The sequence below is a fragment of the Streptomyces sp. NPDC004838 genome (assembly GCF_053600955.1).
Map to the genome: position 1 here is coordinate 1 of NZ_JBSGAW010000016.1, position 115,343 is coordinate 115,343.

Below are 115,343 nucleotides of genomic sequence, written 5' to 3' on the forward strand. Positions count from 1 at the left end.
GGGCGCTCTCCTCCACCGCGGCGAGCACCCGCTGCACCTGGAGTCCGTCCGCGAACGACGGGGCCGGATCGGCTCCCGTCGCAATCGCCTTGCCCCGCCCCGCCTCGTCCCGCGCTCCCGCGCACCGCCGTGAAGGTCCGGCGGATCGCCGGCCCCGCGCTCCCGGCGCGGACCGTAGGGCTATCGCCCCTTCGCCAGCTCCTTGAGCGCGATGTTCAGTTCGAGAACGTTGACCCTCGGCTCTCCGATGAAGCCCAGGATCCGGTCGCTCTTGTGCCGCTCGACCAGCTTCCGGACCTGCTCGACGTCGAGGCCGTTCTTCTCGGCGACCCGGCGTACCTGAAGATCCGCGTACTCGGGTGAGATGTGCGGGTCGAGGCCGGAGCCGGAGGAGGTGACCGCGTCGGCCGGCACCTCGGAGGGCTTGGGCTGGTAGCCGGCCGCTTTGTTGTCCTCGATGACGGCCTGCTTCGCGGCCTTGACCCACTCGATGAGTTCCTTGTTGTTGCCGGCGCGGTTGGTCGCTCCGGAGAGGATCAGCGAGTACTGGGTGTTGACGCTGTTGGTGCCGAGGCCGTTGGACGGGCGGGGCTGGAACCACTTGAGGTCGGGCTTCGGGGTCTCCTCCGGGTCGTCCGGGTCCGCCTTCGGCAGATAGTAGGTCTGGCCGATGAGGGAGGAGCCGACGACCTTGCCCTCGGAGGTGATCTCCGAGCCGTTGGCCTTGTCGTTGAAGAGCGCCTGGGCGACGCCCGTCACGGCGAGGGGGTAGATGACCCCGCAGACGAGGGTCAGGACCAGCAGGGCCCGCGCCCCCGCGGAGATGAGCCGTCCCGTATTGCGTACAGAGGTGTTCATGGTCGTCACCCGATGCCAGGGATGGAGGAGATGATCAGGTCGAGGATCTTGATGCCGACGAAGGGGGCGATCAGCCCGCCGAGGCCGTAGATTCCGAGGTTGCGGCGGAGCATCTTGTCCGCGCTGGTCGGGCGGTAGCGCACACCCCGCAGGGCGAGGGGCACCAGGGCCACGATGATCAGCGCGTTGAAGACGACGGCCGAGAGGATCGCGGACTCCGGCGACGACAGCCGCATGATGTTCAGGGTGTCGAGCCCCGGATAGGCGACCGTGAACATCGCCGGGATGATCGCGAAGTACTTCGCGACGTCATTGGCGATGGAGAACGTCGTGAGCGCGCCCCGTGTGATGAGGAGCTGCTTGCCGATCTCGACGATCTCGATCAGCTTGGTGGGGTTGGAGTCCAGGTCCACCATGTTCCCGGCCTCCTTGGCGGCCGAGGTGCCGGTGTTCATCGCCACGCCCACGTCCGCCTGGGCGAGCGCGGGAGCGTCGTTCGTGCCGTCGCCGGTCATCGCGACCAGCTTGCCGCCCGCCTGCTCCCTCTTGATGAGGGCCATCTTGTCCTCGGGGGTGGCCTCGGCGAGGAAGTCGTCGACACCGGCCTCCTGGGCGATGGCCCGTGCGGTCAGGGGGTTGTCGCCTGTGATCATGACGGTCTTGATGCCCATGCGGCGCAGTTCCTCGAACCGGTCCCGCATGCCGTCCTTGACGACGTCCTTGAGGTGGATGACGCCCAGGATCCGGGCGCCGTCGCCGTCCGCGACGGCGACGAGCAGCGGTGTGCCGCCCGCCTCCGCGATCCGGTCGGTGACCCGGTCGGCGTCCTCGGCGACGGTTCCGCCCTGTTCCCTGACCCAGGCGATGACCGCTCCGGTCGCGCCCTTGCGGATCCTGCGGCCGTCGACGTCGACGCCGGACATCCGGGTCTGCGCGGTGAAGGCGATCCACTCGGCGTGCCTCAGCTCGCCCTGGTGGCGTTCGCGCAGCCCGTACTTCTCCTTGGCGAGGACCACGATCGAGCGGCCTTCGGGGGTCTCGTCGGCGAGCGAGGAGAGCTGGGCCGCGTCCGCGAGTTCGGCCGCGGTGCAGCCGCCGACGGGAACGAACTCGGACGCCTGGCGGTTGCCGAGCGTGATCGTGCCCGTCTTGTCCAGCAGCAGGGTCGACACATCGCCCGCCGCCTCGACAGCGCGCCCGGACATGGCGAGCACATTGCGCTGGACGAGCCGGTCCATGCCGGCGATGCCGATCGCCGAGAGCAGGGCGCCGATCGTCGTCGGGATCAGACAGACCAGCAGTGCGGTCAGCACGATCAGCGAGGTCTCGGAGTCGGCTCCCGCGTGGATGGCGAAGGGCTTCAGGGTGACCACGGCCAGCAGGAAGACGATCGTCAGCGAGGCGAGCAGGATGTTGAGCGCGATCTCGTTGGGCGTCTTCTGCCGGGACGCGCCCTCGACCAGCGCGATCATCCGGTCGATGAACGTTTCGCCCGGCTTGGTGGTGATCTTGACGACGATCCGGTCGGACAGGACCTTCGTACCGCCGGTGACCGCGCTGCGGTCGCCGCCCGACTCACGGATGACGGGGGCGGACTCTCCGGTGATGGCCGACTCGTCGACGGACGCGACGCCCTCGACGACATCGCCGTCGCCGGGGATGACGTCTCCGGCCTCACAGACCACCAGATCGCCGATACGGAGTTCGGTGCCGGCGACCCGCTCCTCGCGTGGGCCGTCCAGCCGGCGCGCGACCGTGTCGGTCTTGGCCTTGCGCAGGGTGTCCGCCTGCGCCTTGCCGCGGCCCTCGGCCACCGCCTCCGCCAGATTGGCGAAGATCGTGGTGAGCCAGAGCCAGACGGCGATCGCCCAGCCGAACCAGTCCCCCGGGTCCGTGACGGCCAGCGCGGTCGTGAGGACCGAGCCGATCAGTACGACGAACATGACGGGCGATTTGACCATCACCCGCGGATCGAGCTTTCTCAGCGCGTCGGGGAACGACTTGACCAGCTGTTTGGGGTCGAAGAGACCCCCGCCGACCCGCCCGCCCTGGGGCTTGTGCCCCGTGGGCACGTCCGAGTGCGGCGCTCGGGTGGGAGTTACGGTGCTCATGACGCGAGCCCTTCGGCGAGCGGACCCAGCGCCAGCGCCGGGAAGTAGGTCAGTCCGGTGATGATGAGGATCGTGCCGACGAGCAGGCCCGTGAACAGTGGCTTCTCGGTCCGCAGCGTTCCGGTGGTCGCCGGGATCGGCTTCTGCTCGGCCAGTGAACCGGCGAGCGCGAGGACGAACACCATGGGCAGGAAGCGGCCCAGCAGCATCGCGAGCCCGATCGTGGTGTTGTACCACTGGGTGTCGGCGTTGAGGCCGGCGAAGGCCGATCCGTTGTTGTTGGCGCCCGAGGTGTAGGCGTACAGGATCTCGGAGAAGCCGTGGGCTCCCGAGCCCCCGACCGCGGTCTCGGCCGTGTTGGTGATGGAGTCGGGCGGGGTCGGCAGGGCGATCGCGAGGGCGGTGAAGCAGAGCACCAGTGCCGGGGTGATCAGGATGTAGCAGGCCGCGAGCTTGATCTCGCGGGTGCCGATCTTCTTGCCGAGATATTCGGGTGTACGGCCGACCATCAGTCCGGCCAGGAACACCGCGATGATCGCCATGATCAGCATGCCGTACAGTCCGGAGCCGACGCCACCGGGCGCGATCTCACCGAGCTGCATCCCGAGCATGGCGATGCCGCCGCCGTAGCCGGTGAAGGAGGAGAGGAAGCTGTTGACCGCTCCAGTGGAGGTGAGGGTGGTGGCCACGGCGAAGATCGACGAGCCGCCGATGCCGAACCGGGTCTCCTTGCCCTCCATCGCACCGCCCGCGATGTCGAACGCGGGGCCGGGGTGGGCGAACTCGGTCCACATCATCAGCGCGGTGAAGCCGACCCAGATCAGGACCATCGTGCCGAGGATCGCGTAGCCCTGCCGCACATTGCCGACCATCCGGCCGAAGGTGCGGGTGATCGACAGGGGGATGACCAGGATCAGGAAGATCTCCAGCAGGTTCGATAGACCGTTCGGGTTCTCGAAGGGGTGGGCCGAGTTGGCGTTGAAGTAGCCGCCGCCGTTGGTGCCCAGCTCCTTGATCACCTCCTGGGAGGCGACCGCACCGCCGTTCCACTCCTGGCTGCCGCCCATGAACTGGCCGACGCCGTGAATGCCGGCGAAGTTCTGGATCGCGCCCATGGAGACCAGCAGGATCGCGCTGATCACGGCGATCGGGATCAGGATGCGTACGGTGCCCCGGACCAGGTCGGCCCAGAAGTTGCCCAGCTCACCGGTGCGGGAGCGGGCGAAGCCCCGTACCAGGGCCACCGCCACCGCTATCCCCACGGCGGCCGAGACGAAGTTCTGCACCGCCAGGCCGCCGGTCTGCACGACATGGCCCATGGCCTGCTCGCCGTAGTACGACTGCCAGTTGGTGTTGGCGACGAAGGACGCCGCCGTGTTGAACGCCTGGTCGGGGTCGATCGACTGGAACCCGAGCGATCCGGGCAGCGACCCCTGAAGCCGCTGGAGGAGATAGAGGAACAGAACGCCGGCCGCCGAGAACGCGAGCACACCGCGCAGATAGGCGGTCCAGCGCATCTCCGTGTTCGGGTTGGCGCCGATGGCCTTGTAGATCCACTTCTCCACCCGCAGATGCTTGTCGGAGGAGTAGACGCGGGCCATGTAGTCGCCCAGCGGACGGTAGACCAGGGCGAGCGCGACCATGAGCGCCAGCAGCTGGAGCACACCGGCAAGTACGGGACTCATATCCGGTCTAGAACCTCTCCGGGTACAGAAGGGCGAGGACGAGATAGCCCAGCAGGGCGACGGCCACGACGAGGCCGACGATGTTCTCGGCGGTCACAGCTTCGCCACCCCCTTGGCGATGAGGGCCACCAGCGCGAACACCGCGATCGTGGTGACGACGAAGGCCACATCGGCCATCGTGAGCTCCTGTATGGATCGGAACTGCTCGGATTCGGACTGTTCGAGGAAACCCCGCTTTGGCCGGTTCGCCGCTTTCGTTGACACGACCCATACGGCCCGGTCGGCGCTCTTGACGCAACCTGTACGGGCTGCCTGGACGCGGTGGCCGAGTCGGGATGGGTGATAGGGCAGCCGTGGCCGGATTCCCCTGAGCGCTCGGGTCGGGGCCGGGTCCCCGCGGTGTCGGGCGCGGGTGTCCGGCGCGGATGGCGTGGCCGGGTCTCCGGAGCGCCGGGAGCCGGGTGGGCCGCTCCGGACGGCCGTGTGCCCGCGGCCTCTCACCTGCGGGAACCGGATCACCGAGTCCCCGCGTCGTCGGTTGGGGGAACGAAAACGCCGGTGTACGGGGACGGGGAACAGGGACAGGAGCGTGGCGGGCGATGGAGCGGGCCGATGGCGATCGGGAACCGGCGGCGAGGGCTCGCTCCCGGCGATCGGTACTCAACCGCGGAAGGGCCCTCGGGAGGCGGCCGGTGAGCTCGCTCCGGGTCCGGGACTCCCTTGTGGTGACGTCCGCCCTGCTGGTCGCCGCTCTGCTGGTCTTCCACGACGCCGTCCCCAACGCGGTCGGCCGGGCGGGCAGTCTGCTGGAGACGTTCCTGCCGTGGCTCGGTCTGGCCGTCCCGGTGCTGCTGGGTCTGGCGCTGTGGCGCCGGTCGTGGGTGGCGGTGGGTGCGGCGCTGGTGCCGGCGGTGGTCTGGCTCGCGCTCTTCGGCGGGACGGTGTTCTCCCGGTCCGACGGCAGCGCCTACGATCTGACGGTGCTTCAGCACAATGTGAGCGATGTGAATCCGGATCCGTCGGGGACGGCGAAGACCCTCCTCACGGCGGATGCCGATCTGGTGGCCGTGGAGGAACTGACGCCCGCCGCCGCGCCCGCCTACGCTTCGGCCCTGGCGGCGGAGTACCCCCATCGGGCGGCCGTCGGGACGGTCGGCCTCTGGTCCCGGTACCCGCTGCGGGACGTCCGGCCGGTGGACATCAAGCCGGAGGACGTCCCCGACGGCTGGAACCGGGGTCTGCGGGCGACCGCGATCACCCCGCACGGCGAGGTCGCCGTGTACGTGGCCCATCTGCCGTCCGTACGGCTCGGGCCGAAGGGCTTCGACACGGAATGGCGGGACGAGAGCGCCGTACTCCTCGGCGCGGCGCTCGCGGCCGAACCACTGGACCGGTTGATCCTGCTCGGCGACCTCAACGCCACGACGGACGACCGGGGACTCGACCCGGTCGGCTCGCGTCTGGACTCCCCCGACGCGGACTTCGCCTTCAGCTGGCCCGCGGCTCTGCCGCTGGCCCGCATCGACCAGATCATGGCCAGGTCGGCGACCGTCACCCGAGTGTGGGCGCTGCCGGAGACGGGGAGCGACCATCTGCCGATAGCGGGCCGCGTCCGGTTCCGCAGCGCCTGAATCCGGCGCTGCGGAGCGCGGGGCGCATGTTCTTCGGGGCACCCGGGAGGCGAAGCCCGAGGTCTACCGGCGGGCTTCGCCGATCACCTCTGTCGAGCAGGTGCGGTCCCGGGTCTGGATCAGCCACGGTCCGTCAGCTCTCACGGCGGAAGTCCAGCATGCAGAAGACCTTGTCGTAGCGGCGCTCCCCCACGGCGACGAAGTCGCGGAGCCGGCCGTACTCGACGAAGCCCAGCGACCGGTAGAGCCGGAGGGCATCGGTGTTGTCACCCCTGGCGTCCAGCGTGAGCACCTCGATACCGGCCGCACGGGCGTCCGCGACCAGGGCGGCGGTCAGCGTCCGGCCGACGCCGCGCCCGTGAACGGCGGCGTCCACGGCGACCTTCTCCAGATCGGCGTGCGGCCGATGGGTGGGCCGGGCGTACCGACGCCAGTACCCGAGTCCGACGAGCCGACGGTCCACATAGGCCGCCCGAAGGGCCGCGTCCCCGGCCCGCACCGCGCCGACGACCTCGGCGAGCAGTTCCGCGACCTCGTCCGAGGACGGCGGCTCCACCCATCCGAGCGCCGCTCCCCCACCGACCAGCTCCGCCAGAATCCGGTGCGCCGCCCGCGCGAAAACGGCCTGCGACTCCGGGTCGGCCGCCACCTCCACGGCGTCGAGGACGCTGGTCCCGGCGGCTGCGCCACGGTTCGGTTCCGCACTCATGGTCCGACTGTAACCAGACCGGAGACCGCTCCCGGCTCCGGGACCGGTCCGCCGTTGGTCACGTGCCCGACCATCTTCGCTCTGCTCGCGGGGCGTTAGTCATGCCTTCCCTCTACTTCCGCCAGCTTCGGACCGCTGTTGGTCGTACATTGATCACGTGGCCGACCAAGCCGCACCGGCTTTCTTCGCTCGCCCACGCTGTGATCGTCTACCCGACAACACGAAAATCGGCCATGCAGGGCCTGACATGCGCCTCCTGGCCAGGCGAGTTACTGTCGCTACGCGGGGTCCGGCATTCGTCCTGGCAGGGACATCCGACGAAACGCATTTCCGCACCGCGCCCTCGAACGCCATGAGTGAACAACGCGACGATCACCGTCTGTCCTGGTGACGACCACACTCAGGAGTCGAGAATGAAAGCTATCCGTTTCGCTCAGCATGGGGAGCCGACCGAGGTTCTTACCGTCGAGGATCTGACCATTCCCGAGCCCGGCGAAGGACAAGTGAAGGTCCGCATCCTGCAGACGCCGGTGAATCCGTCCGATCTGCTGTATGTGCGGGGACAGTATGCGGGCGTCCAAGCACATTTCCCGGCACCTACCGGATTCGAGGGCGTCGGCATTGTCGAAGCTCTCGGGCCGGGAGTACGGGAAGTAGCCGAAGGGCAACGGGTATCGGTCGTCAACGGCCAGGGCGGCAACTGGGCCGAATACGCTGTCGTCCCCGCAGGCGACTTGTTCCTCGCACCCGACGAGTTCCCCGACGACCAAGTGGCCTCCTTCGTCATCAATCCGGCCTCGGCCATTCTCATGGTCCGCCATGTTCTGGCGGTCCCCGAGGGGGAATGGCTGCTCCAGTCCGCGGCCGGGTCCGAACTCGGACGCATGGTCATCAGACTGGCCAAGCGGGATGGCATTCGTACCGTCAACGTCGTCCGCAGACGCGAATCCGCGGAAGAGTTGGAGCGGCTCGGCGCCGATGTCGTGCTCATCACCGCGGACGGGCCGGTCGACGAACAGGTACGGAAAGTCGTCGACCCGGCGGGCGTCAAATACGCCATCGACCCTGTGGTGGGAGAAACCGGCACACAGATCTTCAAGTCACTCCACGAAGACGGACGCATGCTGGTCTACGGCTCCCTCACGGGCGAACCGATCCGCGTCGGCGACGACCCGCGTTTCATCCTGGCCGGCCGCCGAATCCTGGAGGTCTACTGGCTGGGATACTGGCTGCCAAGGCTCACGGAAGAACAGCGGAAGCAGCTGGGCCAGGACATCACCGATCTCATGCGGGAGGGAATCGTGGAAACCTCTCCCGGACGTAAATTCTCTCTCGACGAGATCGACGAGGCCGTCGTTCAGGCGGAGCAGAAGGGCAGGCAAGGAAAGGTGTTCCTTGTCCCCGGAGGCGGGTAGGGGGCGATCGCCGAACGCGGAGTCGGCATACTCGCCCGCGAGGCCGTGGGGCACTCGCCGGAGCGCCTGCCGACGCCGTTGGCCGCGCTCGGCCGCGTGGACGTGGTCTTCGTGCACAACCCGGAGCACGACGGGCACGGACCTGACCGTGCCGCCGCTCGGCAGGCAGCGGGTTCGGCCGGGCACCACTTCACCGGGTTGCGGACGCCGGTGATTCTCCAAGGAGGACTACGAGCCGAAGAGCCGGCTGCACAGCTGACCTGACCCGGGCATTCGCTCGGCTGTTGGTCACGTGGTCGGTCACACCACAGCCCGAGAAACATGAAGAACCCCAGATCGACTGGGGTTCTCTCTTGTGTCCGAGGGGGGACTTGAACCCCCACGCCCGTTAAAGGGCACTAGCACCTCAAGCTAGCGCGTCTGCCATTCCGCCACCCGGACCAGGTGATCGCCTTGGGCTTCCCCTGGCGACACCGACAACAATACCAGGGCTTCGAGGTCGTCTTCACCCGCATATCCCGTGGTCAGTGAGGTGCGGCGGCGGCGACGGGGCGCGGGGACACGCCGAAGGGGCATTCGAACAGCGGGTATTCGTAACAACACATTCGGTGACGTTAGGTTCGTATGCGTGACCGATCGCAGCTCTCCACGGCCCCGTCCGCTCTCGCCGCTGCGCGAGCATCTGCGCGACACCCTGTGGTTCGCGCCCACCGTGGGCCTGCTCTGCGCCGTCCTGCTGTGGTGGGCGGCGGCGGTGCTCGACACGGCGATCATCGAGTATCTGCGGGCCGAGGAGGCATACGAGGAGATCAGCGACCTGGTCTCGATCACCGAGGACGCCAAGACGATCGTAACGACGATCAGCTCGGCGATGATGACCTTCATCGGCGTCGTGTTCAGCATCTCGCTGGTCGCCGTGCAGATGGCGAGCGGGCAGCTCACCCCCCGCGTGGTGCGGATCTTCGTCCGGAGCAGGATCAGCAAGCTCACGCTGACGGTGTTCCTGGCGACGTTCCTGTTCTCGCTGCTGGTGCTGACCTCGTACGAGAGTGTGACCGATCCGCGGCGGGTGACCTCCGTTCCGGTGCTGCAGAGTCTGCTGACGATGGCCATGGTGGGGCTGAGTCTGCTGCTCTTCATCGCCTTTGTGTCGTCGACGCTGCGGCTGATGCAGGTGGGGCCGGTGGTGGACCGGATCGCGCGGGAGGCGGGGCGGATGCTGACGCGGCAGCCCGGAGGGGGCGCGGGGGCGGTGGAGCTGCCGGGCGAGGTCGCCCGGCTCGCGTATCAGGGGCGGGCCGGGGTGCTCAGGGATGTGCATGTCGCGCGGCTCGTACGCACCGCGCGGCGGAACGGGGTCGTACTGCGGCTCATTCCCCGCATCGGGGACTTCGTCGTGCCGGGGACTCCGATGCTGGCGGTGCACGGCGAGGGCGCGTCATTGGTGCGGGTTCCGCGCTACGCCGTGTCCGTCGGGACCGACCGGACCTTCCACCAGGATCTGGGGCTCGGGCTGCGGCAGCTCTCGGACATCGCCATGCGGGCGCTGTCGGCGGCCGTGAACGATCCGACGACCGCCGTGCAGTGCCTCGACCGGATCGTGCTGCTGCTGTCGGCCGTGGCGCGCAGGCCGCTCGGGACCGTGTATCACCGGGACCGCGACGGGACGGTACGGCTGGTGCAGCCCGTACCGATGTGGACGGATCTGGTGGATCTGGGGCTGGCCGAGATCCGCGGGGCCGCCGCCGGCGCTCCGCAGGTCACCCGGCGGCTGATGGCGGCGATCGACGATCTGCTGCTGCTCGCGCCCGAGGACCGCAGGGAGCCGTTGCTGCGGCACCGGACGCTGCTGATGCGGGAGGTGGTGCGGGCCCAGCCAGACGCGGCCGAGCGGGAGTTCGCGCTCCGGCCCGACCGCCAGGGCATCGGCTGAGCCGTGCGTTACGACAGTTGTCCACCGAACCCGGGGAAGTTCGAAGGTCCTCTCGGCGTGGCCGTCCATCAGGTCGGTCGTGTTGTCGGCGGTGATCGTGTGTCCGTCGGCCTCGGTCTCCGCGTGCGGCCATGAGCGCGGCGGGAGGCTGCCGGGGCGCGGTCGCCACTGTGCCGGTTACGGCGGTCGCGCGTCGCGGGCCGGACACGGCGGTGCGGCCCCCGGACAACTCCGGGAGGCCGCACGCGTCAGTGGATGGACGGCCCGGCGGTGTGGTGTGAGCGCCGGCCCGCCGGCGGCGCTCACACCGGAGGCCGGAGCCTCCGCCGGGGGTCTCAGCGCCTGCGCAGCGCCGAGATGTTGTTGTAGCCGATCCGCGCGTGCTCCAGCGACTGGCCGGGCACCGAGCCGCTGGGCGCGTTGTCCTGTTCGACCATCGGGTTGTGGTAGTTCTTCTCGCCCACGCGCGTGAAGAAGCGCTCGTAGTCGATGTCACCGGTGCCGAACGGCACCATGTCGTACCCGTTCCCGCTCGCGGTGTTGATCACGCCGTCCTTGGCGTGGAAGAGCGGGAAGCGCTTGTTGTGACGGTCCACGAGCCTCGCCGGGTCGAAGACGCTGGTGCGCTGCTGCCCGTTGTGGGCCGTGTAGGTGTGGAACTTGTACCGGGCCACATGCGCCCAGAAGATGTCCAGCTCCAGCCAGACGTTCTTCGGGTCGGTCCGCGTGAGGAAGTACTCCAGCTTGCGGATGCCGGAGCTGCGGGTCGGGCGGCCCTGGGCGTCCAGGGGTCCGCCGTCGAGCAGGAAGTCGTACGCGCCGTCGTGGTTGTGGGTGTAGAGCTTGATGCCGGCGCGGCGGGCGATGGCGCCCATGGCGTTCCACTTGTCCGCGGCGACGTCCCATTCGGCCTTCGTGGAGCCCCAGGTGGGGTCGCCACCGGTTCCCATGTGGTCCATGCCGAGGATGTTGGCGATCTCCAGGGCCTGCTTGAACTTGTCCAGGTCGGGTGTGCTGAGCGGCCAGGAGCCGGGGATGAAGCCGTGGTTGCCCTGAGCCTTGAGACCGTAGTCGTCGAGCCAGGAGCGCAGCAGCGTGGCGCCCTGCACGCTGTCCAGGTTGCCGCCACCGGGGGCGTTGGCGTGCTGGCCGTATCCGGCGAACTCGACCTGCTTGTAGCCGTACCGGGCCAGCTCTCTGAAGACCTCGCGGAAGCCGGAGGGCAGATCGGAGGTCTTCGGGTCGCGGCCGATCGCGTCCCGGACGGTGTAGAGGATGATGCCGCGCTTGTGCGCGGGGACGAGGGCCTTCCGGTCGTGGTTGTGTCCCTTGCCGCGGTCCTTGTCGCCGTCCTTGTCGCCGGCGAAGGCGGGCGAGGCGCCGAAGACCGGGGCGGCGACGACTGCCGCCCCGACGGCGGTGCAGGTGGTGAGGAAGCGGCGGCGGTCCACTCCGAGAGTGCGGCGCAGGGACTCGGCGGTACCGGGTTCGTCCTTGAACGGGGTCACGGTCTCTCTCTTTCGGCTGAGGGGTCGGATGGGGCGGAGCCTCGGGTGAGGCCGGCGAGTTGGAGCAGCAGGGACTTCACGTCGGTGGCCGCGACGCGGCCTTCGACTGCGCGGGGGGTGGAGCAGAGGATGAGCGGACCTTCGTCGTCGCTCGGGGGGAGGCGGCCGTGGCTGCCGCGGATCGGTGAGGGGTCGAGGGGTACGACCGCGAGGCGGTAGCGCATGCCGAGCTTCTTGCGGGCGACCGCCTTGGCCGCCTTCAGCCGTACGTAGGGGTCCTCGGGGTCCATGAACAGCTCGACCGGGTCGTAGCCGGGTTTGCGGTGGATCTCGACGAGCTGGGCGAAGTCGGGGGCGCGGGCGTCGTCGAGCCAGTAGTAGTACGTGAACCAGGCGTCGGGCTCGGCGACGGCCACGAGTTCGCCGGAGCGGGGGTGGTCGAGGCCGTTGGCCTTCTTGCCCTCGTCGTCGAGGAGCTGTTCGAGGCCGGGGAGCGAGGCGAGGGCCTCACGGGTGGCTTCGAGGTCCTCGGGCCGCTTCACATAGACATGGGCGAGCTGGTGGTCGGCGACGGCGAAGGCGCGTGAGGCCATCGGGTCGAGATACTCCATGCCGTCCTGGGTGTGGACTTCGAGGAGTCCGGCGTGCCGGAGGGCGCGGTTGATGTCGACGGGCCGGCTGACCTCGGTGATCCCGTACTCGGAGAGCGCGACGACGGTACGGCCCTCCTGGCGGGCGTCGTCGAGCAGTGGGGCGATCGCGGTGTCGAGTTCGGCGGCGGCGCGGTGGGAGCGCGGGTCGTCGGGGCCGTACCGCTGGAGGTCGTAGTCGAGATGCGGGAGGTAGCACAGGGTCAGATCGGGGTGGCGGGTGCGCATGATGTGGCGCGTGGCGTCGATGATCCACTGGCTGGAGACGATGTCCGCGCCCGGTCCCCAGAAGTGGAACAGCGGGAAGGTGCCGAGCTTCTCGGTGAGTTCGTCGTGCAGTGCGGGGGGCCGGGTGTAGCAGTCGGGCTCCTTGCGGCCGTCCGCGTAGTAGACGGGGCGCGGGGTGACGGTGAAGTCGGTGTCCGCGCCCATGGCGTACCACCAGCAGACGTTGGCCACGGTGTAGCCGGGGTGGGCGCGGCGGGCGGCGTCCCAGATCTTGTCGCCGGAGACGAGTCCGTTGTGCTGTCGCCACAGCAGTACGTCGCCGAGTTCGCGGAAGTACCAGCCGTTGGCGACGATGCCGTGCTCGGAGGGCAGGGTGCCGGTGAGGAAGGTGGACTGCGCGGCGCAGGTCACGGCGGGCAGCACGGTGGACAGCGGGGCCTGTGAACCGGACGCGCCGAGGGCCTTGAGATGGGGCATGTGGTCGAGGAGCCGGGGGGTGAGGCCGACGACGTCCACGACCAGGAGGGGGGTGGGGCTTGCGGTGTCGGTCATGGCAGCTCCTTGAGCCCGAGGTCGACCAGCAGATCGCGGGCGAGGGTGAGTTCCGCTGCGATGCCCTCGGCGAGCTGGGTGCGGTTGCGGGGGCGCACCTCGGCCGGGAGGGCCTGCCAGGTGTAGGTCTCGACCTCCAGATGGCGGGTCAGGGGCGCGGGGCCGCCGACGAGACGGGTGAGGGTGTCCTGGAGCACGGGGAGTGTGGAGGTGAGCGGTGGGGCGGGCGGGGCGTGCAGCGGGACGTGGAAGTGGGACCGCCAGGGCGCGGCGTCGGGCAGGGCCCGGCCGGACACGGCCTCTTCGAGGTCGTCGGTGCCGCGCAGTCCGGCGGCGGTGCGGGTACGGGTCTGGTGGAGGAAGCGGGGTTCGGCGAACGCCGCGAGGGCGGTGCGCACATCGGGCAGATGGGGCTCGTCGGCGTGGAGCGCGGCGGACAGCTGTGCCTTGGGGACGGTGATCCCGGCTTCGGCGAGTGCGGCCAGCGCGGTCGCGGGGTCCTCGAAGGAGGTGGCGAGGTGGCACGTGTCGATGCAGACGCCGATGCGGCCCGAGCCGATGGCGGTGAGCGGTCCGATCGCGTCCGCGGTGGTCTCCACGACACAGCCGGGCTCGGGTTCCAGCGCTATCCGGATGGATTTGCCGGTGAGGTCTTCGAGGGCGTCGAGGCGTTCGGCGAGTGCGGTGAGCGCGTCCTTCGCGGTGGCGGCCGCGGTGTCGTCGAAGTGGGTGCGCCAGGCGAGCGGAAGGGTGGAGACGGTGCCTTCGCTGACGTCGTCGGGGAGCAGTGCGGCGAGCAGCCGGGCCAGATCGGTGGTGTGGGCCAGTCGCTCGGGGTCGGTCCAGTCCGGCCGGTAGACGCGGTACTTGACCTCTTCGGCGCCGAAGCCCTCGTAGGGGAAGCCGTTGAGGGTGACGACTTCCAGACCGCGTCGGTCGAGTTCGGCCTTGAGGCCGCGCAGGGCCGACGGGTCGGTGATAAGTGCGCGGGCCGCCTCCCTGGCCAGCCAGAGGCCGATGCCGAGGCGGTCGCGGCCGAGGCGTTTGCGTACGGGTTCGCAGTGGTCGCGGAGCTGGGCGAGGACACCGTCGAGGGTCTCCGCCGGGTGGACGTTGGTGCAGTAGGCGAGATGGACGGTGGTGCCGTCGGGGTGGCGGAAGCGCATGGACTCCTCCTCTCTGTCATTCCCCGCCGCGGAGGATGGAGTTGCCCTCGTGCAGTGACCGCGGCGCGGGTACGTCGAGCTGGAGCCGGCCGCTGATGCCGTAGAAGGCGACCGGGTTCCGCCACAGGACCTGGTCCACTTCGTCGTCGGAGAAGCCTGCCGCGAGCATGGCGTCGCCGACCTTGCGGGTCTTCAGCGGGTCGCTTCTGCCCCAGTCGGCGGCGGAGTTGACGAGGACCTTCTCGGTTCCGTACGTCTTGAGGATCGAGACCATCCGGTCCACGTCCATCTTGGTGTCCGGGTAGACGGAGAAGCCGAGCCAGCAGCCGCTGTCGGCGGCGGGCTTCACGGTCGTCTCGTTGAGGTGGTCGAGCAGGACATGTTCAAGGGGGAGGGCGGATTCGCGGACGACGTCGACGGTGCGGTGGAGGCCGGCCAGCTTGTCGCGGTGCGGGGTGTGCACCAGCGCGGGGAGCCGGTGGTCGGCGGCGAGCTGGAGCTGGGCGGCGAGTGCGGTGTCCTCGGCGGGGGTCATCGAGTCGTACCCGATCTCGCCGACGGCGACGACGGAGTCCTTGACGAGATAACGGGGCAGCTCGTCGAGCACCGGGGTGCAGCGGGGGTCGTTCGCCTCCTTGGGGTTCAGGGCGATGGTGCAGTGGTGGGCGATTCCGTACTGGGCGGCGCGGAACGGCTCCCAGCCGAGGAGGGCGTCGAAGTAGTCGAAGAAGCTGACGGGCGAGGTGCGGGGCTGGCCCAGCCAGAACGACGGCTCGACCAGGGCACGGACGCCGGCCGCGTACATCGCCTCGTAGTCGTCCGTCGTGCGGGAGGTCATGTGGATGTGGGGGTCGAAGATGCGCATCAGGACTCCTCGGAGAGCTCACCGGTCAGGGTCAGCACACGGATCAGATCGGGGGGTGTCGTACGGCCCGCGGCCATGCGCTCGGCGGCGAAGTCGGCGAGCATTCTGCCGAGTTCGCCGTCTCCGGTGGCGCGGCGCTCCAGGTCGGCGGCGGCTTCGACGGGCACTCCGGTGAAGAGGCATTTGAGGATGGCGTGCCGCCAGGCGTGCGGATCGAGGTGTTCGGCGGCGTACGGGCCGACGGCCGCGGCGACCAGCCGGGTGTCGTTGGTGCGCAGCGCGTCCTCGATCAGCGGCAGTGCGGCGTCGGGCGGGGTGAGGGAGTCCAGGTACGGGAGGGCGAGCAGGAGCGCGTGGCGCTCGGCCGCGCTGCCCTGCCGGTAGAGGCGGGTGAGGGTGTCGACGCCCGCGCGGGCCTCGATCAGAAGGAGGACGCGGGCGGAGTCGGCGTGGTCCTGGCCGCAGTGGCGTCCGGCGGCGGCGAAGCGCATCTCCCAGGCGTCCGGCCCGGATGTCCTCGCGGGGCCTTCGGGGCGGGCGGGGGCTGCCGGCCGGGCGAGGGCTTCGGGGTCCGCCGCCGTGCCGGGGGGCGCGGCTGTTCCGGGGCGCGCGGCTGTGCCGGCTGTTGCCGGGCTCTCCCCCGTTCCGGGGTTCGGGGTTCTTCCGGTGTCGCCGGCCTTTCCGGCTTCGGACAGGGCCTCGTCGAGCCAGGCGCGGGCGTCGTCGGCGAGCCGGGTGTCGAGTTCCCCGCGGGACATCAGCATGCCGGTGCTCCCTTCGTACGGAGGAATTCGATCGAGGTGCGGGCGAGTTCGGGGCCCGCGTGGGAGTGGCGGGGCAGTTCCACCACGGTCAGGCCCTGGTAGCCGGTGGCGGCGAGGGCTTCGAGTACGGGCGGGAAGTCGATCTCGCCGTCGCCGAACGGAAGGTGCTCGTGCACGCCTCGGCGCATGTCCTCGATCTGGACATGGCGCAGCCAGGGCGCGGCTTCGCGTACGCAGTCGACGGGTGACCGTTCCTCCAGGCACTGGCAGTGGCCGATGTCGAGCGTGAGCCCGAGGGGTTCGGGGTCGCCGAGGAGTCCGCGGAGGTGGTGGAAGTCGTCGATGGTGGCGAGGAGATGGCCGGGCTCGGGCTCGACGGCGAGGGGGACGCCGACGGCCTGTGCCGCCTCCACCACGGGGGTCAGGGACTCCTCCAGCCGCTTCCACGCGGTGTCGGGGTCGGTGCCGTCCGGGGTGATCCCGCTGAAGCAGTGCACCGCGTGGGCCCCGAGATCGGCGGCGACCTGGACCGCGGTCTTCAGCAGTCCGGTACGGGCGGCACGCCCGCCGGGGTCCGGGTCGAGCAACGAGGGGCCGTGCTTGCGGCGAGGGTCCAGCACGTAGCGGGCGCCGGTCTCCACGGTGACGTCGAGCCCCAGTTCGGCGAGGCGGGCGGCGGTGTGGTGGGTGCGGGCGGCGAGATCGGGCGCGAGCGGATCGAGATGCATATGGTCGAGCGTCAGCCCGACGCCGTCGTATCCGAGGTCGGCGAGGAGCGCGAGGGCGTCGGCGAGCCGGAGGTCGGTGAGCCCGTTCGTTCCGTAGCCGAAGCGGAGCCCGGAGGCGGCGGTGGGGGCGGCGGTGGGGGCGGTGCTCATGTGGGGCTCACCTTCCGTGCGAGCTTGCGGGCGAGCGGAACGAGCGCCGTCAGGGCGAGTGCCGTCGCGTTCCCCGCGCCTCCTCCGGCGCGGGCGGCGATCACCGCCTGGAGCGGGATCATGGCCCGGATGCCCCCGCCGACGGCACCCTGGGTGAGCTGTGGGGAGGGGTTGAGAGCGGCGTGGAGGAAGGGGACCCCGGCGGCGCGGATGTAGGTCCCGGCCAGGGCGGTGTTCAGGGGTCTGCCCTCGCGTACGGCGTTGAGCCCGAGCCCCAGTGCCGTGGCGAGCGCCGCGAGGGGTACGAGGGTCGAGCCGCCGTGCACCTCGTGCCGGGACACGGAGGTCACGGCGTAGGTGTGCGCGCCCAGCACGAGGGCGGCTGGCAGGGCGCTGGTCAGGGTGCCGGTCGGGGCTGTGGTCGAGGCGCTGGTCGAGGCGGGCGGGCCTGTGGTCGTCGAGGCGGTCTCGGCGGGCGGCGGGCCGGTCACGGCCGCCCCTGCCTCCTGAGCGGGGCCCGTTGGGGCGGGTTCCGCTAGGGCAGCGGCCATGAGGGAGGGGCTGGCCGGGGAGCAACCGTCGAGGTGCGGCGGGTTTCGTCGGCCGGACGCCAGGGTGGTGGTTCCGCGACCGGCGGGCCCTCCACCGGAGGCCCATCCGTCGGAGGTCCATTCATCGGTGACCGCGCCGCGCGGTGCCGGGGACGGGGGGTTGGATGTCCGGTGCGCCGTTGACGCGGTCGCCGTGGCCACCGCCCCGAGCAGCAGGTCCAGCGACCTGGCGGCGGCCATGGCCGCGGGGCCCGCCTTGGTGTGCTTGAGGCGCAGGTCGTAGGCCCAGACCGTGGCGGCGAGTGCGGTGGCCGCCGTCAGGGCTGGGCGGCCCGCGCGGGAGGCGAGGGTGAGGCCCGTGGCCGTGAGGACGGCGGCGGCAGCAAGGGCGGCCGGAGGGGTGATGCGGCCGGAGGGGATCGGGCGGTGGGGGCGATCGATGGCGTCCTCGTCGCGGTCCGCCCAGTCGTTGAGCGCCATCCCGGCCTCGTAGAGGCAGAGGGAGGCCCCGAGGGCGAGCGCGGTGCCCCGGTTGGGGCGCAGACCGACGGCCGCCGCGCCCGCGAGGGCGTCGCCGGGCACGGTGAACAGGGCCGAGACGCGCAGGAGTTCGGACCAGGCCCGGAGGGTGTCCCGGCCGGACGTGCCCCGGTCGGTGTCCCGGGGGCGCGCCGACCGCACCCCCGGGACGTCTGCCCCGGCGCCCCGGCCGGGAAGCGGTCCGCCGCCTCCGTGGCCGGGGCCGCCGGAAATCGTTCGGCCGAGGTGCGTCACCACGCCGAGCCGTGTCACCAGGCCCGGCAGGCCGATCCGGCCGCGGGGGGCCGCGCGCCGCGCCCGCGCATGCGCCTGCGAGGGGCCGTCAGCACCGGTCACCCGGTCGAGGAGCCGTCCACGCGTCCCGCCGGGGTCGGCGGCCGCCGTGCCGTGAAGTCCGCCATCGCCGGGCGACCGCCCGGCGGCCGGGGTGGCGTGGCGCGAGCGGGTCAGCCCGGACACGGCTCGGGCGGCCATCCGGCCGATGAACCCGGCCGGGGCGAACCCGGTGGAGGTGAGTCCGGTGGAGGTGAGTCCGGTGCGGCAGGGCTCCGAACCGTCGCCCCCCGTGTGGTCGGCCCCGGAGTCGCCAAGCTCCGTGCCGTCGGACCCGGTGCGGTCGACCTCCGTGCCGTCGAACCCGGTGCGGCCAGGCCCGGAGCCGTCGAACCCCGTGCCGTCGAACCCTGCGCGGTCAAGCCCGGTCCGGTCGGCCCCGGAGCCGTGTCGCTCCGAGCCGTCGCGCTCCGAGGCGTCGGACCTGGCGCCGCTGACCCCCGTGAGGTCGGGCTCCGAACCGTCGAACCCCGTACCGTCGAACCCTGCGCGGTCGACCCCGGAGCCGTCCGGTTCCGAGCCGTCGGACCCGCTGCGGTCGAACCCGGAAGCGTCGCGCTCCGAGCCGTCGAACCCGGAGCCGCCGGGCTCCGTACGCGGGAATCCCTTGCGCACCGGCTCGTTCCGGTCCGCCGGTCCGCCCGTCGATATCCGCCCGAGCAGGGTCACCGGGCCTCCCGCAGTCGTTCCGCGAACGCGAGGAGCGCGCCGTACTGCTCGGACAGCTCGGCCGGACCCGCGTCCGGATCCTTGAAGTAGAAGCCCAGTTCGGGCAGGGGGCCGGCGAACCCGGCTTCATGGGCACGTGCCACCAGACGGGCCAGATCGAGGACCAGCGGCGCGGCGAGGGCCGAGTCGCAGCCCTGCCAGATCGTCTGGAGGATCATCCGCGAGCCGAGGAAGCCGTCGAAGGCGATGTGGTCCCACGCCGTCTTCCAGTCGCCGAGCGCCGGGACGTCGTCGATGTGGACCTCGCCCTGCGGGGAGTGTCCGAGGACATCGGTCAGGACGCGCTCCTTGCCGGCGTTCTTCGCCGCCGCGGCCGCCGGATCGGCCAGCGCCGCTCCGTCCCCGCCGCCCAGCAGGTTGGTGCCGGACCATGCCCGTACGGACAGGGCGCGCTGCACGAACATCGGGGCGAGCACGGAACGGAGCAGCGTCTGACCTGTTTTGCCGTCGCGGCCGGCGTGGGGAAGTCCACTGGCCGCGGCGGCGTCCATGAGGGCGGCGGTGCGCAGCCCGGTGGAGGGGGTGAAGTTCACGAAGGGGCAGCCGGCGCGGATCGCCGCCGCCGCGTAGAGGGAGCTGGGCGCGAGCCGTTCCGCGCCTTCCTCGGGGAGGGGTTCGGTGGAGGAGACGTTCACGACCACGACGCGTGCCAGGTCGTGGCGGGCGCGGAAGCCGGTGAGGTCAGCGGCGAAGGCGTCGATGAGTTCCTCGTCGGTGCGGGTGTCACCGGGCAGCGGCCCGCCGGGGCGGATCTCCTCGTCGGCCGTGGCCAGTTCGCCGCGTATCGCCGGTACGAGACCGTACGGCAGCACGCCGGCCGCGGTCAGTTCCTCGGCCCGCTTGGGCAGCGGGGAGCAGGCGGTGTCATGGCCGCCGAAGACCAGGGACGGGAGGGAGGGCAGCCGTGACTGGGCGAAGGGCGCGCTCTCGGTGACCATGCCCGTCGGCGGATGCAGGCCGGCGGTGACCGCCGCGCATCCGGCGACGGCCGTGGTGGCGACCGAACCGCGCGCGCCGACGAACCAGACTCCGGTGCGTACCCGCCCGGTGTCCGAGTCCGTAGTCTCGACGGTGCGCGCGCTGCCGACGGTGTCCGTGGTCTCGACGGTGCGCTCGGCGCGTACCTCGTCGTTCGTCACGGCTGCCTCCCTGCCGATGTCAATGAAGTGCAATGAGGTGCGTTGAGGTGCGATGGGGCGTGCTGAGAAGAGGAAGTGTGGGTGACGGCGGGCGAGGGGTACGGCGCCTCCCCGCCCGCCGTCGTACTGGGGCGCCGTCTAGGAGGACAGCTCCTTCAGGGTGATGTTCTTGAAGGACACCTGGTCGGCTGCTCCATGGTTCTGGAGGCCGATGTGACCGTCCTTCAGGCTGCGGTTCGGGTCCTTGTTGGTGAAGTCGTTGATCTTCGCGCCGTTCAGGAAGACCTGGACACGCTCACCCTGGACCTTGATCTCGTACTGGTTCCACTGCCCCGGAGGCCGCAGCACCCGGTCGCGGGCCTTGAGGTCGGCCGACTTGAAGCCGTAGACCGAGCCGGTGGTCCGCGCGGGGGCGTCCGTGGCGTCGATCTGGATCTCGTAGCCCTTGTTCACGGCCGACCAGGGGTCGTCGGAGGCGGGGAAGCCGATGAAGATCCCGGAGTTGTCGTCACCGTCGAGCTTCCAGTCCAGCTTCAGGGAGTACGACTTCAGCTCCTTGGCCTGGTACCAGAGCATTCCCATGCCGCCCTCGGAGCGGAGTTCACCGTCGACCACGTTGAACTTGCCGGGACCGGCCTGCTTCCAGCCGTTGGTGGTCTTGCCGTTGAAGATGGTCCGCTCACCCTTGTCGGGCTTGCAGTCGGCCTTGACCTGGCCGGCGGCGTAGCGCAGACCGCCCAGCAGGTGCTCGCGGAACGCGGGCTCGGCGTACGACTCCTTGGTGTGGCCGCCGCCGGTGTAGAAGGAACGGCCGCCCTCGTAGGTCTGGCACCAGGCGATCGGGTGGTCGCCCTTCATGGTGCCGCCCTGGTAGGTGGTCTCGTCGAGGGACGCCAGCACCTTGGCCTGCTCACGCGGGTTGGTGCCGTAGTTGTACCACTCGTCGGTCCGCACCCACTCCTCGCCGAGGTGCTTGGTGGCGGGGTGGTCGTGGTTCTCGACCCGCACGGTCGCGGGCTGGATCTGCGGGTGACCGGAGAAGTAGGCGCCGACGAGGCCGCCGTAGAACTTCCAGTCGTACTCGGTGTCGGCCGCCGCGTGGACGCCCATGTAGCCGCCGCCGGTGGCGACGTAGTTCTCGAACGCCTTCTGCTGCTCGGCGTTGAGGACGTCACCGGTGGTGGAGAGGAAGACGACCGCGTCGTAGCGGGCGAGGTTGCTGGTGGTGAACTGGGCGGCGGACTCGGTGGAGTCGACCGTGAGGTTGCTGGTCTTGCCCAGTTCCTTCAGGGCCGCGATACCGGTCGGGATCGCGTCGTGGCGGAAACCGGCCGTCTTGGAGAAGACGAGGACGCGCTTGGCGGTACGGTCCGGCGGGGTGTTGGAGAACTCGAAGTCGTCGAGGTCGAAGAGAGCCCCTGCGCCGCCCTTGAAGACCAGGAACAGCTCGGTGGTCTTCTTGGGCACGGCCCTCAGCGGGATGTCGATGTCCTGGAAGGTCTCCCAGCTGCCGGTCACGGGCACGGGCCCGGAACCGAGGATCTTGCCGGTCGGCGATCCGGTGCGGACTTCGAGGAAGCCGCCCGCTCCGCCGGAGGAGATCCGCGCGGTGAGCTTGGTGGAGCCGGCGAGGTTGTACGGCTTGAAGGAGATCCAGTCGTCGTTGTCGATGTCGCCGACGGTCTTGCCGCCGTTGGCGGCGGGCTTGTCGTAGGTGCGGATGCCGGACTGGGCGCTGAAGTGCTCGGCCTGGCGGTGTCGCGGCTGGAGCTGCACCTGGTCGTTGGTGGTCAGGGGAGCCTGGCCGCCGCCGCCGTTGTCCGTGTACTCCGCGACGAAGACGCCGTAGATGTTGGCGTTGGGGTCGTGACCGCCTTCGCCGGACGTCTTGATGGTGCCGGAGCAGCCCTTGGCGTCGGTGAGCTTGTGGGCGTGGCTGTCATGGCCGAGGAGGTAGCTGACCGTGACCTTGGTGCAGTCGATGGCACCGGCGTCCTGGTCCTCGGGATCGGTGACCTTGACCTTGAAGGGAACCTCGTCGCCGAAGTTGAAGAGCGCGCCGTCGGCGGGCAGTTCGAGGGTGACCTTCGGGGCGGTGTTGCCGACCACGATCCGGACGCTGGCGGCCGCGGTACGGCCCGTCGGGTCCTTGACAGTCACGGTCGCCGTGTAGGTGCCGTTCTTCTTGTAGCGGTACGAGGGGTTGGCCTCGGTGGACTTGCCGCCGTCGCCGAAGTCCCAGGCGTACGTCAGGGCGTCGCCGTCGGGGTCGGTGCTTCCCTCGGAGGAGAAGTTGACGCGCAGCGGGCCCTTGCCGGAGGTCTTGTCCGCCTTGGCCTCGGCCGAGGGCGAACGTCCGCCGGTCGAGTTCTCGATGCGGTACAGCGCCGAGTGCTCGTTGCCGCCGAACCAGGCGGTTCCGTAGTCGAGGACGTACAGCGCGCCGTCGGGACCGAACTTCATGTCCATGACCTGCGTGCCGGTCCACGGGAACGGGTTGATCTTGGCGACCGAACCGTCCGCGTTCTGCTCGATCCGCTTGATCCAGCGGCGGCCGAACTCACCGGCGAAGTAGTCGCCGTCGTACGCCTCGGGGAACTTCACCGGGGACGGGTTGTTCGCGTCGTAGCGGTAGACCGGTCCGCCCATCGGGGACTCGCCGCCGTTGCCGAACTCGGGCACGGAGCCGCCGTCGTAGGGGATCCACGCCTTCTGGGCGGGCGGCAGGTCGACGAGGCCGGTGTTGTGCGGCGACTCGTTCTTGGGCGCGTCGCAGTCGAAGGCGGCGCCGGACGTCTTGGTCGCGAAGTCGTAGTCGACGTACGGGACCTTGAAGGTGTTGCAGAGCGGCCAGCCGAAGTTGCCCGGCTTGTCGACCTTGACGAAGCCGACCGCGCCGGCGGGGCCGCGCTTGGGGTCGGCGGCGCCGGCGTCGGGGCCGTAGTCACCGACGTAGGCGGTACCGGTCTTCTGGTCGACGCTGAAGCGGAACGGGTTCCTGAAGCCCATCGCGTAGATCTCGGGCCGCGTCTTGGCGGTGCCCGGCGCGAAGAGGTTGCCCTCCGGGATGGAGTACGAGGCGTCCGGGTTGACCTTGATGCGCAGGAGCTTGCCGCGCAGGTCGTTGGTGTTGCCCGAGGTGCGGCGGGCGTCGTAGGCGGGGTTGCGGCCCGGCCGGTCGTCGATGGGGGTGTAGCCGTCGGAGGCGAAGGGGTTGGAGTCGTCGCCCGTCGACAGATAGAGGTTGCCCTGCGCGTCGAAGTCGATGTCGCCGCCGACGTGGCAGCAGATGCCGCGGGTCGCGGGGACGTCGAGGATCTTCTTCTCGCTGGCGTTGTCGAGGGTGCCGTCGGCCTTCAGGACGAAGCGCGAGAGGCGGTTGACTCCGTCGAACTTCGCGAACTGCTCCGCGGTGCCCTCATTGGGCGCGTCACCCGCCGGAGTGTCCATCGGCGGCGCATAGTAGAGATAGACGAAACGGTTCTCGCTGAACTTGGGGTCCAGGCCGATGCCCTGGAGGCCCTCCTCGTCATGCGAGTACACCGGGATCTTGCCGACGACGCGGGTGTTGCCCGCGAAGTCGGTCATCCGCAGCTCGCCGTTGCGGGAGGTGTGCAGCACGCTGCGGTCCGGGAGGATCTCCATCGACATGGGCTCGCCGGTCTCGGCGGCTCCCTTGGCGAGGGTGACCTGCTGGAACGATTCGGCATTGGGGGCCGGATCAGGGTCGGCGGCGGCGGCGATCTGCGGCGCGGTGAAGGTGAAGGAGGTGGCCGCGAGGAGACCGCCGGTCAGGAGCGCCAGACCTCTGCGCGCTCGTGGTCGTTTTCTGTTCGTGTGCACGAAATTTCCTCCGGGGATGGACCGGTAGAACGGGGCGGGATGCCGTGGAACCGGAGTGCGCCGTCACGCCGGGGACCACCTATGTCCTGTACACAACTGGGACGTTAGACGGGTTCGTCCAGAACTGAAAGCCCTTGTGCGGCAAGGAACTTAACTTTTCCCTACCGCAGGACAAAGACGGACCCGAACAGGCCGGACCGACCCGGCGGCGAATCGGTCCGCCGGGCCACGCCCACTGTCTGACCTGCTATGACGGCCTTCGAAGGCCCTAGTCGCCGCCTCCGAAGGCCGCGTCGAACGAGGCGGTGGGCGGATCGAAATCGAACCGCTTCAGATCGGCGAGCGCCTGTGGCGCACCGATCAGCCGGTCCATTCCGGCGTCCTCCCACTCCACCGAGATGGGGCCGTCGTAGCCGATCGACCGCAGCATCCGGAACACGTCCTCCCAGGGGACGTCGCCGTGTCCGGCCGAGACGAAGTCCCAGCCGCGCCGGGGGTCGCCCCACGGCAGATGCGAGCCGAGCCGGCCGTTGCGGCCGTCCAGACGCTTGCGCGCCTCCTTGCAGTCGACGTGGTAGATCCGGTCCCGGAAGTCGTACAGGAAGCCGACCGGGTCCAGGTCCTGCCAGACGAAGTGACTGGGGTCGAAGTTCAGCCCGAAGGCGGGACGGTTCCCGACCGCCTCCAGGGCCCGCTTGGTCGTCCAGTAGTCGTACGCGATCTCGCTGGGGTGCACCTCGTGGGCGAACCTCACCCCCTCCGCGTCGAAGACGTCGAGAATCGGGTTCCACCGTTCGGCGAAGTCCTCGTATCCGCGGTCGATCATCGACTCCGGCACCGGCGGGAACATCGCCACCAGATGCCAGATCGACGAGCCGGTGAAGCCGACGACGGTCTCCACCCCGAAGGCCGCCGCGGCGCGCGCGGTGTCCTTCAGTTCGGCGGCGGCCCGCTGCCGTACGCCCTCGGGCTCTCCGTCGCCCCAGATCCGCGCGGGCACGATGCCCTTGTGCCGCTCGTCGATGGGGTTGTCGCAGACGGCCTGGCCCACCAGATGGTTGGAGATCGCCCAGCACTTCAGGCCGTACTTCTCCAGCAGCGCGTGCCGCCCCGCGACGTACGACGGGTCGGCGAGCGCCTTGTCGACCTCGAAGTGGTCTCCCCAACAGGCCAGTTCCAGCCCGTCGTAGCCGAAGTCACGGGCGAGCCGGCACACCTCCTCCAGGGGCAGATCGGCCCACTGGCCGGTGAAGAGAGTGAACGGGCGTGGCATGGAGCGCCTCCTAGACCTCTGCTTGGACGGGGGTGTAGACGGCCGAGACGGGGGTGTACACGGCGTTCTTCCGGGCGCTCTCCTCCACCGCGGCGAGCACCCGCTGCACCTGGAGTCCGTCCGCGAACGACGGGGCCGGATCGGCTCCCGTCGCAATCGCCTCGATCAGATCGCGTGCCTGGTGGGTGAAGCTGTGCTCGTAGCCGAGCCCGTGGCCCGGCGGCCACCACGCCTCCAGATACGGATGGTCCGCCTCGGTGACGAGGATGCGCCGGAAGCCGGACGACGCGGCGGGCTCGGTGTGGTCGTGGAAGGACAGCTCGTTGAGCCGCTCCAGATCGAAGGCGATCGATCCCAGTTCGCCGTTGATCTCGAACCGCAGCGCGTTCTTGCGGCCCGACGCCATCCGGGTGGCCTCGAAGGAGGCGAGCGCCCCCGACGGGAGCCGGCCGTTGAACAGCGCCGCGTCGTCGACGGTGACCGCGCCCCGGTCGGCGCCCGCGGAGCCGGAGAGCCCGGCGGACGCGCCCGCGAGCAGCGGGCGCTCCCGTACGAACGTCTCCGACAGGGCGGAGACTCCGACCAGGCGCTCGCCCGCCAGGTGCTGGGCGAGGTCGACGATGTGCGCACCCAGATCCCCGAGCGCTCCCGAGCCCGCGTGCTCCCGCTGGAGCCGCCAGGTCAGGGGGAACTTCGGGTCCACCAGCCAGTCCTGGAGGTAGATGAACCGCAGATGGCGCAGGGTGCCGAGCCGCCCCTCGGCGATCAGCCTGCGGGCGTACGCGATGGCCGGAACCCGCCGGTAGTTGAAGCCGACCATCGCCAGCTGCCCGCGTTCCCGGGCGCGTTCGGCCGCCGCCGTCATCGCCTCGGCCTCGGCGACCGTATTGGCCAGCGGCTTCTCGCAGAGCACGTGCTTGCCCGCCTCCAGCGCGGCGACCGCGATCTCCGCATGGGAGTCACCCGGTGTGCAGATGTCGACCAGCTGCACGTCGTCCCGGGCTATGAGGGCGCGCCAGTCGGTCTCCGCCGCCGCCCAGCCGTGTTTGTCGGCCGCGGCGCGCACGGCTGACGAATCACGCCCGGCGATCGCGGCGAGGACCGGCTTCATCGGCAGGTCGAAGACACGGCTCACATTGCGCCACCCCTGGGAATGGGCGGCTCCCATGAACGCGTATCCGACCATGCCGACGCCGAGTGTCGGCGGAGCGGCCTCACTGTCCCTCTGTTCCATACGGATTCCTCCTCGTCGGTCTGCGCGGTGGGGGCGGGCGGCCCGGTCAGATGAACCCGGTGGGCAGGTACTGGTCGACGTTGTCCTTGGTGACGACGGCGGAGTACAGGGTGATCGAGTTCGGGATCTCCAGCTCCGCCAGGCCGCTGATGCCCTTGCCCTGGGCCACGGCGCGGGCGACGTCGATGGCGGACGCGGCCATCGTCGGCGGGTAGAGCACGGTCGCCTTGAGCACGCTGTTGTCGGCCTTGATGGCGTCCATCGCGGACTTGGCGCCGGCGCCGCCGACCATCAGGAAGTCCTTGCGGCCTGCCTGGGCGATGGCGCGGAGCGCACCCACGCCCTGGTCGTCGTCGTGGTTCCACAGCGCGTCGAACTGGCTCTGCGCCTGGAGGAGCTGGGCCATCTTCGCCTGGCCGGACTCCACGGTGAAGTCGGCGGCCTGGCGGGCGACCTTCTTGATGTTGGGGTAGTTCTTCAGGGCGTCGTCGAAGCCCTGGGTGCGCTGCTTGGTGAGTTCGAGGTTGTCGAGCCCGGCCAGCTCGATGACCTTGGCGTTCGGCTTGTCCTTGAGCTGCTGGCCGATGTAGTTGCCGGCGTTGAGACCCATGCCGTAGTTGTCGCCGCCGACGTAGCAGCGGTACGCCTGGGGGGAGGCGAAGATCCGGTCGAGGTTGATGACCGGGATGCCCGCCCTCATCGCCTGGAGGCCGACCTGGGTGAGGGCCTTGCCGTCGGCGGGGAGGATGACGAGGACGTCGACCTTCTTGTTGATCAGGGTCTGGACCTGACCGATCTGCGCGGCCGTGTCGTTGGAGCCCTCGGTGGTCTCCAGGGTGACGTCGGAGTACTTCTTCGCCCGCGACTTGGCGTTGTCGTTGATGGCGTTGAGCCAGCCGTGGTCGGCCTGCGGTCCGGCGAAGCCGATGGTGACGGCCTTGCCGGGGGCTTCGGAGGCAACCGGGGCGTTGTTGGTCGCCGACTCCTTCTTCTTCGGCTCATTGCTGGTGCAGGCGGTGAGCAGGGCGCCGGCGGAGACCGCGGCGGTGCCGAAGAGCAGTCCTCTACGGCTCGGCGATGACTTTTCTGCCATGGCGAGATGAACCCTTCAACTGGGCGGGGCGTGGGAGAGAGGGATGTCGAGGGTGGATACGGGTGTCGAGGGCGGACGAGGGTGGGTGAGGGGCTGTTGTCGGAGGTGACACCGGGGGCGGTGTCGTGTGTCGTGTGTCGGTCGCCGGGTCTGTCGGCGAGAGCCGGTGGTCCGTCGCCTGCGCGGTGTCGGGGTGTTGGCCGAACGCGGCGACAGGGTGTTCGCCGGACGGGGCGTCAGGGTGTTCGTCGGGCGCGGCGTGTGGGTGACGGAGCGGCGGGTCCCGCCGGGTCAGGCACCGCCGCTGTTCCGCAGGGTGCGGTGCTGCACCAGGACCGCGGCGACGATGATCGCGCCCTTGGCGATCTGCTGGACCGCGCTCTCCAGGTTGTTGAGGGCGAAGATGTTGGTGATCGTGGTGAAGATCAGGACACCGAGCACGGAGCCGACGATCGTGCCGCGGCCACCGCTGAGGAGGGTGCCGCCGATGATCGCCGCGGCGATGGCGTCGAGTTCGTAGAGATTGCCGTTGGTGTTCTGGCCGGAGCCGGCGAGCACGATCAGCATGAAGGCGGCGATGCCGCAGCACAGTCCGGAGAGGAGATACAGATAGAGGCGCTGCCTCTTGACGTCGATTCCGGCGAGCCTGGCCGCTTCCGCGTTGCCGCCCACGGCGAAGGTGCGCCGTCCGAAGGTCGTACGGTTCAGCACCAGCCAGCCGACGGCGACGACGGCCGCGAAGACGAGGACCAGCGGCGGAATGCCCAGGATGTAGGCGTCCTTGACACCGAGGTCGAGCACCGACTCCACGGTGACGATCTGTGTCTTGCCGTCCGTGATCTGGAGGGCGAGCCCACGGGCGGACGCGAGCATCGCGATCGTCGCGATGAACGGCACCATACCGCCGTACGCGATCAGCAGTCCGTTCACCAGTCCGCAGGCAAGGCCCACGATGATCGCGGTGAAGAGGATGCCCGCGAAACCGTACTCCTGGGTGGCGAGGGTGGTCGCCCAGACCGAGGCCAGGGCCACCATCGCGCCGACCGAGAGATCGATGCCGCCGCTGGTGATGACGAACGTCATGCCGACGGTGACGACGCCGATGATGGACGCCTGGGTGAGGACGAGCTGGAGATTGCTCGTGGCGAGGAATTCGTCGGGCTTGGTGATCCCTCCGACCACGATCAGGGCGGCGAGGACGCCGAGGAGCGACAGATTGCGGACATCGAGGCGCAGGCCGAGCGGTCGACGCGAACCCCCGTTGTCCGGCTGCGGCTTCACAAGGGGTGTCGGCGCGTCCTGCTGCGCCGGAGTGGCTGGCTGCGTCATGCCGTCGGGTTCCCTTCCATGACAAGGTCGAGTACGCGGTGCTCGTCGAGGTCGCGGGCGTCGGACGTGTGGACGACGCTGCCCTCGCGCAGTACCAGCACACGGTCGGCGAGGCCCAGGACTTCCGGCACTTCGCTGGATACGAGTAGTACGGCCAGGCCCTCGTCGGCCAGCCTGCGGATCACCGCATAGAGTTCGGCCCGCGCTCCGACGTCGACCCCTCGGGTCGGCTCGTCGAGGAGCAGCACCTTGCAGCCCCGCAGCAGCCAGCGGGCCAGTACGGCCTTCTGCTGGTTGCCGCCGGACAGGGTGCGGATGACCGCGTCGGGGTTGTCGGGCCGCAGGGACAGTTCCCTGGTCGCCTTCTGGGCGGCGGCGCGCTCGGCGCGGCGGTCGATCCAGCCGGCGCGGGAGAAGCGGGAGAGGGTGGAGATCGAGACGTTGCGGGTGACGGACTCGATCAGCAGCAGGCCCTGGGCCTTGCGCTCCTCGGGTGCGAGCCCGATCCCGGCGTTCACCGCGGAGCGGACGCTTCCGGGCCGCAGGGCCTCGCCGTCGACGAGAACGCGTCCTCGGGTGGGCTTGCGGGCTCCGTAGATCGTCTCCAGGATCTCGGACCGGCCGGAGCCGACGAGCCCGGCGAGGCCGACGATCTCCCCCGGATAGAGCTCCAGGTCCACGGGCTCGAACTCGCCTGTCCTGGTGAGCCCTTCGACCTTCAGCACCGGCTCCTTGGCCCGCGTGTTCGTGGCGACGGGGCGCTCGGGGAAGATGTACTCGACGTTCCGTCCGGTCATCAGGGAGACGACGTCTTTGGTGGGCGTGGACTCGGCGGGCAGGCCCACGGCGACGGCCCGGCCGTCCTTGAGGACGGTGACCCGGTCGCCGATCCGGCGGATCTCTTCGAGCCGGTGGGAGATGTAGACGACGGCGACCCCGTCGGAGGTGAGGTCGGCGACGATACGGAACAGATTGTCGACCTCGTCGGGGTCGAGGGCGGCGGAGGGCTCGTCCATCACGATCAGCCGCACCTCGTGGGAGAGCGCGCGGGCCATGGAGACGATCTGCTGGTGCGCGGCGGAGAGTTCGCCGACGAGCCGGGCCGGATCGATCTCGGGGTGGCCGAGTCGTTTGAGCAGCCGAGTGGTGGCCGATCGGGCCTCGGCGCCCTTGATGACGAAGCCGGCGGTGGTCGGCTCATGGCCGAGGTAGACGTTCTCGGCCACCGACAGCCCTTCCACCAGGTCGAGTTCCTGGTAGATGGTGGCGATACCGAGCCGCATCGCGGCGATGGGCGACTTGAGCGAGACCGGTTCGCCTCGCCAGGTGATGGTGCCGCCGTCGGGCTGATGGGCTCCGGCGAGCACCTTGATCAGGGTGGACTTGCCCGCGCCGTTCTGCCCGAGGAGACAGTGCACTTCACCGGCCGCCACCTCCAGGTCCACGCCGTCGAGCGCGCGGACACCGGGGAACGACTTGGTGATCCCGGACATGGTGAGCAAGGGTGGTTCTGGTGCCATGACAAATCCCCTCGGCGGGTACGGCCGTTGAGCGTGTCCCGTGGGTACGCAGTGCTGTACGGCGTCTGTTACGTGTGGGGGGGCACTCGTTGAGGCATGGGTGAGGGCGCTCGCGGTGAGTGCGGGGGCGTGCGCGTGGTGGCACGTGTTACCCACTGCACTGAGCAGCCACATGACTACTTAAAGTGACGATCGATGGGTGCGGTGATGGTCGTGCGGGTCGGGTCGGGGGTGGTGTCGAGGTGGTGCGGGGCGCTGCTCGGTGTGCGGGCGGTTCGGTGGATCCCGGTACTGCGGGTGGAGCCGGTGGTGCGGCGGTACTGGTGGTTTCGCTTCTGCTGGCGGTTCGGTACTGCCAGTGGTTCGGCTGTCCTGCGGTGTCCGTCCGTGTGGGGCGGTGGTGGGCGTGTGATGCCTTGTTGCCGTAGTGCTGCAGTGCTGTAGTGCGGTAGTGCTGTAGTGCTGTAGTGCTGTAGTGCCGTGAATCTCGTTCGGGTGAAGCGTCGTTACTGTCAAGCGGTGTTCGCGCTGTCGCGCCGACCGGGCGGGCCGGCCTTCTCAGGCCGGGGAGAACAGATGGTCGCTGATGAGCCTCGCCGCGCCGATCACTCCGGCCACCGCGCCCAACTCGCCCAGCACAATGGGCAGGTTCCCGGTGGCCAGTGGCAGTGACTGGCGGTAGACCTGGGTCCGTACGGCCGCCAGCAGGGTGTGACCGAGGCCGGTCACACCGCCGCCGATCACCACGAGACCCGGATTGAAGAAGCTGACGAGTCCCGCGATGACCTGGCCGACACGGTTGCCGCCCTCACGGATGAGTTCGAGGGAGGCGGTGTCACCCGCGGCAGCCGCGGCGGCGACATCCGCGGCCGTCAAGTTCCCGGCCGTCCGCAGCCGTTCGGCCAGTTCGGGTGAACGCCCGCTGCGGGCCGCCTCCTCGGCGTCGCGGGCGAGCGCGGCACCGCTGAAGTGGGCCTCCAGGCAGCCCTTGTTGCCGCAGGCGCAGGCGCGGCCGTACGGATCGACCTGGATATGGCCGATGTCGCCGGCGCTGCCGGTCGTACCGCGGTAGACCTCTCCGCCGACGACGATGCCGCAGCCGATGCCCGTACCGATCTTGACACAGAGGAAGTCGGCCACCGAGCGTGCGACGCCCGCGTGCTGCTCCCCCATCGCCATCAGGTTCACGTCGTTGTCGACCATGACGGGGCAGCCGAGGTCCTGGCTGAGCGCCTCCCGTACGGGGAAGCCGTCCCAGCCGGGCATGATCGGCGGCGCGACCGGGACGCCCTCGGGGAAGCGGACCGGGCCGGGCACTCCGATGCCCGCGCCGTCGAAGCCCTCGGCGAGGCCGGTGGCCTTGAGCTTGGCGGCCATCGACAGCACCTGCTCGAAGATGGCGACCGGACCCTCTCGGACGTCCATCGGGTGGTTGAGGTGCCCGAGCACCTCCAGCTCCGCGTTGGTGACGGCGACGTCTATCGACGTCGCGCCGATGTCCACGCCGAGGAAGCGCAGTTCGGGCGCGAGCCGGATGTTGTGCGAGCGCCGCCCGCCGCGTGAGGCGGCGAGCCCGTCCGCGACGACCAGACCGGTCTCCAGCAGCCGGTCGACCTCGACGGCCAGCTTGGACCGCGAGAGATCCACCAGATCGCCGAGCTGGGCGCGGGAATTGGGGCCCCCGTCGCGCAGCAGCCTCAGCAGCCGCGCCTGGTGCGCGTTAGCGGGTCGAGCGGTCATGCGTCTCAATGCCCCTCCCCTCCCCTGGCCATCGGCATGGGGACCCATACGGCCCTGACTGATCAGGCTTTCGAGGGGAACGTAGCAGCGCTTGCAGTAACTGGGAAGGACTTGAGCAGAGATTGCGCCCAACTTTTTCCACACTCGGGACAAAGCCGGGTCGTTGCGAGGACGATCAAGAGGGAAGCCAGGTCACGCGGAGGGAAGCCCTTCATGAGCCGGCGGACCGCAGCAGTGCCTCCAGCCGGTCGAGGAAGATCAGCTGCGCGGCCACCAGCCTCACCCGCGCCGCGGGCACACCGGTCCACTCGGCACGGTCGATCTCCGGGAACTCCTGGATCCGGCCGGAACGCGGCGGCCACTCCATGCGGAAGACGCCGGGCGCCATGAGGCCGATGTCGAGATCGCCCTCCAGCGCCCAGAGAGTGACGATCTTGCCGCTGGACTGACGGTTCTCGCCGAGCGGCAGCCACTCGCCGTCGGGCGGCGCTAGGCCGAGTTCCTCCTGGAACTCCCGCCGCGCCGCCGCCATCGGTTCCTCCTGCGGGGTGTACTCCCCCTTCGGCACCGACCAGGCCCGCTCGTCCTTGGCCGCCCACAGCGGCCCTCCCATATGACCGATGAGGATTTCGGTCCCGGCACCCCGACCACGGAACAGGAGCAGTCCCGCGCTGCGCTTCGCCACCATGGCGCTCAGTCTGCCCGGACCGGGCAGGGACAGGGGCGAGAACCGCTCGGACCCGGCGAACGATCCGTGCGGACGGCCGCCCCGACCGCATGGGCAGCCCGTGTGCGGACCGCCCAGGCGCAAGGGACGGCTCAGGACAGTGGACGGCTCAGGGGCAGCGGACGATCTGTCCCCCGTACGAGAGGTTCCCGCCGAAGCCGAAGAGCAGCACCGGGTCGCCCGACTTGATCTCCCCGCGCTCGACCAGTTTGGCGAACGCCATCGGGATCGACGCCGCCGAGGTGTTGCCGGAGTCGACCACATCGCGGGCGATCACGGCGTTGACCGCGCCGATCTTCTGGGCGATGGGCTCGATGATCCGCAGATTCGCCTGGTGCAGCACGACCGCGGCCAGGTCCTCCGGACGCACTCCCGCGCGCTCGCAGACCTGTCGGGCGATGGGCGGGAGCTGGGTGGTGGCCCAGCGGTAGACGGACTGGCCCTCCTGGGCGAAACGCGGCGGGGTGCCCTCGATCCGTACCGCGTGCCCCATCTCGGGCAACGACCCCCACAGGACCGGACCGATGCCCGGCTCCTCGCCGTCGGGCACCGCCTCGACGACGGCCGCGCCCGCGCCGTCGCCGAGGAGCACGCAGGTCGAGCGGTCGCTCCAGTCGGCGATGGCGGTCATCTTGTCCGCGCCGATCACCAGAGCCCGGCTCGAGGAACCGGCCCGTACGGAGTGGTCGGCGATGGCGAGGGCGTGGGTGAACCCGGCGCAGACCACATTGACGTCCATCACCGCCGGTGAGCCCATATTGAGCCGGGCCGCGACCCGGGCCGCGGTGTTCGGGGAACGGTCGATCGCGGTGGAGGTGGCCACCAGGACGAGATCGATGTCCCGAGGCGTAAGGCCCGCCGCGGCGAGGGCCTTGGCGGCGGCGTGCGCGGCCAGCTCGTCGACCGGCTCGTCGTCGGACGCCTGATGACGGGTGCGGATGCCGACACGGGTACGAATCCACTCGTCGCTGGTGTCGACGAGGGCCGCGAGGTCCTCATTGGTGAGCACCGATGCGGGCTGATAGTGCCCCAGTGCGGCAATACACGAACCGGTCATGTGTGGGGTCCCCTCCTGCAGGCGGTCGAAAATCCCAGTCTTGGCCGCTACCAACTGGTACGACGGCAGGTGATCCGACAGGTTCGGACCCTGTTTTCTGTAGCTTCCCGAAGGATTGCAACTGATTTTCGGTGCTCCTCGCCCGAATCCCAGGGGAAGACGGCCGCCGTCGGACCGAAAACCACGGTGCAGGACAATGACACGGAACACGGCCACCGACACCGACACCGACACCGACACCGACACCGACGGGGTCATACACAGAATCGGAACCGAACGCCATGGGACGGGTCACCGAACGCCGCCGAGTCATCCGCATCCGGGACGGCGCGGTCTCGACGCGCCCGGACACCCTGGTGGCGGAGGAGCCCCTGGAGATCCGGCTCAACGGCAAACCGCTCGCCATCACCATGCGCACCCCCGGTGACGACTTCGCACTCGCGACGGGTTTCCTCGTCAGCGAGGGAGTGATCGGCGCGGCGGACGAGGTTCAGACCATCGCGTACTGCGCCGGGGCGACCGCTGAGGGCGTCAACACCTACAACGTGGTGGATGTGCGGCTCGCGCCGGGCGTCCCGATCCCCGACGTCTCCCTGGAGCGGAACGTCTACACCACCTCCTCCTGCGGTCTGTGCGGCAAGGCCAGCCTGGACGCCGTACGGACGACCACGCGCTTCCCTATCGCGGACACTCCCCCGGTACGCGTCGAACCCGCGCTGCTCTCGACACTGCCCGACCGGCTGCGCGAGGGGCAGCGCGTCTTCGACCGGACCGGGGGTCTGCACGCCGCCGCCCTCTTCTCCGAGACGGGTGAGCTGCTGGACATCCGCGAGGACGTGGGCCGGCACAACGCGGTGGACAAGCTCATCGGCCGGGCCCTGCGCAACGGCGGGCTGCCGCTGTCGAGAGCGATCCTGCTGGTCTCGGGGCGCGCGTCGTTCGAACTGGCGCAGAAGGCGGTGATGGCCGGGCTGCCGGTGCTCGCCGCGGTCTCCGCGCCGTCGTCGCTCGCGGTCGATCTGGCCGCCGAGACCGGCCTGACGTTGATCGGCTTTCTCCGCGGCCCCCATATGAATGTGTACGCGGGTGAGCAGCGCATCGCCCTGAGCACGGTGATCTGACGGGCGGAGGCCCGACGGACAGAGACGTGACGGGCGGATGCCTGACAGGCGGAGGTCCGACGGGCAGCGGGCTGACCGGCGGAGTGCCGGCGGGCAGAGGTCCGACGGTCGGCGCTCCGCCGCGAGCGCGGAATCCGAGCACGGAACGGGCGGGACCGGACGGCACCGGACGGACCGGGCCGGGACCTGGCGGGGGTCGGCCGGAACCTGCCGGGGTCGCCGCGGCGGACCGGCCGGGCCTCGCCCCGCCGCGCCTCGCCCCGCCGGTGCCCGCCCGATCGTCACTCATCCGATCGCCGCCCGCCCAGTGCTCGGGATTCCCCCGGCCGACGGCCGGGGGCGCGGCCGGATCAGGCGTTCATGAAGTGCCTGGGCGACAGGGCGCGCTCGACGATGCGTATATCGCCGAGCCAGCCGTGGAGCAGTTGATCGAGGACCCCGGCGTACTCGTATCCACCCACCAGCCAGGGCGCTCCGATGGTGGTGAGCCCGGTGGTCCGGGTGGCGGGGTTGCGGGCCACGGGGCAGCCTTCGACGTACAGCGTGGTGTGACGGGTGTCGTTCACGACCGCTATGTGCCACCAGGTGGAGCGCTCCAGTTCATGGCTCCAGCTGGTGATGGTGCCGGGCTGGTTCAGCGGGGTGTACGCCCACTGGATCGCCGCGCCGTCGGACAGGGAGAGGGTGGCCACCATCTCGTCCAGGTCGCCCTCGGTCTTGCCGGCGGCCTTCAGGGTGCCCCGGCGGCAGACCATCGCCGACCAGGCGTGGCGGCTCGACTGCCAGTCGTCGGGGAGCTTGACGAAGGTCTCGATGGTGTACCCCGAGCGGAAGGTCTTGCCGTTGAGCGGGGCCTTGTCCTCCGTACGGAGATATGCGCCGCGCAGTGGGGGCTTGCCGCCGTCGAAGTACAGACTGCCGTGGCCCGGCTGGTCGGGGTGGTGGCTGTCGGACCAGCGCAGCGCGTCGGCGGGGCTGCCGGGGACGGCTTCACGGATCAGATCGTTGCCCTGACCGGAGAGGTCCTTGACGCGCAGACCGGGGTCGGCAGCGGTGCCATCGGGCCGGCCGCCGTCGAAGCGCCAGTAGGCGACGGTGCCGGGCACCAGCAGTCCGGCGGCGGGCCGGGCGGGGCGGGCGGGGACGGGCGCGAATCCGGCGAAGCGCTTCTCGAAGTCGATGGGGACGGAGAAGCTGTCCTGCGGCCCGGTCATCTCGATCTCACGGCGCTCCAGCTCATTGAGATCGTCCCAGTCGCGCCCGAGGAGCCATGGGGAGACCGTCTCCACGTCGATGGTGTCGCGGGCGAGGTCGAAGCGGTAGAGGCGGATCATCGCGCTGCCGCCGTAGTAGCGGTTCTGGTAGTTGGCGATGTGGAGATGGACGTCGCGGCCGGCCTTGTTCTCGCGTGTGGTGCGGGCTGCGGGCCAGTAGTGGCCGTTGAGAGTGAGGAAGATCTGGTCGTGGTCGGCGATCAGTTCCTCCCACAGGCGCTTGCCGTGTGAGGAGAACTGGGCCTCGTCCCCGGACGAGTTGGCGTACACCAGGTCGTGGGTGGTGAGGATGACCGCTGCGGTGGGGTGCTGGGCGAGGACCTTCTTCGCCCATGCGAAGGCGGCGGGCGAGGGACGCCAGTCGAGGGCGAGGACCAGCCACTCGCGGCCGGCGGCGCGGAAGCGGTGGTAGGTGTTGTACCCGTCGGGGGTGGCTCCGCCGAAGGTGGGCAGTCCGCGCAGCCGCTTCGGCCCGAACGCGTCGAGGTACGGGGTGCGACCGCGCTGGTCGTCGGTCCTCGAATCGACGTCGTGGTTTCCGGCGACGACGCTGTAGCCGACGCGGCGGCGGTCGAGGATCTCGAACGCCTCGCTCAGCGGAGCGAATTCCTCCTTCTGCCCGTGCTCGGTGAGATCGCCGAGGTGGGAGAGGAAGACGATGTTCTCGTCCCGGCCGCGGTCCAGGATGTAGCGCAGGGACGCCTTGACGGGCTCGTCCTGAATGCTCTCGCCGTCGAACAGATACTGGGTGTCCGGCATGACGACGACGGTGAACCGGGGGTTGTCGGCGTCGGGGCGCCAACGGCCGCCGCCGTCACCGGATTCGCCGCGCTGCTGGGTGGCGGCTGCCGCGGTCGTGATCCCGGTGGCGCTGAGCCCCGCGGCGGCGCCGGTGAGCCCGGCGGCGCGCAGGAACGTACGACGGGCGGCGGCACCGGGGAGAGGGCCGTCGGGCTGGTGAAGGGGACTGCACATGGACTTCTCCGCGGACTCTGTCGGGGTGATCGGCTGTCAGGAAATCGGTGATCTCGCTCGGATCGGGGCCGTGGTGGTGACCGCCCGGCGAAGGCTGTGTGAACATGCGTTCCATGTCACCAGGTCGCGCCGGACCACGGCCGGGAGTTGTCCACAGCCCCCCGCGATGGTGCGCTTGTACGACTGGACCCGCCCGGTTCGCCGCACTGCGAGTAGGTGCGGCTGAGCCTGCCGAGTGCGCGTTCCCGCAGGTGCGTTGCCTCCGGACCGTCGCCCCTCGATCGCCGAACGGGCTCTGTCGGAAGGGAGTCGCCGCTCCGCCCTGGACCTCGCCCCGTACGCCGCGCCCACCGGACGCCGCGTGGCCGAACCCGACGGACCCCCTCGAACGCCGATGCGCGAGGGGGCGACTTGGCCGTGGTGGAGCCGACTGCGAGAGGGTGCCGTCATGGAGGACACCGTGATCCGTCGGGCCGAGATCACCGACGCGCGCGTACTGGCGGTTCTGCGCCGGCGCTTCAAACAGGAGGAGGAAGAGGGAGAGACAGCAGCAGCAGAAGCAGCAGAGCCTTCACTGAATCAGGACGACGATGAGGACGGCTTCGTCACGGAGTGCGAGCAGTGGCTCAGGACCCGGCTGGCCGGGCCGTGGCGGGTCTGGCTCGCGGAAGCGGACGGCCGGCCCTGCGGACATGTGTTCCTCTGCCTGGTGGAGAAGGTACCCAGCCCCTTTCCGGGCCCCGACGCTCTCGGCTATGTGACGAACTTCTACGTCCCCCCGGAGCGGCGGAACCAGGGCGTCGGCAGAGCCCTCCTGGACGAGGCCACCCGCTACGCGCGCGTCCGAGGTCTGGACACCCTGATCGTCTGGCCTTCGGACCGCAGCGCACCCCTGTATCGGCGCTGCGGCTTCGGCCCGTCCGGGGAACTGCTCGAACGGCCCGTGACGCCCGGCTGACACCCCGCCCCGGCGGCGGCTCGGGACGGGCGCGCGGGTACGCCCGGAAGGCGTAGGACGGGAAGGCGCTGCCCGGAAGGCGTACGCCGGGAAGGCTCCGCCGAGGCCGCCCGGCGCTCGGGCCCGCCCCACCCCGCCCCCTACTCCTGGCGGGGTCGCCCGGTGTCAGCCTCGCGCGGAGACCGCGCCGGGCTCGTCGGACAGGGGACCGGGTGTCGCGGCGGGAAGCCGCTCAGGGGCCGAGTCCCCCGCCGGGCCGGACCCCGCACCTCGGTGGGCTCCGGGCTCAGGGCCGGATTCCCGTCCGGGGACGGCGTCGGGGTCGGACTCCGGATCGTCGGTGGCATCGCGCGACCGGCGCTTCGCGATAACCGCGCCGACCATCAGCTGGAGCTGGTGGAAGAGCATCAGCGGCAGGACCGCCAGGCTCGCCTGCGCGCCGAAGAGGACGGTCGCCATGGGGAGGCCCGCCGCCAGGCTCTTCTTGGAGCCCGCGAACTGGATCGCGATCCGGTCGGCCCGGCCGAAGCCGAGGCGTTTCGCGCCGTACCAGGTCAGGGTGAGCATGACCGCCAGGAGGACCGCCTCGACCACGAGCAGCGCGCCCAGGCGGAGCGGGGTGATCCGGTTCCAGACGCCCGCGTTCATTCCCGAGCTGAAGGCGGTGTAGACGACGAGGAGGATCGAGCCCCGGTCCACGAATCCGAGCACCTTCTTGTGGCGGGTCAGGAAGCCGCCGACCCAGCGTTGCAGCAGCTGGCCCGCCACGAACGGGACGAGCAGTTGCAGCACGATCCGCAGCAGCGAGTCCGCCGAGAAGCCACCCGCCTGGCCGCCTATCAGCAGCGCCGCGAGGAGGGGTGTGACGACAATGCCGGCGATGCTGGAGAAGGAGCCCGCACAGATCGCCGCAGGAACGTTTCCTCGAGCCATGGACGTGAAGGCGATCGACGACTGGATCGTCGACGGCACCAGGCACAGGAAGAGCAGCCCGCTGTACAGCTCAGGGGTCAGTACAGCGGGCTCCAGGATTCTCGCGGCGAGGCCCAGCAGGGGAAAGACCACGAAGGTGGCCGCGAGCACCGTCGTATGGAGCCGCCAGTGCCGCAGCCCGTCGAGCGCCTCGCGCGTCGAGAGCCGTGCGCCGTAGAGGAAGAAGAGCAGCGCCACCGCACCCGTGGCCGCGCCGCCCGCCACATCGGCGGCGCGGCCGGAGGCCGGGAAGAGGGCTGCCAGGGCGACCGTGCCCAGCAGGGCGACGATGTACGGATCGACCGGCAGCCAGGACGGCAGACGGGGCAGACGGCGGCTCATGTACTCCCTCTCGGCTCCCGGCCGAAGGTCACGTGGCCGGCTGGCGGGACAGCAGCCCCGGACGGCCCGGTTCGGTCCCGGATCACTCCATGGTGAGGCCCGGAAGGCCGATCGGGAATCCCGTACACCGCTCTCACTGTCATCACGCCTTTCGATAACATGGAGAAATGTACGATCCCGCACAGCTGCGGACCTTCCTCGCGGTCGCGCAGACGCTCAGTTTCACCCAGGCCGCCCGCCGGCTCGGGGTGCGCCAGTCGACGGTGAGCCAGCATGTACGGCGGCTCGAGGAGGCCACCGGGCGTCAGCTGTTCACGCGGGACACCCACAGCGTGGACCTCACCGAGGACGGCGAGGCGATGCTCGGCTTCGCCCGGACGATCCTCCAGGCCCATGAACGCGCGTCGGCGTTCTTCACGGGCAAGCGGCTGCGCGGGCGGCTCCGGTTCGGGGCGTCGGAGGACTTCGTGCTGACCCGGCTGCCGGAGATCCTGGAGTCCTTCCGCACCGACCACCCCGATGTCGATCTGGAACTCAATGTCGATCTCTCCGGCACACTCCACAAGCAGCTGGAGGCGGGCCGGCTCGACCTCGTGCTCGCCAAGCGGAGGACCGGGGACACCCATGGCGAGCTGATCTGGCAGGACACGCTGATCTGGATCGGCGCACCGCGGCTGCGAGTGGATCCTGAGCGTCCGGTCCCGCTCATCCTCTTTCCGTCGCCCGGCATCACCCGCGCCCGCGCGCTGGAAGTGCTGGAGGCGGAGGGCCGCGCCTGGCGCATCGCCTGTACGAGTACGAGCCTGAACGGTCTCATCGCGGCCGCGCGGGCGGGCCTGGGCGTGATGATCCACGCGCGCGGGCTGATCCCGCCCGGCCTGGTCCCGGTCCCGGCCCGCGCGGGACTGCCCGAACTGGGCGGGGTGGACTTCGTCCTGCTGCACGGCCGCCGCACGGGCGCGGATCGGGGCGCCCAGGAGGCGGCGGAGGCGCTGGCGTCGGCCATCCTCGCGGGCGGCGACCGGCTGCACCGCGATCCGGGACCGCGCCCGGCGTAGCGCATGGGGCACCGCGCCCACCCCCGCCATTGACTCCAAAACAGCCCAGAAATCCCCAGAAATCAATGAACACCAATAAAGCTGCCGTGTCCGCACCGTACAGATTCAGTGGAGATTCCTCCCCGGCCCACTTACCCGCCGGTCAGAAGTCCACCCGCCCCCCTTCCGTGTACGCCCGGACATCTCCGTCTGACCTGTGGTGATGCCATTCGTCCACAGTTCACTCACACGCTCCCGTCCGCGCGGCGCCGTGGGGTAGCGTCGCGGCGCTGTGCGGAGCGCCCCAAGGAGCAGGCCATTGCGCGAGTTCACCGTCCCCCCGCTGGACGCGCCTCCTCTCGTCGGTGGACTGGCCGATGCGGTGTTCGACCATGCCCGGCAGGACCCCGGCCGGCCCGTTCTGAGCCGGAAGGACGACGCCGGCTCCTGGCGGGACGTGACCTCGGCGCAGTTCCGTGACGAAGTGCTCGCGCTGGCCAAGGGACTCATCTCCCAGGGGGTGCGGTTCGGGGACCGGGTGGCGCTCATGTGCCGTACGCGGTACGAGTGGACGGTCTTCGACTTCGCGATCTGGACGGTCGGCGCCCAGTCGGTGCCGGTGTACCCCACCTCATCGGCCGAGCAGGTCTTCTGGATGCTGCACGACGCGGAGGTCTCCGCCTGCATGGTGGAGCACGAGGACCATGCGATGACGATCGGTTCGGTCGTCGACCGGCTGCCGATGCTGAAACGGCTCTGGCAACTGGACGCGGACGCGGTCGAACACCTGGTGCGGGCGGGCGCGGGCATCGACGACGAGGTGGTGCACCGGCACCGGCTCGCCGTGACTCCGGACTCGACGGCGACCGTCGTCTACACCTCGGGAACCACCGGCCGGCCCAAGGGCTGTGTGCTCACCCATGCCAACCTCATGTTCCAGTCGGACACGCTCACCGAGCGCTGGGAGCCGGTCTTCCACGCCGCGTCGGGCGGTGAGCCCTCGACGCTGCTCTTCCTTCCATTGGCGCATGTCTTCGGCCGGATGGTGGAGGTCGCGGCGGTCCGCAGCCGGGTCCGGTTCGCGCATCAGCCCGCGCTGCAGACGAGTGCCCTGCTGCCGGATCTGGCGAGTTTCAGGCCGAGCTTCTTCCTGGCCGTGCCGTACGTCTTCGAGAAGATCTACAGTGCCGCGCGGCGGCAGGCGGAGCGGGACGGGAAGGCCGGTCCGTTCGACAAGGCCGTCGAGGTGGCCGTGCGGTACGCGGAGGCGCTGGAGAACCGGGCCTTCGGTCTCGGTCCGGGGCCGTCGGCCGCGCTGCGGGTGCAGCACCAGTTCTTCGACCGGGCCGTGTACGGGAGGATCCGCGCGGCGATGGGCGGCCGGGTCCGGCACGCGATGTCCGGCGGCTCGGGCATGGACCGGCGGCTCGGTCTCTTCTTCGAGGGCGTGGGCGTCACCGTCTTCGAGGGGTACGGGCTGACCGAGAGCAGCGGGGCGGCCACGGCCAATCCCCCGGAGCGGACGAAGTACGGCACGGTCGGCCATCCGGTCCCCGGGACCTCGGTCCGTATCGCGGAGGACGGCGAGGTGTGGCTGCACGGCCCACAGGTCTTCTCCGGTTATCACTCGGCCCCCGTGTCCACGGACGACGTCCTGCGCGGAGGCTGGCTGGCGACCGGTGATCTCGGGGCGCTCGACGAGGACGGATATCTGACGATCACCGGGCGGAAGAAGGAGATCCTGGTGACCTCGGGCGGCAAGAGCGTCTCGCCGGTGGCCTTGGAGGACCGGGTACGGTCGCATCCGCTGGTGGCGCAGTGCATCGCCGTCGGCAACGACCGCCCGTTCGTCGCGGCCCTGATCACCGTCGACCAGGAGGCCGTGGACCACTGGCTGGAGATGCGGAACCAGCCGCCGCTGCCCCCCGCCGAACTGGTCCGCGACCCGGATCTGGAGATGGAGATCCGGCGCGCGGTGGTCGCGGCCAACACCTTGGTCTCCCAGGCCGAGTCGATCCGTACGTTCCGGATCCTGGCGCACCCCTTCAGCGAGGAACACGGGCTCCTGACGCCGTCGCGGAAGCTCAAGAGGAAGGCGATCGAGAAGGCGTACGCGGCCGAGGTGGAGGCGCTCTACCGCTGATCCCGCGTGTCCGGGCACGGACCTGCGCACCCGAAGGCGCGCCCGGGGAATGCGGCCGCCGGGCTGATCGTTCCCGATGGGGTACCAAGGAGTACGAACACGAGCATCACCCGACGACGTAAGGATCCACCCCTCGTGAGCAAGGTCCCCTCCATCACCCTCAACAACGGCGTCAGGATGCCGCAGCTCGGCTTCGGCGTGTGGCAGGTGCCGGACAGCGAGGCGGCGAAGGCGGTCGCCTCGGCCGTGGAGGCCGGGTACCGGAGTATCGACACCGCGGCCGTGTACGAGAACGAACGGGGCACGGGCCGGGCCGTGGCCGCCTCCGGCGTCCCCCGGGAAGACCTCTTCATCACCACGAAGCTCTGGAACGACGCCCAGGGATACGACAAGACGCTGCGCGCCTTCGACGCCTCGCTGGAGCGGCTCGGTCTCGACTACGTGGATCTGTATCTGATCCACTGGCCGATGCCCTCCAAGGGCAGTTTCGTCGACACCTACCGCGCCTTCGAGACGATCCTGGCCGACGGCCGCGCCAAGGCGATCGGGGTGTCCAACTTCCTCCCGGAGCATCTGGAGCGGCTGATCGCGGAGACCTCGGTGGTCCCGGCGGTCAACCAGATCGAGCTGCACCCTCTGCTCCAGCAGTCCGAGCTGCGCGCGTTCCACGCCGAGCACGGCATCGCGACCGAGGCATGGTCGCCGCTGGGTCAGGGCAAGAGCCTGCTCGACGCCCCGACGGTCATCGCCGTCGCCCGGAAGCACGAGCGCACTCCCGCCCAGGTGGTGCTGCGCTGGCACCTCCAGATGGGCAATGTGGCGATTCCCAAGTCCGTGACGCCGTCCCGGATCCGGGAGAACATCGCGGTGTTCGACTTCGAGCTGGACGCGGACGATCTGGCCGCGTTCGCGGCCCTGGACGAGGGCAAGCGGCTGGGCCCCGACCCGGCGACCTTCGAGAGCGCCTGAACCGTTTGAGCCGTTGAGCCGTTGAGCCGTTGAGCAGACCGAGGCAGACCGGGGGCGGCGCGGCGGGACGACGGCCGCCGCGCCACCCCCGGTTCGCCGCCCCCGTTCGCCGTTCCGGGAATCCGGGGGTGACGCCGACGACCTCGCCCCGTCACCGCGCCGGACGCGCGGTCGCCGACCACTGGCTACTGAAGACTGACCACCGATCCTGCCCGAGCGCCGAACACCGGACGTCCTCGAACACCGGACGTTCCCGGACACCGGACGCCCCGTGGGGCCGGTTGGGGTAATCCCCTCTCTCCTTGCGCGCCTTTTCATCCTATTTAGTGTCGGTATGCATATTTTTGGCGCTCCGGATTCTCCCTTCTGTCCGCACCGTGGAGGCAGCGCGATGGAGCGCATCAAACGAACGACGGTCACCGCAATCACCACTGCCGCCCTGCTGGCCGGGTCCGTGAGCGTGGCCATGGCCGTCGCCGACCCGGCCCCGTCACCGCACACGAAGACCACGACCGCCCGGCAGAACAGCGAGAACGGCACGGACGGCAAGCGCGACAAGCGCGGCCAGGACGACCGGCGGGGGCCCATCACGGCGAGGGCGACGAGCCAGTACGTCCATGCGTGGCAGCAGTTCCGCGTGTACGGAACGGCCAAGGAGCTGCGCCCCGGCACGAAGGTCTCCCTCCAGCAGAAGCAGGGCAAACGCTGGGTGACGCTTCCCGTGTCGATGAAGACCAGCGGCAAATCGACGTACAAGTTGCGCGTCACCCTCGGCCTCAAGGGCCCGAACAACCTCCGGATCGTCGGCGGCGGCCAGGCGTCGGCCCCGTTCACCGTCACCGTGCGCTGACCCGGTTCCCCGCTCGGGAAGAGAGCCCTCGTCGCCGCGTGAGCGGCCGGCGGGGGCTCCCGTACGCCCAAAACCCGCCTCACAGCTCGTCGAACCCGCCCGCGTCCTCACTGTCAGACCCCTCTCCTACGATCAGTCGACAGTGTGGTGACGGATGCCGTGACGACGGACGAAGGAGTACGGGGCGTGAGCGGGACTTTCCCACCGGGCCGTTATCTGGTGCGCAATATCAACAGCGGGCTGCTCCTCGAGGTGTACGGCGGTGTCAAGGGCAGCGGGGCCGTCGTCCAGCAGAACGGGGAGAACGGCACCGCCGCCCAGCAGTGGCAGATCGACCACGTCCCGAACGGCAGCGGGCTCTACCACTTCGTGAGCGTCGCCAGTGGCAAACGGCTCGACGTCGCCGACGCGTCCACCGAGAACGGCGCCCGCGTCCAGCAGTGGCGGCCCAACAACTTCGGCGCTCAGGAGTGGATCATCGAGCGCCATCTGGACGCGCCGGGCACGGTCGCCATCGTCAGCTTCATCAGCGGCCTGTTGCTCGAAGTCGCCGACGGCAGCACGGAGGACGGTGCGCGCGTGCAGCAATGGGAGGACACCGACTCGCCCGGCCAGCAGTGGCGGCTCGAACCCTGCGCCTCGGGGACTCCGCCGGCGTGACACGGCGCTCCAGGTGCCGCCGTGGGCCGGGGCACAAGTCCCACGGCGGAGGCAGCTCCCGCTTCCAGGGGCCCGGAAGAAGCGGGAGCCGGACCGCGCCCGGCGTCAGCGCCGGGCGGTGTGCACCGTACGGGCGCTGAGCAGATACACGTCCGCGCGGTTCAGCAGTCCCTCCGGGTCCTCGGGGTCGAGGAGCCGGTCCAGTACGGCGAGGTCGTCGGCCTCGAGCAGCCCGTCCATGGACTTGCGCTGGTGGGAGAAGGCGGCGAGGGCGTGTTCGCGAACCGCGTCGGGCACGGGCGCGGGGTAGTCGAGCAGGAAGGAGCGCGTGCCGCTCGGGGTGAGGCCCGCCGCGCTCAGCAGTGCCCGCCAGTCCTCCACCTCTTCCTTGGCACCGGGCAGATCGGCCCGCATCGCGGTGAACCACTCCGCGGCGGCCGCGTCCATCCGGATCTCAAGCCCCGGCCGGCCCAGCCCGATGTCGCGCGGCAGATGACGGAGCGGCAGCCCGCCCTCCCGTACCGCGAGCAGCCCTCCGGGCCGCAACAGCCCGGCGAGACCGGCGAGCGCGGCGCCCTGGTCGCCGAGGTGGTGCACCGAGTCCCCCGCCCAGATCAGATCCGCCTCACCCAGTTCCCCGATGTCGCCGGGGAGTTCGGCGTGCTTCGTTCGGACCCGGTCGCCGAGCCCGGCGCGGTCGGCACGGGCGCGGGCCAGCTCCAGCAACTGCGGCGTGGCGTCCACGGCGACCACTTCGGCGTGCGGGAACACCTCGGCGAACAGGGCGGTCAGCACGCCGGGTCCGCTGCCGATGTCCAGGACGCGGCGGACACCCGCCGCGGGGATCAGCTCGCCCAGCCAGGCCGCGGCCTGCCGGTAGAGGGGGCTCTGCAGTTCCGCGCCGCTCTCCAGCAGCCGGCCCATCTGGTCCCAGTCGATGTGGGTGTCGTGGTGATGACTCATGGGGACAGGGTGACCCGCCCATGCGATTTTGGCGAGGAAAGTTGCGATTCCGGCAAAGCGGAATCCGACAGGGCAGAGTCCGACACCGCACCGGTCGGCCGGTAGGCGCGGTACGCCTGCGGACTGATGCCCCGCACCCGTTTGAAGGCCGCGCTCAGCGCGAACGAGCCGCTGTAGCCGACCTTCCGCGCCACCGAATCGACGGTCACGTCCGACTCCCGCAGCAGATCGGCGGCGAGGTCGAGGCGCAGCCGCGTCAGGTACGCCATCGGGGGGTCACCCGCCAGCTCATGGAACCGGCGCGCCAGCTGCGCCCGCGAGACGCCGCACTTGACCGCCAGCGACGCCACCGTCCATGGATGGGCCGGATCGTCCTGCATGAGCCGCAGCGCCTGCCCCACCACCGGATCGCCCATCGCCCGGTACCAGCCCGGAGCACTCGCCTCCGGCCGGGAGAACCATGCCCGCAGCGCCGTCACCAGCACCAGATCCAGAATCCGGTCGAGCATGACGCTCTGGCCCGGATCGTCGCGCCCGATCTCCTCTTCGAGGACCGGCAGCAGCGGACAGGTCCAGCTGTCGGCCGGCAGATGCAGCAGATCGGGCAGCGCGCCCAGCAGCCGCCCGCTGACCTCGCCCTCCATCTGGTACGTCCCGATCTGCATGACCGCCGAACCCTCCGGGTCGTTCCCCCAGCTCCGTACGCCCACGCGCATGGCCTCGTCGAGCGGCTCGCCGCGCAGGGTGTGGCAGGTACCGCCGGGGCCGATCAGCGCCTGCGGCTCCGTCCGCGGACTGTCGGCGGCGGTGTAGGGAGCCGGGCCGCGCGCGATCGCCACATCGCCCGGGCGCAGCAGGACCGGCTCACCGCGGTCGGGGACGATCCATGCCTCGCCTCGGGTCATGCACATCAGCGTGAGCGGAGCACGGTCTTCCACGCGTATCGACCACGGCGACTCCATCACCATCCGCAGCAGAAAGGCGCCTCGGGCACGAGGTCCGTCCAGAAGTCCCGCGAGCGCGTCCATGCCCGCCAGTGTAGACGCACGCGTATGGGATTGCGCCTCTGACGCATGGAGAGTCCAGATGGGGTCGGCAACTCTTGAGGCATGACGAAGAACATGACGGAGAATCCGAAGCGGAAAACAGTGCTGGTGACGGCGGCGACCGGAAAGACGGGCCTGCGGGTGGTCCAGCACCTTACGAAGCTGGGCATCGCGGTACGGGCCGGGTCGCGCGGCGGCGACACGCGGCCGGGCGGGGTCCTCTTCGACTGGGAGGCGCCGGCCACCTGGGCGCCGGCCCTGCGAGGCGCGTCCAGCGCGTATGTGGCGTACTACCCGGATCTGGCCGCGCCGGGCGCGGTCGAGGCGATGCGCGCGTTCGGCCGCGCGGCGGCCGAGGGCGGCGTGCGCCGTCTGGTCCTCCTCTCCGGGCGGGGTGAGCCGGACGCGGAGTCCGCCGAGTCGGCGCTGCGGGAGTCCGATCTGGACACGACCGTCGTCAGGGCCTCCTTCTTCGCGCAGAACTTCTCGGAGGGCCTGATCGCCGAGGGCGTGGCGAGCGGCGAGATCGTCTTTCCCGCGGGTGACTCCGCCGAGCCCTTCATCGACGTGGACGATGTGGCGGACGCGGTGGTCGCGGCGCTGACCGGGGACGGCCACGCGGGCAAGGTGTACGAACTCACCGGCCCCCGGCTGCTCACCCTCGCCGACATCGCCTCCGAGATCAGCCGGGCCGCGGGCCGCGAGGTGCGTTACGTGCCCGTGTCCGGAGCGGAGTACGCGGCGGGGCTGCGGAAGGCGGGCTTCCCGGAGGCGGACGCGGAGTGGGTGGCCGGGCTGTTCACAATGCTGCTCGACGGCCACAACGCGTCGACGACGGACGGTGTGCGCGACCTTCTCGGCCGGGAGCCGAGGGATTTCCGGGACTTCGCACGGGAGACCTGGCCCGCGTAGGCCCCGCGGACGGTGCGCGGGGGCAGCAGGGTGCGGATGGGGTCGCGGCGGAACGGCGCCCCGGCGGGGGATGCTCGCCTCGCCGGAAAGCCCTCCTCTGGGTACTCGCGAGGAACCGCACCGGAGGGGCCGCGTCCGCTCCCGCGAGTGCGCTCCCTGCCGGGCCCCACCCCCGCGCCTCGGACACCGATGGAGCTGGCCCCGGCCCGGCCGGCGCTTGAGGACGGATCCGCGCCTCGCGTCGGGCCCCTGGCAGAACCTCGGCCTCCGGGCGGGCGGGGTGCGTCCGTCGCACACCGCGCAGGCGTGGCCGCGCCCGCCGCGGCTGGCCGGTCGGTGGGGATTCCCGGAGCACACGTGCACGAAGTAAGGTTGCTCGGTTGCGCGGTCGCACCGGGCCTTCGGCCTCAAGTGCTCTCGTACGAGGGGAAGTTGCCGACCCGGTGTCTCTTCGGGGCTGCGGAGGGAGCGGACGGGGTGGGGTGCTGTGTGGGGGTTCCAGGCCGACGGTGCACAGATCCACGGACGCGGGCGGACCAGGGCGCGGGCCGACCGGAGCACGGGCCGACCGGACCGGGGGACAACCGGACCGGGGCGGCCGGGACCCGGGCCGACCGGGGCCGCCCAGGTGGACACGGGGGCGGCCGCCTGGGCTTCCCGCGCCCCGTACCGATGACGACCGACCGGATCCCCGGCGGCGATCCGGGAAGCCCGAGGCCGGTGGGCCGTGAGTGACCTGGGCATGACCCTTCCGGGCGTGCCGCTGTTCGGGGTCCTTCCGCTGAAGCCGCCCGCGCCGCGCCGCAACCGTCAGGACGCGCCGTCGACCCGGCCGGACGATCTCGTACTGATCTCGCTCGCCCTGCGCGACCCGCCCCTCGCCCGCCCGGTGCGCCGCCGTGCCGCCCCGTCCGAGAGCAGCCATCCATGAACGAACCCTTCATAGCTCCCCGCCCCGGTTCCCGGCGAAGGGCCGTGATCGTCGGAGGAGGGTTCGCCGGGATGCTCGCCGCCGCCGCGTGCCGGGCGTTCGCCCATGAGGTGATCGTCCTGGAGCGCGACGTCCTGCCGGACGGGCCGGTTCCGCGCAGGGGGCTCCCGCAGGCACGTCACGCGCACATGCTCTGGTCGGGCGGCGCGGACGCGGTGGAGGCGCTCGTCCCCGGAGTGACGGGCAGCCTGCTGGACGCGGGGGCCCGGCGCGTCCCGCTGCCCACCGGGATGGTGTCGCTGTCCGCGGAGGGCTGGTACCGGCGCTGGCCCGAGTCGCACTACACCATGGCCTGCAGCCGGGATCTGCTGGACTGGACGATCCGCGAACGGGTGCTGCGCGACGAAGGGATCCGGGCGGTCACGGGCACGGAGGCGCTGGGGCTGACCGGCGGCCCGCGACGGGTCGACGGCGTGTGGATACGGCTGCCGGGCGGGACGGAACAGCGCGTCGGGGCCGACCTGGTGGTGGACGCCTCCGGCCGCTCCTCGAACGGGCCCCGATGGCTCGCCAGGCTGGGCGCGGGGCCGGTGCGCGAACGCACGCTGGACGCGGGGGTGACCTACGCGAGTCGTTTCTACCGTGCCCCCGAGGGCTCGGAGCACTGCCCGATCTTCACCGTTCAGGCGGATCCACGGGAGAACCGGCCGGGCCAGGTCGCCACGATCATCCCGATTGAGGACCGGCGGTGGCTGGTGAGTCTGTCGGGCACCCGCGGCGGTCAGCCCACGGACGACGAGCGCGCCTATCTGGACTTCGCCGCAGGCGTACGGCACCCGCTGGTGGGCCGGCTCCTCGCCCACGCGGAGCCGTTGAGCGCGATCGCCGTCACCCGCAGCACCGTCAACCGCAGGCGGTTCTACGAGAGATCCGGGCCCCTGCCCGAGGGGTTCGTCCCCATCGGTGACTCCGTCGCCGCCCTCAATCCCGTGTACGCGCACGGACTCTCGGTCGCCGCGCTCGGCGCTCTGGCGCTGCGGAGGGAACTCAGACAGGCGGGGATGACGGCACCGGGACTCGCGCGACGGGCCAGACGGGCGATCGCGGGACCCGTCAAGGTGGCCTGGGGGCTCGCCACCGGACAGGACGTGTTCTATCCCGGCTCCCGGGGACGGAGCCCCAACGCCGTCGACCGGCTGGTGAACCGCTATGTCAACCGGCTGATGGCGACGTCGACCGGCTCGTACTCCATGGCCAAGGCGCTGACGGACGTGATGACACTCGAATCCGGGTTCGAGCGCCTGGTCCGCCCCGATGTGCTCATCTCCGCCGTACGCGGGCCGCTGCGCCCCCCGTTGCAGGGGCCGCCGCTGACGGCGCGTGAACGCGGCTTCCTCGGGCCCGGCCCTGCCTCCGCCGTCGGTCCCGCAGGACCAGCAGGACCAGCAGGAGGGGACGCGGGCGGGGCCGCCCCCCGCGGTGACGGTCCGGGCGGTACCGACCCAGGCGGTGACGGTCCGGGGGATGAGCGTCCGGGCCGTGACAGTTCGGGTGAAACCGATCCGGTCGGCGAAGATCCGGAGAGTGTCGACAACGATCCGGACGGTAACGATCCGGGCTCCGCGTCCGCGTGCCGTGGCTCATGACCTGGCCAAACATCCGGAAGGTCTGTCCGAAAATCCCGTCACCTTGCCCGAGGCCGCCCCAGTGGACAGAACCCTCGGTACGGTGTGGTCCCGGACCGGGGCCACGGCTCACGCCACCACGGTCCGCGTTCGGCCGTCGAACCGGGGGGAGCGGTGTGTGAGCACCAGGAGCGCCATGCGCGAGCTTCGCGACGATCTGGTGCGGGCAGTCGAAGAGGCCCGGCCGACCGGGCCGCGGGAGGTGTTCGCCGCTCTCTGCGGGCGGCTCTGCGAGCGCCGGGGCAGGCCGGTGGTGCTGCATCTGGTGGAGTTCCCGGCCGAGACGGCCAGCGGGCTCTACCTCGACATGGCCGACCGCGATCTCATCTGCGTCCAGGCGAACACCCACCCGTTCCACCAGCTGGTGATTTTCGGCCATGAGGTCTGGCATATGGTCGCAGGGCACAGCCAGCCCCATCCGGGCGTCCCGCCCGCCACCGGCCGGACGCCGACGGCCCGTCCCGTCCCTGACGCCCGGACCCAAAGCGCCACGGTCCGGGATCTGACCACCACCGTCCAGAACCTGGCAGCGCGCACCGACTTCCGGCAGACCCAGGAGACCGAGGCGGAGACTTTCGGTCTGGAACTCGGCTCCCATCTGCGCACATGGCTGGACGGCACGGCCCTGGCCGAACCCGGCGAGGGCATCGCCCGGCGCATCCACACCTCACTCGGAAACCGCCGCCGGGGCTGACGCATGCGCAACAGCGACTACTACCTCCCCGCGATCACCCTCGGCATCGCCTTCGTCGCCAAACTGCCCGCGCTCCGGCGCGGCTGGCGCGATCCGCTGGTGCGCTCCGTCCACTTCCTGCTGTTCACCGCGGCGATCTGCTTCTTCTTCGCCGCCCCGCCCACCATCACGGCGGTCAACCGGATCACCGGCACCCCCAACTTCTCGGGCCCGCTGGTCTACTGCATCATGTCGGCCTTCAGCTGCGCCTGCGTCGTCCTCATCGTCAACTGGCGGGGCGGCCCGGAAGAACGGATCCGGCGCAGCTCCCTGCGGTGGATGACGGTGTACGGCGCGGCCATCGCCGCCCTGCCCGTCCTGTTCGCGCTGGGGGACGCCCCGGTCGAGCGCCTGCGGGACCTCGACACGTACTACGCGAACACCCCGTACATCCGCGAGATGATCGTGCTCTATCTCCTCGCCCACACCGTCGCGGCCGTGGTGACCACCTCCATGTGTCTGCGGTGGGCGCGGATCGTCGGGCAGTGGCTGCGGGTGGGGCTGATCGTGCTCGTCATCGGCTTCGTCCTCAATCTGGGCTTCGGCGTCGCCAAACTGGCCGCGGTCGGCGCCCGCTGGACCGGCCGCGACTGGGACGGTCTCAGTACGACGGTGGCGCCGCCCCTGGCCGCCGCGGGCGGCATGATCACGACCGTCGGGTTTCTGCTGCCGCTGCTGGGGCCGCAGATCGCGGGGCTGTGGCGCGCCTGGATCACCTATGTCCGGCTCGGCGTGCTGTGGCGCACGCTGCGCCCGGTACGCGGTGACCATGCCCCGCTGCCGCGGATTCCCTGGTGGGCCTCGCCCGAGCTGCGGCTGACGGTCCGCGAGACCGTCATCCACGACGAGTTGCTCAGGCTTCAGCCGTATCTCGACGACCGGGTACGACAGCGCGCTTACGACTCGGCGGTCACCGGATACGCGCCGAGGGAGCACGCGCGGGCCGTGGGCGTCGCCGCCATGGTGGTCGCCGCGGTCGCGGCGCGCCGCGACGGGCGGATCCGGGAAGGCGATGACGAACTGGCCCGTGCCCAGGCCGGGGCGGAAGCGCTCACGGCCGCCCTCACTCCGGGACGGGAGAGGCTGGCACGGCTGTCCGGCGTGTTCCGCTCGCCCCACCTCACGGACGCGGTCCTCACGGACGCGGTCCTCACGGAGGGGAGTCCCGGCCCGGCCGCGCCCGGCCATCGCTCCGGGAGCCCGGCGGCGGCCGGGCCGGGAACCGCTCGACGGTCCACCGCGGCCGGAGGCGGACGGCCGGTGACGGAGACTGACGGACCATGAACGGACGGACCATGAACGGATGAACCATGAACGGATGAACCATGACGGACGGGCCATCACGGCCGGGGCCGGGGTCGCTCCCGCATAGTCCGCTCGGGCGAACGGAGGACACCCCGCCCCATTATGTGACTTAGATCACATGAGCCGATCCTGGTTGGCGCGAAATCAGTCGGGGGCAAGCTGCGTCGTAGTGCACACGAGGAGCCGAACCAGCAGCCGCAGAGGAGCACTTCATGTTCCCCACCGTCGAGCAGTCAGTCCCGGCCCATCTCATCAGCGCCGCCCCGCAGACCACCCCGATTCCGGTCTGTTTCACCTACAACGCCGTGGATCCGCTCGCGGTCCATATGGTCTTCCCCGCCTCGGCTTCCCTCAGCGGAACCGGCGCGACCTGGACATTCGCCCGTGCACTGCTGGACTCGGGACTGCGCGCGCCCTCCGGCAGCGGAGATGTGCACCTCTGGCCGTGCGGGGGCGCGCAGACGATGGTGGAGCTGCGGTCTCCCGAGGGAGTAGCGCTGCTGCGGTTCACCACGGCCAGGCTCCGCCACTTCCTGCTCCACTCGTACGCACTGGTCCCGGCGGAACTGGAGTCGCGCGTCATCGACATCGACGGCGGGCTGGCGGCCCTGCTGCGCGAGGCCCACGGCTGACCCCGGCAGACCGCCCGCGGTCCGCCCACCGACCGGGAGAAACGGCCCGGCACGCCCACCACCTGGCGTATTACGGTTTCCTCATGACAACTCTCGCGTCCGGCACCGGTGTGGGTCCTCTGCTGCGCGGCTGGCGAGAGCGCCGCCGGGTGAGCCAACTGGAACTGGCCCTGCGCGCCGACTCGTCGGCCCGCCACATCAGCTTCATCGAGACCGGGCGTTCCCGCCCGAGCGAGGAGATGATCCTGCGCCTCGCGGAGCACCTCGACATCCCCGTAAGGGAACAGAACGCCCTGCTGCTGGCGGGTGGATACGCCCCCCGTTACACCGAGACCCCGTTCGGTGACCCCGCGATGGGGGCCCTGCGGGAGGGGATGCAGCAGTTGCTCCACGGCTACGAGCCCTATCCGGCGGTCGTCGTCGACGGCGCCTACAACGTCGTCGCCGCGAATCTCGGCATGACCCGGATCCTGGACGGCATCGCCCCGCACCTGCTGACACCGCCCCTCAACGCCATGCGGATCACGCTCCACCCCGAGGGGCTGTCGTCCCGGATCCGCAACTTCCGGGAGTGGCGGGGCCATCTGCTCCACCAGATGGATCGCCAGCTCGCCCTGATGCGCTCGGACGCCCTGCGCGAGCTGTACGAAGAGGTCGCCGCCTATCCCCTTCCGGAGACCGGCGACGACCTGGACACCACGGCCGCGGGCGCGGAGGGGCCCTACCCCTTCTTCGCGCTTCCGCTGCGGATCGAGCACGAGGGCACGGTGCTCTCGTTCGTGTCGTCCATCTCGACCTTCAACACCCCGATGGATGTGACGGTCGCCGAGCTGGCCATCGAGACGTTCCTCCCGGCCGACCCGGCGACGGTCGACTACCTCCGCTCCCTCACGACCTAGCCCCTGCCCGCAGCGCGCCCCACTGCACCGCCGCGAAAGCGGCGACGACCATCGCCTGGAGCGGGATCCAGACGGCTCCGGCGGTGGTCGGGTCGAACCAGAGTGCGAGAGAGGCGACGCTGACGACCGTCCACACGACATTGCAGTCGACCACGGTCTTCACGGCGAGCGCCGGCGGCTGGGCGCGGGCGGCGAGCGCGCCGACGGCGCCGCCGTAGAGGATGAGGAAGACGCCCAATCCGATGAGCAGGCCGTCGTCGACCCCGAGCAGCCGGCCGAGCGGTCCGGAGGCGACGGTGTAGGCGACTCCGTTGCCGGCGGTGACGACCGCGTCGACGCCGAGGAAGCGGCGCAGCATCGTCCGGGGCTCGGTGGTGCGGGCGATGCCGGTGAGGAACGTGGCGGACATGCGGATCAGCCTCCAGCGAAGTCTTGCGGCCTGGTCGGGACCCAGAGCCCGGACGGAGTGCGCCGCCCGGGATCCGGTGACGTAAGACTGCCGGGGGAGGCGGGGGCCGGTCGATTACGTCGGAGGTAATGGCGCAGGTCATCGCGGGGGCGGGGCTCGGGCGGCAGTTCGGGGCGTGAGGGGCGCGCGCGGCCACCGGGCGGCGGCCACGGTCCGGCGCGCGGCCACCGCCGAGCGGGTGGGGCGGGCGCGCGGCCACCGCCGTCGGGGATCAGACGGTTCTGTCCTCGGTCGCGGCGATGAGCGCCTCGGGGCCGGGTTCGGGTTCGGGTTCGCGCTCAGGGGCGAGTCCGGGTTTCCGTTCGCCGTCCGTCTCGACGGGGTGTGGCGGCTCGGCGGGCTCGCCGCAACGGGCGGCCTCCGCTCGGAGCATGGCGTTGAGCGCCGCGAAGGGGTCGATGGGCATGGCTGTCGTACCTCGCTGTGTGTGTGGGGGTGTTCGTGGGGGGGGATTCGCTTGCCGACTGCCGGGGCAGACCGATGGGCCTCAGCAGCGCAGCACCACACAGCGGACGCCGAGAGGCGGTGGGGACGGCCGTCCTTCACGGTACGGGGCCGCCGCGACGGCCCTCGGCCCGCTCCCGGAGGCGGGTGCGGCGGGCGTCCGTACCACGTCGCGCCCCCGCCCGGAGGGAGACGCGTTGCCTTCGGTCTCCTCGGACTGCCCCGACACACCGGGGTCGACCGGCGCGGACACGGGCGTCCCGTTCTCGGCGCCGCCCGCCGCCCCGGCCCCTGCGCCCACGGAGATTCCCAGCACTGCCAGCAGCGCCGCCACCACCACCACGCGGACGAGCGGCCACCGCCACGCGGCGGCGCGATCCGCGACGCGGACGGCTCCGGCGGGAGCGACGGTGACGGCCGGTGGCTGATTCATGGGGCGGGACCTCCTGGACATGCGTCCAGTTCCCCGGATTTCACGCCGACACGACAGGGAGGAACGGAAATCCGTCCCACCGGCGGACAAGGGTTACGCCGAATTCCGGACAGGCGTCACTCTCGGCTTTCTGGGGCTCGGTTCTCCCCCGGACTCCGTCCGGGGGACCCCCACGGGGCGCTGGAGCGTGCGCCGCCGGTGGACCTCAGACGGAGTCCAGGCGGTCCGACGCCCGTATCGGCTCCTCCTGTACGAGCGGAACCTGCGGCCCCGCGCACTCCCGCAGCCAGCGCCGGAGCACCCGGTGCACCCGCTCCGCGCCGACGAGTTCCGCGCCGTCGTCCACGGGCCGGGAGAGGGAGGCGGGCGCGAGCAGAAAGGGCTGGGACTGCTCGCCGCCGAGGCCGCCGTGGGAGCCGATCTGCTCCTCGAAGGCGTGGACCCGGCCTGTCTCGGGGTCGTACATCGAGTTGACCATGATGTCGGCGACATGCGGGAAGGAGTCGGTACGGCGCACGGCGTCGGCCGCGCCCTTGCCGAATCCGGCGAGCGGGCCGTCGTCGGACAGTTCGGCGACCGGCACCTCCGAACCGTCCGGGCCGAGCACTACCGAGCCGTGCTCTGCGCTCCGCACGAGCAGGAATCCGATGCCGGGGTGGTTGGCGAGGGTGCTCAGCAGGGCGGGGTGGCGGGCGTCGATCTCCTCCCGGCTCAGACGGCCGGGCGCGTCGGGGAAGGAGATCAGCGCGAGATTGCCCGAGGCGAGCACGATCGGATCGGAACCGGAGCCCGCACCGCCCGGACCGGGCGGTGGACACTCGTCCGCGCCCTCGGCCACCTTGCGGTGCAACGCGTTCCGCAGGGCGACGCCCGCCGCGTCACGCGCCTCCGCGCCGCTTTTGGAACGCCCCGCCCGGCGTGGCACGGGCAGACCGCACCCGGCCCGTACGAGATCCCTGAGAGTAAGCCCGTACGCGCACTCGAAGGTCTCCCCCAGACTCTGTCCGTGGTCGGACAGGAGCGCGATCCGGTAGGAGCGGGGCGCGTGCTCGGCGACCTTCGCGATCAGCGCCAGCGAGCGGTCGAGCCGCTCCAGCACCTGCGCCGCGTCCCGGCTGTGCGGGCCCGAGTGGTGGGCCACCTCGTCATAGGCGACGAGGTCGGCGTAGACCGCGGTGCGTCCGGCGAGCATGTCGCCGATCACGGCGGCGACCACGACATCCCGCTCGACGACCGTCGCGAACGCCCGGATGAAGGGATAGAGCCCGCCGCGCCGGACCCTCGGCGTGTCACCGCGCAGCCGGGCCCGCGTGGACTGCTCGATCTCGCGGGCGACTTCGGCGAAGAAGGACACCGCGGTGCGCACGGCGTTGGCGGGATCGGAGAAGTACGCGAAGTAGCCCGCGCGGGAGCGGTTCGCCCTGCCGCGCCGGGCGGCGACGGAGAGCACCAGTGCCACCTGGTCCGCGCCGCCGCTGAAGAGGTTGCCGCGGCTCGCGCCGTCGAAGCTGAGCAGACCGCCGTCGCCCGTGCGTTCGATCGCGCGGCGCTGCAGTTCGACCGCGCTGGCGGGCCGGTTGCTGACCACGATCCGGCCGGTGTCCTTCTCGTACCAGCGGAAGGCGGGGACGTCGTGGTTGGAGCCGTGCAGGATGCCGAGCTGGCTGGCGCCGGTCTGGCTGGACCAGTCGGTGCGCCAGGGGGTGAGCCGGTGCGTGGTGCCGATCCATCCGGCGACGGTCGGCATCACCCCATCCTTCGCGGCGCGCAGCAGCACCTCGTGTCCGACGCCGTCGAGCTGGAGGAAGACCATTCCGGGGCCGTACCCGCCGCCGCCTCTGTCCCCCTGCCTTCTGCGGCGGCGCGTGGCGAGCCGGGAGAGTCTGCGCCGGTAGGCGTCGTCGTCGCGGACGGCGAGCGCGGTGGAGGTCGCGGAGGCGACGGCGGACATCACGGCGGCCACGACGACCGCCGTCTCGGGGCCGGCGTCACCCCGGCCGTCGGGGATCAGCCGGAGCGCGACCAGCAGCAGCGATCCGTTCAGGAAGAAGACCAGCAGGCCGAGCACCAGCGCCGGCACGAGCAGCAGGGCCCGTACCACCAGCGGCCACACCAGCGCTGTCAGCAGGCCGAACGCCCCCGCGCCCCAGGCGGCGGTCACCGCGGTGCGGGTGATGCTGTCGCCGTCGTCGGACTGGAGCTGGAAGTCCGGCAGCGCGCCTGCGAGCGCCAGCATCGTCAGTGTGGAGACGGCCCACACCACGATCACACGGAGCAGGGCACTGCCCGCCCTGCTCCATCGCGGTCGCCATCGTCTTTCGGTCACGCCGTCCTCTCCCCATTCGCCGCATCAGGTCCTCCAGCCTGGCACAGCGCACGGGATCCGCCGGGGACCCTGTGGACAACCCCGTCAGCAGCCGTCGTATCCGGCCGTCGGCATGGAGAGTCTGCGGTGGACGTCCGCCTTCTTCGCCGCGTCGTAGACGGGCTCGTCGAGGCCCGTCGTGGCAAGGCCCACACCCCGGCGGGCGCACTCGGCGGCGAAGTCCGGCACGGAGGTCACGGCCGCGACGAGAACCCGCTCGTTCGCGGCGACGAAGAGATCGATCTCACCCGAGGTCACATCGGTCCACAGCCCGCGGTCGTCGGGGCGCAGTCCGTGGAAGATCAGCTGCCGGGTGATCACATGCCCTCGCGCGAGCGCCCAGCTCTCGCACAGGGCGTACTGGCCGCGCGTGTCGACGAGGAAGGGGTCCCGGTCGAGCTCTTCGAGGGGGATCAGGCCGGCGATCGCCGCCACTCGTAAGCCGCCCATGGCCCGCCCTCTCTGTTCCGTCCGCTCCGGTCCGCGTCCTCGCGGGACGCTGCCCGACCCTATCCCCGATCGGCGTCCGCGTCCGGACCAATTCCGCACAGCGGACATCACACGGCCTAGGGTCTTACGTTCGGATCAGGCGGGAGCAGGGAGCGGTGTCCGGTGACGTGCGTCGCAAGGCGGAGGAGAGAATCCATGCGGTGGGGGTCCTTCCCGGGCCGCCAGGCCCAGGGTGGGGGTACCTCCCGGGCCGCCAGGCCCAGGGGGAGGTGCCAGGGCACGCGAGCCCGGCGAGATCCGAACAAGAGACCCTAAGCTCGTACGCGGAAGTGTCCACGACCGAGGAGGGGCCGCGTGCCGGTGGAGGTCACCTGGTGGGGTCATGCCACCTGCACCGTCGAGGACTCAGGTGTCCGGGTGCTGACCGATCCGCTCTTCGCGCGGCGGCTGGCGCATCTGCGGCGGCGGCTGGGCGAGGTGCCGCCGCCCGAGGCCGCCGTCGCCGATGCCGTCCTCGTCTCCCATCTACACTCCGACCATCTGCATCTGCCGTCACTGGCCCGGCTCTCCCCCGGCACCCGGCTCATCGTGCCGAGCGGCGCGACCCGCGCGGTGCCGGGACTGGCCCGGCTGGGGCTGCGGGTCACCGAGGTCGCGCCCGGTGACGTGGTGCGGGTCGGCCAGGTGGCGGTACGGGCCGTGAGCGCGCTGCACGACGGGCGGCGGCTGCCGCTCGGCCCGCGCCGCTCCCCCGCGCTCGGCTATGTGATCGACGGCGAGGCCACCACGTACTTCGCCGGTGACACCGGCCTCTTCGACTCGATGGCCGACGAGGTCGGGCCGGTCGATGTCGCCCTGCTGCCGGTCGGCGGCTGGGGGCCGTACCTCGGGCACGGGCATCTGGACGCGAGCCGGGCGGCCCAGGCGTTGACGGCGCTCGCGCCGCGCTCGGCGGTGCCGGTGCACTACGGCACGTTCTGGCCGATCGGGATGGACGGCGTGCGACCGCACGAGTTCTACGCGCCGGGCGACGAGTTCGTACGGAAGGCCGCACGGCTCGCCCCCGGTGTGACGGTGCACCGGCTGGGCCACGGCGAGCGATTCAGTCCGGAGGGCACCCGGTGAGCCCACGGCTGTCCGAAATGTTCGGGGCGCTGTCGGAAACCGTGGGGCGGCTGCCACCGGAGTCCACCCAGCAGGCCGTCGGCTATCCCTCGCTGTTTCTGCTGGTGACGCTGGGCGCGCTGGTCCCGGTGGTGCCCACGGGCGCGGTGGTGAGCACGGCCGCCGTGGTGGCGCTCCATCAGGCGGCTCCGCTGTCGCTGCTCTTCGTGTTCCTGGTGGCGTCGTTCGCCGCCTTCCTCGGGGATGTGGCGCTGTACTGGCTCGGTCAGCGCGGTGTCCGTTCCAAGAACGGCTCCCGCTGGCTGGAGGAGCTGCGCGCACGGGCCGCGCCGGACCGTCTCGCGCAGGCGCAGTCCAAGCTGGAGGACCACGGCGTGACGGTCCTGGTCCTCTCACGGCTGGTCCCGGCGGGGCGCATTCCGGTGATGCTGGCCTGTCTGCTCGCCCGGATGCCGCTGCGCGACTTCGTACGCGGTGACATCCCGGCGTGTCTGGCGTGGGCGGCCACGTATCAGCTCATCGGGATACTGGGCGGTTCCCTCTTCGCCGAGCCGTGGCAGGGGGTGGTGGTCGCGGTGACGCTGACCGTGGTGATCAGCGGCGCTCCGGCGGTGTGGCGCAGGCTGCGCCAGGGGCGTCCGGGTTCGGCGGGCGGCCATGCGTAGCGGGGCTCGGCCATGCGTGGCGGGGCTCGGCCATGCGTAGGCAGCCGTGTGAGCCCGACCGCGCGTAGCCGGGCTCACACGGCCAGCACGCGGGAGGCCCCCACGGCCAGATCCCAGAGCTGTTCGCGCGGCCGGCCGGTGCGCTGCCAGGCGGCCCGCACCCGGCCGAGGGGCTCCAGGACCGGTTCGGCGGAGAGGACGAACGTCGCCCAGTGCATGGGAGCCATGTTCCGCGCGCCGAGGTCGTCGCAGGCCCGCACCGCCTCCTCCGGGTCGGTGTGCACATCGCTGAGCCACCATCTCGGGTCGTACGCCCCGATCGGCAGCAGCGCCAGATCGAGACCGGGATGCCGGAGGCCGATCTCCTTGAACCAGTTGCCGTAACCCGTGTCGCCCGCGAAGTACACCGACTGGCCGATCCCGTCGGTCACCACCCAGCCGCCCCACAGGGAGCGACAGGTGTCGGTCAGCGTGCGCTTGGACCAGTGGTGGGCCGGTACGAAGTCGAAGCGGACGCCGTTCAGCTCGGCCCCCTCCCACCAGTCGAGTTCGGTCACCGTGGTGAACCGGCGACGTCTGAACCAGCGGCCGAGGCCCGCCGGGGCGAAGACCGGGGTGTGGCGGGGCAGCCGTTTGAGGGTGGGGGCGTCCAGATGGTCGAAGTGGTTGTGGCTGATGACGACGGCGTCCACGGCGGGAAGGTCCTCCCAGCGCACGCCGACGGGGGTGATCCGGGCCGGTGTGCCGAAGATCCGGCGTGACCACACCGGATCGGTCAGGACCGTGAGACCGCCCACGCTCAGCACCCAGCTGGCGTGTCCGGCCCAGGTCACGGCGATGGTCGCGGCGTCCACGGCGGGCAGTGGGCCGGGGGCGAACGGCAGCCGGGGAATGTCCCGGAGCCCCTCGAACCCCGGTCGCATCGCGCCTTCGCGGGCGAGGCGCGCCATGGCCCGCAGTCCGGGGAGCGGAGTGGTGAGCCGGTCGGCGAAGGAGCGTGGCCAGTGGCGGAGTTCGCCGAGCGGCCGGGTGACGCCGCTGGTTCTCCCGGCCGTTCCCTCAGCCGTGCTCCCGCCGGAGTGAGCCGCCTCATCCGCCGCCCGTTCCGTCGTACGGTCCGTCATACGGGACTCCGTTCAACGCAGTTCGCCGAAGGCCGTGCCGATCAGGTTCAACGCACCGGCTACGTAGGGTAATTCCAGTGGTTCCGGTGCGGTGAGCGACTCCAGTCGCTGCTGGGAAGTCGCTCCGAGCAGGGGTCCGGCCGCCAGTCGCACCCGCAGTGAGCCCAGTTCGTCGCCGAAGCGGTGCCCGCCGGGGACGGGCGTCCCGAGACGGGCGGTCAGATACTCCTCCAGTTCCATGGAGTCGTTCACTCCGCGTTCGGCGAGAGAGACGCGCAGCGGTCCGAGGTCCGCGTACAGATGGTGTCCCGCCCGTGGCGGCATCGCGAGCGCGCCCGCGCCGAGGACCACACGGTGGAGGGCGGACGCCACGCTGCCGTGCAGGGCCGCCGCCTCCTCGGTGCGGGCGACCACCGGGCCGGGTTCGTCCAGCGCGTGGGCGGCGGCGACGGCGAGCGGCTCGGCGACGATCGCGCCCAGGGCCGTGAGGATGTCCAGCGTCGAGGCGCGCCGGGCGGCCCCCCGCGCCGTCGGCGGGAAGCGGGCGACGGCGACGGGCCACGAGGAGGGCAGGAGCGCCCCGGCGAGCCCGCTGATGACGGTGACGTCCAGGGGCCACATCTCGGAGGGGCTGAGCAGCACGGTCTCGTGCGGCCGGTGGAGTGTGTCCCGCCAGGTCTCGTCGCTGATGATGTGCAGCCCCTCCCCGACGGCGGCTTCGCACGCCTCGCGCACGCTCTCGGGCGGTGCGACCGTGGCGGTGGGGTCGTCGGCGACGGAGAGCAGCAGCAGCCGTGGTTCGCCGCCCTCGCCCCGTACTCTGCGCACGGTCTCCAGCAGGGCGTACGGATCGGGCACGCCGCCGCACTCGGCGGGGGTCGGCACATGGTAGGCGGGGCGGCCGAGCAGCCGGGCCTGCGGTGTCCACCAGGCGGGACAGGGGCGGGGCATCAGCACGTCTCCGCCGTACGCCCCGAGCAGCGCGAACAGCAGGGGCTGCGGTCCGGGGGCGGCGACCACCTGGTCGGCCCGGCTGCGGAGGCCGCGCCGCGACCAGTACCCGCAGGCCGCCTCCCGCAGGACCGGTCCCCCGCCGGGTGGTTCGCCCTCGGCCCGGTGCGACGCGGCGGCGAGCGCTTCGGCGAGTTCGGCGAGCACGGGCAGCCCGCCCTCGGGCGCGGGAGGCCCGTACCGAACGGGCCCGTGTCCTTGGGGGCCGGTCCGCCGCATTACGTTCACCTCCGCCGCTGCCGTCCCCGGCTCTCCTGCCCTTTATACGAAGGTTCGGGCCGCTTCGCGCGTGCGGGTGGGCCGCTGGAGCGGGCGGTCGCGTGGACGGCGGTACGGGCAGGGGCGCGGAGGCGGAGCCACTGGCGGAGGTACCGGATGCGGCGCGGGCGGAGCCACCGGCGGAGATACAGGATGCGGCGCGGGCGGAGCCACCGGCGGAGATACAGGATGCGGCGCGGGCGGAGCCACCGGCGGAGATACGGGATGCGGCGCGGGCGGAGCCACTGGCGGTTGCGCGTCGGCTCTCCCTCGGCTGTGGACCGGGCGGCCGAATGGGCGGGAGCGGCGTGGAAGGCGGTGGAGCGGGGTACTCGCGGGCCATGTCTTCCGCACGAGCACGACGAAATCCGCAGTCCGGGGCGAAGGTCTCGCAGTTGCTCAGCCGCTGGGACCGGCAGGTGTTCGACGCCGTCGCCATCCGGCGGTGGCACGGAGCCGGTCCAGCGCTGCCCCGGCTCAGCAGGGCCGCCGACCACGGAGTGCTCTGGTTCGCCGCCGCGGCCGGGATCGCCGCCCTGGGCCCCGGCGCACGCTCTCGCCGCGCGGCCGTGCGCGGGGTGGCGTCGCTCGCACTCGCGTCCGCCGTCATCAACACCGTCGGCAAGCACTCGGTCCGCCGGGCGCGTCCGCTGCTGGACGCGGTGCCGGTGATGCGCCGACTGAAGCGGCAGCCGTTCACCACGTCCTTCCCTTCGGGGCACGCCGCTTCGGCCGCGGCGTTCGCGACGGGTGTCGCCTTGGAATCCCGTGGCTGGGGCGCGGCGGTCGCCCCGGTGGCCGCAGGTGTCGCGTTCTCCCGCGTCTACACGGGTGTCCACTATCCGAGCGATGTCCTGGTGGGGGCGGCGCTGGGGGTGGGGGCAGCGTTCGCGGTGCGAGGGATGGCGCCGACGAGGTCGCAGCTGCCGCCGCCTGGCCGCCCGCTTGCGGACGCGCCCGCGCTGCGGGAGGGCGAGGGCCTGGTGGTCGTGGTCAACCGGCAGGCGGGCTCGGCGGAGTCGGCGACCCTGATGGGCAAGATGCTGCCGAAGGCCGAGATCGTGGAGTGCGAACCCGTCGAGCTGAGGGCCGAGTTGGAGAGGGCGGCAAAACGATGCCGGGCACTGGGCGTCTACGGGGGTGACGGGACGATCAATCTGGCGGCGACCGTGGCCGTGGCGCACGGACTGCCGCTCGCGGTGTTCCCCGGCGGTACGTTCAATCACTTCGCCTACGACCTCGGAATCGCGTCGGTCCAGGACACCGGCCGGGCACTCGCGAGCGGCGACGCGGTCGCCGTCGACCTCGGCCGCTTCACACCGGGCCCGGCCACCCCCGAGGGCCGCGCGACGCAGGGCCACTTCCTCAACACCTTCAGCCTGGGCGTCTATCCCGAGCTGGTCGACATCCGTGATCACTGGTCCCCGCGCGTCGGCGGCTGGCCGGCCGGCGTCCTCGCCGCGGCGAAGGTGCTCCGCGAGGGCCGCCCGCTGGAGGCCGAGGTCCAGGGCCGCCGCCGCGCGATGTGGCTGCTGTTCGCGGGGAACGGCGTCTATCAGCCCATGGGGCCGACGCCCGGCAACCGTCAGAATCTCGCCGACGGCCTGCTGGATGTGCGGATGGTGCACGGTGGCCGCGGGCCGGGCCTGCGGCTGCTGGCGGCAGCGCTGGCGGGCCCGCTGAGCCGCTCCCCCGTACACGCGGCCCAGCGGCTGCACAGGATCCGGATCAGCGGTCTCCGACCTGGGACGCCACTCGCCTACGACGGCGAGGTCACCGAGGCGCCCGCGGAGTTGACGGTTGACAAGGCGGTCGGAGCGCTCACGGTCTACCGCCCGCAGACCCTGCTCTGAGAACTTCATTGTCCACATATCAAGACGGGTATCTCATCATGTGACTGTCGAGGCTTACGCTGTCCCCACCTTCCGAGCAGTCGTACGAGAGTGAGGACCGGCCATGCGCGAGACCGCCGTCTACACCCACGGACACCATGAGTCGGTGCTCCGCTCCCACACCTGGCGCACCGCGGCCAATTCCGCCGCATATCTGATCGGAGAGCTGGATCCGAAGGCGCTGGTCCTCGACATCGGCTGCGGCCCCGGCACGATCACCGCCGATCTGGCCGCACTGGTCCCGCAGGGGCGGGTCACGGGCGTGGACCTGGCGCCGGACGTCGTCGGGCGGGCACGGGAGTACGCCGCCGAACAGGGCCTGGAGAACACGGAGTTCGCCGTGGCGGACGTCAACGCCCTGGCCTATGAGGACGATTCCTTCGACGTCGTCCACGCCCATCAGGTGCTCCAGCACGTCGGCGATCCCGTGGGCGCTCTGCGCGAGATGAGGAGGGTCTGCCGGCCCGGCGGCATCGTCGCGGTACGGGACGGCGACTACGGCGCGTTCACCTGGTTCCCCGAGGTCCCGGCCCTGGACGAGTGGCTCCGGGTGTACCATGAGGTGAGCCGCGCCAACGGCGGCGAGCCCGACGCAGGCCGGAAGCTGCTGTCCTGGGCCAGGAGCGCGGGCTTCACCGACATCACTCCCACCGCCACGGCCTGGTGTTTCGCCACCCCGGAGGACCGGGCGTGGTGGAGCGGCCTGTGGGCCGACCGTACGACCGGATCGGAGTACGCGAAGCTCGCGGTCGACGGGGGCCATGCGACGGTGCCGGAGCTGGCGGCGATCGCCGAGGGCTGGCGGGAGTGGGGCGACCACGAGGACGGCTGGTTCATGGTTCCGCACGGCGAGTTGCTCTGCCGCGCCTGAGCCCGTCCCGCCTCGTCACGCGCTCGGGACGGGAGCCGGAGCGCGAACGGTTTCCTCCGTCCCGCGGCCCGAACTACGCTTCCCCGTATGGAGATCCTGGGAACCACGCTGCGTATCTGCGTCGATGACCTGGAGGCCGCGGTCGCCTTCTACGCACGGCTCACCGGCAGCACCCCGCAGCGCTTCGAGCGCGGCGGGGTGTCGGCCGCCGCCGTCGGCTGCTTTCTGCTGATGAGCGGCCCGGAGACGGAGCTGGAGGTGCTGCGGAAGGTGACGGCGACGATCGCGGTCGAGGATGTGGAGCACGCGTACGCCACCCTCTCCGCCGCCGGCGCGAAGGTGGTCGCGGGCCCGATCTCCACCCCGGCGGGCCGCAATCTGATCGCCGTCCACCCGGACGGCTCGGTCTTCGAGTACGTGGACCGCGGGACGTCCGGCTGACGGCGCCCGCCGAGAGCGCGCGCCCGCCGCCCTGTGGCGGAGACGGTCGTGTCCGACGCATGCCGGACACGACCGGCCGGAACGGGGTCCCGTGACCCGCCGGGAGGCGGGAGTCCGCGACCCGCCATGGTCCGGGACCCCGCGCCCGATTCAGTCCTGCGGCCGCATCCGGTAGTCGTACTCATCCGGAATCGGCTCGTTCGTCAGCTCGGCCCACACCTCGTCGAGGATCTCCTCGCCCTCCCGCAGATCCGCGACCTCGAAGCCCGCGTCGAAGATGGCCCGTGCCTCCTCGCGGTGCCCCTCGGCCAGAAGGAGCCGGGCGTGGATCAGCCGGAAGCGGCCACGCTGCTGAACGGCCGGGCGGAGGCGGGCCCAGACCGACCGGGCGTCCGCCGTGCGGGCCGTCGTCAGCAGGGCCTCGATCGCCTCCCGACCGAGTGCGGCGGTCGCGGCCGTCCAGGTCTCCCCGTCGTCGCGGCGCTCCTGGCACAGGTCCTCGAACGCCTCCAGATAGCGTTCGGCCGCCCGCTCGGGATGACCGCCCTCCTGATCGGCCACGGCCAGACAGCGCAGCAACGGCCAGCGGGACGGCGCGAGTTCGAGGCCCCGCTCCCAGCTGCGCACCGCCTGGGCGAGATCGCCCGCGTGCCACTGGGCGACGCCGAGGTGGTACTCGGTGAGCGGTTCGGCGGGGGCGGTCTCCAGCATGTCGCGCCAGTGGGGAGAGACGAGCGAGGGCCCCGGCGGAGCGACTCTGCGCGGCTCGGGCAGCACACCGTTCGTCAGCAGCTCCCGCCAGGGGGCCTGTTCGTCCCCGAGCGTCGACTCGTCGAAGGGGGTGCCGGGCAGCTTGACCCCGGCCCGCAGGACTTCGAGCGCGCCCCATCCGGACCCGGTGGCCAGCCTGCGGACCGGTTCGGCGTCCGCGCAGGGCCTCCATGCCTCATAGGCGGCGTCCACCGCCTCGCGGGAGAGCGCCCGGCCGAGCCGGGTCTCCACCTCGGCGCAGGCGGCGGCCCAGTTGTCGCCGTGAACCGTGCCCGCGTCGGCGGCCAGGGGACCGTACGACTCCAGCCAGCTGAACTCCTCGCCGCCGTCGAGCCGTACATGCTCCAGCTGGGTGCGGGCCAGGCCCGCCTGGATCTCCGCGTATCCGACGGTGTCCGGCTCGGTCAGCCACCGCTGCCAGCGCCGCCCGCCCCGCCCGGAGCCCCACACGAAGAGCTTCCGTCCGCTCAGCACGTCGGTCGACGTCTGGACGAGGCCCCGGCCGCTCTCGTCGAGGGAGGCTATCCACTTCCGGGACGCGGCCGGCACCTCGTAGAAGTAGTCGGCGGGGTACTCGCTGCCCAGCGGATAGGTACGGTCCTCGCCCCGGTACTCGGGGACGGGCACCCGGCGCAGGGTCCGTTCGTAGCCGAAGTGCCATGCCTCGTCGGCGGGCGCGAGAACACGGGTGGTGGCGTGTTCCCCGACCGCGATGTTGGACCACCAGTAGACGGGCGCGGGCCGCTCGTGCGGATTGCGGATCCGTACGCCGACATGGAGGAAGTCGGAGTCCTCCGGCAGCCACAGGTCGACCTGGAACGGAAGGTCGCGCAGCCGCTCCCACTCCCACAGCCGCAGCATCTCCCCGCCGTCGGGCGCGGTCACGGTCGCGGCGTGCAGCGGCGCGCAGGACAGGGCGGTGTGGCCGGTCGCGCCGATGTTCCATTCGATCCCGCCGGAGTACCAGGCGCCGTTGAGCGCGAAGTCGGCGGGCTGGAACACCGGGTTGCGGTAGAGGAGTTCCCGGTCGGTGGTCTTGTGGTGGAGCGAGAGGATCCGGCCGCCGAGGCCCGGCAGCACGGTGGCGCGCAGCCGGTCGTTCTCGATGACGACGGCGTCGAAGTCGGCGGGGGCGCGCTCGCGGCCGTATCCGTCGAGCACGCGCACCGGCAGGAGGGTACGCAGTGGCTCGTAGCCGATCTGCCGGGCCATCTCCCGTGGCAGGTCCTTCTTGGCGCGCTCGTCGATGGAGTGCGTCTCGTCCAGCGGTCGCAGGGCCGGCAGCGGGTTCTCCGGTCCCACCGGAGCCGCGGGAAGGGTCAGTACGGTTCGGCGCACGGTCGTGGCCAAGGCAACCTCGCTTCGTTCGCAGCGGCGTTCACACGTCGGTCCAGCACACGTCGGTCCAGGGATCCGGGCAGGGTCGCCGGGCCCCCGCGGGCAACCCGAGAACCCTGGAACAGAGTCATCGTCCCGCTGAACGGACTCCCCGTACGCCAGTCTCCGGAATTGCCCGCATCGAGGACCCTCCGGCGACGGCGGCGACGGTCCTCACTTCGTGAGCGCGGCGACGATCAGGTCCGTGAGCAGTGCGCCCGCGTTCCCCTCGGGGTCGAGGTCGGGGTCGTAGATGGTCACGTTCATGCCCACACAGCGCGGGGAGCGGACCAGCATCCGCAGGATCACGGTCACTTCGTCCGGGAGCAGTCCGTCGGGGTCGGGGCTGTCGACGGCGGGCATGACCAGGGGGTCGAGCACATCGGCGTCCAGATGGACCCAGAAACCGTCGAGCGCCTCGGCCTCCAGGCTCGTCGCGACGGCGGTCACCGTATCGGCCGCGCCCCATTCGCGCAGTTCGCCCACCGTGAGCACCGGGATCTTCAGCCGGGCCAGTTCGGCCAGGTCCTCGTCCTGGTCGCGGATGCCGATGAACCGGACGTCCTCCTCGCGCAGATAGGGCTCGAGTCCCTCCAGATCGGTCAGATCGTCCTGGCCCCGGCCGGTCGCCAGGGCGACCTCCTCGCCTCCGGCGGCTCCGACGCGGTCGGAGTTGCCTGGGTGCCGGAAGTCGGCGGAGGCGTCGAGGGCGGCGAGTCCGTACCGTCCGAGGCGGCGCAGGGCCAGCGACGCGCCGAGCTGAATCGAGCAGTCGCCGCCGAGGACGAGGGGGAAGTCGCCGGCGCGGACATGGTGTTCGACGCGGTCGGCGAGGCGGGGTGTGTACGCGGCGATGGCGGCGGCGTTGAAGACGCCGTCGCCTTCCCGCCAGTCGCCGCGGTCGTAGCGCGGCGGTACGACGACCCCGCCGTCGAAGGCGTTCAGGCGCTGCACGATCCGCTGCTCCCGCAGCGCTCCGGCGAGCTTGTAGCAGCCCGGCACGGTTCCGGGCGCGGGCGGCCGCAGTCCCAGATTGGAAGGGGCGTCGATGACCACGATGTTCCGCATGGGTCCCATCCTCGTCCAGGGGCCCGAAACGCTCAATCCGCCCGTGCCGGGCCGCGGCGGTCGGCCGCCGGGCCACGGCGTAGGGCGGACCGGCACCGGCGACCGGCGGGCCACGGTGGGTGGGCTCCGTCCCGGCGGTGAGGGCCCGGCGGTGAGGGCCCGGCGCCCCTCGCCCGTCCGGCCGACGCCACGGCGTGGTGCCCGGCGCACGCACCCACCGCCGTCGGCGTGTGCGTCCGGGCGTCGCTTCAGGCTGTCGGCCGCCCCGGCCGGTCTATCGGGACTTCCGGTGGAAGAAGAGGCCCCCGCACAGCGTGCCGATGATGAACATCAGCAGCAGCGCCAGATAGAGCGGCATGGTGACCAGTGGGATGATCAGCCGGATCTCGATCTTCTGGGTGTTCTCCGCCATGAAGACGATCGCGAGGACCACCAGCACGACGACCGCGGTCCTGGCGGGGGTGAACCAGCCCCCCAGGCGGCCCTTGCCGCCCTTCCTTACTGTCGGTGCTTCCTTTGGGATCATGGGTCCAGAATGGGCTCGGGCCCGCTCCGGGGGCGGAGTGGAGTGGGCCGAACGGGTGAGAAGCACCAGGTGCCCACCACTCGGCCCGCTCCGGGGGCGGGGGCACCACACCGCTCCGACGGTCCGGGTGCGCGTCCGCTCCAACGGCCCCGTCGGACGCGAGCCGTGGCGGACCGCCGGGCGTCACAGCAGCGCGGGGGCGTCCAAGGTCAGGGCACCGGCGTCCGCGTCCAGAGTGGCCGGGACGCCCAGAGGCATCGTCGGATTGGTGTCCCCGTGGCCGAAGCCCAGTTCCTCGATCACCGGAACGCCCAGTCCGGCGAGGCGGTCGAGGAGCACTTCGCGGATCCGCTCGTAGGGGCCGCACTGCGACCAGGATCCGAGGGCGATGCCCGCGACGCCGTTCAGCCAGCCGGTGCGGAGCATCTGGGTGAGGATGCGGTCGAGGCGGTAGTCCTCTTCGTCCACGTCTTCGAGGAGGAGCAGTCCGCCGCGGGTCGACGGGCGGGCGTGCGGGGTGCCGAGGTCGGAGGCGAGGATGCTGGCGCAGCCGCCGAGGGTGACGCCCCGTGCGCGGCCGGGGACCAGTGCGCGGGCGGTCTCCCGGCCGAGGGTGAGCATGGACTCGGGTTCGAAGAGGGTGGCCCGCAGGGACTCGCGGGTGGGCTCGTCCTTGAGGAAGGTCAGCGCGCCGACCATCGGGCCGTGCAGGGTGGCGTACCCCGCCCGGTTCGCGAACGCCTCGTGGAGGGCGGTGACGTCGCTGTATCCGACGAACGCCTTGGGGCCCGCCGCCCGGATCGCCGTCCAGTCGAGCAGGTCGGCCATGCGCTGTGCTCCGTAGCCGCCGCGGGCGCAGACGACGGCGGCGTACGACGGCTCGCACCAGGCTTCCGTCAGATCGCGGGCTCGGTCCTCGTCGGGTGCGGGGAGGTAGCGGAACTCGGGGTGCCGGCCCCGGACATGGGGCATCACCACGGGTTCGAGGCCCCAGTCCCGGAGGATGCGGAGCCCTTCGTCGAGGCGGTCGTCGGGGACGGGCCCGCTGGGGGCCACGACGGCGACCCGGTCGCCGGACCGCAGCCGCCGGCCGCGGGCGAGGGGGGTGAGGCTCAACGTTTCAGCTCCAGCCGGGGAACGTCGGGGCGGTCGATGCCGAAGGTCTGGGCGTAGAGGGAGAGTTCCGCCTCCAGGGCCCTGACCATCGTCGCGGCCATGCGGAATCCGTGGCCCTCTCCCTCGAAGGGGATGTAGGCGTGCGGGATTCCCCGGCCCGCCATCCGGGCGATGAACCGTTCGCTCTGCGCGGGCGGGCAGATCGCGTCGTCGAGCCCCTGGAGCACCAGGAAGGGTGCGGTGATGCGGTCGGCGCGTTCGATCTGCGAGCGTTCGCGGTAGCGGCCGGGCACCTCGGCGAGCGGCCCGATCAGCGACTCCAGGTACCGGGACTCGAAGTCGTGCGTCTCGTCGGTGGCCCAGGCCAGCAGGTCGAGTACGGGGTAGCTGATGGCCCCGCAGGCGTAGACGTCGGTGCCGGTGAGCGACGCGGCGGCGGTCCAGCCGCCGGCGCTGCCGCCGCGGATCGCGAGGCGTGCCGGATCCGCGGTGCCCTCGTCGGCGAGCGCGCGGGCGACGGCGGCGCAGTCCTCGACGTCCACGACGCCCCAGTTCTCGCGGAGCCTGTCGCGGTACTCCCGGCCGTATCCGGTGGAGCCGCCGTAGTCGACCTCGGCGACGCCGATGCCGCGTGAGGTGAAGTAGGCGATCTCCAGGTCGAGTACGAGGGGGGTACGGCCGGTCGGTCCGCCGTGGGCCCAGATGACGTAGGGCGGCAGCTCATGGCCGGGTGCGACCCGGTCGGGGCTGTGGGGCGGGTACAGGTGGGCGTGGATCTCACGGTTCTCGGGGCCGGTGAAGGTCCGGATCTGCGGCTCGGGATAGTACGCCGGGTCCACCGGGTCGTCGTGTGCGGAGCCGATGACCCGCGTGTGGCCGGTACGGGTGTCCAGCTCGACGACCTCGTATCCGCTGCGCGGGCTGGCGGCGATGCCGATCACCCGGTCGCCGTCGACGGCGAGGTCGGGCGTCCACTCGGTCCAGGGCCCGGCCGCGTCGACGAGTTCGCCGGACTCGGGGTCGAGGACGCCGAGTGTCATGGCGCCCTTGCCGTGGACGGCGGCGACCAGCCCGTTCTCCAGCGGATGGAACCAGCGCTGCCCGATCTTCCACAGCGGGCCGCCGAACTCCTCGGCGCGTCCGGGAGCGAGCGCGGTGCCCACGACGCCTTCCCGGCCGAGGGCCTCGGGCCTGATGCGCCGGGGCTCCCACCAGTTGTCGGCGTCGGAGACGTACAGCAGCGAGCCGTCCGCGGCCCAGTCCGCCTGGCACACCGATTCCCCGGTGCCGCCGACGAGGGGGCGTACGCCGGTGAACGGGCCGTCCGCGGTGACCTCGCCGAGCATCACCCGCGTGCCGTCCCAGGGCATCTGAGGGTGGTCCCAGGCGATCCAGGCGGCGTGACGCCCGTCCGGGGAGAGCCGCGGACCGGTGAGGAACCGGTGGCGGTCGTCGGTGAGTTCCCGTACGGCGGTGCGGTCCTCGGCAGCCGAGCCGTCCAGCGGCACGGCGGCGAGCACCCGGCGCAGATCGGTGGGGGCGTCGCCGGTGAACTCCTCCAGCACACACCAGACTTCGCCCCGGTCCGGCCGGAGCCGCAGATCGGCCCAGCGCAGCCCGCCGCCGACGGCGGAGAGCGGAGTGAGGGGGCGCGGCTCGGCGCCGGGCGTGTCGGGCTCGTGGACGTACAGCCGCTGGTCGGGGTGGTGGACGAAGACGACGACGGGACCGCCGTCCGGGCCGGGCGCGCCCGCCCAGGGGTGTCCGCCGTATTCGATGACCCGGCTGCGTACGTTCCAGGGGGCGGGCAGGACCGATTCCTCGACTCCGTCCGCGCGGCGGCGGATCAGTGCCCGCCGGCCCGCCTCGGCGGGACGCGGCGCGGTCCACCAGACCTCCTGGCCGACCAGGCCGAGGTATTCGGGCCGTCCGTCGTACGAGGCGGCGAGCGCCGCGTCGATCGGCGACGGCCAGGTTCCATAGGCTGCCGTGGGTACCATGTCCGACTCCCCTACGCCGTGCGCAGATAGTGGTCGAGCACCCGGACGCCGAAGTGCAGGGCCTCGACGGGGACGCGCTCGTCGACTCCGTGGAACATCGCAGCGTAGTCGTAGCCGGGGGGCAGCTTCAGCGGTGAGAAGCCGTAGCCGGTGATGCCGAGCCGGGAGAACTGCTTCGCGTCGGTGCCGCCCGCCATGCAGTACGGCACGACATGGCCGTCCGGGTCGAAGCGCTCGACGGCGGCGCGCAGCCGGGCGAAGGTCGGGGAGTCGACGGGTGCCTGGAGCGGCACCTCACGGTGCTGGAACTCCCATTCCACATCGGGTCCGGTGAGCCGGTCCATGGTCTCGCGGAACTCGTCCTCGGCGCCGGGCAGCATACGGCCGTCGATGTAGGCGGTGGCGTGACCCGGAATCACATTGATCTTGTACCCGGCGGTCAGCATGGTCGGGTTGGTGCTGTTGCGGACGGTGGGTTCGACCAGGGCGGCGGCCGGGCCGAGCCGGCCGATCAGTTCGTCCGCGTCGAAGTCGTCGGCGTACGGGTCGGCGTCGACGCCGTGGAGCCGGGCCAGTTCGGCGAGGGCCGCGCGGACGGTCGGGGTGAGGCGTACGGGCCACCGGTGGTCGCCGATCCGGGCGACGGCGGCGGCGAGTCGGCTCACCGCGTTGGCCCGGTTGACCTTGGAGCCGTGTCCGGCCCTGCCGTGGGCGGTGAGCTTCAGCCAGGCGGTGCCGCGCTCGCCTGCGGCGATCGGGTAGAGCGTCATTCCGGGGCCGGCGTGGAAGGTGAAGGCCCCGGACTCGCTGATGCCTTCCGTGCAGCCCTCGAAGAGGGCGGCGTGCCGGTCGGCGAGGAAACCGGAGCCGTCCTCGGCGCTGGCCTCCTCGTCGGCGGTGAAGGCGATGACGATGTCCCGGCGCGGTCTGACTCCGGCGCGCGCCCAGGCCCGGACGACGGCGAGGATCATCGCGTCCATGTTCTTCATGTCGACCGCGCCCCGGCCCCAGACGACGTCGTCGCGCACCTCTCCGGAGAACGGGTGCACCGACCAGTCGGCGGGTTCGGCGGGTACGACGTCGAGATGGCCGTGGACGAGGAGGGCGTCGGCCGAGGGGTCGGTGCCCGCGATCCGGGCGACGACGTTGGTGCGGCCGGGTGTGCGTTCGAGCATGGCGGGTTCGAGTCCGGCGGCGGCCAGCCGCTCGGCGGCGTACTCGGCGGCGGGCCGCTCCTTGCAGTCCCCGCCGCCCCGGTTGGTGGTGTCGATCCGGATCAGCTCGGAGGTGAAGGCGACGACCTCGTCCAGCGCCCGGCGGTCGACCGGTGTCGTGTCTGCGGCGTGCGTTGTCACATCAGCCATACTGCTCCTCCATGGCGGCGGAGACGATCGTCGTGACCGCTTTGAAGGTGCGAATGGCTTCGTACATGGTCCCGCTGGTGTAAGCGATCCTCCGTTCGCCGCTGCCCTCGACCCCGGGGACGACGGTGGAGGCGGCGGCGAGATGCTCCGCGTCGAACTCCAGCTCCACGGTGAACGGCCCGCCGTCGACCGGTTCGTGGCGGACGGCGAGCGCGGTGGCGTCCTTGGCCGCCGCGCGGATGTCGGCGGCGGTACGGGCGGGGGTGCGGCATACGGCCGCGTACCGCGAGACATGGTCCTTCACGGCGACCTTGCGGGCCTTCGGGGCGTAACTCCCGGCGTCCACGCAGGTCAGGTCGTCGCCGGTGACGAGGACCACCGGGACGCCGTACTCGGCGACGACGCGCGCGTTCAGCAGGCCCTCACTGGCGCGGTCGCCGTTCAGCCAGACGCCGGTGATCGAGTTGGCGAGGTAGGTGTGGGCGAGCACGCCTTCGGTGCCCGCGCCCGTGTGGTAGCCGAGGAAGGCGATGCCGTCCACGTCCCCGTGCTGGACGCCTTCGACCATGGCGAGGGGCTTGTGCCTGCCGGTGAGCATCTGGACCCGCTCGTCGAGCCGTTCCAGGAGCAGATTGCGCTGGGTCCAGTGGGCCTCGTTGATGAGCACCTCATCCGCGCCGCCGTCGAAGAAGCCGAGCGCCGCCGCGTTCACGTCGGAGGTGAACATGCTGCGGCAGCGCTCCCACTGGGGGGTGCCCGGCAGTACGTCCGCCGGCCACGTGACTCCGGTGGCGCCTTCCATGTCGGCGCTGATGAGGATTTTCATGGTGCGCACTCTAGCCTCGGCGGGTCCGGTGGATCGCCTCGGCGGGCCCGGCGGATCCCCGCAGGTCAGGGCCGCGTCGCGGTGCCGGAGACCGCCGGGCTGATCCTGGTGAGGAGTTCGTCCCGCCGTCGCCGGTAGACGGCCACGGTGCGGAGTTTGACCTCCTCGTAGCCGCGCACCTCGTCGGGCAGTTCGGCGAGTTCCCTCACGACCTTCAGGTCGGGTGCGTCGGTGGAGAGCGCCCGCAGAACCGTGGAGCGGTAGTCGTCGACGAGGGAGCGTTCCACCTTGCGGACGTGGGCGTATCCGAAGAGGTCGAGCGGGGTTCCGCGCAGGGCGCGCAGGGAGTGCAGCGTCCGGAACACCGGGCGGGCCATGGGGCCCAGGCCGATCTTGCGTTTGACGCCCATGGCCCGCAGGACCGGCGGGTGCAACTGGTGGGAGAAGCGTGATCCCGCGCCGAACCGGGCCTCGATCTCTTCACTCAGCGTGTCGTCCAGGGCGAGCCGGGCGACTTCGTACTCGTCCTTGTACGCCATGAGTTTGTAGAGGTTGCGGGCGACCGCCTCGGTGACGGCGCGGGAGTCGTCGTCGAGGCCGCGGATCCGTTCGACGTAGAGGGCGTAGGTCCTCGCGTACCGCTCGTTCTGGTAGCGGATGAGGTCCGGGATCCGGATGTCGAGGAGGCGGGCCAGTTCCGTTCCCTCGGGAGCCGCGACGAGGGACCTGACCCGTGCCGTGGCGGGCGGGTCGGTCCGGACGCGGCGGGGGCGGGCTGCGGGGGCGGAAGCCTCGGCGAGCGCCTCGGGGTCGGCCAGCAGCTGCCGTCCGCGCCGGAACGCCTGGATGTTGGCGTCCACCGCCGTGCCGTTCAGTGTGATCGCCCGTTCGATCGCCTCGGCCGGCAGCGGGAGCGCGCCGCTCTGGTAGGCCACGCCGAGCAGGAGGACGTTCGCGAACCGGTCGTCGCCGAAGAGGGCCTCGGACCGGGCTCGTGCGTCGAGGTAGTAGGCGCGGGCGGTGGCCGCGTGAATGGCCTCCTTGATCCGGTGCGGTTCGGGGAAGGCGACGGAGGTGTCGACGACCATGCGCCCGGTGGGTACCTCGGTCGTGGAGACCACCGCGGTGGTCCGGCCGGGATCCGCGGCGGCGAGGTGTCCGGGGTCGGCGCCGACGAGGCTGTCGCAGGCCAGATAGAGGTCGCACTCCGCCTTGGCCAGCTTGGCCGCCTGCTCCACCACGGACGTCGTGATCTTGATGTCGGAGACGACGGCCCCGCCCTTCTGGGCCAGGCCGGTCTGGTCGAGCGTACGGGCGTGCCTGCCGTCGAGGACGGCGGCGGTGGCGACGATCTGGGCGACGGTGACGACCCCGGTGCCGCCGACGCCCGCGATACGCAGGGTGAACGAATCCGGGCCGCCCTCACCGCCGGTACCCGCGCCGGGCGCGGGCTCGGGCAGGTCGGCGGCGGCCAGGGAGGGAGGCGTCCGGCGTTCCGCGCGTCCGCCGCCGGGCGTCACGGTCACGAACGAGGGGCAGTCGCCGTCGAGGCAGGCGAGGTCGAGATTGCAGGAGGACTGGTCGATGGTCGTCTTGCGTCCGAACTCGGTGGTGACCGGCTGTACGGAGAGGCAGTTGGACTTGGTCCCGCAGTCTCCGCAGCCCTCGCAGATCCTCTCGTCGATCACGACTCTGGTCGCGGGGGTCGGGGCCGTGCCGCGGCGGCGTTTGCGCCGTTTCTCGGCCGCGCACTCCTGGTCGTGGACGAGCACGGTGACGCCGGGGGTGGCGGCCAGTTCCCGCTGGCTTTCGATGAGCCGGTCGCGGTGCCGCACCTCGACGCCCTTGGGGAGCCGTGTGCCGCGCAGCCGCTCGGGGGCGTCGCTGGTGATGACGACCTTGGCGGCGCCTTCGAGGAGCAGCAGCGCGGCGACCTTCTCGACCGGCAGAGCGCCGACGGCCTGCTGTCCGCCGGTCATCGCCACCGCGGAGTTGTACAGCAGCTTGTACGTGATGTTGACCCCGGCGGCGACGGCGGCCCGGACGGCGAGGCTCCCCGAGTGGGTGAAGGTGCCGTCACCGATGTTCTGGATGAAGTGGTCGTCCTCGATGAAGGGGGCCATGCCGATCCACTGCGCGCCCTCGCCGCCCATCTGGGTCATCCCGACGACGGTGCCGACCTGTTCGGGTTCCATGAACACGGCCATCGTGTGGCAGCCGATTCCGGCGCCGACCAGGGAGCCGTCCGGAACCTTGGTCGAGGAGTTGTGGGGACAGCCGGAGCAGAAGTAGGGCGTTCTCGTCAGCAGCGGCAGATCGATGCGCCCTCGGGGGCGGGACGGCCGATCGGGTGTGATCTCCCCGTACGCGGCGAGACGGCGGGCGAGGCCGGTAGCGACGGTCTCGGGGCCCAGTTCGCCGACCGTGCTGAACAGCGCCCTGCCGTCGGGGCCGTGCTTGCCGTGTACGGTCGGCGCGCCGGTGACGCCGTAGAGGATGTCCTTGACGGCCGCCTCGATGAAGGAACGCTTCTCCTCCACGACGACGACTTCCCGCAGACCGGCGGCGAACTCCTTGACGACGGTGGGCTCGACGGGATGGACTGCCCCCAGCTTGAGCAGCCGGACGCCGAAGCGGGCGCGGGCCTCCTCCTCGTCCAGGCCGAGGGTGCGCAGGGCCTGCCGGACGTCGAGATAGGTCTTGCCCGCGGCGATGATGCCGATCCGGTCGGCCGGGGTGCTGCCGAGGATCCGGTTGACGCCGCTGACGCGCAGATACTCCTCGACGAGCGGAAGCCGCACGGTGAAGAGGCTGCGCTCCAGCGCCGCGAGGCCGGCGCCGAGCAGATGCCCGCTGGGGCGGTGGGAGTAGGCGCGGCCGGACAGCACGGGAGGCGTCCAGTCGGGACGTACGACGGCGGTGCCCGCCGCGTCCGCGACATTGGCGACGATCTTCATGGCGGCCCAGACGCCACTGGCGCGGGAGAGTTCGACGGCGTGCAGCCCGTAGTCGAGGATGTCCTGCGAGTCGGCGGGGTAGAGGACCGGGATCGCCAGGTCCGCCAGGGCGGCTTCGGAGGCGCAGGGCACGGAGGAGGACTTCGCCGCGGGGTCGTCCCCGACCAGGACGAGCGCCCCGCCACGGGGAGAGGCGCCGACCAGGTTGGCGTGGCGCAGGGCATCCGTCGCCCGGTCGAGGCCGGGAGCCTTTCCGTACCAGAGCCCGGTCACTCCGTCGGTGCGCAGTCGGCCCGCCTCGCCGGCCAGCTGGCTGCCCATGACGGAGGTGGCGGCCAGTTCCTCGTTGAGGCCCGGACGGAACACCACGTCGTGCTCCGTGAGCAGCGCGGTCCGGCGCATCAGTTCCAGATCGAATCCCGCCAGCGGCGAGCCCTCGTAACCGGAGACGAACGCGGCGCTGTTCAGCCCCAGACGCCGGTCGTGCCGCATCCGGTCGAACAGCAGGCGTACCAGGGCCTGGACTCCGGTGAGATAGACCGTGCCGTCGTCGCGGAGATATCGGTCGTCAAGGGTGAAGCCGCTCGGCGTCCCCGTCGAAGCATCCACAGCACTCATGCGATGTCACCTAACTCACGCCCAGGCCCGGCAGACTGTTCAATTGGCCCAGATTTTAGGAGAAAGGACTGCGGACCGGTCAATGGGTTCTGCTGTTGACTGGGCCAATGGCCTGATGCTTTTCTAGGGTCTCCGACTCACGGAAGGCCATCGGCACACCCATGGACGATCTCGACACCTCTCTGCTGCGGCTCCTGATCGAGGAGCCGCGGGCCGGTATGCGCGAGTACGCACGCGTCCTCGGGGTGGCCAGGGGCACGGTCCAGGCGCGGCTCACCCGTCTGGAGCGCGACGGCGTGATCGCCGACTACGCCCCGAAGCTCAGCCCCGCGATGCTGGGCTATCCCGTTCTCGCGCTCGTCCACGTCCACTTGGCGCAGGGCCGGCTGGACGATGTCACCACGGCGCTGCACGCCATGCCCGAAGTCCTCGAAGCGCACACCATCGCGGGCGAGGGCGATCTGGTGTGCCGCGTGGCCGCCCGCGAGAACCCGCATCTGGAGGACGTCATCCAGCAGCTGCTGCGGCTGCCGGGCGTCGTCCGCACCAAGACCGAGGTGATCCTGGGCGAGCGTGTCGGCTACCGGGTTCTTCCGCTGGTGGTCGCCTCCGGCAAACCCCTGCCGCCGTCATCCTGAGAGCGGCCTCCGCACCCGCCGCCGCGTCGGCACCGAAGCGATCGCGCGCCGCACCGTGCCGACCCGTTCGGCCCAGCCGCTTGCCCCTCCCGTCCGCTTGCCCCTCGCGTCCGCCCGCCGCGTGCCCGTACGGCGCTCCCGCTCCCCCGAACTGAGTGCTGCTTACATGCGGATCAGTCGGTACGCATCGGAATTCACGAGACCTACCCGGCCAGATGGTTCCATTCCCTAGACTGCGCCCAGCCGTGGGGGATCACGGCATTGCTGTCGTTGTGGGGGGATGTTCCGATGCGGGTGTTGTCCGGGCGCTATGAGCTGGTGGAGGCCGTCGGCCGCGGCGGCATGGGGGAGGTATGGCGTGCGCTGGACCGGGAGTTGGGCCGTACGGTCGCGGTGAAGGTACTGCCCCCGGAGCTGACCCAGCACGAGGAGTTCCGGTCGCGGTTCCGCCGTGAGGCGCGGACGGTGGCCTCGCTCTCGCACCGGGGCGTCGCGGTGCTGCACGATGTCGGGGAGGACGGCGAGGGCGCGTCGGCTACGCCGTACCTGGTGATGGAGTTCATCGAGGGCCGCACCCTGGCCGAGGTGCTGAGGGACGGCCCGCTGAACCCGCAGCGGGCGGCGGCGATGGTCCGGGACGTGGCGGACGCCCTCGCCCACAGCCACTCCCAGGGCCTGATCCACCGGGACATCAAGCCTTCCAACATCATGGTCACCTCGGCCGGGGCGGTGAAGGTGCTGGACTTCGGCATCGCCAAGGTGGTGGCGGAGACGACCACACGGCTGACGGCGACCGGGATGACCGTGGGCACCCCGGCCTATCTCTCGCCGGAGCAGATCGAGGGCGGCCAGGTGGACGTGCGCACCGACCAGTACTCGGTGGGCTGCCTGCTGTACGAACTCCTCACCGGGCGACCGCCGTTCATCGGGGACTCCCCCTTCGTGGTGATGCATCAGCATCTCGCCAAGGAACCGACCCCGCCGTCCGCGCTGAGGCCGCAGCTCTCGGCACAGTTCGACCAGGTCGTCATGCGGACGCTGACCAAGGATCCCGACGGCCGCTTCGCCGGCGCGGGTGCGCTGCGGGACGCGCTGAACACCCTCGCCGACGGGGGAACGGTGGCGCCGAGCGCGGGCGGCACCCGGCTGGCCGACGCGGCCACTCCGGTGGCGGCCCCGGTTCCTGCCGCACCGACCCCGGTTCCTGCCGCACCGGTCGCCGCCGCTGCGCCGCCCCCGGTTCCCGCGTCCTCCCCGATCGCCGCCGCATCGGCCGCGTCGCTGCCGTCTCCGGCACAGCCCCCCGCTCCCGTCGCCGTCCACGGCGGCGGGACACCCGGCGCGGGCACGATCCCCGCCCAGCAGTCGGCGCCCGCGGCGGCCACACCCGTGGCCGGCTTCGGTCCGCCGTACGCGCCGACAGGCCCCACGACGCCCGGCACTGCGGCAACCGGCACCGCGACGCCCGATACTGCGAAGACCGGCACCGCGACGACCGGCACCGCGACGACCGACGCGCCTTCCGAAGGCATCAGTCTGCGTCTCGGACGCGATCAACTGCCCACGGTCTTCGGGCTCCTGGTCTCCTTGATCTGCGTCGTCGGTATGTTCACTCTCTCCGGCGAGTCGGTCGACGAGGGGATTCCCGGGGCCTTCCCCGCGATCGGCGCGCTGCTGTGGCTGGTGGGCCTCTTCGCGCTGTTCCGCCTTCCCGAGTGGGCCCCGTACCCGGTCTGGGCCGGAGTGGGCATGCTGATGGCGGGCCGGGCGGTCGGGGTCTACGAGGGCGAGAGCTACAACGACACCTACGACTCGGAAGGCTATTCCGACTATTACTACACCTATGAGTACGGGGACAGCCTGCTGCCGTGCGCGGTGTTCCTCCTCATGGCCCTGGCCTGTCTGATCGTGGCGGTGCGCGCTCCGAAGAGCCCGCACGGGGTGGCGGCGGCCGGCGGGTTCACGGTGCTGCTGGGCGCCGGCGCCATGTTCGCGGACTCCACCGACCCGGAAGCGGCCTGGTCGATCTTCTTCGTCTTCTGGGGGCTGGCCCTGGTGGCCCAGTTGGTGCGTACCGTTCTGACCCGGCGGCGCGCCGCGAAGAGGGCCGCGCGCGCGTGACCACGGGTTCGGCCGTGGGGCGACCGGCCGTTGACCGGCCATTGACCGGCCGTCGCCCGGCGACCGTACCCGCGGCCCGGGCTCCCCTCTCATCCGATCCGTCGCGTCGGCCGGGCCGGTCTTCCGGGTTCGGCCGGGCACGGGCCGCGAACGCCGTACGGTCGGCGCGAGCACGCTCCCGGCCACGGCGCCGGTGTCAGACCAGGCGGCCGTCACGGGCGACGATCCGGCCCGCCCGTACCACCATGGCCGGTACGGGCCGGTCCACGACGGCTTCGGGGAGTGACCCGGCGGCGAGCAGCACGAAGTCGGCCGGGTCGCCGATCTCCAGCCGGGTCGCGGGAAGTCCGAGCAGCGCGGCGCCTCCATGGGCCACGAGGTGGTAGCAGGCGGCGAGTTCGCCGTCGGTCCGTGCATCGGTCCGATAGGCCAGCAGATGCGCGCGGTTGATCATGTCGCCGTTGCCGAACGGGGACCAGGAGTCGCGTACGCCGTCGGAGCCCGCGGCGACCAGGACGCCGTGCCGGGTGAGGGACGCGGTCGGCAGGACCGGGTCGGCTCCCAGGGCGCAGGTCGTGAGGGCGACACCGGCCCCGGCCAGCAGCTCCGCGGTACGGGCCAGTTCGTCGCCGTCGAGTTCCGCGAGGCAGAACGCGTGGCTGACGGTCACCCGGCCCCCCAGTCCCGCCGCGGCCGTACGGCGGGCGATCTCGGTGACCTGGCGCAGCCCGTCGGCCCCGCCGTCGTGGAGGTGGATGTCGAGGGGGGCGTCCCGGCGGACCGCGACGTCGAAGAGGAAGTCCAGTTGGCCGTCCATGTCCCCGTCGACTCCGAGCGGGTCGATCCCGCCGACGATGTCGGCGCCCTCGGACAGGGCCTGTTCGAGGAGTTCGGCGGTACCGGGCTCGCTGAGCAGGCCCAGCTGCGGGAAGGCGACGACTTGGACGTCGAGGAGGTCCGCGCGGGCGTCGGCGGCGGCGCGTACTCCCTTGACGTTGGACAGCCCGTACACGGGCGCGACATCGACATGGGCCCGCATGGCGCGGGTGCCGTGGGCGACGGCGTTGTCCATGAGGGCCCCGGCCCGCTCCGCGGCCGACGCGGAGAGCCGTGACCGGTCGCGGACGTCGCCCTCGATGAGGTCGCGCAGCGAGTGCGCGGGCTCCCGGCTCAGCCAGGGGCCTCCCCATGTCGTCTTGTCGGGGTGGATGTGGGCGTCGACAGGGGACGGAAGAGCGAGGGCGCTGGCCGCGTCCACGATGGTGTGGCCGTCGGGCGGAACGGGCGGGTCGTACGCGGCGATCCGGCCGTCGGTGACGAGGAGATCACGGGTGCGTCCGTCCTCGGTGCGGACGGCGGTGAACAGGACGTGGGCGTGCTGGGCCATGGGCCGACGTACCTCTCGGGTCGTTCTCGGTGCTGGTTCGGTGCTGGTTCGGTGCGCTGCGCCGGCCGACGGCGGGCCGGTGACGTGCTGTGGCGGGGGCCGTGCCGGTCGGTTCCGGTCGTCGGCGGCGGGCCCGTCAGGTTCGGGCGGACCGCCGGGCACGCCGGGCGGTCGGTGTGCTTTCCGGGTCCCCGGTGCCGGCGGGGGCTGAGGTTTCGGTGGGGTCTGTGGGGCCGACGGCGTCGACGGGGTCGGCTCCGACGGCTTGCGAGGCGTCTGAGGAGTCTGAGGAGTTCCCGGTCAGGGCGAGCATGCGCATCGTGGTCTCGCGGGTCCCGGCCACATGAGCGCGGGCGATCCGCTCCGCGGCCCGGACGTCGCCGTCCCGGATCGCGGCGTACAACTCCTCGTGCTCGCCGCACATCTCGGCGCCGTCCGTGGGGGCGGAGGTCAGGCTGAACAGCCTGCGCAGGCGGCCGTCGAGCGGCGCCATCAGATCCTGGAGCAGCGGATTCCCGGACATGACCACGATCTGCTGGTGGAAGTCCGCGTGGATCGACACGAGTTCGCGGATCCGGCGGGCGGATCCGGCCGCGCGGCGGGCGCGTTCGAGCAGTTTCTCCAGCGTCCGCAGCCCGTCGTGGTCGGCGCGGGCCGCGGCGAGCGAGGCCGCCAGCGCCTCCAGGCTCTCCCGGATGTCGAAGAAGTCGGCGGCCTCGGCGGGACCGAGCGGTGCCACGAACGCTCCCCTGCGGGCCTGGACCGTGATGAAGCCCTCGGCCTCCAGACGCTGGAGCGCCTCCCGGACAGGAATACGGGAGACGCCGAGCTCGTCCGCCAGGTCGCGTTCCACGACCCGCCGCCCGGACGGGTACCGCCCGTCGATGATCCGCTCCCGTACCTCCAGATAGACCTGGTCCCGCAGCGACCGGTGCGCACCGCCGATGGTGCCCCGGCCGACAGGGCCGTCTGTCCGGCTGCTGCTCATTGTGCTCGCTCCCTACACGTGGGGGACGGTCTCGTTCGGTCGTGCCGGTTGATCATCGCAGATTCCGGAAAAGTCCCACAGAGTCTTGCTTGGTATTCGGTATACCAGTAACTTGAGCGCCGCGCCTAGTCGAACCGTTCTGAACTGCGCTTTCACCGATGCATGGAGCCGGGAGCCGGAGCACCTGCCTGCTTTCCCCCTACCTGTCAGCACCTTGAGGAACCACCGATGAACCAATCGCCCACCGCCGTCGAGCGACCCCCCACACCCGCGTCCGAGGGCTCGCCGAGCGGAGGCCCGGCCGCGTCCGGTGAATCCGGGAAATCCGGCGAAACCGGTGATTCCGGGGAGCGCCTCGCCAAGGGCCGGATCGGCACCTCCGATCTCGTCTTCTTCGTCGTCGCGGCGGCGGCGCCCCTCACGGTGCTGGCCGGTGTCGCCCCGTTCGCCATCGGCATCGGCGGCCCCGGCACCCCGCTCGGATATCTGGTCGCCGGTGTGCTCCTGGTGCTGTTCGCGGCCGGATTCACCGCGATGAGCCGGTACGTCCGCAACGCGGGGGCCTTCTACGCCTATGTCGCGCGCGGGCTCGGGCGGACGCTCGGCGTGGGTACCGCGTACCTCGCGGCCCTCTCGTACAACCTCATCGCACCCGGCGTCGCCGCCGGATTCGGCTACTTCGCCTCGACCACGCTGGAGGACCTCACCGGCGCCGAGGTGCCGTGGTGGCCGCTGGCGACGCTCTGTGTGCTCGGCGTCGGGGTGCTGGGATGGCTGCGGGTCACCCTCAGCGCCAAGGTCCTGGGGGTCGCCCTGGTCCTCGAGGTCCTCGTGCTGCTGGTGATGCAGGTCGGCGTACTGGCGGATCGGGGCACGGACGCGCTCGACGTCACCTCCTTCGACCCGTCCGTCCTGGCCTCCTCCGCGGGCATGGCGGGCATGTTCGTCCTGGTCATCGGGGCGTTCACCGGATTCGAGGCGACCGCGATCTACGCCGAGGAGGCACGGGACCCGGCGCGTACGGTCCCCCGCGCCACCTTCATCGCGATCGGGTTCCTGGCGCTCTTCTACGCCTTCGGGGTGTGGGTGCTCATGGGCGGTTTCGGCACCGACGAGTCGGTGGCGATCGCCAGGGCGGGTGACGGCCCGCAGCTCACGTTCACCACGGCACAGGTCTTCGTCGGGAAGTGGCTGGCGGACTCGATGCACGTACTGATCGCGATCAGCGCCTTCGCGGCCACCCTCGCCTTCCACAACGCCGCCGCCCGGTACCTCTACGCCCTGGGCCGCGAGGGGCTCCTGCCGCGCCGCCTGGCCAAGGTGTCGGCGCGGCAGGGTTCGCCGGTCGCCGCGGTCGCCGCGCAGACGGTGTTCGGCCTGGTCCTGGTGGTCGGAGGGGCGCTCGTCGGAGCCGACCCGTACGCCCAGATCTTCCTCTGGTCCAACAGCACGGGCGTGCTCGGCATCATGATCATGCAGGCGCTCGCCGCCCTCGCCGTGGTGTTCTTCTTCCGCCGCGACCGGCAGGGCATGTCGGTCTGGCGGGTCGTGGTCGCCCCGCTGATCGCGTTCGCGGGTCTGGCCGTACTGGCGGTGCTCGCCGTCATCCACTTCGATCTGCTCACCGGCCGTACGGGAGCGGTCAACGTGGCCCTGCTCGTACCGCTGCCGGTGGTCCTGGCGGCCGGGATGGTGGTCGCCGCGCGCATCAAGCGCAAGGACCCCGAGCGCTTCGCACGCCTCACCGAGGTGGACGTGGAACGCGGCTGAGCCCGCCGATAGGCCACGGCGGGGGGTGCGGGGCGGTGCGCCTCGCACCCCCCGCCGTGGCCTTCCGGACCGCCGGCGGATCCGTTCACCGCCGAGGACAGGTCCTGGGAACGCCCTTCAAGGTCCGGCCCGCCCCCGGAGACGGCTCACGGAGGTGGCTCAAGGAACGGAAGGGCGCTCACCGAGCCCGCTCAGCGCACAGCTCGCTCCCGGCTCAGGACCATCCAGTTCGACGGCAGCTCGATCCTCGAGCCGTCGGCTTCGTACTCGGTGGTCATCAGCGGCAGATCACCGCTCGCCAGCACGGTGAGCCCGGCCGTACGGAAGAAGTCCGCCGTATCGGAATCGGCCACGGCCCCCGGCACTATCCCGTGCCGGAAGACGGGCCGGAGCTTGGCGGGCGGGCCGGCGGGGGACTCGGCGAGTTCGGCCAGCCGGGCTCCCGCCGTCTCCGCCAGTTCCACGACGAAGGCGCACCCGCGCTCCCCCACCAGGGCGGCGATCGTGTCGGCCAGCGGCTGGCGGTCCTTGGTATCGCTCTGGTGGAGCACTCCGCGCATATAGACATTGCAGTCGCCCAGCTCCTCGTGGAGCCGGGCGACGGCGTCCGGGTCAACGGCGTCGAGCTGCCGGAAACGTATCTCGCCGGACGGCGCGTTCCCCCTTCGGGCGGACGCCTTCTCCTGGTCGGCGGCCAGCTCTATGGCGGCGGCCGAGAGATCGACGCCCATCACCTTGGGGAAGCGGTCGGCGAGGAACCGGGTCTGGGTGCCGTTGCCGCAGCCGAGGTCCAGCAGGGTGAGCGAGGGAGCGTCCACGAGCGGCTCGTAGAGCGCCAGATGCAGACCGGCGGTGAGCGCGGGTTCGGCGTCCCAGAAGACCTCGCCGGGTCTGCCGGAAGCCTCCCCCCAGAAGCCCTCCCATGCATCCCGGTATCGGCTGGTGACGCTCATGACCATCTCCCCAGGTGTATGACACAACGCCAAGATCGGTTTATCGCCCATGAGTTGACACTGCAAGTGTCCGTAAGACACCTTCATGTGACGTTCGCCGCAGCGCCCGGCCACCGTGGGACGCCAGAAGCCGGTTTCGGCACAGTGGGGCGGATGAGCCCCCTGAGCACGGAGAACGAGTGGGGCCGGTCGGTCCCGTGGTCCGGGCGAGTCCGGTGGGTCCACCGGGCCGGGCAGGCACAGTGGGTGGAGTGGGTTCAGTGGGTCCCGTGGGGCGGACGGGCCGGGCAGAGCGGGGCCGGATCGCTCGGTCGAATCGGCCGGATCGCTCGGTCGGACAGATCGGTCGGCCGGACAGACCGGGGCCGGACCGGTCGGATGAATCCGTTCGGCCGGATCGTCAGCGCAGTCCGACCTCGAACCAGACCGTCTTTCCCCCGGCGGTCCGGCTGGCTCCCCACTCCCGGGCCAGCGTGCTGACGAGCCGCAGCCCGCGCCCCGCCTCGTCCGACGGTCCGGCGTCGAGCAGGGCCGGCAGGGTGTGGTCCTCGTCCGCGACCTCGCACAGCAGTGTCGTGGACCGTACGAGACGGAGTTCCGCGCGACGGCCGCCCGCGTGCCGCACGGCATTGCCGACCACTTCGCCGACCAGCAGTTCCACGGTCTCCGTCAAAGCTTCCAGCCCCCAGGAGCGCAGCTGCCCCCTGACCAGCCGACGGGCTCTGGCCGCTTCGCGCGGCTCCAGGGACAGCTCCCAGGCGGCGACCGATTCGGCGGGGATGCCGTTGAGCCGGGCCATCAGCAGGGCGACGTCGTCCTTGCGTCCGCCTCGGGCGTTGAGCGCGCGGATGACGGCGTCGCAGGCTTCGTCCATGGAGGCGGCCGGGTGGGCGGCGGATTCGCACAGGGCCGCGAGTCCGACGCCGATGTCCTCGCCCCGGACCTCCACCAGCCCGTCGGTGCACATCACCAGGCGATCGCCGGGCGCGACGGCGGTCCGGCGGCTCTCGAACGGCACTCCGCCGACGCCGATGGGCGCTCCCGTCGGCAGGTCGAGCAGTTCGCCGCGTCCGTCGGCGGCCCGGACCAGCACGGGCGGAACATGGCCCGCGTTCGCGATCACCAGCTCGTTCCCGATGGGGTCGTAGACCGCGTACAGACAGGTCGCGAGATAGTTCTCGCCGAGGCGCTGGGCGAGGTCGTCGAGGTTGCGCAGCAGTTGCTCGGGCGGCAGATCGAGGGCCGCCATGGTCTGTACGGCGGTGCGTAACTGACCCATCATCGCGGCCGAGTTGAGCCCGTGGCCCATCACATCGCCCACCACCAGCGCGACCCGCGAGCCGGGCAGTTTGACGGAGTCGAACCAGTCGCCGCCGACCCGGCCGAGCAGGGTGCCGGGGAGATAGCGGGTGGCGGTGTCGCACCCCGCCATCCTCGGTGTGACCTGCGGGAGCATCGAGTCCTGGAGGGTTTCGGCGACGTTCTCCTGATAGGTGTACATCCGGGCGTTGTCGAGTACGAGCCCGGCGCGGGCGGCGAGTTCGGCCCCTGTGACACGGTCCATGTCGTTGAAGACGGGGCGCTCCCGGTGGCGGAGCAGAATCATGAACCCCAGGACGACGTTGCGCGCCTTCAGCGGCACCACCAGCATCGAACGGCCGTTGATCAGCGGCCGGATGTCCCGCTTCTCGAACTGCGAGGCGATGGCGGTGCCCATCTGCTCGCTGATCCTCGGCACGAGTACCGGGTCGCCGGTGGTCATGCACTGGAAGAACGGGGTGTGTTCGGGGAACGGCATGGCCTCGCCCACCGGCACCACATCGTCCCAGCGGCCCGGTTCGTCGACGTGCTCGACGGCGACCCGGTGCCACATGGTGGTCGCGTCGGGCGGCCCGTCGGGGAAGCCCTCGCCCGCGATGACCTGTTCGCGCAGATAGGTGCCCGCGACATCGGTGAAGCGCGGCACGACGGCCGCGCTGACCTCCTGGATCGTCAGGGCGAGGTCGAGCGAGGATCCGATGCGTCCGCTGACCTCGTTGAGGAATTCGAGCCGCTCGCGCACCGCCGCGTACTCGAGGTCCTCCGCGAGGTCGGCCGTGTCGACGGGCCTGCCCGCGGCGGCCGCCGCCTCGGCGGCTCTTCTGCGTTCCCCGCGCACGGCCCGCCGGGGCACTCCCCAGTCGGGTGTGACCGGTACGCGGTCGTGGTGGCTGAACTCCAGTACGGGATAGCCGAGATCGAGGATCTGGGAGACGATCCGCGTCGAGTCCCGCACACTCATGCTCGGCAGGATCTCGGGGAGTCTGCGGGCGAGTTCGTCGGAGCCGGCGAACTCGGTGTGCAGAGCGAATCCGGGGGCGATGCGTTCACGCCCCTCCGCCTCCCCGATTCCGCCGAACTGCCCTGCGTCGGCGGCGAGTACGATCAGCCGTTCCTCGCCCGGTCCGACCATGGGGTAGGCCCACCACAGCACATCGAGCCGCGCTCGTCCGGGCTCGCGGACCCTGGCCCGGCCGGCCGTCGGATAGGAGCCGCGCCCCTCGATCGACGCCCGGAGTCCGGGGCCTGGACCGTCGTCCGCCCACGGGTCGCCGGACGCACCGTACTCACCGGACGCACCGTACTCGCCGGATGTCCCGGTCTCCTCGAACCCCGCGCTCTCCGCACTGCCGCTGTGGGCTCTGTGCGCTCCGTGCGCTCCGTCGCCGGCGAGCGCCCCCGGAACGGGGAGAGCGCCGGCGACGGGGAGCAGATCGGCGGCGGAGCGCCCCACCGCTTCCTCACGGGCGGGCCCGAACAGCCGTCGCGCACCGGTCGACCAGTGCGATACGAGGCCGTCGCCGTCCACGACGACCACGGCGAGCGGAATCCTGCCGGGCACGACGTACTGCCGTGGCACCCTCGGCGGAACGCCACTGTCCATGGGTGAGGGGCTCCTTCCCCGCGTGCGATGCGCGGATTTGCCACCACGGTACGACGCTTCGGACGCGGTGCGCGGGGCAATCGGCCGAATAGGTCGTGCGCCCGCGCGAACCGACGGTTCATCAGCCCGGTGAGTGATCCGGCCGGTCCTCGTGCCCGAGTTGGAGATCGCGTTCGGTGCGTCCGCCGCCCGCGACCTGCAGCACCGTGGCGACCGGCGGGTAGCCGGCGGCGATCACCGTGTACTCCCCCGACGAGAGATCGACGAAACGGAAGGTTCCGTCGGGTCCGGTGGTGAGGGTGTCGACCACATTGCCCGCCGCGTCCAGCAGGGTGACGCGGGCCTCCTCGACGGGTCGGCCGCCGCCCGCGCGCACGGTGCCGCGCAGAACCGCCCCGCCCGCCAGTTCGATGTCCTGCCGGGTCTCGCGGGCCGGCTGCACGGTGACCGGCAGCGCGGCCGGCCGGAAGGCGGGCGCGCTCGCCGCGAGGGTGTACTCCCCCGCGACCAGTTCGGTCAGGACGTAGCCGCCCTCGCGTCCGCTGCGGGCGGTGGCGACGACGTCCCCGCGCACATCGGTGAGGGTGACCGCGGCATCGCGTACGGGTGCGCCGTCGGCGGTCAGTACGGCCCCCGCCAGCCGGCCCGCTCCGCCGAGGACCACGTCCAGCTCGACGGGCCGCTCCCCGACCGTGACGGTGACGGCCTGGGGCTGATGGCCGCCCGCCGCCGCGATCATGACATAGGAACCGGAACCCGGAGCGCTCAGCGCGTACCGCCCGTCCTCGCCGCTCGCGCCGCGTCCGATCTGCCGCCCGCGCACATCGATGAGGGTCAGGGCGGCTCGCGGCACGGTGCTGCCGTCGTGGTGTTGGACGGTGCCGCAGACCGGGACGCCGAAGGTGTGCGCGGGCGCGGCGCTGCGGGGCGGGGGCACCGAGGCGGTGACGGCGTCGGCGGCAGGGGCGTTCTGGGACACCAGCGGTTTCTCCTTGAGGAAGAAGGCGATGAACAGGCCGAGCAGGAGCACGGGCACGAGATAGAGGAAGATCCGGGGCATCGCGTCGGCGTACGCCTGGACGTAGCCGTCGCGTACGGCGGCCGGCAGGGTGTGGATCAGTTCCGGGGTGATGGACTCGGGGTCCATGCCGTCCGGCAGTCCGGCTCCGCCGGGGAGGCGGACGGCGAGCGCGTCGGCGAGCCGGTCGGCGAAGAGGGTGCCGAAGACGGCGGCGCCGACGCTGCCGCCGATCTGGCGGAAGAAGTTGTGGGCGCTGGTGGCGGTGCCGAGGTCGGCCGGGGGCACGGCGTTCTGCACGGCGAGGACCAGTACGGGAATCACCAGCCCGATGCCGGTGCCGAGGACGGCCTGCCAGAGGCTGGACTGAAGGCGGGGGGTGTCGGCCTCCAGTCCGGAGAGCAGCCACATCCCGGCGACGGAGAGCACTCCGCCTGCGACGGGGTGGATCCGGTAGCGCCCGGTGCGGCTGACCAGTTGGCCGGAGACGATGGAGCCGACGACGATCCCGCCCATCAGGGGGAGCACCAGCAGCCCGGACTCGGTGGCGCTGACTCCGTCCACCATCTGCAGAAAGGTGGGCAGGTAGGCGGCCGCGCCGAAGAGCGCCACGCTGACGAGGGCTCCCAGGAGGCTGGTGACGTTGAAGACGGAGTCGCGGAACAGCCGCAGCGGAATCATCGGTTCGGCGGCGCGCGTCTCGACGAGCAGGAAGAGCAGGGTGGTTACGGCGGTGCCCGCGGCGAGCCCCAGTACGGGGGTCGAGTCCCAGGCGTACTCCGTGCCGCCCCAACTGGTCAGCAGGACCACGCCGGTGGACGCGGCGGCGAGGAGCAGCGCGCCGAGGACGTCGAGCCGGGCGCGGACGGCGGGTCCGGGAAGGCGGAGCACCGCGGCGACCATGACCAGGGTGACCAGGCCGAAGGGCACGTTGAAGTAGAAGCACCAGCGCCATGAGACATGGTCGGTGAAGAAGCCCCCGAGGAGCGGGCCCGCGACGGAGGCGAGGCCGAAGGCGGCGCCGATGAGCCCCATGTACCGGCCGCGGTCACGGGCCGGGACGATGTCCGCGATGATCGCCTGGACGCCGATCAGCAGTCCGCCCGCCCCGATGCCCTGGATGGCGCGGAACGCGATCAGCTGGTCCATGCTGCGGGACCAGCCGGCCAGCGCCGATCCGATGACGAAGACGACGATCGCGAACTGGAAGACGCCCTTGCGCCCGAGGAGATCGCCGAGTTTGCCGTAGACCGGCATGGCGATGGTGGAGGTGAGGAGATACGCGGTGATCGCCCAGGACATCCGGTCCAGACCCTGCAGCTCGCCGACGATCTTCGGGAGCGCGGTGGCGACGATCATCTGCTCCACCGCGGCGAGCAGGAGCGCGAGCATCAGCGCGGCGAAGACGAGCCGTACGCGGCGGGGGCTGAGCGGCTGTTCGGGCACCGCGTCCCGGACGGGGCCGGGGGGATCGCCGGGAGCCGCCGGGGCGACCCGCTCGTCCTCCACAGGAGTGATGCCGCCCACGTTTCCGCTCCCCTCGTCACGCCTTGCGCGGCGCCATTCTTCGCATGGCGCGCGGACGAGGAGCGAGCGGCGCGGGGGACCGGGCGGTTCGGCGGGACGGGCCCGACCGCCCCGTAAGGGAGGCGTGTCGGGCGCTCATCAGGGGCTTTCCCGCGGCCCGTGGTGCGCGGGGCGCATCACGACGCCGCAGGGAAGACCACTCGATACGGTGAGAGCGTCACAACGGCCCACGAAAGAGCGGTGGGTTCCGTGGCCGGAAGGGCGGTGGGGTCCGTGACCCTCTTCCCGGCTACCGCTTCTCGACCTCGGCCGCGAGGTTCGCGAGCAGGACGTCGTAGATGCGGGCGAGACCCTTGGGCGCGAAGGTCTTCTCGAAGAATCCGCCGATGCCGCCGGCACCGTCCCAGACGGTGGTGACGACGGCCTTGGACTTGCCCTCCCCCGCCGGGGTGACGGTCCAGGTGGTGACCATGGAGGAATTGCGGTCCTTTTCGATCAGCTGGCCGTCGGTCGGCTCGGTGACGTCGAGCAGACAGTCGCGGACACGCTTGCTGGTCGCCTGGAGCTTCCAGTGGACGAGGGTGCCCTCACCGTCGCCGCCCTCCCGGACCTCGTACTCGCTGAACTGCTCGGGCAGGAGCTTCGCGCGGGAGTTCTCGTAGTCGGCCAGGGTGTCGAACACCGTCTCCGCGTCCGCCGCGATGACTCGTTCCGTCGTGGCCTCGACCTGCGCCATTGCTGTTCCTCCAGCACTCGGTTGTTCGGGGTGGCGCAAGCCAACCATCTCGGGTGCGAGCGCCCAAATCCGGGGCCGGGAGATGGCCGGAAGGCGGAGGCCCAAAGCGATCAAGGGAACATGTGTTCTATTCTGAGGCCAGTGCTACCGAGGAGGCGACCATGCGCTGGGACCATCTGGCCGAGAATCAGTCGACGCCGGGGGCTTCCGGCGACGCCTCGCTCTTCGGCGCGTCCGAGGTGACGACCCGCACCTTCGACACACCGGAGTTCCGGGGCATCACCTTCCACGAGATCCGGGCGCGTTCGATTCTGAACCGGGTGCCGGGCGCGTCCCGGATGCCGTTCGAATGGACCGTCAATCCCTACCGAGGCTGCTCGCACGCCTGTGTGTACTGCTTCGCGCGCAAGTCCCACAGCTATCTGGACCTCGACACCGGGCTCGGCTTCGACTCCCAGATCGTCGTCAAGGTCAACGCGCCCGAGCTGCTCCGCCGCCAACTGGGGTCCCGCCACTGGCAGGGCGCGCATATCGCGATGGGCACGAACGTCGACTGTTACCAGAGGGCAGAGGGACGCTATCGGCTCATGCCGGGCGTGATCGCGGCCCTGCGCGACTACGCGAACCCGTTCTCCATCCTCACCAAGGGCACCCTGATCCTGCGCGATCTGGAACTGCTGCTCCAGGCGGCCGAGGTCACCGAGGTCGGCGTCTCCGTCTCGGTCGGTTTCACCGATCAGCGCCTGTGGCGCACGCTCGAACCCGGCACGCCCTCGCCCGAGCGCCGCCTCGACGCCGTCCGCACCCTCGCCGACCACGGAATCGGCTGCGGGGTGCTGATGGCCCCGGTGGTTCCCTTCCTCGGCGACCATCCGGACCAGCTCCGCGCGACCGTACGCGCGATCGCCGCGTCAGGCGCGACCTCGGTGACACCGCTCGTCCTCCATCTGCGGACCGGAGCGCGCGAGTGGTTCATGGCGTGGCTGCAAGAGCACCACCCGTATCTCGTGCGGCGCTATGAGCGGTTGTACGCGGACGGGGCGTACGCGCCCAGGTGGTACCAGCGCCGGATCACACGCCAGGTCCATGAACTGGCGGCCGAGTTCGGCATCGGCCCGGCCGACCGGGGGATGCCGCGGCGGATCAGACCGGAGCCGGATCCGGGAGCCCTGCGGCGCGACCGGGAGCCCGTGCAGCTCACGCTGCTCTGACGCCGGCTCTGCTGTCGGGCCCGACGGTCCCGAACCGGCGGGAGTGCCTGCCCGACGGTCCCGGCAGGCACTCGCGCCGGGCGATGACGCCGGTGCCGGCCGGGGCGGCCTACCGGATCGACGGTCAGTCCGCGTACCAGCGGGCGGCGGCCGAGTCGTACACATAGGAGGGCCTGCCCTCGACCCCGGTCGTACGGAAGGGGCGTCCCCTGTCGTCGATGCGCAGCGTCCCCGAGCGGTCGCCGCTGCTCCACTTCAGCTCCAGATACCAGTCACTGTCCCGGGAGGTGCTCCCGGCGGTGACGAGCAGGATCTCGGGGTCCTTGAGCGAGACCCGGTAGGGGAAGGAGACCGCGGCGATGGGCCCGTTCTCGTCCCGGCCGTTCACGGAGCGCGCGATGGGCCGGGACTTGTCGAGGTCGACCTCGAACATCCGGGGAGTGATCGATCCGCCGCAGCCGAGGCTCATCTGATAGACGTTCCCCGGCGGCGGGGTCCGCCTCGCGGCGACCCTGACCCGCAGCGACTGGAGCACCACGGCCTGGTCGCTCTTGCCCTGCACGGTGATCCGGACCCTGGTCCTGCCGCCGTGCACCGCGCCGGTGGACCGGGCCCAGAGTTCCGCGTCGGACTCGGCCGGGGGCGGCGGGACGGCGGTGGGGGCCCGGTTTACGAGGTAGCCGTGATCGCAGCCGTTCGCCCAGACGTGCTGGTCGACGGCGACGGTGAACGGCGTACCGACTTCCCCGCGCCCGTCCGGCTCCGTACTCGAGGAGGACGGGGACAGGGACGGGCTCGGGTGGGGCTGCCGGACTCCCGCGCCGTCCGATGCGGCGGGCGCACCGGACGGCGAGGCGCTACGGGACGCGGAGGCGGCCGGGCCGGTTCCGTCCCCGGTGGCCGGGGATTCGCCTCCTTCCGCTTCCGCGCCACCGGGCTGCCGCGCGGCGGCGTGGTTCCCGCCCGGCGGGCGGAGCGGGGACTGGTCGAACGCCATCAGGAGGCCGAAGACGGCGACGGTCGCGACGACGCCCGTGACGAGGGCCGCGCGCCGTCGGCGCGGGGAGCGGGCGGGCACGGAGGAGCGCCCGGGCGCGTAGGAGCGTACGGAGACGGGCGAGGCTTTCCCTCCAGCCCCCTCCCGTCCGGTCCCTTCCGGTCGGATGACGGTCACTTCGGAGGGGGTGACCGGTGCGGGGGCGGGGGTACCGGGCAGGCCCCGCGCGCCGGGCCGGGACGGCGGTGCCGGAACGGGATCCTCCGTGACGGAGGCGTCCGGCGGGGCGGGCCCGTCGGACGCACCGGCCCCTCCGGACGCGCGGGACGTATCGGATGCACGGGACGTGTCGGGCGCGTCCGATACGTCGTCCCCTCCGGGCCGGGGTGTTCGGTCCGGCTGCCCGTGCGGCGGTCCCGCCGAGGCCGCCGGGCCCGTCGCGGCCTCCTGGCGGCGACGGCGGTCGGCGTCCGCCAGGACCCAGAGGCGGTGGAGGGAGACCAGGTCCTCACCGGCGCAGCCGCAGAGCCGGGCGAGGCGTTCGACGGGGGCGAACTCCATGGGGACCGTATGGCCCGAGCAGTAGCGGTGGAGGGTGGACGCGCTGACTCCCACCCTGCGCGCGAGCGCGCCGTAGCTGCGGCCCGAGGCGTCCCGCATCTCACGCAGTCGGCGCGCGAACGCCTCGGTTTCGGTTCCTCGTGACGTGTTCACAACCGTTCCAGCTCTCCGGCCGTCCCAGGGCGGCGTTCCACCCCCCTTGAGTAGTGCCACGTCAGCGGGGGTGGAATGGTTCCACCGTTCCGGGAACGGCCGGGACGCTTGTGTCCGCCCGCCGGGCTGCCGAAGCTGGTGATCGCTCCAACGACCACCGAGCAACGGGGATCCATGCCATGAAGAAGATGTTCCGTACCGCCGCCGTCACCGCGGCGGCGCTGGGCCTGACCGTCGCCTCCTTCACCTCGGCCGGCGCCGCTCCCTGGCCGGCGTTCCTCTCGGCTTCGCAGCTGCCCGCGGCGCCGACGCCGTGGACGGCGGGCCCGGCACAGGCCGGTCTGCCCGAGGACTTCTGCACCGCCGGGACCGCGGCGCGGGCCGCCAGCAAGCACCGGCTGTTCTGGACCGAACTGGACACCAACGCCCGCCAGACGATCACGGTCGCGCCCAGCGAGGCGAAGGCGAAGGCGCTCGTCACCAAGGTCCGCGCCTCGATCGAGAGCTGTCTCGGCCGGTTGCAGCAGCAGAACCCGACACTCCAGGGCGAGGCCGTCTACGAGGGCCCCGTCAACATCGAGGAGGGCGCGCACGTCTACAGCATCGACACCTGGGACCCCGAGGTCGGCTCGGACGACGTCTCGCTGTACTCGGTCGGCCGGGACGGCCGGACGGTGACGGTCATCGGCTGGGGTCAGCTGGGCGACATGGGCGGCGCGCCGCTGGCGGGCTTCAGGGCGACGACGAAGACCGCGGTCGCCAAGCTCCACTGAGCCGCGCCCACGAGGACCGGCTCCCGTGGCGGCCGATATGAATGTCCGGCGGTGACCCTTTCAGGAGGTCCGACGGATGCCGGGGGGAGTCGCGGGCTCCGGAGCCGGGGGTTCTCCCCGCTCCGGAGCCCGTGACGCGCACGCCGGGGAGGGCCCGCGCGCGTCCGGGCAGCGGCCTCCGGAGGCGGACCGGCTCGACCGGTCCGCCCTGTTCCGCCGTCGCTCACGGACTCAGACGCGCCAGTGCGGCGTGGGCCGCCGCCGAGAGCCTGGGATGAGCTCGCGCCGACTCCAGTACCTCGCCCGCCCGTCGGTCGCCGAGCGCGCCCAGCCCCTCCACACAGGCGAGCGCCACCCGCCAGTGCGGATCGCCGGGGCCGAGGCGGCGGCGGAGCACGGTGATCAGCGCCGGTACGGACTCGGGCGCCCGGAGCCGGGCCAGCAGGCGGACCGGAACCAGGGCGTAGGCGACCCGCAGCTCGTTGGTGGCGAGCGCCGCGGCGGCGCGCGGCGTACGGGGGTCGGCCAGCTCGGACAGCGCGTGCGCGGCGGAGACGCACCGTTCGCCGTCACGGTGGTTCAGCAACAGGACCAGAGCCTCGAAGGCTCTGCGATCGCCGGCGCACCCCAGCCGGAAGGCGGCGATCTCCCGCGCCCAGAGCGGACGTTCCCGTTCCGTGAGCACACCCGCCAGTTCCTCGGGGTCCGGCGTCGCCAGCAGCCGTTCGTACGCCGCCGAGCCGCCGGACTCGTCCCGCAGACGCTCCGCCAGTGCCCGTAACTCCTCGTCCATGAAGATCACCTTATCGGCGCCCGGAACCATCCCGGTCCCGAGCGCCCCCGCCCCGGCGACCGGGCAAGCCGGGGCCGTGGACCCGCATAGGATCACCGCCGCCTCGCTCCGTGCGATCCAGATCACATGGGGTGCGGTCTGGCGCGCTCATTACCCGCGGGTTAATCTCATGTGAGCGGGTTACACCCGCGACTCCGGTGGCCTGGTGACGCAGCCACCGAGTGCAGTCGGTTCGGTGAAACGGCAAGGACAGCGGTGCGCGCGTCGGTGGCGCGCCGCGTAGGGCATGGCTCCGGGACAGAGCCCGCCGCCCCAGTACCACGCTCCGCGTCCGGTACGCGTTGTGCGCTCTTCGGCGCACTCTCCCGCGCGCCGCCGCCGCTCGCGTGCCTCCTGATCGCACGCGCGGCCCCTCCTTCAGTCGTCACTCACCTGGAGTCCCCTGATGGACATCCCTCTCCACACCATTGCCGTCGTCGGCCTCGGCACCATGGGCGCCGGCATCGCCGAGGTCCTCGCCCGTGCGGGCCGCGAAGTGATCGGCGTCGACATCAGCGAGGCAGCGGCCCGCCAGGCCGTCGTCGCCCTCGAAGCCTCCACCGCCCGCGCCGTGGAGCGCGGGAGGATCACCGAGAGGGAGCGCGCCGACACCCTGGCCCGCTTCCGTACCTTCTCCGACCTCCAGGCGGCGGCGGACGCCGATCTCGTGATCGAGGTCGTCTCCGAGTCGTACGAGACCAAGCAGCAGGTCTTCCGTGAGCTGGACGGCATCGTCCGCCCCACCACGATCCTCGCCACCGGCACCAACGCGCTCTCCGTGACCCGGCTGGCCGCCGAATCCGAGCACCCCGAACGTGTCCTCGGCATGCATTTCTTCAACCCGGCCCCGGCCATGAAGCTGGTCGAGGTCGTCTCCTCCGTGCTGACCGCGCCCGCCGCCGTCACGGCCGTCACCTCGCTCGCCCGTGAGCTGGGCAAGGAGCCCGTGGCCGTCGGCGACCGGCCCGGATTCATCGCGGACGGGCTGCTCTTCGGCTATCTCAACCAGGCCGCGGCGATGTACGAGGCCAAATACGCGTCCCGCGAGGACATCGACGCGGCGATGAGGCTGGGCTGCGGGCTGCCGATGGGCCCGCTGGCGCTGCTGGACCTGATCGGCATCGACACCGCGCGTACGGTTCTGGACGCGATGTACGCCGAGTCCCATGACCGGCTGCACGCTCCGGCCCCGATACTGAAGCAGCTCAGCGAGGCCGGGCTGACCGGCCGGAAGACGGGCCGGGGCTTCTACTCCTACGCCGCTCCCGGCACCCCTGACGTCGTGCCGGACGCCCTGACCCCGCGGCCCGCCACGGACGGGGAGGCGGCTCTCCGGGAGATCCGGTCGGTCGGCGTGGCCGGTTCCGGCACCATGGCGAGCGGTATCGCGGAGGTCTTCGCCAAGGCGGGTTATGACGTGGTGATCGCCGCGCGCTCGCTGGAGAAGGCGGAGACCGCGAAGGCCCGCATCGCCAAGTCGCTCACCCGCTCCGTCGACAAGGGCCGGATGACGGCCGAGGCCAGGGAAGACGCACTCGGCCGGATCACCCCGGCGGGCTCGCTCGACGCGTTCGCGGAGGTGGATCTGGCGCTGGAGGCCGTCGCCGAGGATCTGGCGGTCAAGCGGCAGCTGTTCGCGACGCTCGACAAGGTCTGCAAGGAGGGCGCGGTGCTCGCCACCACCACCTCCTCGCTGCCGGTCGTGGCCTGCGCCCGCGCGACCTCGCGCCCGCAGGACGTCATCGGGATGCACTTCTTCAACCCGGCCCCGGCGATGAAGCTGGTCGAGGTCGTCCGTACGGTGCTGACCGCGGACGACGTCCACGCCACGGTCCGCGCGGTGACCACGGAGATCAAGAAGCATCCGGTCGACTGCGGCGACCGGGCCGGTTTCATCGTGAACGCGCTGCTGTTCCCGTATCTCAACAACGCGATCAAGATGATCGAGCAGCACTACGCGACCGTCGACGACATCGACGCCGCCATCAAACTGGGCGGCGGCTACCCGATGGGGCCCTTCGAACTCCTCGACGTCGTCGGGCTCGACGTCTCGCTCGCGATCGAAAACGTGCTGCACCGCGAGTTCCGCGACCCCGGGCTCGCGCCCGCGCCACTGCTGGAGCACCTCGTGGCCGCGGGCTGCCTCGGCCGGAAGACGGGCCGTGGCTTCCGCGAATATGCCCGGCGCTGATCCATCGGCCGGCTGGGGCGGACTCCTCGAACCCTCCGAGGAGCCGCCCCCGCAGCCGCCCCCACGGGCGGCTCCGGGGCGGGTCCGAGCACCCGCTCCCGGCGTCGGTGACGCCGCCCCACACGCGCGCTCTCCTGCACGGATGCAGTACGTTCGGGGCATGGCCCAGCCCGCTGATCCCAGTCGTCCTTCCCCCCGCGCCAAGACCGCCGCCGACGCTCCGGAGAGTGCCGCAGGCAACCGCGCCGCCGCCCAACGCCTCAAGATGCGCCGCGAATTGGCGGCGGCGGCCATGGAGCTCTTCGCGACCAAGGGATACGAAGCGACGACCGTGGACGAGATCGCGGCGGCGGCCGGAGTCGCCCGGCGGACGTTCTTCCGCCACTTCCGCTCCAAGGAGGAGGCGATCTTCCCGGACCACGACGACACGCTCGTACGCGCCGAGGCGGTCCTGAACGCGGCACCGGCCCACGAGCACCCGCTGGACACCGTGTGCCAGGGCATCAAAGAGGTCATGCGGATGTACGCCTCCTCCCCCGCGGTCTCCGTGGAGCGCTACCGCCTCACCCGTGAGGTGCCCACCCTGCGGGAACGGGAGATCGCCTCCGTGGCCCGCTACGAGCGGCTCTTCACCCGCTATCTGCTGGGCCACTTCGACGAGCGCGACCACCACGACGGCAACGACGACCCGCTGCTGGCGGAGGTGGCGGCGTCGGCGGTCGTCACCGCGCACAACCATGTGCTGCGCCGCTGGCTGCGGGCGGGCGGCGAGGGCGATGTGGAGGCCCAGCTCGACCACGCGTTCGCCATCGTCCGGGACACCTTCGGGTCGGGCATCGGAGCGGGCCGCGCCCAGCCCGCCGAACTCGCGCCCGCTCCCCCGGCCGCGCCGGAACCGCCGGCCGCTCTCACCTCGACCCCCCAGGACGAGGTTCTAGTGGCGGTGGCCCGCACGGACGCGCCGCTGGACGATGTGATGCGCACGATCGAGCGCGCGCTGCAGGGCCGCCGGGGCTGAGCCGCGGGGCCCCGACCGCGCCCCACCTGACACCCGACCGGCCCAACGGCCCCGCCCCTCACCCGCAGGGCCCACCCCTCACCCGCCGGCCGCTGCCTTCGCCCGCGAGGCCGGCCACCACCTGCCGGGCCCCGGCATCCCCTCCCGGCCGCCGCCGCACGGCACCGCGGCCCCCGAAACGACCCTCTGGTTGCCCATTGCCGCCAGCGGGATGACACTTGAAAGAAAATATTGGCACGCAGTGCCTTGTCACCTGACACGGCGTGCCATACGGTAAAGGCGTCCGGGCGGCCGGCGTGCAGAGATCACGCGTACGCCGGCTGTCCCCGCAACCCGCGACCAACACGCGGCTGCGCGCCCGGACGCCTGCGTCACAGGCTCCCGACCGCGCTCACCAGCGCCGCCGATCACCATCCGCCGAACCGACGGCACACCTCCACAGCAGCAGCACCGCTCCCTCACCCTCATCGGGGTACCCCTCGGGGTGCCCTCGCGCTTCGCCGGAGGCAACACCGTGAAGGAAATCCTGGACGCGATCCAGTCGGCGGACTCCACGTCCGCGGACTTCGCCGCGCTACCGCTCCCCGAGTCCTATCGCGCGGTGACCGTGCACAAGGACGAGGCCGAGATGTTCGCCGGCCTGGAATCCCGCGAGAAGGACCCCCGGAAGTCCCTCCACATCGAGGATGTGGCGACACCGGAACTCGGCCCCGGCGAAGCGCTGGTGGCCGTCATGGCCAGCTCCGTCAACTACAACTCGGTCTGGACCTCGATCTTCGAGCCGCTCTCCACCTTCACGTTCCTGGAGAGGTACGGAAAGCTCTCCGAGCTGACCAGGCGGCACGACCTCCCGTACCACGTCATCGGCTCCGACCTGGCGGGTGTCGTGCTGCGCACCGGCCCCGGTGTGAACGCCTGGAAGCCCGGCGACGAGGTCGTCGCCCACTGCCTCTCGGTCGAGCTGGAGTCCTCGGACGGCCACAACGACACGATGCTCGACCCCGAGCAGCGCATCTGGGGCTTCGAGACCAACTTCGGCGGCCTCGCCGAGGTCGCGCTCGTCAAGTCCAACCAGCTGATGCCCAAGCCCGGCCATCTCAGCTGGGAGGAGGCGGCCGCGCCGGGGCTGGTGAACTCCACGGCGTACCGCCAGCTCGTCTCGCGCAACGGCGCGGGCATGAAGCAGGGCGACAACGTCCTGATCTGGGGCGCGAGCGGCGGACTCGGCTCGTACGCCACCCAGTTCGCGCTGGCCGGCGGCGCCAACCCGATCTGTGTCGTCTCCAGCGACCAGAAGGCGGAGATCTGCCGGGCGATGGGCGCCGAGGCGATCATCGACCGCAACGCCGAGGGCTACCGGTTCTGGAAGGACGAGCAGACCCAGGACCCGCGCGAGTGGAAGCGGTTCGGCAAGCGCATCCGCGAGCTGACGGACGGCGAGGACGTCGACATCGTCTTCGAACACCCCGGACGCGAGACCTTCGGGGCCTCCGTGTACGTCACACGCAAGGGCGGGACCATCGTCACCTGCGCTTCGACGTCCGGCTACACCCACGAGTACGACAACCGCTATCTGTGGATGTCGCTGAAGCGGATCATCGGCTCACACTTCGCCAACTACCGCGAGGCGTGGGAGGCGAACCGGCTGATCGCGAAGGGCAAGATCCACCCGACGCTCTCCAAGGTCTACTCGCTCGACGAGACCGGCCAGGCCGCGTTCGACGTGCACCGCAATCTGCACCAGGGGAAGGTCGGCGTGCTCGCCCTGGCCCCGGCCGAGGGTCTGGGCGTGCGGGACGAGGAGATGCGCGCCCGGCACATCGACGCCATCAACCTCTTCCGTGACGCGTCGGCCGGGCAAGCGGCCCGCCCCGGCGGGAACATCTGAGAGACGGCACCTATGACAGAGCGCCAGAAGGACCGCCCGTGGCTCATGCGGACGTACGCCGGTCATTCGACCGCCGAAGCGTCCAACGAGCTCTACCGGCGCAACCTCGCCAAGGGCCAGACCGGTCTGTCGGTCGCGTTCGACCTCCCGACGCAGACCGGCTACGACCCGGACCACATCCTCGCGCGCGGCGAGGTCGGCCGGGTCGGGGTCCCCGTCTCCCACCTCGGCGACATGCGCCGGCTGTTCCAGGACATCCCCCTGGAGCAGATGAACACCTCGATGACCATCAACGCGACGGCCATGTGGCTGCTGGCGCTGTACCAGGTCGTCGCCGAGGAGCAGGGTGCGGACATCACCGGGCTCCAGGGCACGACGCAGAACGACATCGTGAAGGAGTACCTGTCGCGCGGGACGCATGTCTTCCCGCCCGGCCCGTCGCTGCGGCTGACGACGGACATGATCGCCTACACGGTGAACCACATCCCCAAGTGGAACCCGATCAACATCTGCAGTTACCACCTCCAGGAGGCCGGTGCCACGCCGGTCCAGGAGATCTCGTACGCCATGTCGACCGCGATCGCCGTGCTGGACGCGGTCTTCGCCTCCGGCCAGGTCCCCGAGGAGCGCAGGGGTGACGTCGTCGCCCGTATCTCCTTCTTCGTGAACGCGGGCGTCCGCTTCATCGAGGAGATGTGCAAGATGCGCGCCTTCGGCCGTATCTGGGACCAGGTCACGCGTGAGCGGTACGGCATCGAGAACCCCAAGCACCGCCGTTTCCGCTACGGCGTCCAGGTGAACTCCCTCGGCCTCACCGAGGCCCAGCCGGAGAACAACGTCCAGCGGATCGTGCTGGAGATGCTGGCCGTCACGCTCTCCAAGGACGCCCGCGCCCGCGCCGTACAGCTGCCGGCCTGGAACGAGGCGCTGGGCCTGCCCCGGCCGTGGGACCAGCAGTGGTCGCTCCGTATCCAGCAGGTGCTCGCCCATGAGTCGGATCTGCTGGAGTACGAGGACATCTTCGCGGGCTCGCACGTCATCGAGGCCAAGGTGGACTCCCTCGTCGAGGAGTGTCTCGCCGAGATGGGGCGGATCGAGGAGATGGGCGGCGCGATGGCGGCCGTCGAGTCCGGCTATCTCAAGTCGCAGCTGGTCTCCTCGCACGCCGAGCGGCGGGCGAGGATCGAGGCCGGTGACGACAAGGTCGTCGGCGTCAACGTCTTCGAGACCACCGAGGACAATCCGCTCACCGCGGACCTCGACGCGGCGATCATGACCGTCGACCCGGCCAATGAGGCACGGGTCGTCGCCGCCCTCCACGAGTGGCGCGACCACCGCGACGAGGAACGGGCCACCGACGCGCTGACCGCGCTGAAGAAGACGGCGGCCGGTTCCGAGAATCTGATGGCCGCCACGCTGGAGTGCGCCCGCGCGGGTGTCACCACCGGCGAGTGGGCGTGGGCGCTGCGCGATGTGTTCGGCGAGTTCCGCGCGCCGACCGGCGTCTCGGGCGCGCCCGTCGCGGTCGCCGCCGAGGCGGGCACCCCGCTCGCCCTCGTCCGGGAGAAGGTGGCGCGCACGGCCGATGAGCTGGGCGCGGGACGGCTGCGGCTGCTGGTCGGCAAGCCCGGTCTCGACGGGCACTCCAACGGTGCCGAGCAGATCGCCGTACGGGCGCGGGACGCGGGCTTCGAGGTGGTCTACCAGGGCATCCGGCTCACGCCCGAGCAGATCGTCTCCGCCGCGCTCGCGGAGGACGTGCACTGTGTGGGGCTCTCCATCCTGTCCGGCTCGCACGCCGAGCTGGTGCCCGATGTGCTGGCGCGGCTGCGGGAGGCCGGTGCGGCAGCCGGACCGGGCGGTCCGGGAGACAACCCCATTCCGGTGATCGTCGGCGGGATCATCCCGAACGCCGACGCCGCCGAGCTGAGGGCGGCGGGCGTGGCCGCCGTGTTCACCCCGAAGGACTTCGGCATCACGGAGATCATCGGACGTATCGTCGACGAGATCCGCAAAGCGAACAAGCTAGAACCTCTGGAGGTCCCCGCATGACCGAGCCCCTGAACCGTCTGCGTCCGCGTCGTTCCTGTCTCGCGGTGCCCGGCTCGAACCCGCGGTTCCTGGAGAAGGCCCAGGGCCTGGCCGCCGACCAGGTGTTCCTGGACCTGGAGGACGCCTGCGCGCCGCTGGCGAAGCCGGACGCCCGCCACACGATCGTGAAGTTCCTCAACGAGGGCGACTGGAGCGGCAAGACGCGGGTCGTACGGGTCAACGACTGGACCACCGAGTGGACCTACCGGGATGTCGTCACCGTCGTCGAGGGCGCGGGCCCCAACCTGGACTGCATCATGCTGCCCAAGGTCCAGGACGCCCAGCAGATCGTCGCGCTCGACCTGCTGCTGACCCAGATCGAGAAGACCATGGGCTTCGAGGTCGGCCGGATCGGCATCGAGGCCCAGATCGAGAACGCCGCCGGTCTGGTGAACGTGGACGCGATCGCCGCCGCCTCCCCCCGTCTCGAGACGATCATCTTCGGCCCGGCCGACTTCATGGCCTCCATCAACATGAAGTCCCTCGTGGTCGGCGAGCAGCCGCCCGGCTATTCGGCCGACGCCTACCACTACATCCTGATGCGGATCCTGATGGCCGCCCGTATGCACGATCTGCAGGCCATCGACGGTCCCTACCTCCAGATCAAGAACGTCGACGGGTTCCGCGAGGTCGCCGGGCGCGCCGCCGCGCTGGGCTACGACGGCAAGTGGGTGCTGCATCCCGGACAGGTCGAGGCCGCCAACGAGGTCTTCTCCCCGTCGCAGGACGACTTCGACCATGCGGAGCTGATTCTGGACGCGTACGAGTACCACACGTCCGAGGCGGGCGGCCGGAAGGGCTCGGCGATGCTCGGCGACGAGATGATCGACGAGGCGTCCCGCAAGATGGCCCTGGTCGTCTCCGGCAAGGGCCGTGCCGCCGGGATGACCCGCACCTCGAAGTTCGAAGCCCCGGAGGCGTGACGAGCATGCAGTTCGGCCGTACCTATGAAGAGTTCACCGTCGGCGACGTCTACAAGCACTGGCCCGGAAAGACGGTCACCGAGTACGACGACCATCTCTTCTGTCTGCTGACGATGAACCACCACCCCCTCCACATGGACAGTAATTATGCGGAGAACACCACCGATTTCGGCAAAAACGTGGTGGTGGGCAATTACATCTACTCCCTGCTGCTGGGCATGTCCGTACCGGACGTGTCGGGCAAGGCGATCGCCAATCTGGAGATCGAGTCACTGCGGCACGTCGCCCCGACGTTTCACGGCGACACCCTCTACGGCGAGACGACCGTGCTGGACAAGACCCCCTCGAAGTCCAGGAACGACCGGGGCATCGTCCAGGTGGAGACCAAGGGCTACAAGCAGGACGGCACCCTCGTCTGCGTCTTCCGCCGCAAGGTCATGGTGCCCACCGAGACGTACATCAAGGAGCGCGGCGGCGAGCAGCCCGGCCGCCCCGAACTCAAGGAGCAGGTGAAGTAGCGATGGCCCGACTCGCCCTGACCCACGGGCTGACGGATGTCCAGCAGGAGATCCTGTCGACCGTGCGGGACTTTGTCGACAAGGAGATCATTCCTGTCGCGACCGAGCTGGAGCACCGCGACGAGTACCCGGAGCAGATCGTCGAGGGCCTCAAGGAGCTGGGCCTGTTCGGGCTGATGATCCCGGAGGAGTACGGCGGGCTCGGCGAGTCGCTGCTCACCTACGCGCTCTGCGTCGAGGAGATCTCCCGCGGCTGGATGTCCGTCTCGGGCATCATCAACACGCACTTCATCGTGGCGTACATGCTCAAGCAGCACGGCACACAGGAGCAGAAGGACGCCTTCCTGCCCCGGATGGCGCTGGGCGAGGTGCGCGGGGCGTTCTCGATGTCGGAGCCGGCCCTGGGCTCGGACGTGTCGGCGATCACCTCCAAGGCCGTCCGGGACGGCGACGAGTACGTTCTCTCCGGCCAGAAGATGTGGCTGACGAACGGCGGAACGTCCCATCTCGTCGCCGTTCTGGTCCGCAGTGACGAAGGACACGCCGAGGGGACGGCCGCCCACAAGTCGATGACGACCTTCCTGGTCGAGAAGGAGCCCGGCTTCGGCGAGGTCCGGCCCGGTCTCACCATCCCCGGGAAGATCGACAAGATGGGGTACAAGGGGGTCGACACCACCGAGATGATCATGGACGGCCTGCGCGTTCCGGCCGACAGGGTCCTCGGCGGCGCCACGGGCCGGGGCTTCTACCAGATGATGGACGGCGTCGAGGTGGGCCGCGTCAATGTGGCGGCGCGCGGCTGCGGCGTCGCCCAGCGGGCGTTCGAACTGGGAGTCTCGTACGCCCAGCAGCGTCACACCTTCGGCAAGCCGATCGCCCAGCACCAGGCGATCCAGTTCAAGCTGGCCGAGATGGCTACCAAGGTCGAGGCGGCCCATGCCATGATGGTGAACGCCGCTCGCAAAAAGGACTCGGGTGAGCGAAACGACCTGGAAGCGGGGATGGCGAAATACCTCGCCTCCGAGTACTGCAAGGAGGTCGTCGAAGACGCTTTCCGTATCCACGGCGGTTACGGCTTCTCCAAGGAGTACGAGATCGAGCGCCTCTACCGCGAGGCGCCGATGCTGTTGATCGGTGAAGGCACCGCTGAAATCCAGAAAATGATCATTGGTCGTCGGCTGCTCGAGGAGTACCGATTCCAGGGTTGATCGTCGCTTTTGGGCCGGTTGGGCCGTGAAGGTGATCGCACCCCGTTATCGCCTTCCGGCCCCCGACTCGGGTTCCGGCTTTCCCAGTTGCGGCCCGCAACCGCTAGCATCGCCGGGAAAGCCGCCGTCCCCTGTGCCAGCGCGGCATCATCCGCTACGAAGGTCATCCATGCCCCACAGCCAAACCTCTGCATCGCGCGACGTATTCCCCAAAGGACGCCTTGCTCGCGGAGCATCGCCGTGGCTTCTGCCGACCGTCGCCACCGCAGCACTCAGCCTTGCGCGTGCGCGCCGCTCCCGGCGTGCCGCGGTCATCGCCGTGCCCGCCACCGCGCTCGCGGCGGGCATGCTGTGGTTCTTCCGCGACCCCGAGCGCGAGATCGCCCATGGCCGGATCATCTCGCCCGCCGACGGCGTGGTGCAGAGCATCATGCCGTGGAAGGACGGCCGTACCCGCGTCGCGATCTTCATGAGCCCGCTGAACGTCCATGTCAATCGCGCACCGCTGGCGGGCACGGTCACCACCGTGGAGCACATCCCCGGCGGCTTCGTTCCGGCTTTCAACAAGGAGAGCGAGAACAACGAGCGCGTCGTCTGGCACTTCGACACCGAGCTGGGCGACATCGAGATGGTGCAGATCGCCGGCGCCGTCGCCCGGCGCATCGTCCCGTACATCCCCGAGGGCACCAAGGTCGAACAGGGCGACCGCATCGGTCTGATCCGCTTCGGCTCCCGTGTCGACATCTACCTTCCCGAAGGTGTCGAGGTCGCGGTCGAAGTCGGTCAGACCACGACCGCGGGGGTGACTCGCATTGACCGTGATTGATCCCGAGACACAGGCCGGCTGGGTCGCCGAGGCGGACGCGGACACGGAGGACGAAGCGGAGGAGATGCCTCTCTCGCTCCGGCTCTCGATAGCGGACACTCTCACCCTCGGGAACGCGACCTGCGGATTCATGGCGGTGTACTTCACCACCACCGGAATCCTCATTCCGCATCTCACGGGCAGCCAGGAGACCGGCATGGCGCGGCACAGCGCCGCGACCGCCGTGATCCTGATGCTGCTCGCGGCGATCTTCGACCTGTGCGACGGACTGGTGGCGCGCAAGCTGCGCAGCTCGCCGATGGGCGCCGAGCTGGACAATCTCTCGGATCTGATCAGCTTCGGGCTCGCTCCGGCGTACTTCGTGCTCGTCTACGGCATGGTCGCGGACGACGCCCATCAGAAGGTCTCGGCCGTGGCCGCGATCGTGGTGCTGCTGGCGGTGGTGCTGCGGCTCGCGAGATTCTCGTGCGTGACCATGAAGGACGGCATGTTCCAGGGCATGCCGAGCCCCTTCGGCGCGCTGACGGTCGTCTCGATCGTGCTGCTGGAGCTGCCGTTCATCCCGACTCTGCTGGCGATCATCGGTACGGCATGGCTGATGGTGAGCCGGGTCGAGTACCCGAAGCCGCGGGGCGTGCTCGCGGTGGCGATGCTCGGCTGGATCGTCTCCGCGATGGGTCTGCTGGCGGCGTGGGCGTTCGACGCCCCCGGCGGTCAGCTGCTGCTCCAGACCGGCTGCGCGCTCCAGGTGGTGCTGGGCGCGGTGATTCCGCTCTTCGCCACGGCGCGGCGGGTGAACACCTTCCGCGACAACCGCCGTGAGGCACGGGCGGCGCAGCTGCCGTGAGCGGTGCGTGACATCGACGGAGGCCCGGACGCGTACCGCGTCCGGGCCTCCGTCGTGTTCGGGCCTCCGGGGCGGAGCGGGGCGGGACGGCCCTCCGGGCCGAGGTGGTGCGGGGCGGACTGCCGGCCGGGGCGGCGCGACCGCGCGGCCGGGGCGGTACGGCATCCGCCGGGGCGGCGCGGGGACGGTCCGGCGTCGGGGCGACGCGGCCTCCGGAGCGGAGCGGGGCGGCCCTGCGGGCCGGGTGTGCGGTACGGCATCCGCCGGGGTGGGGACGGCCCTCCGGGCCGAGGTGGTGCGGGGCGGTGCGACCGCGCGGCCAGGGTGGTGAGGCATCCGCCGGGGCAGGGCGGCCCCGGCGTTGAGGTGCCATGGGCGACGCGGCGGAGCGCGGGTCATCGGTTGCGGGCGGCGGCCTGGGTGACGGCGTCCGGGAGGGCGGCGCGGATCGCGGTGATCAGGGTGCGGCTGGTCTCGCGTGCGGCGGCGCTGCCCGCCATGGGGTTGGTGTCGGGGCGCTGACGCAGGACGACTCCGAGGATCAGTCGGGGGGCGCCCGCGATCTCCTGGGTGACGGCCCACATGAGGTTGCCGCCCGCAGGGGTGGAGGAGCCGGTCTTCAGGCCGATGACCCCCTCCTGGCCGAGGAGCTTGTTCGTGTTGTGGAACGGTGCACCGGCGCCGGGGGCGGTGATGGAGGGAGTGGCCACGATCTGACGGAAGGCCGGGTCCTTCATGACAGCGCGCGCCAGCTTCAGTTGGTCGGCCGCCGTGCTCTTCGTACTGGCTTCCATACCGCTCGCCCCGGTGTAGGTGGTAAGGGTCATGCCGAGTTCGGCGGCGGCCTTGTTCATCTTCTTGACGAACTCCTCCTGGCTGCCGGCGTCCCAGCGGGCCAGCAGACGGGCCGCGTTGTTGGCGGAGGCCACCATCATGAATTCCAGCAGCTGACGCTGGGTGTACTCCCGCCCGGCCAGCACCGGGACGGTCGACTCGACGGACGAGAACGACTCGTCGGCGGCCTGCTGGTCGGCCACCAGCTTCGCGCCCGGGGCGTCGGCCCGCATCGGGTGGTTCTTCAGGATCACGTAGGCGGTCATGACCTTGGTGACGCTGGCGATCGGAACCGGGGACTGTCTGCCCTTGGTGCCGAGGCTCCCGATCCCCTCGACCTCGGCGCTCGACTGCCCCTCGGAGGGCCAGGGCAGGTCCATCCTCTCCGCCACAGGGGCCACGGGAGCCACGGTGGATCTGCCCGGGTCGGGCAGTTCGTCGCCTCCGACCGCGTACCAGGCACCCATGCCCGTCGCGAGCGCGACCACGGCGGCCAGCGGGACGAGGACGGAACGGCGGAAGCCGAAGAGGGCAGCGGCACGGGAGCCGGGACGGGAGTCAGGGCGGTCGTCGCCACGGGAGTCGGGGAGTTCGGCGTACATCAGGACACCTCCAGGAAGACGCGTGCGGTTGCCGCACCCGAATCACCTTCGAGGAGTCGTTCTTCCGGACCGATGCGTCGCCGTTTCCGGTGCCGCGAGACTGCGTTGCGGTTCCGTTTCAGGCCGCTCCGGGGGTCAGGTCGCTTCTGATGGATCAGGCTGGATCAGGGAGCGGGGCCTGGTGCCGTGCATCGCAGGGCGGAGGAGGGAGTCCATGCGGTGGGGGTACCTCCCGGGCCGCCAGGCCCAGGGTGGGGGTACCTCCCGGGCCGCCAGGCCCAGGGGGAAGGTGCCAGGCCACGCGAGCCCGGCAAGATCCGTCAGGAGCGGCCCAGGTCGAGGGTGGCGACCGCGCCCCCGTCCGGGGCGTTCGCGAAGGTCAGCCTGGCTCCGAGGACCCCTGCCTGCCCCTGCGCGACGGTCAGCCCGAGCCCGTGGCCGCGCCCGCGTTCGCTCGCGCCGGTACGGAAACGCTGCGGGCCCTCGTCGAGCAGTGCGGCGGGGAAGCCCGGCCCGTGGTCGCGTACGGTGATTCGCGCGCCGGTGACCGTGACCTCGACGGGAGCCGCGCCGTGACGGTGCGCATTGGCGACGAGGTTGACCACGATCCGCTCCACCCGGCGCGGGTCGGTCTCCACCACCTGGGCGTCCCCGGCGGTGACCCGGGTGTCCGTCCCCGTGCGCCGTACCACGTCGGCGACCAGTTCGCCCAGCGGCACCGCGTCGAGGCGGGCCCGCTCGATGCCCGCGTCGAGACGGGAGATCTCCAGCAAATCCTCGGCCAGCGCGTTCAGCGCCCGCACCCGGTCCCGTACCAGTTCGGTCGCCTCGTGGTCCTCCGGGAGCAGTCCGGCGGCGGTGACCAGGCCCATCAGCGGAGTGCGCAGCTCGTGCGCGACGTCAGCCGTGAAGCGCTGCTCGTTCTCCAGCTTGCGCTGCAGGGCCGCGGCCATCTCGTCGACGGCCGCCGACATCTCGGTGATCTCGTCGCGGGCCCGTCCGGTGCGGCCGATACGGGCGTCGAGGTCGCCGTCGGCGATCACGCGGGCGGTACGCGCGCCGTGGCGCAGCCGTCGGTTGATCGGCTCGGTGGCCAGGGCGGCGAGCGGGACGACGACGGCGAGTGCGGCGAGTACGGAGGTGACGATGCTGCGGTCGAGGAGCTGGAGGCTGCGCTCCTCGATGTACATGTCGGTCTTGACGACCAGTACCTGGTCACCGACGACCATAGCGCCCCACATCCAGTGCCAGTTCGGGCCCTTGGCGTCGTACCAGACGCCGTAGAGTCCGCCTCTGCTCGTCTCGGCGGCCAGATCTCGCGCCAGCGGCTCGGGCACTTCCTGCGGCGACATGATGTCGACGGCTTTCCCCGTGCGCTTGTACTTCTGCTCGGCCGTGGCCAGGAGGCCGGCGACCCGGTCGTGCCCCGCCTCCATTCCGCGGTCGCGGGTCTCGTTGTGGACGAGGACGCCGATCACGGCCGCGACCGCGCAGCAGGCGGCGGCGGCCAGCGCGGCTATCTTCCAGCGCAGGGCGCGGGGGTTGAGGAAGTTCACGGCGGTCAGTCGCGGACGAGTTTGTAGCCGAAGCCCCGGACGGTCTCGATCCGGGTGCTGCCGATCTTCTTGCGCAGGCGGAGCACGCACAGGTCCACGACGCGGGTGTCGCCCTCCCAGCCGTAGTCCCAGACGTCGCGCAGCAGGCGGCGGCGGTCGAGAACGACACCGGGAGCGGCGGCGAACTCCAACAGCAGGCGCAATTCGGTGGGGGTCAGCGGGACGGTCCGCCCGGCCCGGCGCACCTCCATCCCGAGGGTGTCCACGCTGAGGTCCCCGAAGACGAGCAACCCCTCGGGGGACTGGTCGGCGGTCCTGGCGGCACCGGTGGGGGCAGTGGGCTCCGCCGCTCCCGCGGGGGGCCGCCGGGGTGGCTGAAAGGTGGCGCGGCGCAGCAGGGCGCGGATGCGGGCGACCAGGACGGGCGTGTCGACCGGCTTGACCACATAGTCGTCGGCGCCCGCCTCCAGGCCGGCGATCACGCCGAGGGAATCGCCGCGCGCGGACATCATCAGGACCGGGACCAGGCTCTCCTCGCGGATCCGGTGGCAGAGGCCGATTCCGTCGAGTTCGGGCAGCATCACGTCGAGGATCAGCAGGTCGTGTTCGCCCGCGCGGAAGGCATCCAGACCGCTGAGTCCGTCGGCGGCCACCGTGACCTCGTAACCGTAGCGTTCCAGGGCGAGCTGGACGGCGCGGCGGATGGTGGCGTCGTCCTCGACGAGGAGCACGCGGACGGGGTTCGGGACCCGGGCTTCCGGCACATCACCTACCTGGTCATGAAGGTTCATTCATCCCTCGCATGGTAGTCAGTCGGCGCCGGCAGGCCAGTCGGCAGGGCAGCAGGGCTGTCACCAGGCAGCCGACGGTCCGAACGAGAGGCCCTGGTCACAGCCGCAGGGAAGCCGCGACGGGGAGGTGGTCGCTGCCGGTGGCGGGCAGGGTCCAGGAGGAGAGCGGGGTCATCCCCTTCACCAGGATGTCGTCGATGCGGACCACCGGAAACGCGGCGGGCCAGGTGAAGCCGAAGCCGTCGCCGGCCTCCCGCTGCGCGGAGCGCAGCTGCGAGGTCACCGGGGCCAGCGCGGTGTCCTGGGCCGTGCCGTTGAAGTCGCCCAGCACCACGACGCGGGGCAGCGGCTCCGCCCGTACCGCGGCGGCCAGGTTCCGGACCGCCGCGTTGCGGCGCTCCACGGCGAAACCGCTCGGGAGGACCCGTACCGACGCGAGATGGACGGCGAAGACGGCGACGGGCCCCTTCGGGGTCTGGGCCGTGGCCCGGATCGCGCGGGTCCACGGCATGATCGGCACCGCCTCCACGTCCTTGAGCGGATGCTTGCTCCACAGGCCGACGCCGCCGAGCACCGAGTGGTGCGGGTATGCGGCGGCCAGCTCACGCGTGTAGACGGCCGCCGCCTCCGCCGACAGTTCCTCCAGCGCCAGCATGTCCGCGCCCGCGGCGGCGAGGGTGCGTGCGGTCCGCTCCGGATCCCGGTTCTCCTCGTCCGCGTTGTGGCTGACCACCGTCCAGTCTCCGCCGCCGGAGCGCTTGTCGGTGAGGACACCGCCGAAGAGCGACACCCACACCACGGCGGGCGCGAGCACGGCGACGGCCGCGAGCCGGGAGCGGCGTACGGCCGCCGCCGCGAGCAGGACGGGCACGCTCAGGCCCATCCAGGGCAGCAGCGTCTGGAAGAGGCTGCCGAGGTTGCCGACCCCGTTCGGGATCCGGCCGTGCAGCGCCATCAGCGCCGCGCAGAGCAGCGCGGCGGCGGTGAGCCATCGGCCACGGCGGCCGACGGTGATGACACGGCGGGTCGCGGTGTGCTCCGCGTCGGTGGCGGGCTCGGAGCCCGTGGCGGGCTCGGCGTCGGTGGCGGGCTCCATGACCGTGGCGGGCACGGACCCCTTCGGAGCGCTCGGCACAGCGATGTCTCCCAACGTCTCGTACACCGGGGATCGGGTACGTCCACAGCCTCGGGGAAGCGCGCTTCCGGCTGGTCAGGGCCCTGCTTCAGGCACCGCGCGGCTGTGTATCAAGCAGGTATCGGCCCGCCGGGACATGCCGGCCGTGGCGGTACGTCCCCGAAAGGGTGGTGCGCGGCAGCCGCCGGGGTGGGGAGGCCGGCGTCGGGGCGGAACAGCCCCCGACCGGGTGGTACGGCCTCCCGGCCAGTACGGCGTCTGACCAAGTGCTGTGGCTGGAGAGGTTTGCCGTGGGCCCGTGGCGTCAGGTGCGGTGCCGCGCAAGGCGGAGGTCCGCAGCTCGTACGCGCCGTACTCGCGTGGTCCGACAACGCGGCGTGGTGGTACCTCCCGGGCCGCAGGGCCCAGGGTGAGCCTGCAGGGCGTCCCGGGCCGGTGAACGATTCCGTAGCCGGCGAGGTACGGCCGCCCGGCCGAGCGGGATGGCGCATCGGGTCCGGGCGGGAGGGCCGGGCGTCGCGGCGCGGCTTCCGGGATGTGCGTCACGCCGGTCGGGGGTGACGCCGCTACGGTCGGCCGTGCCGGGACAGGGTACGCGGCGGGACCGGCCTGACCGTACGGCCGTGGTCACCGACCGCGTTCCGGATGAGCCGTCCTCCGAGGACCCCGCTCACGTCAGGAAGTCCCGCGCGATGCCCGACGCCACGCGCTCCAGCAGCTCCCCCGCCTCCGCCATGCACTTCGCCGGATCCGGTTCCAGTTCGAGGAGCGGATACGCGCGGCGGATGCCCGCGCGGCCCAGGGCCTCCGGCGGGAGGGCCAGACGGCCGCAGACCGCGATCACCTCGATGCCGCGGGCACGGGCAGCCGCCGCGACGCCCACGGGGGCCTTGCCGTGGAGTGTCTGTTCGTCGAGGGAGCCCTCGCCGGTGATCACCAGGGTGACGTCTTCCAGCGCGGCGGCGAAGCCGAGGACGTCGAGCACGACCTCGACGCCCGGACGGAAGCTCGCGCCGAGGGCGGCCAGTGCCCCGTAGCCGGTGCCGCCCGCCGCGCCCGCGCCGGGCGCGTCGGCCAGGCCGGGGCCGAGGACGGACGCGTAGTGCGCGAGGCCCGCGTCGAGCGCGGTCACCTCCGCCGGTGTGGCCCCCTTCTGCGGGCCGTACACCGCGGCCGCGCCCTTCGGCCCGGTCAGGGGGTTGTCGACATCGCCGGCGAGGACGAGTTCGGCGGCCCCGAAACGCGGGTCGAGCCCGGACAGATCGGCTCTCGCCAGCTCGCGCAGCCTTCCGCCGCCGGGGCCGAGGGGCTCGCCGTCGGCGTCGAGGAAGCGGGCGCCGAGGGCCGCGAGCATTCCGGCGCCGCCGTCCGTCGTGGCGCTGCCGCCGACGCCGAGGACGATCGTCCCGGCTCCGGCGTCGAGCGCCGCGCGCAGCAGCTCGCCCGTGCCGTATGTCGTGGCGGTGAGCGGCGCGAAGACTCCGTCCGGGAGCAACCGGAGTCCGGACGCCTCCGCCATCTCGACGACCGCGGTGCCGTCCCGCAGGGCGTACGCGGCGGTGACGGGTTCGCCGAGGGGCCCGGTCACCCGTACCTCGCGACGGTCGAAACCGGCCGCCACGGCCGCCGCGACCGTGCCGTCGCCGCCGTCCGCGACGGGCAGGGCCACGACGTCCAGGGCCGGGACC

91 protein-coding genes and 1 tRNA gene (1 of these 92 running past the window's edge) are annotated in these 115,343 nt (G+C 71.2%); 36 read left to right on the top strand and 56 right to left on the bottom strand.

What is annotated here, in order from left to right; all coding sequences use genetic code 11:
• Nucleotides 1-180: 180 nt before the first annotated feature.
• Genes ACWEFL_RS19255 through ACWEFL_RS19275 form a run of 5 tightly spaced genes read right to left on the bottom strand, consistent with a single transcriptional unit; the run spans nucleotide 181 to nucleotide 4,918 of the window.
• Nucleotides 181-858 carry a potassium-transporting ATPase subunit C gene (locus ACWEFL_RS19255; RefSeq protein WP_451713843.1) on the bottom strand — a complete coding sequence of 226 codons (678 nt, stop codon included), beginning with the start codon at nucleotides 856-858 and terminating at the stop codon, nucleotides 181-183.
• A 5-nt stretch (nucleotides 859-863) separates the two neighbouring features.
• Complete coding sequence (gene kdpB, locus ACWEFL_RS19260; protein WP_451713846.1) at nucleotides 864-2,969, bottom strand: potassium-transporting ATPase subunit KdpB; 2,106 nt, start codon at nucleotides 2,967-2,969, stop codon at nucleotides 864-866.
• Nucleotides 2,966-4,654 carry a potassium-transporting ATPase subunit KdpA gene (kdpA, locus tag ACWEFL_RS19265; RefSeq protein ID WP_451713848.1) on the bottom strand — a complete coding sequence of 563 codons (1,689 nt, stop codon included), beginning with the start codon at nucleotides 4,652-4,654 and terminating at the stop codon, nucleotides 2,966-2,968. Before kdpA ends, kdpB begins: the two co-directional genes overlap by 4 nt.
• 7 nt (nucleotides 4,655-4,661) lie before the next feature.
• Nucleotides 4,662-4,751, bottom strand: a complete 90-nt coding sequence (gene kdpF, locus ACWEFL_RS19270; RefSeq protein ID WP_078075662.1) for a K(+)-transporting ATPase subunit F — start codon at nucleotides 4,749-4,751, stop codon at nucleotides 4,662-4,664.
• The gene (locus ACWEFL_RS19275; RefSeq protein WP_451713851.1) at nucleotides 4,748-4,918 is read right to left on the bottom strand and encodes a hypothetical protein; all 171 of its coding nucleotides are present in this window, start codon (nucleotides 4,916-4,918) and stop codon (nucleotides 4,748-4,750) included. The genes kdpF and ACWEFL_RS19275 overlap by 4 nt, the downstream gene beginning before the upstream one ends.
• A gap of 335 nt (nucleotides 4,919-5,253) precedes the next feature.
• On the opposite strand from ACWEFL_RS19275, the gene ACWEFL_RS19280 reads away from it, so the two are divergent.
• Nucleotides 5,254-6,285, top strand: a complete 1,032-nt coding sequence (locus ACWEFL_RS19280; RefSeq protein ID WP_451713854.1) for an endonuclease/exonuclease/phosphatase family protein — start codon at nucleotides 5,254-5,256, stop codon at nucleotides 6,283-6,285.
• A 133-nt stretch (nucleotides 6,286-6,418) separates the two neighbouring features.
• Here ACWEFL_RS19280 and ACWEFL_RS19285 read toward each other — a convergent pair whose 3' ends face one another.
• Nucleotides 6,419-6,994, bottom strand: coding sequence for an N-acetyltransferase family protein (locus ACWEFL_RS19285; protein ID WP_451713857.1), 576 nt, complete (start codon nucleotides 6,992-6,994; stop codon nucleotides 6,419-6,421).
• Between the two features lie 356 nt (nucleotides 6,995-7,350).
• Between ACWEFL_RS19285 and ACWEFL_RS19290 the strand changes: the two genes are divergently transcribed.
• The gene (locus ACWEFL_RS19290; RefSeq protein WP_451713860.1) at nucleotides 7,351-8,409 is read left to right on the top strand and encodes a zinc-dependent alcohol dehydrogenase family protein; all 1,059 of its coding nucleotides are present in this window, start codon (nucleotides 7,351-7,353) and stop codon (nucleotides 8,407-8,409) included.
• A 356-nt stretch (nucleotides 8,410-8,765) separates the two neighbouring features.
• Here the strand turns inward: ACWEFL_RS19290 and ACWEFL_RS19295 are convergent.
• Nucleotides 8,766-8,850 (bottom strand) — tRNA-Leu (locus ACWEFL_RS19295).
• Nucleotides 8,851-9,037: 187 nt separating this feature from the next.
• Between ACWEFL_RS19295 and ACWEFL_RS19300 the strand changes: the two genes are divergently transcribed.
• Complete coding sequence (locus ACWEFL_RS19300; protein ID WP_451713863.1) at nucleotides 9,038-10,342, top strand: DUF2254 domain-containing protein; 1,305 nt, start codon at nucleotides 9,038-9,040, stop codon at nucleotides 10,340-10,342.
• 335 nt (nucleotides 10,343-10,677) lie between these two features.
• On the opposite strand, the gene ACWEFL_RS19305 is transcribed toward ACWEFL_RS19300, so the two are convergent.
• The 17 genes from ACWEFL_RS19305 to ACWEFL_RS19385 all read right to left on the bottom strand — a co-directional run bounded on the left by ACWEFL_RS19305 (nucleotide 10,678) and on the right by ACWEFL_RS19385 (nucleotide 34,061).
• Nucleotides 10,678-11,850, bottom strand: a complete 1,173-nt coding sequence (locus tag ACWEFL_RS19305) for a sugar phosphate isomerase/epimerase family protein (protein ID WP_451713866.1) — start codon at nucleotides 11,848-11,850, stop codon at nucleotides 10,678-10,680.
• Nucleotides 11,847-13,280, bottom strand: coding sequence for an alkaline phosphatase family protein (locus tag ACWEFL_RS19310; protein ID WP_451713869.1), 1,434 nt, complete (start codon nucleotides 13,278-13,280; stop codon nucleotides 11,847-11,849). Before ACWEFL_RS19310 ends, ACWEFL_RS19305 begins: the two co-directional genes overlap by 4 nt.
• Nucleotides 13,277-14,446, bottom strand: a complete 1,170-nt coding sequence (eboE, locus tag ACWEFL_RS19315) for a metabolite traffic protein EboE (protein ID WP_451713871.1) — start codon at nucleotides 14,444-14,446, stop codon at nucleotides 13,277-13,279. The genes ACWEFL_RS19310 and eboE overlap by 4 nt, the downstream gene beginning before the upstream one ends.
• A 16-nt stretch (nucleotides 14,447-14,462) precedes the next feature.
• Entirely contained in the window at nucleotides 14,463-15,311 is an 849-nt protein-coding gene (locus ACWEFL_RS19320; RefSeq protein WP_451713874.1) for a TatD family hydrolase, read from the bottom strand.
• The gene (locus ACWEFL_RS19325; protein ID WP_451713877.1) at nucleotides 15,311-16,075 is read right to left on the bottom strand and encodes an EboA domain-containing protein; all 765 of its coding nucleotides are present in this window, start codon (nucleotides 16,073-16,075) and stop codon (nucleotides 15,311-15,313) included. Before ACWEFL_RS19325 ends, ACWEFL_RS19320 begins: the two co-directional genes overlap by 1 nt.
• Nucleotides 16,069-16,953, bottom strand: coding sequence for a sugar phosphate isomerase/epimerase family protein (locus tag ACWEFL_RS19330; protein ID WP_451713879.1), 885 nt, complete (start codon nucleotides 16,951-16,953; stop codon nucleotides 16,069-16,071). The genes ACWEFL_RS19325 and ACWEFL_RS19330 overlap by 7 nt, the downstream gene beginning before the upstream one ends.
• A complete protein-coding gene (locus ACWEFL_RS19335) occupies nucleotides 16,950-18,185 on the bottom strand; it encodes a UbiA family prenyltransferase (protein ID WP_451714202.1) in 1,236 nt (411 codons plus the stop codon). The genes ACWEFL_RS19330 and ACWEFL_RS19335 overlap by 4 nt, the downstream gene beginning before the upstream one ends.
• An 857-nt stretch (nucleotides 18,186-19,042) precedes the next feature.
• Nucleotides 19,043-20,245, bottom strand: a complete 1,203-nt coding sequence (locus tag ACWEFL_RS19340; RefSeq protein ID WP_451713882.1) for an inositol-3-phosphate synthase — start codon at nucleotides 20,243-20,245, stop codon at nucleotides 19,043-19,045.
• A gap of 138 nt (nucleotides 20,246-20,383) precedes the next feature.
• Nucleotides 20,384-24,088 carry a ThuA domain-containing protein gene (locus ACWEFL_RS19345; RefSeq protein WP_451713885.1) on the bottom strand — a complete coding sequence of 1,235 codons (3,705 nt, stop codon included), beginning with the start codon at nucleotides 24,086-24,088 and terminating at the stop codon, nucleotides 20,384-20,386.
• Between the two features lie 268 nt (nucleotides 24,089-24,356).
• Nucleotides 24,357-25,361 (bottom strand): sugar phosphate isomerase/epimerase family protein, encoded by a 1,005-nt coding sequence (locus tag ACWEFL_RS19350; RefSeq protein ID WP_451713888.1) that lies wholly within the window; start codon nucleotides 25,359-25,361, stop codon nucleotides 24,357-24,359.
• Between the two features lie 10 nt (nucleotides 25,362-25,371).
• Nucleotides 25,372-26,595, bottom strand: coding sequence for a Gfo/Idh/MocA family protein (locus ACWEFL_RS19355; protein WP_451713890.1), 1,224 nt, complete (start codon nucleotides 26,593-26,595; stop codon nucleotides 25,372-25,374).
• Nucleotides 26,596-26,641: 46 nt separating this feature from the next.
• The gene (locus ACWEFL_RS19360; protein WP_451713893.1) at nucleotides 26,642-27,688 is read right to left on the bottom strand and encodes a substrate-binding domain-containing protein; all 1,047 of its coding nucleotides are present in this window, start codon (nucleotides 27,686-27,688) and stop codon (nucleotides 26,642-26,644) included.
• A 291-nt stretch (nucleotides 27,689-27,979) separates the two neighbouring features.
• Entirely contained in the window at nucleotides 27,980-29,017 is a 1,038-nt protein-coding gene (locus tag ACWEFL_RS19365; RefSeq protein WP_451713895.1) for an ABC transporter permease, read from the bottom strand.
• Nucleotides 29,014-30,537: a sugar ABC transporter ATP-binding protein gene (locus tag ACWEFL_RS19370; RefSeq protein ID WP_451713898.1), complete on the bottom strand. Its 1,524-nt coding sequence runs from the start codon at nucleotides 30,535-30,537 to the stop codon at nucleotides 29,014-29,016. The genes ACWEFL_RS19365 and ACWEFL_RS19370 overlap by 4 nt, the downstream gene beginning before the upstream one ends.
• Nucleotides 30,538-31,095: 558 nt before the next feature.
• Nucleotides 31,096-32,277, bottom strand: a complete 1,182-nt coding sequence (locus tag ACWEFL_RS19375) for an ROK family protein (protein WP_451713900.1) — start codon at nucleotides 32,275-32,277, stop codon at nucleotides 31,096-31,098.
• Nucleotides 32,278-32,488: 211 nt separating this feature from the next.
• Nucleotides 32,489-32,965: an NUDIX domain-containing protein gene (locus ACWEFL_RS19380; RefSeq protein WP_451713902.1), complete on the bottom strand. Its 477-nt coding sequence runs from the start codon at nucleotides 32,963-32,965 to the stop codon at nucleotides 32,489-32,491.
• 148 nt (nucleotides 32,966-33,113) lie between these two features.
• A complete protein-coding gene (locus tag ACWEFL_RS19385; RefSeq protein WP_451713905.1) occupies nucleotides 33,114-34,061 on the bottom strand; it encodes a beta-ketoacyl-ACP synthase III in 948 nt (315 codons plus the stop codon).
• A 281-nt stretch (nucleotides 34,062-34,342) separates the two neighbouring features.
• On the opposite strand from ACWEFL_RS19385, the gene fdhD reads away from it, so the two are divergent.
• Nucleotides 34,343-35,182, top strand: a complete 840-nt coding sequence (fdhD, locus tag ACWEFL_RS19390) for a formate dehydrogenase accessory sulfurtransferase FdhD (protein WP_451713908.1) — start codon at nucleotides 34,343-34,345, stop codon at nucleotides 35,180-35,182.
• A 350-nt stretch (nucleotides 35,183-35,532) separates the two neighbouring features.
• Here the strand turns inward: fdhD and ACWEFL_RS19395 are convergent, their stop codons facing one another.
• Complete coding sequence (locus ACWEFL_RS19395; protein WP_451713910.1) at nucleotides 35,533-37,431, bottom strand: LamG-like jellyroll fold domain-containing protein; 1,899 nt, start codon at nucleotides 37,429-37,431, stop codon at nucleotides 35,533-35,535.
• Between the two features lie 448 nt (nucleotides 37,432-37,879).
• Between ACWEFL_RS19395 and ACWEFL_RS19400 the strand changes: the two genes are divergently transcribed.
• Nucleotides 37,880-38,389, top strand: a complete 510-nt coding sequence (locus ACWEFL_RS19400) for an N-acetyltransferase family protein (protein WP_451713913.1) — start codon at nucleotides 37,880-37,882, stop codon at nucleotides 38,387-38,389.
• Nucleotides 38,390-38,554: 165 nt separating this feature from the next.
• Here the strand turns inward: ACWEFL_RS19400 and ACWEFL_RS19405 are convergent, their stop codons facing one another.
• On the bottom strand, nucleotides 38,555-39,703 hold the full coding sequence (locus ACWEFL_RS19405; protein WP_451713915.1) for a bile acid:sodium symporter family protein: 1,149 nt from the start codon (nucleotides 39,701-39,703) through the stop codon (nucleotides 38,555-38,557).
• A 167-nt stretch (nucleotides 39,704-39,870) separates the two neighbouring features.
• Between ACWEFL_RS19405 and ACWEFL_RS19410 the strand changes: the two genes are divergently transcribed.
• The 5 genes from ACWEFL_RS19410 (at nucleotide 39,871) to ACWEFL_RS19430 (ending at nucleotide 45,362) form a co-directional block, all read left to right on the top strand.
• On the top strand, nucleotides 39,871-40,761 hold the full coding sequence (locus ACWEFL_RS19410) for a LysR substrate-binding domain-containing protein (RefSeq protein ID WP_451713917.1): 891 nt from the start codon (nucleotides 39,871-39,873) through the stop codon (nucleotides 40,759-40,761).
• A 298-nt stretch (nucleotides 40,762-41,059) separates the two neighbouring features.
• A complete protein-coding gene (locus tag ACWEFL_RS19415; RefSeq protein WP_451713919.1) occupies nucleotides 41,060-42,883 on the top strand; it encodes an AMP-dependent synthetase/ligase in 1,824 nt (607 codons plus the stop codon).
• A gap of 135 nt (nucleotides 42,884-43,018) precedes the next feature.
• Nucleotides 43,019-43,852, top strand: coding sequence for an aldo/keto reductase (locus ACWEFL_RS19420; protein WP_451713922.1), 834 nt, complete (start codon nucleotides 43,019-43,021; stop codon nucleotides 43,850-43,852).
• A gap of 391 nt (nucleotides 43,853-44,243) precedes the next feature.
• Nucleotides 44,244-44,702 (top strand): hypothetical protein, encoded by a 459-nt coding sequence (locus tag ACWEFL_RS19425; protein WP_451713924.1) that lies wholly within the window; start codon nucleotides 44,244-44,246, stop codon nucleotides 44,700-44,702.
• Between the two features lie 186 nt (nucleotides 44,703-44,888).
• Nucleotides 44,889-45,362 (top strand): RICIN domain-containing protein, encoded by a 474-nt coding sequence (locus ACWEFL_RS19430; RefSeq protein WP_451713927.1) that lies wholly within the window; start codon nucleotides 44,889-44,891, stop codon nucleotides 45,360-45,362.
• 105 nt (nucleotides 45,363-45,467) lie between these two features.
• On the opposite strand, the gene ACWEFL_RS19435 is transcribed toward ACWEFL_RS19430, so the two are convergent.
• Together ACWEFL_RS19435 and ACWEFL_RS19440 are read right to left on the bottom strand one after the other, a co-directional pair.
• Nucleotides 45,468-46,325, bottom strand: a complete 858-nt coding sequence (locus ACWEFL_RS19435) for a class I SAM-dependent methyltransferase (protein ID WP_451713929.1) — start codon at nucleotides 46,323-46,325, stop codon at nucleotides 45,468-45,470.
• The gene (locus ACWEFL_RS19440) at nucleotides 46,322-47,353 is read right to left on the bottom strand and encodes a cupin domain-containing protein (protein ID WP_451713931.1); all 1,032 of its coding nucleotides are present in this window, start codon (nucleotides 47,351-47,353) and stop codon (nucleotides 46,322-46,324) included. Before ACWEFL_RS19440 ends, ACWEFL_RS19435 begins: the two co-directional genes overlap by 4 nt.
• An 81-nt stretch (nucleotides 47,354-47,434) precedes the next feature.
• Between ACWEFL_RS19440 and ACWEFL_RS19445 the strand changes: the two genes are divergently transcribed.
• From ACWEFL_RS19445 to ACWEFL_RS19475, 7 genes are all read left to right on the top strand, one after another.
• Nucleotides 47,435-48,283, top strand: coding sequence for an NmrA family NAD(P)-binding protein (locus tag ACWEFL_RS19445; RefSeq protein WP_451713933.1), 849 nt, complete (start codon nucleotides 47,435-47,437; stop codon nucleotides 48,281-48,283).
• Between the two features lie 727 nt (nucleotides 48,284-49,010).
• Nucleotides 49,011-49,214, top strand: a complete 204-nt coding sequence (locus tag ACWEFL_RS19450) for a hypothetical protein (protein ID WP_451713936.1) — start codon at nucleotides 49,011-49,013, stop codon at nucleotides 49,212-49,214.
• Nucleotides 49,211-50,860: an FAD-dependent oxidoreductase gene (locus ACWEFL_RS19455; protein WP_451713938.1), complete on the top strand. Its 1,650-nt coding sequence runs from the start codon at nucleotides 49,211-49,213 to the stop codon at nucleotides 50,858-50,860. The genes ACWEFL_RS19450 and ACWEFL_RS19455 overlap by 4 nt, the downstream gene beginning before the upstream one ends.
• Before the next feature lie 157 nt (nucleotides 50,861-51,017).
• Nucleotides 51,018-51,593: a hypothetical protein gene (locus tag ACWEFL_RS19460; protein WP_451713939.1), complete on the top strand. Its 576-nt coding sequence runs from the start codon at nucleotides 51,018-51,020 to the stop codon at nucleotides 51,591-51,593.
• Between the two features lie 3 nt (nucleotides 51,594-51,596).
• Complete coding sequence (locus ACWEFL_RS19465; RefSeq protein WP_451713942.1) at nucleotides 51,597-52,916, top strand: MAB_1171c family putative transporter; 1,320 nt, start codon at nucleotides 51,597-51,599, stop codon at nucleotides 52,914-52,916.
• A 233-nt stretch (nucleotides 52,917-53,149) separates the two neighbouring features.
• Nucleotides 53,150-53,569 (top strand): SsgA family sporulation/cell division regulator, encoded by a 420-nt coding sequence (locus ACWEFL_RS19470; RefSeq protein ID WP_451713945.1) that lies wholly within the window; start codon nucleotides 53,150-53,152, stop codon nucleotides 53,567-53,569.
• A gap of 83 nt (nucleotides 53,570-53,652) precedes the next feature.
• Entirely contained in the window at nucleotides 53,653-54,468 is an 816-nt protein-coding gene (locus ACWEFL_RS19475) for a helix-turn-helix domain-containing protein (RefSeq protein WP_451713948.1), read from the top strand.
• On the opposite strand, the gene ACWEFL_RS19480 is transcribed toward ACWEFL_RS19475, so the two are convergent.
• From ACWEFL_RS19480 to ACWEFL_RS19500, 5 genes are all read right to left on the bottom strand, one after another.
• Nucleotides 54,458-54,877, bottom strand: a complete 420-nt coding sequence (locus ACWEFL_RS19480; protein WP_451713950.1) for a hypothetical protein — start codon at nucleotides 54,875-54,877, stop codon at nucleotides 54,458-54,460. The genes ACWEFL_RS19475 and ACWEFL_RS19480 overlap by 11 nt on opposite strands.
• 271 nt (nucleotides 54,878-55,148) lie before the next feature.
• On the bottom strand, nucleotides 55,149-55,343 hold the full coding sequence (locus ACWEFL_RS19485) for a hypothetical protein (RefSeq protein ID WP_451713952.1): 195 nt from the start codon (nucleotides 55,341-55,343) through the stop codon (nucleotides 55,149-55,151).
• An 81-nt stretch (nucleotides 55,344-55,424) separates the two neighbouring features.
• Nucleotides 55,425-55,814 (bottom strand): hypothetical protein, encoded by a 390-nt coding sequence (locus tag ACWEFL_RS19490; protein ID WP_451713954.1) that lies wholly within the window; start codon nucleotides 55,812-55,814, stop codon nucleotides 55,425-55,427.
• A 205-nt stretch (nucleotides 55,815-56,019) separates the two neighbouring features.
• Nucleotides 56,020-58,140 (bottom strand): phage holin family protein, encoded by a 2,121-nt coding sequence (locus ACWEFL_RS19495; protein WP_451713957.1) that lies wholly within the window; start codon nucleotides 58,138-58,140, stop codon nucleotides 56,020-56,022.
• 84 nt (nucleotides 58,141-58,224) lie between these two features.
• Nucleotides 58,225-58,629, bottom strand: coding sequence for a hypothetical protein (locus tag ACWEFL_RS19500; protein WP_451713960.1), 405 nt, complete (start codon nucleotides 58,627-58,629; stop codon nucleotides 58,225-58,227).
• 354 nt (nucleotides 58,630-58,983) lie between these two features.
• Here ACWEFL_RS19500 and ACWEFL_RS19505 point away from each other — a divergent pair, with 354 nt between their 5' ends.
• Nucleotides 58,984-59,754 carry an MBL fold metallo-hydrolase gene (locus ACWEFL_RS19505; RefSeq protein ID WP_451713963.1) on the top strand — a complete coding sequence of 257 codons (771 nt, stop codon included), beginning with the start codon at nucleotides 58,984-58,986 and terminating at the stop codon, nucleotides 59,752-59,754.
• A 17-nt stretch (nucleotides 59,755-59,771) separates the two neighbouring features.
• Nucleotides 59,772-60,419 (top strand): DedA family protein, encoded by a 648-nt coding sequence (locus ACWEFL_RS19510; protein WP_451714205.1) that lies wholly within the window; start codon nucleotides 59,772-59,774, stop codon nucleotides 60,417-60,419.
• 74 nt (nucleotides 60,420-60,493) lie between these two features.
• Here the strand turns inward: ACWEFL_RS19510 and ACWEFL_RS19515 are convergent, their stop codons facing one another.
• Together ACWEFL_RS19515 and ACWEFL_RS19520 are read right to left on the bottom strand one after the other, a co-directional pair.
• Entirely contained in the window at nucleotides 60,494-61,543 is a 1,050-nt protein-coding gene (locus ACWEFL_RS19515; protein ID WP_451713966.1) for an MBL fold metallo-hydrolase, read from the bottom strand.
• Nucleotides 61,544-61,555: 12 nt separating this feature from the next.
• A complete protein-coding gene (locus ACWEFL_RS19520; protein WP_451713968.1) occupies nucleotides 61,556-62,773 on the bottom strand; it encodes an aminotransferase class I/II-fold pyridoxal phosphate-dependent enzyme in 1,218 nt (405 codons plus the stop codon).
• A gap of 380 nt (nucleotides 62,774-63,153) precedes the next feature.
• Here ACWEFL_RS19520 and ACWEFL_RS19525 point away from each other — a divergent pair, with 380 nt between their 5' ends.
• The 3 genes from ACWEFL_RS19525 to ACWEFL_RS19535 all read left to right on the top strand — a co-directional run bounded on the left by ACWEFL_RS19525 (nucleotide 63,154) and on the right by ACWEFL_RS19535 (nucleotide 66,016).
• Nucleotides 63,154-64,665 (top strand): phosphatase PAP2 family protein, encoded by a 1,512-nt coding sequence (locus ACWEFL_RS19525; protein WP_451713971.1) that lies wholly within the window; start codon nucleotides 63,154-63,156, stop codon nucleotides 64,663-64,665.
• A 103-nt stretch (nucleotides 64,666-64,768) separates the two neighbouring features.
• Entirely contained in the window at nucleotides 64,769-65,575 is an 807-nt protein-coding gene (locus ACWEFL_RS19530) for a class I SAM-dependent methyltransferase (RefSeq protein ID WP_451713974.1), read from the top strand.
• Between the two features lie 87 nt (nucleotides 65,576-65,662).
• The gene (locus ACWEFL_RS19535; RefSeq protein WP_451713977.1) at nucleotides 65,663-66,016 is read left to right on the top strand and encodes a VOC family protein; all 354 of its coding nucleotides are present in this window, start codon (nucleotides 65,663-65,665) and stop codon (nucleotides 66,014-66,016) included.
• Between the two features lie 150 nt (nucleotides 66,017-66,166).
• Here ACWEFL_RS19535 and ACWEFL_RS19540 read toward each other — a convergent pair whose 3' ends face one another.
• From ACWEFL_RS19540 to ACWEFL_RS19575, 8 genes are all read right to left on the bottom strand, one after another.
• Nucleotides 66,167-68,137 (bottom strand): DUF5107 domain-containing protein, encoded by a 1,971-nt coding sequence (locus tag ACWEFL_RS19540; protein WP_451713979.1) that lies wholly within the window; start codon nucleotides 68,135-68,137, stop codon nucleotides 66,167-66,169.
• A 201-nt stretch (nucleotides 68,138-68,338) separates the two neighbouring features.
• A complete protein-coding gene (locus tag ACWEFL_RS19545; RefSeq protein WP_451713981.1) occupies nucleotides 68,339-69,232 on the bottom strand; it encodes an arginase family protein in 894 nt (297 codons plus the stop codon).
• A 274-nt stretch (nucleotides 69,233-69,506) separates the two neighbouring features.
• A complete protein-coding gene (locus ACWEFL_RS19550) occupies nucleotides 69,507-69,758 on the bottom strand; it encodes a LapA family protein (RefSeq protein WP_451713983.1) in 252 nt (83 codons plus the stop codon).
• A 183-nt stretch (nucleotides 69,759-69,941) separates the two neighbouring features.
• Nucleotides 69,942-70,874, bottom strand: a complete 933-nt coding sequence (locus tag ACWEFL_RS19555) for a S66 peptidase family protein (protein ID WP_451713986.1) — start codon at nucleotides 70,872-70,874, stop codon at nucleotides 69,942-69,944.
• The gene (locus ACWEFL_RS19560; protein WP_451713989.1) at nucleotides 70,871-72,874 is read right to left on the bottom strand and encodes a prolyl oligopeptidase family serine peptidase; all 2,004 of its coding nucleotides are present in this window, start codon (nucleotides 72,872-72,874) and stop codon (nucleotides 70,871-70,873) included. The genes ACWEFL_RS19555 and ACWEFL_RS19560 overlap by 4 nt, the downstream gene beginning before the upstream one ends.
• A gap of 11 nt (nucleotides 72,875-72,885) precedes the next feature.
• Nucleotides 72,886-74,238 (bottom strand): M20/M25/M40 family metallo-hydrolase, encoded by a 1,353-nt coding sequence (locus ACWEFL_RS19565; protein WP_451713992.1) that lies wholly within the window; start codon nucleotides 74,236-74,238, stop codon nucleotides 72,886-72,888.
• Nucleotides 74,231-75,064 (bottom strand): M55 family metallopeptidase, encoded by an 834-nt coding sequence (locus ACWEFL_RS19570; RefSeq protein WP_451713995.1) that lies wholly within the window; start codon nucleotides 75,062-75,064, stop codon nucleotides 74,231-74,233. The genes ACWEFL_RS19565 and ACWEFL_RS19570 overlap by 8 nt, the downstream gene beginning before the upstream one ends.
• A gap of 65 nt (nucleotides 75,065-75,129) precedes the next feature.
• Nucleotides 75,130-78,639, bottom strand: a complete 3,510-nt coding sequence (locus ACWEFL_RS19575; protein ID WP_451713997.1) for an indolepyruvate ferredoxin oxidoreductase family protein — start codon at nucleotides 78,637-78,639, stop codon at nucleotides 75,130-75,132.
• 161 nt (nucleotides 78,640-78,800) lie between these two features.
• Between ACWEFL_RS19575 and ACWEFL_RS19580 the strand changes: the two genes are divergently transcribed.
• The gene (locus ACWEFL_RS19580; RefSeq protein WP_451714000.1) at nucleotides 78,801-79,277 is read left to right on the top strand and encodes an Lrp/AsnC family transcriptional regulator; all 477 of its coding nucleotides are present in this window, start codon (nucleotides 78,801-78,803) and stop codon (nucleotides 79,275-79,277) included.
• Between the two features lie 288 nt (nucleotides 79,278-79,565).
• On the top strand, nucleotides 79,566-81,398 hold the full coding sequence (locus ACWEFL_RS19585) for a protein kinase domain-containing protein (protein WP_451714003.1): 1,833 nt from the start codon (nucleotides 79,566-79,568) through the stop codon (nucleotides 81,396-81,398).
• Between the two features lie 196 nt (nucleotides 81,399-81,594).
• Here the strand turns inward: ACWEFL_RS19585 and ACWEFL_RS19590 are convergent, their stop codons facing one another.
• Entirely contained in the window at nucleotides 81,595-82,785 is a 1,191-nt protein-coding gene (locus ACWEFL_RS19590; RefSeq protein ID WP_451714006.1) for an amidohydrolase, read from the bottom strand.
• Between the two features lie 136 nt (nucleotides 82,786-82,921).
• Nucleotides 82,922-83,773 carry a GntR family transcriptional regulator gene (locus tag ACWEFL_RS19595; protein WP_451714009.1) on the bottom strand — a complete coding sequence of 284 codons (852 nt, stop codon included), beginning with the start codon at nucleotides 83,771-83,773 and terminating at the stop codon, nucleotides 82,922-82,924.
• A gap of 228 nt (nucleotides 83,774-84,001) precedes the next feature.
• Here ACWEFL_RS19595 and ACWEFL_RS19600 point away from each other — a divergent pair, with 228 nt between their 5' ends.
• Nucleotides 84,002-85,543 (top strand): APC family permease, encoded by a 1,542-nt coding sequence (locus tag ACWEFL_RS19600; RefSeq protein WP_451714011.1) that lies wholly within the window; start codon nucleotides 84,002-84,004, stop codon nucleotides 85,541-85,543.
• A 191-nt stretch (nucleotides 85,544-85,734) separates the two neighbouring features.
• On the opposite strand, the gene ACWEFL_RS19605 is transcribed toward ACWEFL_RS19600, so the two are convergent.
• From ACWEFL_RS19605 to ACWEFL_RS19620, 4 genes are all read right to left on the bottom strand, one after another.
• Nucleotides 85,735-86,496 (bottom strand): class I SAM-dependent methyltransferase, encoded by a 762-nt coding sequence (locus ACWEFL_RS19605; RefSeq protein ID WP_451714014.1) that lies wholly within the window; start codon nucleotides 86,494-86,496, stop codon nucleotides 85,735-85,737.
• Between the two features lie 400 nt (nucleotides 86,497-86,896).
• A complete protein-coding gene (locus ACWEFL_RS19610) occupies nucleotides 86,897-89,419 on the bottom strand; it encodes an ATP-binding SpoIIE family protein phosphatase (RefSeq protein WP_451714016.1) in 2,523 nt (840 codons plus the stop codon).
• 121 nt (nucleotides 89,420-89,540) lie between these two features.
• Nucleotides 89,541-91,964, bottom strand: a complete 2,424-nt coding sequence (locus tag ACWEFL_RS19615; RefSeq protein WP_451714018.1) for an MFS transporter — start codon at nucleotides 91,962-91,964, stop codon at nucleotides 89,541-89,543.
• Between the two features lie 289 nt (nucleotides 91,965-92,253).
• On the bottom strand, nucleotides 92,254-92,700 hold the full coding sequence (locus ACWEFL_RS19620; protein WP_451714021.1) for an SRPBCC family protein: 447 nt from the start codon (nucleotides 92,698-92,700) through the stop codon (nucleotides 92,254-92,256).
• A gap of 161 nt (nucleotides 92,701-92,861) precedes the next feature.
• Here ACWEFL_RS19620 and ACWEFL_RS19625 point away from each other — a divergent pair, with 161 nt between their 5' ends.
• The gene (locus ACWEFL_RS19625; RefSeq protein ID WP_451714023.1) at nucleotides 92,862-93,911 is read left to right on the top strand and encodes an Rv2578c family radical SAM protein; all 1,050 of its coding nucleotides are present in this window, start codon (nucleotides 92,862-92,864) and stop codon (nucleotides 93,909-93,911) included.
• Nucleotides 93,912-94,035: 124 nt separating this feature from the next.
• On the opposite strand, the gene ACWEFL_RS19630 is transcribed toward ACWEFL_RS19625, so the two are convergent.
• Nucleotides 94,036-95,622, bottom strand: a complete 1,587-nt coding sequence (locus tag ACWEFL_RS19630) for a helix-turn-helix domain-containing protein (protein WP_451714025.1) — start codon at nucleotides 95,620-95,622, stop codon at nucleotides 94,036-94,038.
• 179 nt (nucleotides 95,623-95,801) lie between these two features.
• Between ACWEFL_RS19630 and ACWEFL_RS19635 the strand changes: the two genes are divergently transcribed.
• A complete protein-coding gene (locus tag ACWEFL_RS19635) occupies nucleotides 95,802-96,395 on the top strand; it encodes a hypothetical protein (protein WP_451714028.1) in 594 nt (197 codons plus the stop codon).
• A 223-nt stretch (nucleotides 96,396-96,618) separates the two neighbouring features.
• Here ACWEFL_RS19635 and ACWEFL_RS19640 read toward each other — a convergent pair whose 3' ends face one another.
• The gene (locus tag ACWEFL_RS19640) at nucleotides 96,619-97,188 is read right to left on the bottom strand and encodes an adenylosuccinate lyase (protein ID WP_451714031.1); all 570 of its coding nucleotides are present in this window, start codon (nucleotides 97,186-97,188) and stop codon (nucleotides 96,619-96,621) included.
• A gap of 445 nt (nucleotides 97,189-97,633) precedes the next feature.
• Here ACWEFL_RS19640 and ACWEFL_RS19645 point away from each other — a divergent pair, with 445 nt between their 5' ends.
• The 9 genes from ACWEFL_RS19645 to pssA all read left to right on the top strand — a co-directional run bounded on the left by ACWEFL_RS19645 (nucleotide 97,634) and on the right by pssA (nucleotide 108,737).
• Nucleotides 97,634-99,418 carry a 3-hydroxyacyl-CoA dehydrogenase family protein gene (locus ACWEFL_RS19645; protein ID WP_451714033.1) on the top strand — a complete coding sequence of 595 codons (1,785 nt, stop codon included), beginning with the start codon at nucleotides 97,634-97,636 and terminating at the stop codon, nucleotides 99,416-99,418.
• A gap of 142 nt (nucleotides 99,419-99,560) precedes the next feature.
• The gene (locus ACWEFL_RS19650) at nucleotides 99,561-100,436 is read left to right on the top strand and encodes a TetR family transcriptional regulator (RefSeq protein ID WP_451714036.1); all 876 of its coding nucleotides are present in this window, start codon (nucleotides 99,561-99,563) and stop codon (nucleotides 100,434-100,436) included.
• 514 nt (nucleotides 100,437-100,950) lie between these two features.
• The gene (gene ccrA, locus ACWEFL_RS19655; RefSeq protein WP_451714038.1) at nucleotides 100,951-102,324 is read left to right on the top strand and encodes a crotonyl-CoA carboxylase/reductase; all 1,374 of its coding nucleotides are present in this window, start codon (nucleotides 100,951-100,953) and stop codon (nucleotides 102,322-102,324) included.
• A 12-nt stretch (nucleotides 102,325-102,336) separates the two neighbouring features.
• A complete protein-coding gene (locus tag ACWEFL_RS19660; RefSeq protein WP_451714040.1) occupies nucleotides 102,337-104,376 on the top strand; it encodes a protein meaA in 2,040 nt (679 codons plus the stop codon).
• Nucleotides 104,373-105,338 (top strand): HpcH/HpaI aldolase/citrate lyase family protein, encoded by a 966-nt coding sequence (locus ACWEFL_RS19665; protein WP_451714043.1) that lies wholly within the window; start codon nucleotides 104,373-104,375, stop codon nucleotides 105,336-105,338. The genes ACWEFL_RS19660 and ACWEFL_RS19665 overlap by 4 nt, the downstream gene beginning before the upstream one ends.
• A 5-nt stretch (nucleotides 105,339-105,343) precedes the next feature.
• On the top strand, nucleotides 105,344-105,856 hold the full coding sequence (locus ACWEFL_RS19670) for a MaoC family dehydratase (protein ID WP_451714208.1): 513 nt from the start codon (nucleotides 105,344-105,346) through the stop codon (nucleotides 105,854-105,856).
• 2 nt (nucleotides 105,857-105,858) lie between these two features.
• Nucleotides 105,859-107,064 (top strand): acyl-CoA dehydrogenase family protein, encoded by a 1,206-nt coding sequence (locus tag ACWEFL_RS19675; RefSeq protein ID WP_451714046.1) that lies wholly within the window; start codon nucleotides 105,859-105,861, stop codon nucleotides 107,062-107,064.
• A 169-nt stretch (nucleotides 107,065-107,233) separates the two neighbouring features.
• Nucleotides 107,234-107,890: a phosphatidylserine decarboxylase gene (locus tag ACWEFL_RS19680; protein ID WP_451714048.1), complete on the top strand. Its 657-nt coding sequence runs from the start codon at nucleotides 107,234-107,236 to the stop codon at nucleotides 107,888-107,890.
• The gene (pssA, locus tag ACWEFL_RS19685; protein ID WP_451714051.1) at nucleotides 107,877-108,737 is read left to right on the top strand and encodes a CDP-diacylglycerol--serine O-phosphatidyltransferase; all 861 of its coding nucleotides are present in this window, start codon (nucleotides 107,877-107,879) and stop codon (nucleotides 108,735-108,737) included. The genes ACWEFL_RS19680 and pssA overlap by 14 nt, the downstream gene beginning before the upstream one ends.
• A 395-nt stretch (nucleotides 108,738-109,132) precedes the next feature.
• Here pssA and ACWEFL_RS19690 read toward each other — a convergent pair whose 3' ends face one another.
• From ACWEFL_RS19690 to ACWEFL_RS19710, 5 genes are all read right to left on the bottom strand, one after another.
• A complete protein-coding gene (locus ACWEFL_RS19690; protein WP_451714053.1) occupies nucleotides 109,133-110,173 on the bottom strand; it encodes a D-alanyl-D-alanine carboxypeptidase family protein in 1,041 nt (346 codons plus the stop codon).
• A 320-nt stretch (nucleotides 110,174-110,493) separates the two neighbouring features.
• Complete coding sequence (locus ACWEFL_RS19695; protein WP_451714056.1) at nucleotides 110,494-111,729, bottom strand: ATP-binding protein; 1,236 nt, start codon at nucleotides 111,727-111,729, stop codon at nucleotides 110,494-110,496.
• A 5-nt stretch (nucleotides 111,730-111,734) separates the two neighbouring features.
• Nucleotides 111,735-112,520 (bottom strand): two-component system response regulator CseB, encoded by a 786-nt coding sequence (gene cseB / locus ACWEFL_RS19700; RefSeq protein WP_451714058.1) that lies wholly within the window; start codon nucleotides 112,518-112,520, stop codon nucleotides 111,735-111,737.
• 97 nt (nucleotides 112,521-112,617) lie between these two features.
• Nucleotides 112,618-113,616 carry an endonuclease/exonuclease/phosphatase family protein gene (locus ACWEFL_RS19705; RefSeq protein WP_451714211.1) on the bottom strand — a complete coding sequence of 333 codons (999 nt, stop codon included), beginning with the start codon at nucleotides 113,614-113,616 and terminating at the stop codon, nucleotides 112,618-112,620.
• Nucleotides 113,617-114,325: 709 nt separating this feature from the next.
• Nucleotides 114,326-115,343 carry the 3' portion of a glycerate kinase gene (locus ACWEFL_RS19710; protein WP_451714060.1) on the bottom strand. The gene runs 116 nt beyond the window's last position, so 1,018 of the gene's 1,134 nt are visible here — the last part of the coding sequence; the start codon falls outside the window, past its right edge; it ends in the stop codon at nucleotides 114,326-114,328.

Coding starts and splice junctions, on each gene's coding strand:
- ACWEFL_RS19255 (WP_451713843.1), bottom strand. CDS start 858: ATGAACACCTCTGTACGCAATACGGGACGGCTCATCTCCGCGGGGGCG.
- kdpB (WP_451713846.1), bottom strand. CDS start 2,969: ATGAGCACCGTAACTCCCACCCGAGCGCCGCACTCGGACGTGCCCACG.
- kdpA (WP_451713848.1), bottom strand. CDS start 4,654: ATGAGTCCCGTACTTGCCGGTGTGCTCCAGCTGCTGGCGCTCATGGTC.
- ACWEFL_RS19280 (WP_451713854.1), top strand. CDS start 5,254: ATGGAGCGGGCCGATGGCGATCGGGAACCGGCGGCGAGGGCTCGCTCC.
- ACWEFL_RS19285 (WP_451713857.1), bottom strand. CDS start 6,994: ATGAGTGCGGAACCGAACCGTGGCGCAGCCGCCGGGACCAGCGTCCTC.
- ACWEFL_RS19310 (WP_451713869.1), bottom strand. CDS start 13,280: ATGACCGACACCGCAAGCCCCACCCCCCTCCTGGTCGTGGACGTCGTC.
- eboE (WP_451713871.1), bottom strand. CDS start 14,446: ATGCGCTTCCGCCACCCCGACGGCACCACCGTCCATCTCGCCTACTGC.
- ACWEFL_RS19320 (WP_451713874.1), bottom strand. CDS start 15,311: ATGCGCATCTTCGACCCCCACATCCACATGACCTCCCGCACGACGGAC.
- ACWEFL_RS19325 (WP_451713877.1), bottom strand. CDS start 16,075: ATGCTGATGTCCCGCGGGGAACTCGACACCCGGCTCGCCGACGACGCC.
- ACWEFL_RS19330 (WP_451713879.1), bottom strand. CDS start 16,953: ATGAGCACCGCCCCCACCGCCGCCCCCACCGCCGCCTCCGGGCTCCGC.
- ACWEFL_RS19350 (WP_451713888.1), bottom strand. CDS start 25,361: ATGCCACGCCCGTTCACTCTCTTCACCGGCCAGTGGGCCGATCTGCCC.
- ACWEFL_RS19355 (WP_451713890.1), bottom strand. CDS start 26,595: ATGGAACAGAGGGACAGTGAGGCCGCTCCGCCGACACTCGGCGTCGGC.
- ACWEFL_RS19360 (WP_451713893.1), bottom strand. CDS start 27,688: ATGGCAGAAAAGTCATCGCCGAGCCGTAGAGGACTGCTCTTCGGCACC.
- ACWEFL_RS19365 (WP_451713895.1), bottom strand. CDS start 29,017: ATGACGCAGCCAGCCACTCCGGCGCAGCAGGACGCGCCGACACCCCTT.
- ACWEFL_RS19370 (WP_451713898.1), bottom strand. CDS start 30,537: ATGGCACCAGAACCACCCTTGCTCACCATGTCCGGGATCACCAAGTCG.
- ACWEFL_RS19375 (WP_451713900.1), bottom strand. CDS start 32,277: ATGACCGCTCGACCCGCTAACGCGCACCAGGCGCGGCTGCTGAGGCTG.
- ACWEFL_RS19380 (WP_451713902.1), bottom strand. CDS start 32,965: ATGGTGGCGAAGCGCAGCGCGGGACTGCTCCTGTTCCGTGGTCGGGGT.
- ACWEFL_RS19385 (WP_451713905.1), bottom strand. CDS start 34,061: ATGACCGGTTCGTGTATTGCCGCACTGGGGCACTATCAGCCCGCATCG.
- fdhD (WP_451713908.1), top strand. CDS start 34,343: ATGGGACGGGTCACCGAACGCCGCCGAGTCATCCGCATCCGGGACGGC.
- ACWEFL_RS19395 (WP_451713910.1), bottom strand. CDS start 37,431: ATGTGCAGTCCCCTTCACCAGCCCGACGGCCCTCTCCCCGGTGCCGCC.
- ACWEFL_RS19400 (WP_451713913.1), top strand. CDS start 37,880: ATGGAGGACACCGTGATCCGTCGGGCCGAGATCACCGACGCGCGCGTA.
- ACWEFL_RS19405 (WP_451713915.1), bottom strand. CDS start 39,703: ATGAGCCGCCGTCTGCCCCGTCTGCCGTCCTGGCTGCCGGTCGATCCG.
- ACWEFL_RS19410 (WP_451713917.1), top strand. CDS start 39,871: ATGTACGATCCCGCACAGCTGCGGACCTTCCTCGCGGTCGCGCAGACG.
- ACWEFL_RS19425 (WP_451713924.1), top strand. CDS start 44,244: ATGGAGCGCATCAAACGAACGACGGTCACCGCAATCACCACTGCCGCC.
- ACWEFL_RS19435 (WP_451713929.1), bottom strand. CDS start 46,325: ATGAGTCATCACCACGACACCCACATCGACTGGGACCAGATGGGCCGG.
- ACWEFL_RS19440 (WP_451713931.1), bottom strand. CDS start 47,353: ATGGACGCGCTCGCGGGACTTCTGGACGGACCTCGTGCCCGAGGCGCC.
- ACWEFL_RS19445 (WP_451713933.1), top strand. CDS start 47,435: ATGACGAAGAACATGACGGAGAATCCGAAGCGGAAAACAGTGCTGGTG.
- ACWEFL_RS19455 (WP_451713938.1), top strand. CDS start 49,211: ATGAACGAACCCTTCATAGCTCCCCGCCCCGGTTCCCGGCGAAGGGCC.
- ACWEFL_RS19465 (WP_451713942.1), top strand. CDS start 51,597: ATGCGCAACAGCGACTACTACCTCCCCGCGATCACCCTCGGCATCGCC.
- ACWEFL_RS19470 (WP_451713945.1), top strand. CDS start 53,150: ATGTTCCCCACCGTCGAGCAGTCAGTCCCGGCCCATCTCATCAGCGCC.
- ACWEFL_RS19475 (WP_451713948.1), top strand. CDS start 53,653: ATGACAACTCTCGCGTCCGGCACCGGTGTGGGTCCTCTGCTGCGCGGC.
- ACWEFL_RS19480 (WP_451713950.1), bottom strand. CDS start 54,877: ATGTCCGCCACGTTCCTCACCGGCATCGCCCGCACCACCGAGCCCCGG.
- ACWEFL_RS19485 (WP_451713952.1), bottom strand. CDS start 55,343: ATGCCCATCGACCCCTTCGCGGCGCTCAACGCCATGCTCCGAGCGGAG.
- ACWEFL_RS19490 (WP_451713954.1), bottom strand. CDS start 55,814: ATGAATCAGCCACCGGCCGTCACCGTCGCTCCCGCCGGAGCCGTCCGC.
- ACWEFL_RS19500 (WP_451713960.1), bottom strand. CDS start 58,629: ATGGGCGGCTTACGAGTGGCGGCGATCGCCGGCCTGATCCCCCTCGAA.
- ACWEFL_RS19510 (WP_451714205.1), top strand. CDS start 59,772: ATGTTCGGGGCGCTGTCGGAAACCGTGGGGCGGCTGCCACCGGAGTCC.
- ACWEFL_RS19515 (WP_451713966.1), bottom strand. CDS start 61,543: ATGACGGACCGTACGACGGAACGGGCGGCGGATGAGGCGGCTCACTCC.
- ACWEFL_RS19520 (WP_451713968.1), bottom strand. CDS start 62,773: ATGCGGCGGACCGGCCCCCAAGGACACGGGCCCGTTCGGTACGGGCCT.
- ACWEFL_RS19525 (WP_451713971.1), top strand. CDS start 63,154: ATGTCTTCCGCACGAGCACGACGAAATCCGCAGTCCGGGGCGAAGGTC.
- ACWEFL_RS19530 (WP_451713974.1), top strand. CDS start 64,769: ATGCGCGAGACCGCCGTCTACACCCACGGACACCATGAGTCGGTGCTC.
- ACWEFL_RS19535 (WP_451713977.1), top strand. CDS start 65,663: ATGGAGATCCTGGGAACCACGCTGCGTATCTGCGTCGATGACCTGGAG.
- ACWEFL_RS19545 (WP_451713981.1), bottom strand. CDS start 69,232: ATGCGGAACATCGTGGTCATCGACGCCCCTTCCAATCTGGGACTGCGG.
- ACWEFL_RS19550 (WP_451713983.1), bottom strand. CDS start 69,758: ATGATCCCAAAGGAAGCACCGACAGTAAGGAAGGGCGGCAAGGGCCGC.
- ACWEFL_RS19560 (WP_451713989.1), bottom strand. CDS start 72,874: ATGGTACCCACGGCAGCCTATGGAACCTGGCCGTCGCCGATCGACGCG.
- ACWEFL_RS19565 (WP_451713992.1), bottom strand. CDS start 74,238: ATGGCTGATGTGACAACGCACGCCGCAGACACGACACCGGTCGACCGC.
- ACWEFL_RS19570 (WP_451713995.1), bottom strand. CDS start 75,064: ATGAAAATCCTCATCAGCGCCGACATGGAAGGCGCCACCGGAGTCACG.
- ACWEFL_RS19575 (WP_451713997.1), bottom strand. CDS start 78,639: ATGAGTGCTGTGGATGCTTCGACGGGGACGCCGAGCGGCTTCACCCTT.
- ACWEFL_RS19580 (WP_451714000.1), top strand. CDS start 78,801: ATGGACGATCTCGACACCTCTCTGCTGCGGCTCCTGATCGAGGAGCCG.
- ACWEFL_RS19585 (WP_451714003.1), top strand. CDS start 79,566: ATGCGGGTGTTGTCCGGGCGCTATGAGCTGGTGGAGGCCGTCGGCCGC.
- ACWEFL_RS19590 (WP_451714006.1), bottom strand. CDS start 82,785: ATGGCCCAGCACGCCCACGTCCTGTTCACCGCCGTCCGCACCGAGGAC.
- ACWEFL_RS19595 (WP_451714009.1), bottom strand. CDS start 83,773: ATGAGCAGCAGCCGGACAGACGGCCCTGTCGGCCGGGGCACCATCGGC.
- ACWEFL_RS19600 (WP_451714011.1), top strand. CDS start 84,002: ATGAACCAATCGCCCACCGCCGTCGAGCGACCCCCCACACCCGCGTCC.
- ACWEFL_RS19605 (WP_451714014.1), bottom strand. CDS start 86,496: ATGAGCGTCACCAGCCGATACCGGGATGCATGGGAGGGCTTCTGGGGG.
- ACWEFL_RS19610 (WP_451714016.1), bottom strand. CDS start 89,419: ATGGACAGTGGCGTTCCGCCGAGGGTGCCACGGCAGTACGTCGTGCCC.
- ACWEFL_RS19620 (WP_451714021.1), bottom strand. CDS start 92,700: ATGGCGCAGGTCGAGGCCACGACGGAACGAGTCATCGCGGCGGACGCG.
- ACWEFL_RS19625 (WP_451714023.1), top strand. CDS start 92,862: ATGCGCTGGGACCATCTGGCCGAGAATCAGTCGACGCCGGGGGCTTCC.
- ACWEFL_RS19635 (WP_451714028.1), top strand. CDS start 95,802: ATGAAGAAGATGTTCCGTACCGCCGCCGTCACCGCGGCGGCGCTGGGC.
- ACWEFL_RS19640 (WP_451714031.1), bottom strand. CDS start 97,188: ATGGACGAGGAGTTACGGGCACTGGCGGAGCGTCTGCGGGACGAGTCC.
- ACWEFL_RS19645 (WP_451714033.1), top strand. CDS start 97,634: ATGGACATCCCTCTCCACACCATTGCCGTCGTCGGCCTCGGCACCATG.
- ACWEFL_RS19650 (WP_451714036.1), top strand. CDS start 99,561: ATGCAGTACGTTCGGGGCATGGCCCAGCCCGCTGATCCCAGTCGTCCT.
- ACWEFL_RS19660 (WP_451714040.1), top strand. CDS start 102,337: ATGACAGAGCGCCAGAAGGACCGCCCGTGGCTCATGCGGACGTACGCC.
- ACWEFL_RS19665 (WP_451714043.1), top strand. CDS start 104,373: ATGACCGAGCCCCTGAACCGTCTGCGTCCGCGTCGTTCCTGTCTCGCG.
- ACWEFL_RS19670 (WP_451714208.1), top strand. CDS start 105,344: ATGCAGTTCGGCCGTACCTATGAAGAGTTCACCGTCGGCGACGTCTAC.
- ACWEFL_RS19675 (WP_451714046.1), top strand. CDS start 105,859: ATGGCCCGACTCGCCCTGACCCACGGGCTGACGGATGTCCAGCAGGAG.
- ACWEFL_RS19680 (WP_451714048.1), top strand. CDS start 107,234: ATGCCCCACAGCCAAACCTCTGCATCGCGCGACGTATTCCCCAAAGGA.
- ACWEFL_RS19690 (WP_451714053.1), bottom strand. CDS start 110,173: ATGTACGCCGAACTCCCCGACTCCCGTGGCGACGACCGCCCTGACTCC.
- cseB (WP_451714058.1), bottom strand. CDS start 112,520: ATGAACCTTCATGACCAGGTAGGTGATGTGCCGGAAGCCCGGGTCCCG.
- ACWEFL_RS19705 (WP_451714211.1), bottom strand. CDS start 113,616: ATGGAGCCCGCCACCGACGCCGAGCCCGCCACGGGCTCCGAGCCCGCC.